Consider the following 113,295-nt stretch of genomic DNA (forward strand, 5'->3'; position numbering starts at 1 on the left):
AGCTGCTCGGCGACATCCTGCTCAAGCTGCCGCATGTACGCGAGTCGAAAAGCTACATCGTGATGGAAGAGGTGAAGGAGAGCCTGAACCTGCCGATTCCGGACTGAGCATCAACGGCGGCCCCTCAAAACTGTAGGAGCGGGCGTTGCCCGCGAAAGGACCGCAAAGCGGTCCCCTATCACGCTGTCATGAGGGACCGCTGCGCAGTCCTTTCGCGGGCAACGCCCGTTCCTACACCAGCACCTGCCGAGTCGTGGCAATGAACTCGTGCACCAACCGCTCCGCCCCCGGATCGATCATTTCCTCCGGTCCCCGCCCGCGCGGGCACGGCAGGCGCAGTGTGGTGCCGAACAGGCGGCAGATCAGCGGCCGCTCCTCGTACACCGTGCAGCCCTGCGGGCCAAGGTGCACACAGTTGAGCTCGGCCAGCGCCGCCTCCTGCTCCTCGGCGCTCTTGCGCGGCAGGCGGGCCATTTCCTCGGAGGACGTGGTCACCGGCCCGCAGCAGTCATGACAGCCGGGCACACATTCGAACGAGGGAATCTGCTCGCGCAGGAAACGGATCTTGTGGCTGTTGCAAGCCATGGCGCGGGACCGCAAGGAAAGAAAGACCGCCATTTTGCCTGACGGTTGCCCGCCCGTGAAAGCACGGCCTATGCTGCGCCGACGTCAGAACACACTCATCCAGGACACCGCCTATGCACACCGCTTCCTACTACGCCGCCAGCAGCGCCCCACAGCCGGATTATCCAACGCTGGCCGGCGAACAGCGCTGCGACGTCTGCGTGGTCGGCGGCGGCTATTCCGGCCTGAACACCGCCATCGAACTGGCCGAGCGCGGCTTCAGTGTGGTCCTGCTGGAAGCGCGCAAGGTCGGCTGGGGCGCCAGCGGGCGCAATGGCGGGCAACTGATTCGCGGCGTCGGCCACGGCCTCGAACAGTTCGAGCCGGTGATCGGCGCCGAGGGCGTGAAACAGATGAAGCTGATGGGGCTGGAAGCGGTCGAGATCGTCCGTCAGCGGGTCGAGCGCAACGACATTGCCTGCGACCTGACCTGGGGCTACTGCGACCTGGCCAACAAACCCCGCGAATTCGCCGACTTCGCCGAGGAAGCCGAAGCCCTGCGCGCCCTCGGCTATCGCCACGAACTGCGCCTGGTGCAGCCACAGCAGATGCACACGGTGATCGGCTCGGACCGCTACGCCGGCGGTCTGGTCGACATGGGCTCCGGTCACCTGCACCCGCTGAACCTGGCCCTGGGCGAAGCCGCGGTGGCGGCAAAACTGGGGGTGCGCCTGTTCGAGCGCTCGCCGGTGACCCGCATCGACTACAGCACACAAGTGAACATCCACACCGACCGCGGCAACGTCCGCGCCGCAACCCTGGTGCTGTGCTGCAACGCCTACCTCAACGACCTGAACCGCGAACTGGGCGGCAAGATCCTTCCCGCCGGCAGCTACATCATCGCCACCGAACCGCTGGACGAAGAACGCGCGCGACAACTGCTGCCGCAGAACATGGCGGTCTGCGACCAGCGGGTGACCGTGGATTACCTGCGTTTGTCCGCCGATCGCCGCTTGCTGTTCGGCGGTGCCTGCCATTACTCGGGACGCGATCCGCGCGACATCGGCGCCTACATGCGCCCGAAGATGCTCAAGGTCTTCCCGCAACTGGCCGATGCACGCATCGACTTCCAGTGGGGCGGCATGATCGGCATCGGCGCCAACCGCCTGCCGCAGGTCGGGCGCCTGCGCGAACACGCCAATGTCTATTATGCCCAGGCCTACGCCGGCCACGGCCTGAACGCCACGCACCTGGCCGCACGCCTGCTCGGCGAGGCGATCAGCGGCCAGCAGAGCGGACGCTTCGATCTGTTCGCCAAGGTGCCGCACATCACCTTCCCGGGCGGCAAGCACCTGCGCTCGCCGCTGCTGGCGCTGGGCATGCTCTGGCATCGGCTCAAGGAGCTTGTCTGACCCCGGCTACCTGATATTTCTGCCAGTTTCGGCGAAGTTACCCCGCTCTTATCCTTTGAATACTTGAAAAGCCATTTTCAAGTATTCAACCAAGGAGCAGGCACCATGAACTTCATCAAGAACGGAAGCTTCGAATCCGGACAACTGGCGCCGTGGGTCGTGGATTTCGGCGACGCGGACAAGGTCGTCATCGCTGACAACCATGCGGTGCTGTTGCCGGTGGGCACGCAAATCCGCCAGGCCATCGATCCGGCCGAGATCGGTGACCTTGAAACCCTGGTGTTTCGCGTCAGGGCCCGCGCCGCCATGGTCGAGTCAGCCGAGGTGCTGAAGGTCAGGTCGCGTTTCCGCTTCGGCATCCGCTGTTTCTACAGCACCCAACCGGGCGGCACCGTGCTCGATTTCGACGCCAGTGGCGGCCTGCAAAGCTTCCAGGCACATGACCAGTTGATCACGTCCGTACCGTTGGTCGCCATGGAAGTGATCTGCTGGGTGCTACCGAACCCGGCGAGCCCCGAACACGACTTGCGGGACATCTGGTTCACCGGGTTCGAGCTGATGTCGGGTGCGCATATCCCCTGAACTCAAGACCGCCAGAACGGCTTGAGCCCTTCCTCGACCGCATCCCCCCGGCTAAGGCCGATATCCTTCAGTTGCGCGGGCGTCAGTTCCAGCAGTGCCCGCCGGGTTTCCCAGCGATGCCGCCACAGGCGCAGGGTGCCGATGAACCGTGGCGCGCGCAGCCTGGCTTCGCGCTGAGCCCGCTCCAGTTCGCTGCCATACAGTTTCACGCGCACATCGCTCAGGCCGTTCATCACATCGTCCTCCAGGGTTGGTAAACCGTGGAGAAAGCATGCGCGCGTAGGAAATTTCGTTACAGATTCAACGGATCAGAATTTTCTTCATACAGATTTCTTCATTTCTCCTCTGAATGATGTATTTTTCCGAAATCTGTACTGGTTCAATCCTACGGAGCTGCCTGGAGTATGAGCATGACCCTCTACGTCAACCTTGCCGAACTGCTGGGCGCCCGCATCGAGCAGGGGCTCTACCGTCCCGGCGACCGTCTGCCCTCGGTGCGCGCCCTGAGCCTGGAGCACGGGGTCAGCCTGAGCACCGTGCAGCAGGCCTATCGTCTGCTGGAGGACAACGGCCTGGTGGCGCCGCGACCGAAGTCCGGCTACTTCGTACCGCAGCACCGCACCCTGCCCGCCCTGCCGGCGATCGGACGTCCCGCCCAGCGACCTGTGGATATCTCCCAGTGGGAGCATGTCGTGGAACTGGTGCGCAGCTCGCCGAACAAGGACGTGGTGCAGCTCGGTCGGGGCATGCCCGACGTCACCGGCCCGACCCTCAAGCCGCTGTTGCGCAGCCTCGCCCAGCTCAGCCGGCGCCAGGACATGCCGGGCCTGTACTACGACACCATCAGCGGCACCCCGGCGCTGCGCGAGCAGGTCGCGCGCCTGATGCTCGACTCCGGCTGCACCCTGAGCGCCAACGACCTGGTGATCACCACCGGCTGTCACGAAGCCCTGTCGGCCAGTATCCGCGCGGTGTGCGAGCCGGGCGATATTGTCGCGGTGGACTCGCCGAGCTTTCACGGCGCCATGCAGACGCTCAAGGGCCTGGGCATGAAAGCCATGGAGATCCCCACCGACCCGCTCACCGGCATCAGCCTCGAAGCCCTGGAACTGGCCCTAGAACAATGGCCGATCAAGCTGATCCAGGTGACCCCGACCTGCAACAACCCGCTTGGCTACGTCATGCCCGAGGCACGCAAGCGCGCCCTGCTCAACCTGGCCCAGCGCTTCGACGTGGCGATTCTCGAAGACGATGTGTATGGCGACCTCGCCTACACCTACCCGCGACCGCGCACCATCAAGTCGTTCGACGACGACGGCCGCGTGCTGCTCTGCAGCTCCTTCTCCAAGACCCTGGCCCCAGGTCTGCGGATCGGCTGGGTGGCGCCAGGGCGCTACCTGGAACGGGTGCTGCACATGAAGTACATCGGCACCGGCAGTACCGCGACGCAGCCCCAACTGGCCATCGCCGACTTCATCGAAAGCGGCCATTACCAGCCGCATCTGCGCCGCATGCGCAGTCAGTACCAGCGCAGTCGCGACCAGATGATCGACTGGGTCACCCGTTATTTTCCCGCCGGCACCCGGGTCAGCCGGCCCCAGGGCAGCTTCCTGCTGTGGGTCGAACTGCCGGAGCAGTTCGACACCTTGAAACTCAACCGCGTGCTGCTCGAACAAGGCGTGCAGATCGCCATGGGCAGCATCTTCTCCGCCTCCGGCAAGTACCGTAACTGCCTGCGCATGAACTACGCGGCGGTGCCCACCCCGGTCATCGAAGCGGCGGTGCGCAAGGTCGGGGAAAATGCCATTCGTCTCTTGGCGGAGGAAGCGAACGCCGGGTAACGTTCCGCTGTTCAACGCGGTCTACAGTTCATCTGCCCGCGATCACGGAATGCTCATTTGACCAGCCACCGGCGTCTGCCCCTGTTGCTCACCCTGCTGCTGACCCTGGGCGGCTGCGCCAGTGTCGACGTGCCGCGCGACGTCAGTCAGGCGCTGCCGGCCAGCCAGTCGGCGTTCGGTCGTTCGGTGCTGCGCCAGGCCCAGGCCTACGACGGACGCTCCGGTTTCCGCCTGCTGCCCAACAGCAACGAGGCCTTCCGCGCCCGCGCGGAGCTGATCCGCCACGCGCAGAGCAGCATCGACCTGCAGTACTACATCGTCAACGACGGCCTGAGCACCCGCGCCCTGATCCAGGAACTGCTGGTGGCCGCCGACCGCGGCGTGCGCGTGCGCATCCTCCTCGACGACACCACCAGCGATGGCCAGGACGGCCAGATCGGCGTGCTCGCCGCCCATCCGAACATCCAGATCCGCGTGTTCAACCCGCTGCAACTGGGCCGCGCCACTGGCGTGACGCGAACCATGGGGCGCCTGTTCAACCTGTCGCGCCAGCACCGACGCATGCACAACAAGCTGTGGCTGGTGGACAACAGCATGGCCATCGTCGGCGGGCGCAACCTCGGCGACGCCTATTTCGACGCCGAGCCCAACCTGAACTTCACCGACATCGACCTGCTCGGCGTCGGACCGGTGGCCGAACAGCTCGGGCACAGCTTCGACCAGTACTGGAACAGTGCCCTGAGCAAGCCGATCGGCGATTTCCTGTTCACCCAGCCCACCCTCGACGACCTGCATGCCAGCCGCCAGCGCCTGGAAAAATCCCTGGCCGAAGCCCGTGCGCAGAACCGCAAACTGTATGAACGGCTGATGGCCTGGCAGACCCAGCCGCGCCTGGACACCTGGCGCAACGAACTGATCTGGGCCCATGCCCAGGCGCTGTGGGATGCACCGAGCAAGGTGCTGGCCGACGACGAGCCAGACCCGCAGTTGCTGATGACCCGGCAACTGGCCCCGGAGCTCAATGGCGTGCGCAAGGAACTGATCCTGATCTCGGCCTACTTCGTGCCACGCAGGGAAGGCCTGCTGTACCTGACCAGCCGCGCCGATGCCGGGGTTTCGGTGAGCCTGCTGACCAATGCCCTGGAAGCCACCGACGTGCCGGTGGTGCACGGTGGCTACGCGCCCTATCGCCGGGCCCTGCTGGAGCATGGGGTGAAACTCTTCGAACTGCGCCGCCAGCCTGGCGATCCAGGCCAGCCGCGCTATCGCCTGAGCGGCGGCTCGGACTCCAGCCTGCACAGCAAGGCGATCGTCTTCGACCGGCGGAAGACCTTCATCGGCTCGTTCAATTTCGATCCCCGCTCGGTGCTGTGGAACACCGAGGTCGGCGTGCTGGTGGACAGCCCGGAGCTGGCCCAGTACACCCGCGACCTGGCGGTGCAGGGCATGGCGCCGGCGGTGGCGTACCAAGTGGAATTGCAGGACGGCAAGCTGGTGTGGGTCACCGAGGACCATGGCCAGCGCCGCGTGCTGAGCACCGAGCCTGGGGGCCTGTGGCGACGCTTCAATGCGTGGATCGCCAAGGCGGTCGGGCTGGAGAAGATGCTTTAGGCGGCCGCCTCCTCGAACGCCCGCGGTCGCCGCGCCAGCAGCACCAGGATCACCGCCCCGATGGCCATGAACCACGGCAATGCATGTCCGCTCAGCCACTGGCTGCCTGCCCCGGCGGCCAGCGGTCCGATCAGGCAACCGATGCCCCAGAGCTGCGCCACATGGGCGTTGGCCCGCACCAGGGCGTCGTCGCGATAACGCTCGCCGATGAGGATCAGCGACAGGGTGAACAGCCCGCCCGCGCTGGCCCCGAACAGCACCCACAACGGCCAGATCAGCGACGTCTGCAACAGCAGCGGAATCATCAGGCTCGACAGCGCCAGGGTCACCGCGCAGCCGCTGAACAGCGCGCGCCGCGACATGCGGTCGGCCAGCGCACCGATCGGCAACTGCAGCACGGCATCGCCGACCACCACGGTGCTGACCATGAACAGCGCCACCTCCGCGGTGAATCCCTGTTGCAGGCAGTACACCGGCAGCAGGGTCAGGATCATCGCCTCGAAGGCGGCGAACAGGGCGATGGCCCAGGCGATCACCGGCAGGTTGCGGCAGAAGCCGAACAGATCGCGAAACGTCACACTGGCCGCCTCGGTGCTCGGCGCACCGCCGCGGCCGAACAGCAGCAGCGGCGAGACCAGCAGCAGGCCGACGCCGATCCAGAAGCCGAGGTCGTCTTCCGCACCGACCACGCCCAGCAGCAAAGGCCCGGCCAGTTGGCTGAGGGCGTAGCTGCTGCCATACAGGGCCACCAGGCGACCACGCCACTGCTCGATCACCAGTTGGTTGATCCAGCTTTCACCGAGGATGAACACGATGGTCAGGACCATACCGATGAGCAGACGCAGGACCAGCCACACCGGATAGCTGGGCAGCAGCGCCAGGGCGCCGATGGACAGCGCGCCACCCCACAGGCACAGACGCATCAGCCCCGGCGTACCGAAGCGCGCAGCCAGGCGACTGGCCAGGCTGGCGCCGCAGAGCACGCCAATGGCCGGCATCGCCGCCATCACACCGATGGCGAAGCTGCCATAGCCCCAGCTCTCCAGGCGCAAGGACACCAGCGGCATGCTGACGCCCAGCGCCAGACCGACGCTGAGCACCGCGGCCAGGACGGCGAAGTAGGTCCCCCAACGCATGTGTTACTCCTTCATATGAATTGGGGCCGCTTTGCGGCCCTTCGTGAGCAAGCTCGCTCCTACAGAGTTCGGCGCAATCGCGTGATCCCCTGTAGGAGCGAGCTTGCTCGCGAAGGGCTGCAAAGCAGCCCCAATGGCACTACCGCCAGATCTGGATTACAGCTTGATCCAGGTCGCCTTCAGCTCGGTGTACTTGTCCAGCGCGTGCAGCGACTTGTCACGGCCGTTGCCCGACTGCTTGAAGCCGCCAAACGGCGCGGTCATGTCGCCGCCGTCGTACTGGTTGACCCAGACGCTGCCGGCACGCAGTGCCTTGGCGGTCTTGTGGGCCTTGCCGATGTTCGCGGTCCACACACCGGCAGCCAGGCCGTAGGGGGTGTCGTTGGCGATGGCGATGGCTTCCTCGACGCTGTCGAAGGTGATCACCGACAGCACCGGGCCGAAGATCTCTTCCTTGGCGATGCGCATGGCGTTGTTCACGCCGTCGAAGATGGTCGGCTCGACGTAGGTGCCGCCGGTCTCCTCGAGGATGCGCTTGCCACCGACCAGCAGCTTGGCGCCATCGCTGTGGGCCGACTCGATGTAGCCCAGCACGGTGTTCAACTGCTGGGTGTCGACCAGGGCACCGACGGTGGTCGCCGGGTCCAGCGGGTTGCCCGGCTTCCAGGCTTTCAGGGCTTCCAGGACCATCGGCAGGAACTGGTCCTTGATCGAACGTTCCACCAGCAGGCGCGAACCGGCGGTGCAGACTTCGCCCTGGTTGAAGGCGATGGCGCTGGCGGCGGCTTCGGCGGCGGCCTTCAGGTCGGGAGCGTCGGCAAAGACGATGTTCGGGCTCTTGCCGCCGGCTTCCAGCCACACGCGCTTCATGTTCGATTCGCCGGCGTAGACCATCAGTTGCTTGGCGATCTTGGTCGAACCGGTGAACACCAGGGTATCGACGTCCATGTGCAGGGCCAGGGCCTTGCCGACGGTGTGACCGAAGCCTGGCAGGACGTTGAGCACGCCGGCCGGGATACCGGCTTCAACCGCCAGCTGAGCGATGCGGATGGCGGTCAGCGGGGATTTTTCGGACGGCTTGAGGATGATCGAGTTACCGGTAGCCAGTGCCGGGCCGAGTTTCCAGCAGGCCATCAGCAACGGGAAGTTCCACGGCACGATCGCCGCGACCACGCCCACCGGCTCGCGGGTGACCAGGCCGAGCTGGTCGTGCGGGGTGGCGGCGACTTCGTCGTACACCTTGTCGATGGCTTCGCCGTTCCAGGCCAGCGCGGCGGCGGCACCCGGAATGTCGATGCTCAGCGAGTCGCTGATCGGCTTGCCCATGTCCAGGGTTTCCAGGAGGGCCAGTTCCTCGACGTTCTGCTTGAGCAGGCCGGCGAAGCGGATCAGGGTGGCCTTGCGCTTGGCCGGAGCCATGCGCGACCAGACGCCGGAGTCGAAGGTGGCGCGAGCATTTTCCACGGCGCGCTGGGCATCGGCTTCATCGCAGCTGGCGATGTGCGCCAGGAGGCGGCCGTCGACCGGGCTGGTGCATTCGAACGTCGCGTTCGAGAGGGCGGCGGTGTATTCACCATTGATGAAGGCACGGCCTTCGATCTTCAGTTGCTGGGCACGCTGTTCCCAATCCGCACGCGTCAGGGTGGTCATAGCAAACTCCTCCTGTTGTTGATGTGCAGTGTCACGCGAGAGGTCATCGACACTGTCAGAAATTTCCGCCGGAGCTGTCATCGCTCTACAGCATCCGACACCCTAAACTACTGGAACCCGGATTATCAATATATTTGACATTAAGCTATCAAAAGCCTAGTGATGTTCATTTTATTTAACAACCAGGTGAGCCGTTCCATGAATATCCAGCAGATCGTCGACTTCGCCCAGGCACTGACCGAGGCCGAACGCTACCGTCCCGCCGCCGAGAAGATCCTCAAGGGCGAACCCGACCAGGTGGTCTACAACCACTACGCCAGCCCCTGCGGCCAGTTCGCCGCCGGTGTCTGGGAAGGCGCGGTCGGCCAGTGGACGGTCAACTACACCGAGCATGAATACTGCGAAATCGTTCAGGGCGTCTCGGTGCTGCGCGACGAGCAGGGCCAGGCCAAAACCCTGCGCGCCGGCGACCGTTTCGTGATCCCGGCAGGCTTCAAGGGCACCTGGGAAGTGCTCGAGCCGTGCCGCAAGATCTACGTGATGTTCGAACAAAAATAGATAAGTAGCCCATGTGCGGACACCTGTATTGAGAGCATGACGTGGTCCATCCGGACAACCACTCAACAAGGAAGACCACATCATGACCAATGAAGAAGTACAGGTAGCCCTGGCCAAGCTGATCGGCTGCGAATACACCCAGGCCGTCAAGGCCCAGATCACCGAACTGACCGGGCGCGCCCGCGTCGTCGGCCCGAATGACGTGTCCACCCTGGAAATGGACGAGTCCCGCATTCATGTGGTCGCTGGCGGCAACGGCATGATCACCGGCTTCCACTTCGGTTGATCGACGCTGTATCAGGACGCCCGGTGCGAAAGCCCCGGGCGTTTTCGTTTGCCCGCGAAAAACCGCAGGCATAAAAAAACCCGTATCCGGGGATACGGGTTTTTCTGGGAGCCGGATCAATTACTTGATCTTGGCTTCCTTGTACATCACGTGCTTACGGACGACCGGATCGTATTTCTTGATCTCGATCTTGTCCGGAGTGGTGCGCTTGTTCTTGTCGGTGGTGTAGAAGTGGCCAGTACCGGCGCTCGACACCAAACGGATCAGTTCACGCATGACGTTCTCCCTTAGACCTTGATGCCGTTACGGCGAATGTCGACCAGAACGGCGTCGATGCCGCGCTTGTCGATGATACGCATGCCCTTGGCGGAAACGCGCAGACGCACGAAACGCTTCTCGGACTCGACCCAGAAGCGATGATGCTGCAGGTTCGGCAGGAAACGACGACGGGTTTTGTTGTTTGCGTGGGAAATGTTGTTCCCGGTTACTGGACCCTTACCAGTAACTTGACAGACTCTCGACATGCCTCAGCCCTCTAAAACCACATGCCCAACCCGGCATGGGTTGGCCGCTTAATCTCTCAGTCTTTGGCGCCAGGCGCCTTGATTCTTCGAGGTCTTACCGGCTACACCCAAGGGTGCTGCACACCGGGCCCCTAGAAAAGAGCGCTGCTTTATACCAGAAACGCCAGAGCACAACAACACAGAATGTGATTGGACGAACACGTTCCGTGACAGGCGCGGCGTGCTAAACGGGCTCCGCAGCGGATAACCGCTCGTCGCGAAATTCCTTGAAAAAGGTATTGGCGCTTTGCAATCCAGCGCACTAGGGTAGGACTTTCCAGACTGCACTGGCAGATGGGTCGTCGTTCAGCCAAGGAGTCCTCATGCGTCCCGCCGTTCTATCCCTGTTGTTCGCCACCCTGCTCGGCCCCACCCTGGCCCAGGCCGCCGCGCTCAGCGTGTGCACCGAAGCCAGCCCCGAAGGCTTCGACGTGGTCCAGTACAACTCGCTGACCACCACCAATGCCTCGGCCGACGTGCTGATGAACCGCCTGGTGGAATTCGACGCAGCGGCCGGCAAGGTCGTACCGAGCCTGGCGCAAAGCTGGACGGTGTCCGACGACGGCCTGGTCTACACCTTCACGTTGCGCTCGGAAGTGAAGTTCCACACCACCCCGTACTTCAAGCCGAGCCGCACGCTGAACGCCGATGACGTACTGTTCAGTTTCCAGCGCATGCTCTACCCGGCGCATTCCTGGCACAAGATCGCCCAGAGCGGCTTCCCCCACGCCCAGTCGCTGCAGTTGCCCGAGCTGATCAAGCAGATCGACGCCCCGGACGCGCTGTCCGTGCGCTTCACCCTGAGCCACCCGGACGCTACCTTCCTGGCCACCCTGAGCATGGGCTTCGCCTCGATCTACCCGGCCGAGTACGCTGACCAACTGCTCAAGGCCGGCACCCCGGAAAAACTCAACAGCCAGCCGGTCGGCACCGGCCCGTTCGTCTTCAACCGCTTCCAGAAGGACGCGGCGATCCGCTACCGGGCCAACCCGGACTACTTCAATGGCAAACCCGCGGTCGACCCGCTGATCTTCGCCATCACCCCGGACGCCAACGTGCGCTTGCAGAAACTGCGGCGCAACGAGTGCCAGATCGCCCTGTCACCGAAGCCGCTGGACATCGCCGCGGCCAGCGAGGACAGCAGTCTGAAGGTGGAAAAGACCGAAGCCTTCATGACCGCCTTCCTCGCCATCAACACCCAGCATGCGCCGCTGGACAAGCCGGAAGTGCGCCAGGCGATCAACCTGGCCTTCGACAAGGACAGCTACCTCAAGGCCGTGTTCGAAGGCACCGCGGTCGCCGCCAACGGCCCGTTCCCGCCCAATACCTGGAGCTACGACAAGTCGCTGCCGGGCTACCCGAACGACCAGAACAAGGCCCGCGAGCTGCTGAAGAAAGCCGGCCTGCCCGACGGTTTCAGCACTACGATCTGGACCCGCCCGTCCGGCAGTCTGCTCAATCCCAACCCGAGCCTCGGCGCGCAATTGCTGCAGGCGGACCTGGCCAAGGTCGGGATCAAGGCGGACATCCGCGTGATCGAATGGGGCGAGCTGATTCGCCGGGCCAAGGCCGGCGAGCATGACCTGCTGTTCATGGGCTGGGCCGGCGACAACGGCGACCCGGACAACTTCCTCAGCCCGCAGTTTTCCTGCGCCGCGGTCACCTCGGGGACCAACTTCGCGCGCTACTGCGACCCGCGCTTGGACCAGTTGATCAGCGCCGGCAAGACCACCGCCGACCAGAGCGTGCGCAGCCGCCTGTACCAGCAGGCCCAGGCGCAGATCCAGCAACAGGCGCTGTGGCTGCCGCTGGCCCACCCCACCGCCGCGGTGCTGCTGCGCGGCGATGTGGAGGGCTACCGGGTCAATCCGTTCGGCCGCCAGGACTTTTCCGCGGTCAAGGTGACGCGCTGAAGAAACAACCGTGCTCGCGCATCGACAGCGGCTCGCCGTCGCCGACGATGAAATGATCGAGGACCCGCACCTCGATATTCTCCAGGGCATCCACGAGCCGATGGGTCAGGCGAATGTCGGCCTGACTCGGCTCGGGGTTTCCGGAGGGATGGTTGTGGCAGAGGATCAACGCCGCGGCGTTGTGCGCCAAGGCCCGCTTGATGACCTGGCGCGGGTACACGGTGGCGCTGTCGATGGAGCCGCGAAAGAGAATCTCGAAGCCCAGCGGATGATGTTTCGTATTGAGGAACAGGCAGCCAAAGGCTTCGTTCTGCTCATGTCGCAACCTGGCTTTCAGATAGCGCCGAACCGTGCTCGGACATTCAAGGGCAGACTCATGGGCAATGCTTGCATACAGATGCCGTCGGCCGATTTCCATCACCGCCTGCAACTGGGTGTACTTCGCCGGGCCAAGCCCGGGTTCGGCGAGGAAGGTGGCCATGTCGGCCTCCAGCAACTGCCGTAGCCCACCAAAGCGACTCAACAGCCCTCGCGCCAGATCGACCGCGCTCTGCCCCGCCACCCCCGTGCGCAGAAAGATCGCCAGCAACTCGGCATCCGCAAGGCTGCCAACTCCACGCGCCAACAGCTTCTCCCGCGGGCGTTCCGCCACGGGCCAATCCCTGATACTCATCGTCAATCCCTCTGTCCGTACGTGACTGCTCCCGCTTTGAGCCCTGTGCTATCTTAGCCGCCACTTTTTGCGCAACGCCCGGCCTGGGGAGGCGTCGGCATTGCGTGCAACCTCCATCGGAAAAAGGCAGGCCTATGCAGCGGCTGTATCGGAAACGCATCGTTCTCGGCGTCGGCGGCGGTATTGCCGCCTACAAGAGCGCCGAGCTGGTTCGCCGACTTCTGGAGCACGGCGCCCAGGTGCGCGTGGTCATGACCCGTGGCGGAGCCGAATTCATCACTCCGCTGACCATGCAGGCGCTCTCCGGGCACCCGGTGCACATGGACCTATTGGATCCCGCTGCCGAAGCGGCGATGGGCCATATCGAACTGGCCAAGTGGGCCGACCTGGTGCTGATCGCGCCAGCCACCGCCGACCTGATCGCGCGCCTGGCCCAAGGCGTGGCCGACGATCTGCTGACCACCCTGGTGCTGGCCACCGACGCCACGGTCGCGGTGGCCCCGGCGATGAACCAGGCCATGTGGCGCGACCCCGCCACCCAGGCCAACCTGGAAACCCTGCAGGAGCGCTCGATCCAGGTCTTCGGCCCGGCCTCGGGCAGCCAGGCCTGCGGCGATGTCGGCCTCGGCCGCATGCTCGAAGCCAATGATCTGGCCTGGCTGGCCGCCGAATGCTTCAAGCGCGAGTCGCTGACCGGCAAGCACGTGCTGATCACCGCCGGTCCGACCCAGGAAAACATCGACCCGGTGCGTTACATCACCAACCACAGCTCCGGCAAGATGGGCTTCGCCCTCGCCGAAGCCGCGGTGGAAGCCGGCGCCCGGGTGACCCTGGTCACCGGCCCGGTGCACCTGCCGACCCCGGACCGGGTCACCCGCATCGACGTGGTCAGCGCCCGCGACATGCTCGCCGCCTGCGAAGCGGCGATGCCCTGCGACCTGTTCATTGCCTCGGCCGCGGTCGCGGACTACCGACCTGAAGTGGTCGCCCCGCAGAAGCTCAAGAAAGACCCTACAACCGGTGACGGCCTGCTGCTGCAGATGGTGCGCAACCCCGACATTCTCGCCACCATCGCCACCCGCCCCGACCGCCCGTTCAGCGTCGGCTTCGCCGCCGAGACCGAACACCTGCTCGATTACGCGGCACGCAAGCTCAAGGACAAGAACCTCGACCTGATCGTCGCCAATGACGTGGCCAACCCCAGCATTGGCTTCAACAGCGAGGAAAACGCCTGCAGCGTGATCGACCGCCAGCTCCATGAAACCCTGTTCGCGCAGACCAGCAAGGGCAAGATCGCCCGCCAACTGGTCGCCTTCATTGCCGAACGCCTCAACCAGGTTTGATTCAATGCACGCTCTCCAAGCCAAGATTCTCGATCCACGCATCGGCGGCGAATTCCCGCTGCCGCAGTACGCCACTCCCGGTTCGGCCGGTCTCGACCTGCGCGCCATGCTCAAGGAAGACACTGTCCTCGAGCCAGGCCAGACCCTGCTGATCCCCACCGGCCTGTCGATCTATATCGGCGATCCGGGCCTGGCGGCGATGATCCTGCCGCGCTCCGGCCTGGGCCACAAACACGGCATCGTCCTCGGCAACCTGGTCGGCCTGATCGACTCCGACTACCAGGGCGAGCTGATGGTGTCCTGCTGGAATCGCGGCCAGACCGCCTTCACCATCGCCGTCGGCGAGCGCATCGCGCAACTGGTGCTGGTCCCGGTGGTACAGGCGCATTTCGACATCGTCGAGACCTTCGACGAGACCCAACGCGGTGCCGGTGGCTTCGGTCACTCCGGCAGCCATTGATCCCCTGATCGCCCTCGACGTCCTGTCGCGGGCGAACTCTCTGGCGCAAAGGCCGTCCAAGCGTTCCATACGCCCGCAAGCCTTCGAGACTGGAGTCCCGTGATGAACGATATGGCCCACCTGATCCCCGCACTGCCTGACAGCATCTTCCGCGCCTACGATATCCGTGGCGTGGTCGGTGACACCCTGCACGCCGAAACGGCCTACTGGATCGGCCGCGCCATCGGTGCCCAGAGCCTGGCCCAGGGCGAACCGAACGTCTCGGTCGGCCGCGATGGCCGGCTGTCCGGCCCCCTGCTGGTGGAACAGCTGATCAAGGGCCTGGTCGACGCCGGTTGCCAGGTCAGCGACGTCGGCCTGGTGCCAACCCCGGCGCTGTACTTCGCGGCCAATGTGCTGGCCGGCAAGTCGGGCGTGATGCTCACCGGCAGCCACAACCCGCCGAACTACAACGGTTTCAAGATCGTCATCGCCGGCGACACCCTGGCCAACGAGCAGATCCAGGCCCTGCTGACGCGTCTCAAGACCAACGACCTGACCCGCGGCGAGGGCAAGGTCGAGAAGGTCGACATCCTGCCGCGCTATCAGCAGCAGATCGTCGCTGACATCAAGCTGGCCAAGCGCCTCAAGGTGGTGGTGGACTGCGGCAACGGCGCCGCCGGGGTCAATGCCCCGCAGCTGCTGGCCGCACTGAACTGCGAGGTCATCCCGCTGTTCTGCGAGGTCGATGGCAATTTCCCCAACCACCACCCGGACCCGGGCAAGCCGGAAAACCTCATCGACCTGATCACCAAGGTCAAGGAAACCGGAGCCGACCTGGGCCTGGCCTTCGACGGCGACGGTGACCGCGTCGGCGTGGTGACCAACGCCGGCAGCATCGTCTACCCCGACCGCCTGCTGATGCTGTTCGCCCAGGACGTGCTGGCGCGCAACCCGGGCGCCGAGATCATCTTCGACGTCAAGTGCACCCGCCGCTTGACCCCGCTGATCGCCGAATACGGCGGCACGTCGCGGATGTGGAAGACCGGCCACTCGCTGATCAAGAAGAAGATGAAGGAAACCGGTGCCCTGCTCGCCGGCGAGATGAGCGGGCACATCTTCATCAAGGAGCGCTGGTTCGGCTTCGACGACGGTATCTACAGCGCCGCGCGCCTCCTGGAAATCCTCAGCAAGACGCCGGTGGACGCGGAAACCCTGTTCGCCGGCTTCCCGAATGACATTTGCACCCCGGAAATCAACATTGATGTGACCGACGAGGGTAAATTCAGCATCATTGATGCACTGCAACGCGACGCCGACTGGGGCCAAGCCGACCTGACCACCATCGACGGTGTGCGGGTCGACTACCCCCACGGCTGGGGCCTGGTCCGCGCCTCCAACACCACACCGGTGCTGGTCCTGCGCTTCGAGGCCGACAATGACGCCGAACTGCAGCGAATCAAGGCTATATTCCATGCGCAACTCAAGCGCGTAGCCCCCGACCTGCAACTACCGTTCTGACCGAACCACTTGTTCCAACTGGAGCCCTGCATGACCCTCGATCGCGATGCCGCTACCCATGTCGCCAAGGTACTGTCCGAAGCGCTGCCTTATATCCGACGCTTTGTCGGCAAGACCCTGGTGATCAAGTACGGCGGCAACGCGATGGAGAGCGAGGAGCTGAAGACCGGCTTCGCCCGCGACGTGGTGCTGATGAAAGCCGTCGGCATCAACCCGGTGGTGGTGCATGGCGGCGGCCCGCAGATCGGTGACCTGCTCAAGCGCCTGTCGATCGAAAGCCGTTTCGTCGATGGCATGCGCGTCACCGACGCGGCGACCATGGACGTGGTGGAAATGGTCCTCGGCGGCCAGGTCAACAAGGACATCGTCAACCTGATCAACCGCCATGGCGGCAGCGCCATCGGCCTGACCGGTAAAGATGCCGAGCTGATCCGCGCGAAAAAGCTCACCGTCACCCGCCAGACCCCGGAGATGACCACCCCGGAAATCATCGACATCGGCCACGTCGGCGAAGTCGTGGGCGTCAACACCGACCTGTTGAACATGCTGGTCAAGGGCGACTTCATCCCGGTCATCGCGCCGATCGGCGTGGGCCCCAATGGTGAGTCGTACAACATCAACGCCGACCTGGTCGCCGGCAAGGTCGCCGAAGCGCTGAAGGCCGAGAAGCTGATGCTGCTGACCAACATCGCCGGCCTGATGGACAAGCAGGGCACCGTGCTGACCGGCCTGAGCACCGAGCAGGTCGACGGCCTGATCGCCGACGGCACCATCTACGGCGGCATGCTGCCGAAGATCCGCTGCGCGCTGGAAGCGGTCCAGGGTGGCGTGCACAGCTCGCACATCATCGACGGTCGCGTACCGAATGCCGTACTGCTGGAGATCTTCACCGACAGCGGCGTCGGCACCCTGATCACCAACCGCAAGCCGCGTCAGTAACCTTTCCGGCGGGCAAAGAAAAAGGCGACCGATTGGTCGCCTTTTTCATGTTCGGCTCAGATGCCGTATTGCGCGCGGTAGGCTTCCACCGCGGGCAGGTGCTGCTTGAGCTGCGGGTCATCGGCAAGGAACTCGAGGACCTGGGTCAGCGAAACGATGCTGACCACCGGAATGCCGAAGTCGCGCTCCACTTCCTGGATCGCCGACAGTTCGCCATTGCCACGCTCTTCGCGGTTCAGCGCGATCAGCACGCCAGCGGCGCGGGCGTCCTGGGCCTTGATGATCTGCATGACTTCGCGGATCGCGGTGCCGGCGGTGATCACGTCGTCGATGATCAACACGTCGCCGGCCAGCGGCGCGCCCACCAGGCTGCCGCCTTCGCCGTGGTCCTTGGCTTCCTTGCGGTTGAAGCACCACGGCACGTCGAGCTGGTGTTGCTCGGCCAGTTGCACCGCGGTCGCCGCGGCCAGGGGAATGCCCTTGTAGGCCGGGCCGAAGAGGACGTCGAACGGAATCTTGCTGTCGACGATCGCCGCCGCGTAGCAACGACCGAGCTGGGCCAGGGCCGAACCGCTGTTGAACAGGCCGGCATTGAAGAAGTAGGGGCTGGTACGACCCGATTTGAGGGTGAACTCACCGAAGCGCAGAACCCCGCGATCGATGGCAAAACGAATGAAGTCGCGCTGATACGGCTGCATGAGGAGTCCCGGATACCACGGATTTAGCTAATTGAGTACAGCTCGGGTATCATACACGCACGAGATTTTTGGGGCCATTTATGCGGATCATCAGTGTGAACGTGAATGGCATTCAGGCTGCGGTCGAGCGAGGGTTGCTCAGCTGGCTGCAAGCCCAGAATGCCGACGTCATCTGCCTTCAGGATACCCGCGCCTCGGCCTTTGAACTCGATGACCCGGCTTTTCAGCTAGATGGCTACTTCCTTTATGCCTGCGACGCAGAAGTACCCGCCCAAGGCGGCGTGGCACTTTATTCGCGGTTGCAGCCCAAGGCAGTCATCAGCGGCCTGGGCTTCGAGACAGCCGACCGCTACGGACGTTACCTGCAGGCCGACTTCGACAAAGTCAGTATTGCAACCTTGCTCCTGCCTTCCGGACAGAACGGCGACGAAGACCTGAACCAGAAGTTCAAGTTGATGGACGACTTCGCCAAGTACCTGGACAAGCAGCGACGCAAGCGCCGTGAATACATCTACTGCGGCTCGCTCTACGTGGCGCAGCAGAAGCTCGACATCAAGAACTGGCGCGACAGCCAGCAGTCGCCGGGCTTCCTCGCCCCGGAACGCGCCTGGATGGACGAGATCATCGGCAACATGGGCTACGTCGACGCCCTGCGCGAAGTCAGCCGCGAAGGCGACCAGTACAGCTGGTGGCCGGACAACGAACAGGCCGAGATGCTCAACCTGGGCTATCGCTTCGACTATCAACTGCTGACCCCGGGCCTGCGTCGCTTCGTGCGCAGCGCACGCCTGCCGCGCCAGCCGCGTTTCTCGCAGCACGCGCCGCTGATCGTGGACTACGACTGGACGCTGACGATCTGATCGCCACGCAGACATGAAAAAGCCGACCCAAGGGTCGGCTTTTTGTTGTCCGCCATTTGCGGATCAGTCGGCCAGCGAGGCCTTCTGCAGTTCGAACAGATCGGCCATGCCTTTCTGCGCGATGGCCAGCATGGCGTTCAGCTCTTCCGGCTGGAACGGCGCGCCTTCGGCGGTGCCCTGGACTTCGATGAAGCCGCCGGCGCTGGTCATGACCACGTTCAGGTCGGTCTCGGCGGCGGAGTCTTCCAGGTAATCCAGGTCGAGCACCGCAGCGCCCTGGTACATGCCCACGGAGACCGCGGCGATCATGTGCTTGAGCGGATCGCCGCCCTTCAGGCCGCCGCGTTTCTTGACCACGCGCAGGGCATCGACCAGGGCGACCATGGCGCCAGTGATCGACGCGGTGCGGGTACCGCCGTCGGCCTGGATCACGTCGCAGTCGACGTACAGGGTGATGTCGCCCAGCTTGCTCATGTCCAGCGCGGCGCGCAGCGAGCGGCCGATCAGGCGCTGGATCTCCAGGGTGCGGCCACCCTGCTTGCCACGGCTGGCTTCGCGCTGGTTACGCTCGCCGGTGGAACGCGGCAGCATGCCGTATTCGGCGGTCAGCCAGCCCTGGCCCTGGCCTTTGAGGAAGCGCGGGACACCGTTCTCGACGCTGACCGTGCAGACGACCTTGGTGTCGCCGAACTCGACCAGTACCGACCCTTCGGCGTGCTTGGTGTAGTTGCGGGTGATGCGGATCGAGCGAAGCTGATCGGCGGCGCGACCACTTGGACGTTTCATCTGGGAGTACCTGTACTGGGGGTTCGAATCTGCCGAGCATTATAGAGCGCAAGGTGTGGGCTGGCCCAGCCTCCTGTGGGAATCACCGAGACGTCGGACCGCCGCGATCGGGCGCGAAGCGGCCGTAAACCCTGTATCCCGGGTAGTTCAGGCAAATCGGGGACTCTGGGTTTACGGCGGCTGCGCCGCCGATCGCGGATAAATCCGCTCCTACACGAACCGCATCGGCCATTCATCGGTCGGGAATCAGCCACTCCTCCAACGACGGTTTGTAACATCAGTGGATGGGACCGGGCAGCGCACTGCGCTACAATCCTGCGCCTTTGCAGCCTGTCGGCTTTCCCCCTTCACCTATCTGCGAGGTACTTCCCATGGTGCACAGCATGACCGCCTTCGCTCGTGTCGAACGAGCCGGGACCCAGGGCACACTCATATGGGAATTGCGCTCGGTCAACCATCGCTACCTCGAACCGCACCTGCGCCTGCCGGAAGCCTTCCGCGACCTCGAAGGCGCCGTACGCGAGGCCCTGCGCCAGGGGCTGTCGCGCGGCAAGGTCGAGTGCACGCTGCGCTTCACCGAGGAAAACGCCAGCAAGTCGCTGCAGGTCGACCAGGAGCGCGCCCGCCAACTGGTGGAAGCCGCCGAGACCGTGGCCGGCCTGATCAAGAACCCGGCACCGCTGAACCCGCTGGCCGTGCTCTCCTGGCCTGGCGTGCTGGTCGCTGATGCCACCGACCCGCAAGCCCTGAACCAGGAAGCCCTGAGCCTGTTCGAAAATGCGCTTGCCGAACTGAAGAACGGCCGCAACCGCGAAGGCGCCGAGCTGGCCCGGCTGATCAACGAGCGCCTGGACAGCATGAGCCAGGAAGTCACCACCCTGCGCGCCCTGGTCCCGCAGATGCTCGCCGCGCAGCGGCAGAAGATCCTCGACCGCTTCACCGACATGCAGGCCGAACTCGATCCGCAGCGCCTGGAGCAGGAAATGGTCCTGCTGGCGCAGAAGAGCGATGTCGCCGAAGAGCTCGACCGCCTCAGCACCCACGTCACCGAAGTGCGCCGCGTGCTCAAGTCCGGCGGTGCGGCGGGCCGGCGCCTGGACTTCCTGATGCAGGAGCTCAATCGCGAAGCCAACACCCTGGGCTCCAAAGCCTTCGACCCACGCAGCACGCAATCGGCGGTGAACCTCAAGGTCCTGATCGAGCAGATGCGTGAACAAGTACAGAACATCGAGTAAGGCCACCCCATCATGAAACACTGCAGCGGCACCCTGTTCATCATTTCCGCGCCGTCCGGCGCCGGCAAGACCAGCCTGGTCAAGGCCCTGACCGACGACCTGAACCACATCCGCGTGTCGGTCTCGCACACCACCCGCGCCATGCGTCCGGGCGAACACGACGGGGTCAACTACCACTTCGTCGATCGCGCCGAATTCGAGCGCATGAACGCCCAGGGCGACTTCCTCGAACAGGCCGAAGTGTTCGGCAACTGCTACGGCACCTCGCGCCGGGCGCTGCAACAGACCCTCGACCAGGGCCATGACCTGATCCTGGAGATCGACTGGCAGGGCGCGCAGCAGGTGCGCACGTTGATGCCGGGCACCCGCTCGATCTTCATCCTGCCACCGAGCCAGCAGGCCCTGCGCCAGCGCCTGACCAACCGCGGCCAGGACAGCGACGAGATCATCGAAGGACGGATGCGCGAAGCGGTCAGCGAGATGGAGCACTACGACGAGTACGAGTACGTCATCATCAACGACGACTTCGCGACCGCGCTGGAAGACCTGAAGGCCGTGTTCCGCGCCAACCGTCTGCAGCGTGACGGTCAGCAGCAGCGCCACGGCGAGCTGCTCAAGCAACTGCTGGCTTGAGCCCTCGCCTTCCGGGCCGCCTCAGCGGCGGCTCGGGATGGTGGCATGACGACGCAAGGTCATGCCGAGGAAGAACGCTGGCGCGCGCAGACGCGACAGCAGCATCAGGACGATGCCCAACAGCAGAATGATCATCGCGATCACGAACACCAGCCCCAACCCACCCACATGCGAGCCGCTGCCGAACTCCGGCGAAGCGCTGTCGATGGCCGTCTGCACGAAGATCACCGAGAGAATCCCGCCGCCCAGCAATGGGCACAGGCCGCGCATGAAGAAGTGACGCAGGCTGTCGAACAGGCTGTGGCGGAAGTACCAGACGCAGGCAAAAGCGGTCAGCGAGTAGTAGAAGCAGATCATCATGCCCAGGGCGGTGATGGTGTCGGCCAGTACGTTTTCGCTGAGGGTGCGCATGGTCACGTAGAACACGCCCGCGGCGACGCCGGCGCAGATGGTGGCGTAACGCGGGGTCTGCGAACGCGGGCAGATGCTGGCAAAGCGCTCCGGCACCGCTCCGTAGTACCCCATCGCCAGCAAGGTGCGCGCCGGCGACACGAAGGTCGATTGCAGCGACGCGGCGGTACTGGCCAGCACGGCGATGGACATCAGGATCGCCAGCGGCCCCATCACCGGACCGGCCAGGTGGGCGAAGACGTTTTCCTGGATCCGCGGGTTGCCCAGACCCAGGCCCTCGTCGCTGATTCCGGCGAATTGCAGGGTGGCAATGGCGGTCACCAGGTACAGGCCGAGGATCAGCAGCACGGTCAGGGTCGCGGCGCGGCCAGGGACTTCATCGCTGCCCACCGACTCCTCGCTCATGGTCAGGCACACGTCCCAACCCCAGAAGATGAAGATCGACAGCGACAGGCCGGCGGTGAAGGCCGAGAACGACTCGACGCCGAACGGGTTGAACCAGCTGATGTCGAAGTTCATCGGCGGCGTCTCCGACGAACCGCCGAACGCCGCGATGGCGAAGCCCACCAGCACCAGCAACTGCAAGGCCACCAGGCCGTACTGCACGGTCATGGTGGTACCGATGCCGCGACAGCAGATCCACACCGCCATGGCGATGAACACGCAGCAGGTGACCACGTTGATCAGCAGGTTGTCGCTGAGCGCAGCCACCTCGTGGCTGCCAATGAGTTGCCCGAGAAACAGGTAGAAGAAGTCCACCGCCACGCCGGCCAGATTGGACAGCACGATAGTGGTCGCGGTGACCAGGCCCCAGCCGCCGATCCAGCCGATCATCGGCCCGAAGGCCCGCGCCGACCAGGTGAAGGAGGTGCCGCTGTCCGGCTCCGCCGCGTTCAGCTCGCGATAGCCCAAAGCTACCAGGAGCATCGGCAGGAAGCCGACGATGAACACCGCTGGCAGATGTTGGCCAACTTCCCGGACCGTCGGACCCAGCGCCCCGGTAAGGGTATACACCGGGGCGATGGTGGAAATGCCGAGCACGATACTGGCGAGCAGTCCGAGGCGGCCCTTGGCCAACCCCTTGGATGCCTTGCGAGCCAGCCCCGCCGTACTCGAGGGCAGGCTTGCTTCGAATTCGCTCATGAGTAGATGTCGCCGCTATTGGTATTGTTTTTCAGGGCATCCCCGAAGGATGCCCGCACTCGATGAAACCGCCGGATCACTTCCCGGCATAGTCCTGACAAGCTGCACGGAACGCCTGGAACAGACGCAACGAAACCGGGTTATCGGCGTAACGCCACTCCGGATGCCACTGCACCCCGAGCACGAAGCCGGGTGCGTCCTCCATGGAAACTGCTTCGATCAGCCCGTCCGGCGCCAGGGCCTCGACCCGCAGCCCCTCGGCCAGGCGATCGATACCCTGACCGTGCAGCGAGTTGACCATGAAGCTGCGCGGCAGACCCAGTCGCTGGAATTGCCCATCGGGCTCGACCGTGACCAGGTGGCGCGGGCTGTATTGTTCTTCCAGCGGGGCGTTCTGCGGCTCGCGGTGGTCCAGGTAGCCGGGCAGCTCGTGAACGCGCTGGTGCAGGGTTCCGCCCAGGGCCACGTTGAGCTCCTGGAAACCCCGACAGATGCACAGCACCGGCACGCCAGCGGCGATGGCCGCGCGCAGCAGCGGCAGCGTCAGACGGTCACGCTGGACATCGTGACGGGTGCCTTCCGCGCTGGGGGCGCCATTGTAATGATGCGGTTCGACATTTGAAGGCGAACCGGTAAAAAGAATGCCATCGAGGCGCTCCAGCAAGCGCTGCGGGTCCAGCGCCTCGTCGCGCGCCGGCAGGATCAGCGGCACGCCGGCGAACGCGGCAGCCTCGACGTATTTGTCGCCCACGGTATGGGAAGGGGTGTTGCCGAGCATCTGGCGGCACGCGGTGACGCCGATCAAAGGGGTTTTGCCCGGGGCTTGTTTCATCGATCCAGCCTCGCATGGAACAACAACGGAGTTGGCACTGCCCCACTCTGTAGGAGCTGGCTTGCCTGCGAAGGACCGCAAAGCGGTCCCGGTTCCCAATCTGCAGCCGGGAGAAAGCCACTGGCCTGGCTGTAGATCAGGAACCGGGACCGCTGCGCGGTCCTTCGCAGGCAAGCCAGCTCCTACAGGGGGTACGTCGCTTAGTTGAGCTTGATCCAGGTCGCCTTGAGCTCGGTGTACTTGTCGAAGGCATGCAGCGACTTGTCGCGGCCGTTGCCCGACTGCTTGAAGCCACCGAACGGCGCGGTCATGTCGCCGCCGTCGTACTGGTTGATCCACACACTGCCGGCACGCAGGGCACGCGCACTGCGGTGGGCCTTGGAGAGGTCCGCAGTCCATACCGCCGCGGCCAGGCCGAACGGCGAATCGTTGGCGATGGCGATGGCTTCCTCGGCACTGTCGAAGGTGATCACCGAGAGCACCGGGCCGAAGATTTCCTCGCGGGCGATGCGCATGGCATTGGTCACGCCGTCGAAGATCGCCGGCTCGACGTAGACGCCGCAGGTCTCTTCCAGCACCCGGCGTCCGCCGCTGACCAGCGCCGCGCCATCGGCCTTGCCGGCCTCGATGTAGCCGAGCACGGTGTCCAGCTGGGTGGTGTCGACCAGGGCGCCGACGCGGGTCTCGGGATCCAGGGCATGCCCGGGTTTCCAGGCCTTGAGGGCCTCCACCACCAGCGGCAGGAACCGGTCCTTGATCGAGCGCTCCACCAGCAACCGCGAGCCGGCGATGCACACCTCGCCCTGGTTGAAAGCGATGGCGGCCGCCGCGGCTTCGGCGGCGGCGTGCAGGTCAGGGGCATCGGCGAAGACGATGTTCGGGCTCTTGCCACCGGCCTCCAGCCACACGCGCTTCATGTTCGACTCGCCGGCATAGACCATCAGTTGCTTGGCGATGCGGGTCGAGCCGGTGAACACCAGGGTATCGACGTCCATGTGCAGGGCCAGGGCCTTGCCCACGGTGTGGCCGTAGCCCGGCAACACGTTGAACACGCCCGCCGGGATACCGGCTTCGAGCGCCAGTTGGGCGACGCGGATGGCCGTCAGCGGGGACTTTTCCGACGGTTTGAGAATCACCGAGTTGCCGGTGGCCAGCGCCGGACCGAGCTTCCAGCAGGCCATCATCAGCGGGAAGTTCCACGGCACGATGGCCGCGACCACGCCGATCGGCTCGCGGGTCACCAGGCCGAGCTGGTCGTGCGGGGTCGGCGCCACTTCGTCATAGACCTTGTCGATCGCCTCGGCGGACCAGCGGATCGAGTTCGCCGCCGCCGGGATATCGATGCTCAAGGCGTCGGCGATCGGCTTGCCCATGTCGAGGGTTTCCAGCAGCGCCAGCTCGTTGGCGTTGGCCAGCAGCAGATCGGCGAAGGCGATCAGCACGCGCTTGCGCTGCGCCGGAGCCTGGTTGGCCCAGACGCCGCTGTCGAAACTGCGTCGTGCCGCGGCCACGGCCAGCTCGGCATCCGCGCTATCGCAACTGGCGATGGCGGCCAGAGCGCGACCATCCACCGGGCTGGTGCAGTCGAAGGTGGTGCCGCAAACGCTGTCGCGGTACTCACCGTCGATGAAGGCGCGGCCTTCGATATGCAGACCCTGGTAGAGGGTTTCCCATTGTTCGCGAGACGGAATTGTCATTGTTCTTCTCCGGGCATCAGACCGTATGCAGGTACCAGTTGTATTCGAGGTCGGAAATCGACACCTCGAACTCCGCCAGTTCGCTTTCCTTGCAGGCGACGAAAATATCGATGTAGTCGGGGCTGATGTACTGGTTCAGCACTTCGCTGTCGTCCAGCTCGCGCAGCGCGTCGCGCAGGTTGTTCGGCAGGCTCTGTTCCAGTTGCTCGTAGGAATTGCCCTCGATTGGCGCGCCCGGCTCGATCTTGTTGGTCAGACCGTGGTGAATGCCGGCGAGGATCGCCGCCATCATCAGGTAGGGGTTGGCGTCAGCGCCGGCCACACGGTGCTCGATGCGTACCGAATCGCTGCCGCCGGTCGGCACGCGGACCGCCACGGTCCGGTTGTCCAGGCCCCAGCTCGGCGCGTTGGGCACGTAGAACTGCGCGCCGAAGCGGCGGTAGGAGTTGATGTTCGGGCAGAGGAAAGCCATCGACGCCGGCATGGTTTCCAGCACGCCACCGATGGCGTGGCGCAGGACATCGCTCTGCTCGGGGTCGTCGCTGCTGAAGATGTTCTTGCCAGTGGCCTTGTCCAGCAGCGAGATGTGTACGTGCAGGCCGTTACCCGCCTGGCCCGGATAGGGCTTGGCCATGAAGGTCGAGTCCATTTCATGGTCGTAGGCGATGTTCTTGATCACCCGCTTGAGCAGCAGGGCGTAGTCGCAGGCCTTCAGCGGGTCGGCGACATGGTGCATGTTCACTTCGAACTGCGCCGGGGCGCTTTCCTTGACGATGGCATCGGCCGGGATGCCCTGTTCCTTGGCCGCTTCGAGCATGTCCTGGAGGCAATCGACGTACTCGTCGAGGTCGTCGATCAGGTAGACCTGGGTCGACTGCGGGCGCTTGCCGGAAATCGGCGAGCGCGGCGGCTGCGGGCGACCGTTGAGGTTGTCCTGATCGATCAGGTAGAACTCCAGTTCGAACGCGGCGCAGATGGTCAGGCCCAGGTCGTCGAACTTGCTCACCACCTGGCGCAGCACTTCCCGCGGGTCGGCGAAGAACGGCGTGCCGTCGAGCTCGTGCATGGTCATCAGCAATTGCGCGGTGGGGCGTTTCTGCCACGGCTCGAAGCTCAGGGTGCCGGGAATCGGATAGCAGATGCGGTCGGCGTCGCCGATATCCAGGCCCAGACCGGTGCTTTCCACGGTCGAACCATTGATATCCAGGGCGAACAGCGACGCGGGCAGGTTGATGCCCTTTTCATAGACCTTGACCAGGCTCGCCCGTTCGATGCGCTTGCCGCGCACCACTCCGTTCATGTCGGCGATCAGCAGATCGACGAACTGCACCTCTGGGTGGGCCTTGAGAAATTCGCCCATTTCGTCAACGGGGATGGCGCACGGGGAGACCGACGTCATGGCTTAGGCATCCTTTGGAATTTTTATTGGGGCAGCAATGTAGGGAGGTAACGCGGGTAATCGGGGCGGCGATGGCTGGTCTTGTTCTCGGTAGTCCATCGGGGGAACGACTGGCGCGGGGCTGTTCGCACGCACGTGCCAGGTTCTGGCGCATCAAGCCTTGCTAGACGGCCACCGCTGCACTATAGAATGGCCTCCACGCAACAGACATTGGCGTTTTGGCAAGCTAAGAGTGCACCGATGCAATATCAGATCAGCCATGCCGACCTCTCCCTGGTTCTCGCCCTGGTTCGCGGTCGCTCCCTGGCGAAAGCGGCGGAACTGCTCAAGGTCGACGTATCCACGGTTTTCCGTTCGATCCGGCGGATGGAAGCGGCGCTCGGCACGGCCTTGTTCGTGAAGAGCCGCAAAGGCTACATCCCCACCGGCACGGCCCAGGCCCTGGCCGAGCAGGCCGAACGCGCCGAACAGGCACTGGATGCGGCGCGCGTGGCCCTGGCCCATGGCGAGCAGGTGGTCAGCGGCACGGTACGCCTGACCTGTACCGACGCCGTGCTGCACAGCCTGCTGCTGCCGGCGCTGGCCGAGTTCATGCCGACCTACCCGGCGCTGACCCTGGAACTGGCGACCTCCAACACCTTCGCCAACCTCAGCCGCCGCGACGCCGACCTGGCCCTGCGCCTGACCAACGCACCGCCGGAGCATCTTGTGGGACGCTGCCTGGGTTCGGCGTCCTATGTCGTCTGCGGGCGCGAGGAATTTCGCGCGCGGCTGAACGAATCGCCGTCCAGCGTGCCATGGATCGCCCCGGACGATTCCATGCAGGACCACCCCACCGTAGTCTGGCGCAGCGAGAAATTTCCCGGGGTTCTGCCGCGCTACCGTTGCAGCGGCATCGCCTCCATCGCCCAGTTGGTCAGTGCCGGCCTCGGCGTGGCGGCGCTGCCGGACTACATGGCGCACACCCTGCCAGGGGTCGAGCAACTGAGCGATGCCCTGCCTGGCTGCGATACCCAGTTGTGGTTGCTGACCCGCCCGGACTGCCGGGCCCTGCGTTCGGTGCAGACGCTGTTCGACGAGCTGACACCGCGCCTGCGCAACGCCCTTATCTGACCAATAGACGAAGACTATTGAAATAGACGCTTACAACTAGGTATCGTCAGCATATTCAGGGCTCGAGGCCGAAATCAGCGCTTCCCTAAAGGCTGGTGATTTTTTAAACTATCGAGTCCGCTCGCCCATTCGGGCAGTACACCGCATTTGCTACTTGAGGAACACCATGGCCCGCGTAACCGTTGAAGACTGCCTGGAACACGTTGATAACCGCTTTGAGCTGGTCATGCTGTCCACCAAGCGTGCCCGTCAACTGGCTACCGGCGGCAAAGAGCCGAAAGTGGCCTGGGAAAACGACAAACCTACCGTCGTGGCACTGCGCGAAATCGCCGAAGGCTATATCACCCCCGAGTTCATCGCCGCCGAAGAGATCGTCACTGAAGACCCTGTCTTCACAGCGTTCGAGGACGAGGCCAACGAGGCCGTCTAAGTCCATGCCTGGTCGACGTTGTACGGCGCGGGTCACTTATCCTCGGCAGGAGGTCGAATCTTGCCGAGCATAGATGCCCTCGCCGATCGTCTGTCGTCCTATCTGGGCCCCGACCAGGTCAACCTGGTACGCCGTGCCTATTTCTACGCCGAACAAGCCCACGACGGCCAGCGCCGCCGCAGCGGCGAGGCGTACGTCACGCATCCGCTGGCCGTCGCCAGCATCCTCGCCGACATGCACATGGACCATCAGAGCCTGATGGCGGCCATGCTGCACGACGTGATCGAAGACACCGGAATCGCCAAGGAAGCCCTCAGTTCGCAGTTTGGCGAGACCGTCGCCGAACTGGTCGACGGCGTCAGCAAGCTGACCCAGATGAACTTCGAGACCAAGGCCGAGGCCCAGGCGGAAAACTTCCAGAAGATGGCCATGGCCATGGCCCGCGATATCCGCGTGATCCTGGTCAAGCTGGCTGACCGCCTGCACAACATGCGTACCCTCGAGGTGCTGTCAGGCGAAAAGCGCCGCCGCATCGCCAAGGAAACCCTGGAAATCTACGCGCCCATCGCCAACCGCCTGGGCATGCACAGCGTGCGCGTCGAGTTCGAGGACCTGGGCTTCAAGGCGATGTACCCGATGCGTTCCGCGCGCATCTACCAGGCGGTCAAGCGCGCCCGCGGCAACCGCAAGGAAATCGTCAACAAGATCGAGGAATCGCTGAGCCACTGCCTGGCCGTGGACGGCATCGAAGGCGAGGTCAGCGGACGGCAGAAGCACATCTACGGCATCTACAAGAAGATGCGCGGCAAGCGCCGCGCCTTCAACGAGATCATGGATGTCTATGCATTCCGCATCATCGTCGACAAGGTCGATACCTGCTACCGCGTGCTCGGCGCCGTGCACAACCTGTACAAGCCACTGCCGGGGCGCTTCAAGGACTACATCGCGATTCCCAAGGCCAACGGCTACCAGTCGTTGCACACCACACTGTTCGGCATGCACGGCGTGCCCATCGAGATCCAGATCCGCACCCGCGAGATGGAGGAGATGGCCAACAACGGCATCGCCGCGCACTGGCTGTACAAATCCAGTGACGACGAGAAGCCCAAGGGCACCCACGCCCGCGCACGGCAGTGGGTCAAGGGCGTGCTGGAGCTGCAGCAACGTGCGGGCAACTCCCTCGAATTCATCGAAAGCGTGAAGATCGACCTGTTCCCGGACGAGGTCTACGTGTTCACGCCCAAAGGCCGTATCATGGAGCTGCCAAAGGGCTCCACCGCGGTCGACTTCGCCTACGCGGTACACACCGACGTCGGCAACAGCTGCATCGCCTGCCGCATCAACCGCCGCCTGGCGCCGCTCTCCGAGCCGCTGCAAAGCGGCTCCACCGTCGAGATCGTCAGCGCGCCGGGCGCCCGGCCGAACCCGGCCTGGCTCAACTTCGTGGTCACCGGCAAGGCCCGCACCCATATCCGCCACGCCCTCAAGCTGCAGCGTCGCTCCGAGTCGATCAACCTCGGTGAGCGCCTGCTCAACAAGGTGCTCAACGGCTTCGACAGCGCCCTCGACAAGATCCCGCCGGAGCGCATCCAGGCCATGCTCGGCGAGTACCGCCTGGAGCTGATCGAGGATCTGCTGGAAGACATCGGCCTGGGCAACCGCATGGCCTACGTGGTCGCCCGCCGCCTGCTGTCCACCGAGGGCGAGCAGTTGCCGAACCCGGAAGGCCCGCTGGCGATCCGCGGCACCGAGGGCCTGGTGCTGAGCTACGCCAAGTGCTGCACGCCGATCCCGGGCGACCCCATCGTCGGCCACCTTTCGGCCGGCAAGGGCATGGTGGTGCACCTGGAGAGCTGCCGGAACATCAGCGAAATTCGCCACAACCCGGAAAAGTGCATCCAGCTGTCCTGGGCCAAGGACGTCACCGGCGAATTCAACGTCGAGCTGCGCGTCGAGCTGGAACACCAGCGCGGCCTGATTGCCCTGCTCGCCAGCAGCGTCAACGCCGCCGACGGCAACATCGAGAAAATCAGCATGGATGAGCGCGATGGCCGCATCAGCGTCGTCCAGTTGGTGGTCAGCGTGCACGACCGCGTGCACCTGGCCCGCGTGATCAAGAAACTGCGTGCGCTGACGGGCGTCATCCGCATCACCCGCATGCGCGCGTAGCCCTTCCCTTGCAAGGAGTCACCATGACCAAGACCGTCATCAACAGCGACAAGGCACCTGCCGCCATCGGCACCTATTCCCAGGCGATCAAGGCTGGCAACACTGTCTACATGTCGGGCCAGATCCCTCTCGACCCGAAAACCATGGAACTGGTCGAAGGCTTCGAAGCCCAGACCGTCCAGGTGTTCGAGAACCTCAAGGCCGTGGCCGAAGCCGCTGGCGGTTCGTTCAAGGACATCGTCAAGCTGAACATCTTCCTGACCGACCTGAGCCACTTCGCCAAGGTCAACGAAGTCATGGGCCGCTACTTCGAGCAGCCTTACCCGGCGCGCGCGGCGATCGGCGTTGCCGCCCTGCCACGCGGCTCGCAGGTCGAGATGGACGCGATCCTGGTTCTCGAGTGATACCCCCGCGGCGAACCGTCCGGTTCGCCGCGCCTTTTTCCTGAAGGACCCCGTCATGCGCCACGCGCTTGCCCTTTCGCTGGTTGCCGCACTGCTGGGCGGCTGCGCCAGCCACGAACCCGAAGACTACAACGGCATCTGGATCAACCAGGCCGCGATCGACGCCGCCGCCAAAGGCACCGGCCTGCGCTACGCACTGGAGCGCAACGGTCCGAACTTCGAGTGGAAGGTCAATGTCGCCGCCGGCCAGGCCAGCTACAGCAATGGCTTCGAGCTGATCGAAGGGCGCCTGAAAGCGGTCGACGACAACCACTGGCAAGTGGAGCTGGACGGCGACCAGGTGGAAAACCTTGAGCTGGACGGCAAGGAACTGGTCCAGGCAACCAGCGACTGGGCGCCGGAACAGCATTTCCAGCGCAGCACCGAGGTGATCGATCCCGATGTTCCACCGGGTGGCACCTTCGAAAAGGCCCTCTACGGCGCCTATATGAAAGGCGACTGGCGCGTCCTCGAAGGTCCGGGCCAGGGCGGCACCGTGCGCTTCCGCGACAACGGCAGCCTCGACGGCCTGCCCAACCTCGACCGCTATGCCCTGTGCCTGGCCGGCGACTGCGCGACCATGACCGGCAAGTACGACAGCCTCTGGCTGGAGCGCAACCAGCAGGGCAACCCGTGGATCTTCAAGCGCGACGGCAAGCAGCTGGAAATCTTCCAGGCCATCAATGACGCCCAGCCCGACGAAATGCCAGAGCTGCGCCCAGGCCCTCGGCGCTGGCTGCTGGAGCGCAAATAGGTTTCAGTATCGGGGCTGCTTTGTGCAGCCCCAATTGTTTCAACCGCGACCTTCGAGAATCGCCGCATAGCCCTCGCGATAGCTGGGATAGGCCGGAACCCAGCCCAGCGCTCGGGCCCGGGCGTTGCTGCAGCGCTTGCTGCCGGTACGCCGCACCTGCTGTTGCTCCGACCACTCGGTAACGCCCATGTATTCCCGCAGCCAGGCGACCACTTCGGCCAGCGGCGCCGGTGCGTCGTCCACGCCGATATAGCAGTCGTCCAGGGCCGTTCCGGCCTGATCGGCACGCAGCAGGAAGGCCAGCAGGCCGGCCGCGTCCTCGGCATGGATGCGGTTGCCGTACAGCGGCGGCTCCTCGACGACCCGATACCCTTGACGCACCTGGCTCAGCAGCCACTCACGGCCCGGTCCGTAAATCCCGGTGAGCCGCACCACGCTGGTCGGGATGCCGCTGTCCAGGGCCAGACGCTCCGCCTCCAGCATCACTCGCCCGGAATACGCCTGCGGCGCCGTTTCCGCGGCTTCCTCGATCCACTCGCCGCCCTGCTGGGCATAGACGCTGCTGCTGGAGACGAACAACAGGCGACGCGGTGCCTGGCCGCGCTCGGCGAGCCAGGTCAGGACATTGCGCAAACCGTCGACATAGGCCGAACGGTAGCCAGGTTCGTCATGCTGATTCGCGGCCACGCAATAGACCAGGTAATCCGGGCTCACCGCCGGCCAGGCCGCGGGTGCCTGGCGCTGCTCGAGGTCGGCGGCGATGGCCGTGACACCTTCCGGCAACGCGCCGACATTGCGCCGCAACCCGCTGACAGACCACCCGCCCGCCAGCATTTGCCGGGCCAGACGACCACCCACATCGCCGCAGCCGACGATCAGAACCGAAGGGATAGACATGATGAAACTCCCGTGACAATTGCCCCGCACTATCCGGGCAAAATCGATAGGCGGCTAGCGACCGCTGTAAAAAAAGCTACTTTATTACTTCTGCTAACAAGAATTACTTGCAATAATGGCCACCCTTTTTTTGTTCTCGGCCTGCTTCGAGGCCTTGAAGACCATCCACCATTCCTCTTCATCAGGTCCGGCCAGCATGACACGCATCCAACCTTCCGCTTCGCCAACCACGTCGCGCGCCCTGCGCGCCATCGCCGCGCTGACGTTCAGCCTGATGCTGACACCCGTCGCCATGGCGGACGAGCCGACCGCTGCTCCGGCGACTCCAGCCGCCGCCGTTGCGCCAGCTACCCCGGCAGCAGAAGGTACCGCTCCGGTCGCCCCTGGCGCCGAGCAGGCCGCGGCAGCCCCGGTCGATCCGGCGGCCGCTCCGGTGGAAGGCGCGACTGACCAGCCATTGAATGCGGACGGCGAGCCACTGGCCGAAGACACCACCCTCGGCATGGGTCACGACCTGTCGCCATGGGGCATGTACCAGAACGCCGACGTGGTGGTCAAAGCGGTCATGATCGGCCTGGCCATCGCCTCGATCATCACCTGGACCATCTGGATCGCCAAGGGCTTCGAGCTGCTGGGTGCCAAGCGCCGCCTGCGCCGCGAAATCGCCGCACTGAAGAAAGCCACCACCCTCAAGGACGCCGCCGAGAACACCGACAAGCCAGGCACCCTGGCCCATGTCCTGGTGCATGACGCCCTGGAAGAAATGCACCTGTCGGCCAACGCCCGCGAAAAAGAAGGCATCAAGGAGCGTGTCAGCTTCCGCCTGGAGCGCCTGGTCGCCGCCAGCGGTCGCAACATGTCCAGCGGTACCGGCGTTCTCGCCACCATCGGTTCCACCGCACCCTTCGTCGGTCTGTTCGGTACCGTATGGGGCATCATGAACAGCTTCATCGGCATCGCCAAAACCCAGACCACCAACCTCGCCGTGGTCGCTCCCGGTATCGCCGAAGCCCTGCTGGCCACTGCCCTGGGCCTGGTCGCGGCGATCCCGGCCGTAGTCATCTACAACGTCTTCGCCCGCTCCATCGCCGGCTACAAGGCGCAGGTCTCCGACGCTTCGGCGCAGGTCCTGCTGCTGGTCAGCCGTGACCTGGACCACCAGCCGGGCGAGCGTGCCGCCCAGCCGCACATGGTGAAAGTGGGGTAAGCCATGGGCCTGCATCTTAACGAGGGTGGCGACGATCTCGCCGAAAACCACGAAATCAACGTAACGCCGTTCATCGACGTGATGCTGGTGTTGTTGATCATCTTCATGGTGGCAGCGCCACTGGCAACGGTGGACATCAAGGTCGACCTGCCCGCCTCGACCGCGAAACCCGCGCCGAGACCGGAAAAGCCGGTGTTCCTCAGCGTCAAGGCCGACCAGAAGCTGTATCTGGGCGAAGACCTGGTGCAGCAGCACGACCAGCTGGGCGCGATGCTGGACGCCAAGACCAAGGGCGACAAGGAAACCACGATCTTCTTCCAGGCCGACAAGGGCGTGGACTACGGCGATCTGATGGACGTCATGAACATTCTGCGCGCCGCCGGCTATCTCAAGGTCGGCCTGGTCGGGCTCGAGACGGCAGCGAAGAAATGATCGAGACCCGGTACAAGCTGGGGCGTTACGGCGGTAGCCTGTTACTCGTACTGGCAGTGCATGCCATTGCCATCGTGCTGACCCTGAACTGGTCGGCACCACAGGCTATCGAATTGCCGCCCGCGGCCATGATGATCGAGATGGCTCCGATGCCGGAACCGGCGCCGCCACCACCGCCCAAGGTGGTGACGCCGCCGCAGCCGCCCGCACCGGTGGAAGAACCGCCGCTGCCGAAGCTGGTCGAGGCACCGAAGCCGAAAATCGCCATTCCGAAACCTGCCAAGCCGAAGGCCAAGCCACAGCCGCCCAAGCCCGAGCAGAAGGAAGAACCGAAGGAGAAGCCGGTCGAGCAGGAAGTCGCCGACACGCCACCGAGCACCGCGCCAGCGCAGAAATCGGCAGCCCCGGCACCAAGCATCGCGACCAACAGCAACGCTCTGCCGACCTGGCAAAGTGACCTGCTGCGTCACCTGGGCAAGTTCAAACGCTACCCGGAAGACGCCCGCCGTCGCGGCCTGCAAGGTATCAACCGCCTGCGTTTCGTGGTCGATGCCGAAGGCAAGGTCCTCTCCTACTCGCTGGCCGGCGGCTCGGGCAGCGCCGCCCTGGACCGGGCGACCCTGGAGATGATCCGCAAGGCACAGCCGGTTCCGCCACCACCGAAAGAGCTGCTGAACAACGGCAGCATCGAAGTGGTTGCGCCGTTCGTCTACTCGCTGGACAAACGCTAAGCCTCGATAAAAAGCCGGCCGCCCACGCGGCCGGCTTTTTATCGAGCGTAATCGTCGTTTCTGTCGCACCGATGCAAGTCTGATAAGGTGCGTCTATCGGTTGCAGCCGCTATGCTGGGGCCGCTACTTCATGGACGCACGTTATGACCCTCACAGAATTGCGCTACATCGTCACTCTTGCTCAGGAGCAGCACTTCGGCCATGCCGCCGAGCGCTGTCACGTCAGCCAGCCGACCCTGTCGGTGGGCGTGAAGAAGCTGGAGGACGAACTGGGCGTGCTGATCTTCGAGCGCAGCAAGAGCGCGGTGCGCCTGACGCCGGTCGGCGAAAGCATCGTCGCCCAGGCGCAGAAGGTCCTCGAACAGGCCCAGGGTATTCGCGAGCTGGCCCAGGCCGGCAAAAACCAGCTGACCGCACCGCTCAAGGTCGGCGCGATCTACACCGTCGGTCCGTACCTGTTCCCGCACCTGATTCCGCAACTGCACCGGGTCGCTCCGCAGATGCCGTTGTACATCGAGGAGAACTTCACCCACGTCCTGCGCGACAAGCTGCGCAACGGCGAGCTCGACGCGGTGATCATCGCCTTGCCGTTCAACGAGGCCGACGTCCTGACCCTGCCGCTCTACGACGAGCCGTTCTACGTGCTGATGCCCAGCGGCCACCCGTGGACCGAGCAGAAAACCATCGACGCCAGCCTGCTCAACGACAAGAGCCTGTTGCTGCTCGGTGAGGGTCACTGCTTCCGCGACCAGGTCCTGGAGGCATGCCCGACCCTGAACAAGGGCAGCGAGGGCGCCAGGCATACCACCGTGGAATCCAGTTCGCTGGAAACCATCCGCCATATGGTCGCCTCCGGCCTGGGCGTGTCGATCCTGCCGCTGTCGGCGGTGCATAGCCATCATTACGCCCCCGGGGTGATCGAAGTGCGCCCGCTGAGCCAGCCGGCCCCTTACCGCACCGTCGCCATCGCCTGGCGCGCCAGTTTCCCGCGGCCCAAGGCCATCGAGATCCTCGCTGATTCGATCCGCCTGTGCTCCGTGGCCAAGCCACCCGCGGACGAGTAGGTTGTCGTCATGACCGAGTTGTCCCGGGTGTCGGTTACGGCACTGAAAGGCGTTGGCGATGCCCTGGCCGAAAAACTGGCCAAGGTCGGTCTGGAAAACCTCCAGGACGTGCTGTTCCACCTGCCGCTGCGTTATCAGGACCGCACCCGCGTGGTGCCCATCGGCGCCTTGCGCCCGGGCCAGGATGCAGTGATCGAAGGCGTGGTCAGTGGCGCCGACGTGGTCATGGGCAAACGGCGCAGCCTGGTGGTGCGCCTGGGTGATGGCAGCGGTGTGCTCAGCCTGCGTTTCTATCACTTCAGCATGGCGCAGAAGGACGCGCTCAAGCGCGGTACCCATGTGCGCTGCTATGGCGAAGCCCGTCCCGGTGCCTCCGGCCTGGAGATCTACCACCCGGAATACCGCACCCTGAACGGCAACGAACCACCGCCACCGGTGGACCAGACGCTGACCCCGATCTACCCGACCACCGAAGGCCTTACCCAACAGCGCCTGCGCCAGCTCTGCCAGCAGAGCCTGGCGCTGCTCGGCCCACGCAGCCTGCCCGACTGGCTGCCGGAGCAACTGGCCCGGGATTACCAGCTGGGGCCGCTGGACGAGGCGATTCGCTACCTGCATCAACCACCGGCGGACGCCGATGTCGACGAACTCGCCGAAGGCCAGCACTGGGCGCAACACCGCCTGGCCTTCGAAGAGCTGCTGACCCATCAGCTGTCGCAACAACGCCTGCGCGAAAGCCTGCGGGCCCTGCGCGCGCCGGTACTGCCCAGGGCCACTCGCTTGCCCACGCAGTTCCTGGCCAACCTGGGCTTCCCGCCGACCGGCGCGCAGCAGCGGGTCGGCAATGAGATCGCCTACGACCTGAGCCAGCACGAACCGATGCTGCGCCTGGTGCAGGGCGATGTCGGCGCCGGCAAGACCGTGGTCGCTGCCCTCGCCGCCCTGCAGGCGCTGGAAGCCGGCTACCAGGTGGCGCTGATGGCGCCCACCGAGATCCTCGCCGAGCAGCATTTCATCACCTTCAAGCGCTGGCTCGAACCGCTGGGCATCGACGTCGCCTGGCTCGCCGGCAAGCTCAAGGGCAAGGCCCGTACCGCGGCGCTGGAGCAGATCGCCAGCGGCACGCCGATGGTGGTCGGCACCCACGCGCTGTTCCAGGACGAGGTGAAATTCCACAACCTGGCCCTGGCGATCATCGACGAACAGCACCGCTTCGGCGTCCAGCAGCGCCTGGCGTTGCGCCAGAAGGGCGTCGGTGGACGCTTCTGCCCGCACCAGCTGATCATGACCGCCACGCCGATCCCGCGGACCCTGGCGATGAGCGCCTATGCCGACCTGGATACCTCGATCCTCGACGAGCTGCCGCCCGGGCGAACCCCGGTCAACACCGTGCTGGTTACCGACAGCCGCCGCTTCGAGGTGGTCGAGCGGGTCCGCGCCGCCTGCGCCGAAGGGCGCCAGGCCTACTGGGTATGCACCCTGATCGAAGAGTCCGAGGAACTGACCTGCCAGGCCGCCGAAACCACGTTCGAAGAACTTTCGAGCGCCCTCGGCGAGCTGCGCGTGGGCCTGATCCACGGGCGCATGAAAGCCGCGGAAAAAGCCGCGGTGATGGCTGAATTCAAGGAAGGCCGCCTGCAATTGCTGGTGGCGACAACGGTGATCGAGGTCGGCGTCGACGTCCCCAACGCCAGCCTGATGATCATCGAAAACCCCGAGCGTCTGGGCCTGGCCCAGTTGCACCAGTTACGCGGCCGGGTCGGACGCGGCAGCGCGGTGAGCCACTGCGTGCTGCTCTACCATCCGCCGCTGTCGCAGATCGGTCGCGAACGCCTGGGGATCATGCGCGAAACCAATGACGGTTTCGTCATCGCCGAGAAAGACCTGGAGCTGCGCGGCCCCGGTGAAATGCTCGGCACCCGCCAGACCGGCCTGCTGCAATTCAAGGTCGCCGATCTGATGCGCGACGCCGACCTGCTGCCCGCCGTGCGCGACGCGGCCCAGGCCCTGCTGGCGCGCTGGCCCGATCACGTCAGCCCGCTGCTGGAGCGCTGGCTGCGTCACGGCCAACAATACGGCCAGGTGTGACGCGTTCGGCGGAATTGGATCCAGGCCGCCAGTCAAGCTGGTTATACTTTTGCCTCTGTGAAGAATTTGGATACAGACCCATGATTGAAGTTGCCCTCGATACCGCAACCCCACAGGTTCCGTCTGTTATCCGGCTGCTGCTCGACAAGCTGGGCGTCGCCTACCGTGAAGTGGCCGACCACCCGCAGTTGCCGCCTGAAACCCGCCTCCAGGCCGTCCTTCTCGACGACTCGGTCGGCGCCCTGATGGTCCTGTTCCCTCAAAACCAGCTGCTCGACCTCAACCGCCTGACCGAACTGACCGGACGCAAGCTCGCCGCCGTTCCGCTGGAGCGACTGCAGCACATGCTCGACAAGCACGGTTTGAAGGTCCTGCCCGGCATCCCGGCGCTGACCAGCTCGCCCTGCCTGTACGACGAGAGCGTGCTCAAGCCCTCGGCGCTGCTGGTGCAGTCGGGTGAAGCCGGCTTGCTGCTGGAGTTCGAGCGCGACGACTTCCGCAAGATGCTCAGCAAGGCCAGTGCCGGCCAGTTCGGCGAACTGCTGAGCCAGATCCAGCCCAACCTCGACCGGCCGGCGGACGACCGCGAGGAAATTACCCAGGCGGTCCAGGCATTCACCGCACGGCGTATTCAGCAGCGTCTGGAGTCGACCATCGAGATCCCGCCGCTGGCCGAGACCGCGCAGAAGATCATCAAGCTGCGCGTCGATCCCAACGCCACCATCGACGACATCACCGGCGTGGTGGAAACCGATCCGGCACTGGCCGCCCAGGTGGTCAGCTGGGCGGCGTCGCCCTATTACGCCTCACCCGGCAAGATCCGCTCGGTGGAAGATGCCATCGTCCGCGTGCTGGGTTTCGATCTGGTGATCAACCTGGCGCTGGGCCTGGCTCTGGGCAAGACCCTCAGCCTGCCCAAGGACCACCCGCAACACACCACACCGTACTGGCAGCAATCGATCTACACCGCGGCGGTGATCGAGGGCCTGACGCGTGCCATGCCGCGGGCCGAACGCCCCGAGGCGGGCCTGACCTACCTGGCGGGCCTGCTGCACAACTTCGGCTACCTGCTGCTGGCCCACGTGTTCCCGCCACACTTCTCGTTGATCTGCCGACACCTGGAGGTCAACCCGCACGTCTGCCACAGCTACGTCGAGCAGCACCTGCTGGGTATCAGCCGCGAGCAGATCGGCGCCTGGCTGATGCGTTTCTGGGACATGCCGGATGAGCTGGCCACCGCGCTGCGCTTCCAGAACGATCCGTACTACGCCGGTGACCATGCACCGTTCGCCAACCTGGTGTGCCTGTCCGTCCGCCTGCTGCGCGCCCGTGGCATCGGTTCAGGGCCGGACGAGGCGATTCCGGACGAACTGCTCGAGCGCCTGAACATCAGTCGCGAGAAAGCCGAGGATGTCGTGAACAAGGTGCTGGAAGCGGAAGTGATGCTGCGCGAACTGGCTTCGCAGTTCACCCAGCACTGAAGCACTGCGCGAAGGACCGCAACGCGGTCCCTGTGTCACCTCGAGCCGGGCCTGCTGCGCAGGCCTTTCGCGGGCAAGCCCGATCCTACTTCTTCGGTTTCAGGTACTTCATCAAGCCCTGGAACCACATCACCAGCGCCGGATTGCCCTTGATCTGGATGGTCTTGTCCTGAATCCCCTGCATGAACGCCAGTTGCTTGTTCTTCGCCTGAAGGGTCTCGAAGCCGAACGCGGCATCCCTGAAGGCGATGGCGAACGCTGGTGCCGGGTGCGTGCCACCACTGCTGCTGATGCGGCTGTCCTTGACGATGAAATGCCGGGCGGCCTTGCCGTCCAGGGTCTGGAGCTGGAACACCAGGTCCTTGTTCTGCAACTGCTGCTGGAACGCCGGATTCTTGCGACTGGCCCGGGCCATCAACAGCCCCATGGCCCAAAGGAGAAAGCGGAACTTCATGACTGCGCCTCGGTGAAAAAATGACTGGCTGGCGCAGTTTATCTTTTTAGCGAACGAAAGCTACAGAATCAGTGGCTTTTCTCTCACGTTCGCCGCAAAACAAAACGGGCATCCCTGGGATGCCCGTTCTGTCTGCATTCGCTGCGTCCACTACGGATTGACGCTGTCCTTGAGGTTTTTGCCCGGCTTGAAGGCGACCGTGTTGCTCGCCTTGATTTTCACCGGCTCGCCGGTTTGCGGGTTCTTGCCGGTGCGAGCACCGCGGTGACGCTGTTCGAAGGTGCCAAAACCAACCAGGGTCACAGTGTCCTTCTTGCTCAATGCAACGGCGATTTCATCGAGAATGGCATTCAGAACACGGTTGGCCTGCTCTTTGGTGAGGTCGGCCTTATCGGCGATGGCTGCGGCGAGATCGGGTTTACGCATGGTGAAGCCTCTTTGACGGAATTTTTTGTTGTTATGCCGTGCTGCCTTTGCAAGCAGCGCCCAAGGCACCGCAGGCTCTAAACTGCGGCAGACGGAAGTGAGGATGGCACGCCGCCAAGGGCCGCGCCAGTCTCTGGGCGGCCATTGGCAAGACAATAGGACGCTAAATCCGACAGAACGACCGGTATTTACGCCAGAAGGGGCGGAAGCTGGCGATTCAGCGCCAGCTTCTCCATTACCGCGCTACCGGTCAGTGCATAACCGAGCAATTGGCCCTGGGCATCGTGGCAGAGCACTTTCAGGTCCCCGCCCTGCCCTTCGACAGTCCATTTTCCTTCCGTACCCAGGGGCGGAGGCGACACCACCAGCGGGCAGACAGGGGTCTTCACCGTGACCGGCATCGAGCCGTAGGTCACCGTGCCGGGATTGCCCGCCAGGGTCTGCGCCAACGCGCGTGCGCTCGCCATCAGGGGCATCACGTAGAGCAGGTTGAGACCCTCGACCTCGGCGCAATCACCCAGGGCGAAGATATTGGCGTGGGAGGTGCGCAGTTGCCGGTCCACCACCACCCCGCGATTGATACGCAGGCCCGCCGCCGCCGCGAGGTCGGTGCGCGGCTTCAGGCCGACCGCCGAGACCACCAGGTCGCAGGCGATCATGCTGCCATCCGACAGGTGAGCTTCCAGCCCCTGCGCCACTCGCTGCAGACGGGTCACGACCGGCCCCAGGTGGAAGCGCACGCCCAGCCCTTCCAGAGCGCTCTGGACCGCCGCCGCGGCGGCCGGATGCAGCAAGGTCGGCATGACCTGCTCGCACGGCGCCACCACCGCGACCTCGAAGCCGCCCAGGCTCATGTCATTGGCGAATTCGCAGCCAATCAGGCCAGCACCGAGGATCAGCACCCGGCGCTTGCCGACCGCGGCAGCCCGGAAGCGCGCGTAATCCTCGAGGTCGTTGATCGGGAACACCGCGTCGCCGCCATCGCCATCGATCGGTACACGCACGGTTTCCGCGCCCCAGGCCAGCACCAGGTCGCGATAGCGCACCTGCTCTTCGCCGATCCACAGGCGCTTGTGGCCTGGATCGATGCCACTGATACGGGTGTGGGTGCGCACCTCGGCCTTGAGCTGCTCGGCCATGGCGCCGGGTTCGGCCATGCTCAGGCCGTCGGCATCCTTGTTCTTGGCAAAACCGGTAGAAAGCATCGGTTTGGAATAGGAGCGGCCATCGTCCGCGCTGATCAGCAGCAACGGCGTCTCGCCGTCGAGCTTGCGAAATTCGCGAGCGAGGTTGTAGCCCGCCAGTCCGGTGCCGATTATCACTACGGGATCGGTCATGCCTTGAATGTCCTTGTCAGGGGGAAAAAAGCGGATCAGCCGATGGCGATCATTTCGAAATCGGTCTTGCCCACGCCGCAATCCGGGCACAGCCAGTCCTCGGGTACATCTTCCCAGCGCGTGCCCGGGGCGATGCCGTCATCAGGCCAGCCCTCGGCCTCGTCATAGATCAGGCCGCACACCACGCATTGCCACTTTTTCATCAGTTTCTCCTTGGATTCAGGCCAGGCACGATCATTGTGTTATGGATATGGCGATCGACCCTCAGCGGGCTTTGTACTGAGCCCGGCCAACCTATGCAAGCCGCCTCGCCAAACATGTTAAGCTCCGGCGCTTCACTGGCCTGTAACTGCATACCTACCGTGCCAAACGAATCCCCGCAATATCCCGCCGCACCCTGGACGCCGCATACGCCGCGGCTCGCCGCGAAGACCCCGGCGCTGATCCTCGACTGGCTGTTCGACCAGGGTTCCCTGACCCGCCGCCTGACCCGTCTGTCCGCCCAGCAATTTTCCGTGACCCCGCTCTACGAGGGTTGGCAGTCCCTGCGCGAAGACGAATGCCTGGCCCTGGGCCTGGCGCCCGGTAGTGAGGGCTGGGTCCGTGAAGTCTATCTGCGCGGCCACGGCGAGCCCTGGGTGTTCGCCCGCAGCGTGGCTGGCCGCGACGCCCTGCGCGACGACGGCCTGGACATGGAATCACTGGGCAGCCGCTCGCTGGGCGAACTGCTGTTCTGCGACCAGGGCTTCGCCCGTCAGGCCATCGAGGTCTGCCAGTATCCAGCCGCCTGGCTGCCCGTCGAGCAGGCGGTCGACGGCCTCTGGGGGCGCCGTTCGCGCTTCGACCGTGGCGCCCTGCGCCTGCTGGTGGCCGAAGTCTTCCTGCCCGCCCTGTGGCAGGCAACCGCAGCGTACAAGGAGGTGCGCTGATGTACCTGAATCTGCTCAAGTCGCTCAATCGCCTGCATCCGCGGGCCTGGGACTTCATCCAGTTGAGCCGCATGGACAAGCCGATCGGCATCTACCTGTTGCTGTGGCCGACCCTGTCGGCGGTGTGGATCGCCGCCAACGGCGCACCCACGCTGGCCAACGTGCTGATTTTCCTGTTCGGCGTGGTGTTCATGCGCGCCGCCGGCTGCGCCATCAACGACTTCGCCGACCGCAAGGTGGATGGCCACGTCAAACGCACCGCCGAGCGGCCCCTGGCGGCCGGGCGGATCAGCGCCCGCGAGGCCCTGACGCTGTTCGTCATCCTGCTGGGGGTCAGCTTCCTGCTGGTGCTGTGCACCAACCAGAAGACCGTGCTGCTGTCGTTCGGCGCGGTCGCCCTGGCAGCGTGCTACCCGTTCATGAAGCGCTACACCTACTACCCGCAGGTGGTGCTTGGCGCGGCCTATTCCTGGGGCATCCCCATGGCCTTCACCGCGGCCACCGGCGAGCTGCCGGCGATCGCCTGGCTGCTGTACATCGCCAACCTGTTGTGGACGGTGGGGTATGACACCTACTACGCCATGGTCGACCGCGACGATGACCTGAAGATCGGTGTGAAATCCACGGCGATCCTCTTCGGCGAGGCCGATCGCATCATCATTCTGTCGCTGCAGGGCGCGTCGCTGCTGTGCCTGCTGCTGGCGGGCAATCAGTTCGGTCTGGGGGGCTGGTTCCACCTGGGCCTGTTCGGCGCGGCGCTGTGTTTCGCCTGGGAATACTGGTCGACCCGCGGCCTGGAGCGGGAGGCCTGCTTCAAGGCGTTCCTGCACAACCATTGGGCCGGGTTGATCATCTTCGTCAGCATCGTGATCCACTACCTCACGCGCTGACCTCGTGATGTGCACAATCCCTCGTAGGAGCTGGCTTGCCTGCGAACGACGGCACAGCCGTCGCAAGACCTGAGTCCCAGGTAAGCCTGACCCCCTGCGGCCGCTTCGCGCCCGTTCGCAGGCAAGCCAGCGCCTACAAGGAAGGCATCATCCAGCGCTACGGCTTGGCCACGTGCCACACATCCTTCATGCCATCGCCCGTCATGTCACCGGCCTTCTTGTCCTTGACGAAGGTGTACAGCGGCTTGCCGTCATAGGCCCATTGCATGCTGCCGTCGTCGCGCTTGATCTGCGTCCACTTGCCTTCGGCCTTCTCGCCGCCCGCGGCCATCAGGGGTGGCCAGTTCTTCGCGCATTCGCCATTGCACATCGACTTGCCGGCGCTGTCCTTGTCGAAGGTGTAGAGCGTCATGCCGGCATGATCCACCAGCATTCCGGCCTTCTCCATGGCATGGTCGGCCATGGCCAATCCCGGTAGTGCCAGCGTCGCGCAAAGAGCCATCCAGTTCAGCGTATGTCGTGTCATTGGATTCACCGTGTTTGTCGGGATCGGGATTTAAAGCCTAGTTCAGTAACAAGAAGTTGCTGCAACGGCCCCGGACTTGTCACACAGCTGCAATAATTCCGTTATCTAATGCGGGCCAAGACACCAGAGTCCGGGAGAGGTTTGAGCATGGTTGGCAGAAACATTCTGATCGTCGACGACGAAGCGCCAATTCGCGAGATGATCGCCGTTGCATTGGAAATGGCCGGCTATGACTGCCTGGAGGCCGAGAATTCCCAGCAGGCGCACGCCATCATCGTCGATCGCAAGCCGGACCTGATCCTGCTCGACTGGATGCTGCCGGGCACTTCCGGCATCGAACTGGCCCGCCGCCTGAAGCGCGACGAGCTGACCAGCGACGTACCGATCATCATGCTCACCGCCAAGGGTGAGGAAGACAACAAGATCCAGGGTCTGGAAGTCGGCGCCGACGACTACATCACCAAGCCGTTCTCGCCACGCGAGCTGGTCGCCCGCCTCAAGGCCGTACTGCGCCGCGCTGGCCCGACCGATGGCGAAGCACCGATCGAAGTCGGCGGCCTGCTGCTCGACCCGATCAGCCACCGCGTGACCATCGACGGCAAACCGGCCGAGATGGGCCCGACCGAATACCGCCTGCTGCAATTCTTCATGACCCACCAGGAGCGCGCCTATACCCGGGGCCAGTTGCTCGACCAGGTGTGGGGCGGCAACGTCTATGTCGAAGAACGCACCGTCGACGTGCATATCCGGCGTCTGCGCAAAGCGCTGGGTGATGCCTACGAGAATCTGGTACAAACCGTTCGCGGCACCGGTTACCGTTTCTCGACCAAGGGCTGACAACTGCCGCACGCCGCAAGCCAAAAGCCTCAGGCAAGAGCAAAAGCACAAGGAGATCGGCTTCAGCCTTGCAATGCGAAGCCGATCCGCAAGGATTCCCAATTGAACCAGAACTGGCACGGCACCCTGATTCGCCACATGCTGCTGCTGATCACCGTCTGCCTGCTGGTCGGGCTGATCAGCGGTTACTACGGCTGGAGCCTGGCCCTTGGCCTGGCGGTCTACCTGGGCTGGACCCTCAAGCAGATGCTGCGCCTGCACCAATGGCTGCAGGAGCACAAATCCGACGAGCCGCCACCGGATGGCTACGGCCTGTGGGGTGAGGTGTTCGACAGCATCTATCACCTGCAACGTCGCGACCAGCGCGTGCGCGGGCGTCTGCAGGCGGTGATCGACCGTGTCCAGGAGTCCACCGCCGCGCTGAAGGACGCGGTGATCATGCTCGACAGCGAAGGCAACCTGGAATGGTGGAACCGCGCCGCCGAGACCCTGCTGGGCCTGAAGACCCCGCAGGACAGCGGCCAGCCGGTGACCAACCTGGTGCGCCATCCGCGCTTCAAGGAATACTTCGAACAGGACAACTACCTCGAACCGCTGGAAATCCCTTCGCCGACCAGCGACCGCATCCGCATCCAGTTCCACATCACCCGCTACGGCAACAACGAGCACCTGATGCTGGTTCGCGATGTCACCCGCATCCACCAGCTGGAACAGATGCGCAAGGACTTCGTCGCCAACGTCTCCCACGAACTGCGCACGCCGCTGACCGTGATCGCCGGCTACCTGGAAACCCTCCTGGACAACGTCGAGGACGTCAATCCGCGCTGGGTCCGGGCCCTGCAGCAGATGGCGCAACAGGGCTCGCGGATGCAGACCCTGCTCAACGACCTGCTGCTCCTGGCCAAGCTGGAAGCCACCGACTACCCCTCGGACAACCACCCGGTGGCCATCGACACCCTGCTGCAATCGATCAAGGGCGATGCCCAGGCCCTGTCCGGCCAGCGCAACCAGCGCATCACCCTGGACGCCCAGTCCGGCCTGCGCCTGAAGGGCAGCGAGACGGAATTGCGCAGTGCCTTCTCCAACCTGATCTTCAACGCCGTGAAGTACACCCAGGACGAAGGCAACATCCGTATCCGCTGGTGGGCCGATGAACAGGGCGCGCACCTCAGCGTGCAGGATTCCGGCATCGGCATCGACGCCAAGCACCTGCCGCGCCTGACCGAACGCTTCTACCGGGTCGACTCCAGCCGCGCCTCCAATACCGGCGGCACGGGCCTGGGCCTGGCGATCGTCAAGCACGTGCTGCTGCGCCACCGCGGTCGCCTGGATATCAGCAGCGTGCCCGGCCACGGCAGCACCTTCACCTGCCACTTCCCCGCCGCCCAGCTCGTCGCGCAGAAGGCTTACTGATCCAGCGCACTTTGCATTTGCGCCCTCAGCCGCTACATTGGCGGACCCGTGCCAGCACGAGCTGGCACCTATTTCTTACTATTTCAAGAACACGGAACGCCGTAAAACCCCATCATGGATCCCTCCTCCAGTATCAGCCTCACCTCCCTTTTCGCCGATTTCGGCATGATTCTCTTCGCCCTGCTCCTGGTTCTGCTCAACGGCTTCTTCGTTGCCGCCGAGTTCGCCATGGTCAAGCTGCGCTCGACCCGGGTCGAGTCGATCGCCGAGCAGCACGGCTGGCGCGGCAGCATCCTGCGCACCGTACACAGTCAGCTGGATGCCTATCTCTCCGCCTGCCAGCTGGGTATCACCCTGGCCTCGCTGGGCCTGGGCTGGGTCGGTGAACCGGCCTTCGCCCACCTGCTCGAACCGCTGCTGGCCGCGGTCGGCGTGCAGTCGCCGGAAATCATCAAGGCCATTTCGTTCTTCAGCGCCTTCTTCGTGATTTCCTACCTGCACATCGTGGTCGGCGAACTGGCGCCCAAGTCCTGGGCGATCCGCAAGCCGGAACTGCTGTCGCTGTGGACCGCCGTGCCGCTGTACCTGTTCTACTGGCTGATGTACCCGGCCATCTACCTGCTCAACGCCAGCGCCAACGCCATCCTGCGCATCGCCGGCCAGGGCGAGCCGGGGCCGCACCACGAACACCATTACAGCCGCGAGGAACTCAAGCTGATCCTCCACTCCAGCCGCGGCCAGGACCCCAGCGACCAGGGCATGCGCGTGCTGGCCTCGGCGGTGGAAATGGGCGAACTGGAAGTGGTCGACTGGGCCAACTCCCGCGAAGACATGATCAGCCTCGACGTCAATGCGCCGTTGAAGGAAATCCTGGCCATGTTCCGCCGCCACAAGTTCAGCCGCTACCCGGTGTACGACGCCGAACGCGGCGAGTTCGTCGGCCTGCTGCACATCAAGGACCTGCTGCTGGAGCTGGCGGCCCTCGACCATGTACCGGAGTCGTTCAACCTGGTTGAGCTGACCCGCCCACTGGAGCGCGTGTCCCGGCACATGCCGCTGTCGCAGTTGCTGGAGCAGTTCCGCAAGGGCGGCGCGCACTTCGCCCTGGTCGAGGAAGCCGACGGCAAGGTCATCGGCTACCTGACCATGGAAGACGTACTGGAAGTGCTGGTCGGCGATATCCAGGACGAACACCGCAAGACCGAACGCGGCATCCTCGCCTACCAGCCGGGCAAGCTGCTGGTGCGCGGCGATACGCCGCTGTTCAAGGTCGAACGCCTGCTTGGCATCGACCTCGACCATATCGAGGCGGAAACCCTCGCCGGCCTGGTCTACGAGACCCTCAAGCGGGTTCCGGAAGAAGAAGAAGTGCTGGAGGTCGAAGGCCTGCGCATCATCATCAAGAAGATGAAAGGACCGAAGATCGTCCTGGCCAAGGTGCTCAAGCTCGATTGAGTCGCTAGGGGTTGCCGGCGGTGAAGTTCGGCAAGCCGCCGATGGACTGGTTGAACTGGTAGGGGATCGACTCCACCGCCAGCCCGACATTGCGCTGCACCACGAAATGCAGGTGCGGCGCGGTGCTCCTGCCGGTATTGCCGGAGCGCGCCAGCGGCGTGCCATAGGCCACCTGCTGGCCCTCGCGGACCACCACCGAACCGCGCATCAGGTGCAGGTACACGCCCATGGTGCCGTCGTTGTGCATGACCCTGACGAAATTGCCCGACGGCTGGGTGCCCCGACCGCTCTGTTGGTTTTCCACCTTGACCACCACCCCGGCCCGCGCGGCAATGATCGGCGTGCCTTCGGGCATGGCGATATCCATGGCGTAGCGGCCTTTCGGCCCGTAATGACTGAAGCGACCGTTGGGCCCCTGGGTCAGGCGGAACGGCCCGCCGCGCCAGGGCAGCGGGTAACGGTAGGCCTGGGGACGCAGCGCGGGATCGCCGAGAGCGGTGCGGAAGGTTTCCCGGTAGGTGACTTTCTGCCCCGGGCGCAGCGTGCTGAGGCCGGTCAGCGCCACCGTGGCCCGCGGTGCGATCACCCGGCGCACCACCCGCGGGCCGCTTTCGCGGGCGTTGCCCAGGCGTTCCAGGCGCAGTTCCACTTCCACCGGTGCGTACAGCTCGTTGTACACGGAGAAATGCACGCCTTCGGCATGCGGGGTTACCTGGAGGTGTACCTGGCTGTCGAGCTTTTCCTCCATGCGATCGCGGAACACGAAGGGCCGCGACCCGGCCATTGGCCGGTCGGAGTAGGTCACCACGCCATAGGCGTCGCGACTCTGGTAGATGGTCATCGCCAGCGCCGGTCCGGTGGAAAGAAGCAGTACGCAGAACAGCAGCAGGCGGGATGGCATGACGGGCGACCTTCTGGCGATGTCGTTGTCCTGGAACGGTCAGCCATCGCGGGCTGACCGTCGCAACGGACCGACTCGCGAAGAGGTTCCAGCAGGGGTATGCCGTCGAAGCCTAGCAGCGCATTGTCACGCTGGAAGCCGGGGAAATGGCTTGAGAAGGTTGCAACCGATCGACGGTGGCAATTTGCCGCCAAACGGCCACTGTCGACCTGGAAACCCAGGCCAACAGCGGCCGTCAGTGTCTATTTCTTCGGCAACAGTGACCTCACGGCCTCACGGAACTCATCGCCGCCATCGACAGCGGTGTAATCAAGGTGGACCACGATGTCTTTCACTTTCCATTTTTCGCCATCCTTCAGTGCCGGATTGACGCTGGCCCCCCCGGGGAATGACAGCTCCCATCTGGAAATGGCCCCGGTACCTTCGAACGGCAGGTAGCGCGCCTCGTCGAACAGCGTGCGATGAATGATCTGGTCGCGCACCATCTCACCGGTGGACCAGACGACGATCTGCTGGTTGGTGCGCAGGTCGCAGACGAGGTTTTCCTCCGTGCCTTCCTTGCTTTTGTACAAGCGCTTCGCCCCTTCGATATCGGGCTTGAGCAGCAGGGTATTGCCAGTCTGGGTCAGCATGGCCGCCACCGGCTCGGCAGCAGGGCCGTTCTCGAGCGTCATCGAGACGGACAGCGAGACGATCCTGCGCAGGAAATGCCCAGGGAAGTCGAGGTCGAAGTCCTGGGCCAGAAGCGCGAAGAGCAGCTTGCCGTCGACCAACCCCTTGTGCAGGTCCGCTTCTTTCAACTTTCCGCACTTCACCAGCGAAATGTCCTTGCGGATATGCATGCCGCGCTCGTTGGCGACGACCCTCCGGGCATCCATCTCCAGCAGGTCCCGCTGCAGCGATTCCCCGGCCAGCATGCCGCGCCAGTTGTCGCGCCAGGCGCCGGTCCTGATGAAGCGCTGGGTGAAGTCGCCAAGCTCGTATTGCAGGCTCGCCTGCGCGGTCAGGCACAACGACAGCACCGCGTCATAGGCCTTCGCGTAGATCTGCGACAGTTGTCCGATCATCCAGGTGTAGGTCGGCACAATGGCGAACCCCGAGACCATCAGGTCGTACTCCTCGCGCTGGGCCTGCTGCTGGGCACGGGCCTCCTCCAGGGCGATCTGCGTGGCGCGGATCTGCACCTCCTGCTCCGCCAGTTGCTTGTCGAAGACCTTCAGTTCCAGCTGCGCCTGATCCACTTCGAACTGCCATTCGATGCGGCGCAGCTCATAGTCAGCCTGAGTACGCAGCTCGTCCTGCACCAGTTCCGAGATCTGCGCCGCGGCACGCAGGCCGAGCGCGGTCTTGGCCATCGGTGAAGAAGGCTTCGAACCACCAAAGGCCATGCCATAGATGGTCGGGATGGTATCGGTGATACCGGCGGCATGTTCGAACGGCACCGCCAGCGCCAGCAGGGATTGCGCGACATAGCCGGCAGCACTGGCCGCATGTTCGAGGTCAAGGATTCCCTCGTCCACCCGCTCCTTGTAGTGATCCAGGCGGTGCTGCGTCTGTTGCCTGCTGGCGAGCAAGGTATCCTTGCCGCGCCGGGCGGCCTCCACGGCCTCCGTCTGCAGCCGGCAGGTGAATTCCGAGAGCAGTATGAGGTTGGCCTTGCTCGCCACATTCAGGCTTTCATCGGCCTCACGCTCGTAGACGTGCATCAGCTCGCGCCCCAGCCCGATCAGCTGAACGACCGCGGCGTCGGCACGCTCACGGACTTCCCTGTAGCGATAAGGTGGAACCTGCAATGGCGCTTTCTGCCCGGCGACGCCGCCCAGCAGGAAGCCGCCATGGCCGAAACCATCCTGCGACTCATCCTCCCCGTACAACGACAGCGGCACCCGCTTGCCATCCAGGGTCAGCCCATGACGCAGATTGTGCAGACGGTTGCGCAGCAGGTTGCGCAACTGAACCAGCGACGTGTTGAGCGGCACACTCAAATCGGAGGTGGTCGCCCTTTGCAGGGTGATGGGTTCGCCAGGAGCAGTGGAAAACAGCTCGGGCAGCACCCCGATCAGGCGCAGGGCCTTCTCGTAGCACATGGAAGCCGCCGCCAGGCTGCCCGGGGTGAACTGACGATAGAGGTCGTCGCCCTCCCGGCGCCAGCTTTCCACGACGAAGCGGTGCAGGGCCTGGCGATAGCACTCGGGGCGCGAGTAAGCCAGCAGGTCGGGATCGTCGACGCCAACCGTCGTCTGCAGCGCGCCACGATCCAGCAGCGGCTGGCTGAGCCAGAACGCCGGTTGTCCGGTCACGTCGTCGTTCGCCGTCCGGTAGGGATCGAACAGATAGCGCGTGCACCAATGCCATGCCTGGTGATACTGGCGGGTTTCCCGCAGGCGCCAGGCCACCAGGAACGGCACATGGAAGAACAGCTCCCAGAAATACAGGCCATTGGCGCCACGGAAATCGACGGTACCGCCCTCGCTGCCCGCCTCCATCGGCGGCTCCGGCAACGACTGTGCGTGCCATGACAGGGCCATGTCGACGGACTGCGTCGCCAGCGCCACCAGTTGCTTGCCGAACAGGGTGTTGAGGCGGAGGCTCTGCACCGCCAGCCTGTCTTTTTCCTCGGCCTTCTGGTTGGCCTCTTTCAGATCCAGGTACAGCGCCTGCTGGCCATTGCGCCGGATCTGTACGCTGGGTACCGCATCGTCGAGCTTGTCCTCCAGCTTGTAGACACGGGTCAGGGTCGCCAGGGTCTTGCCGTCCATATTCGGGTCGGAAACCGTCAGTTTGAACGTGTAGAGCGGGATATCCCGACTGACCGGACAGAGGCAACTGGTGCGGCTATCGCCATCGGTGATCAGAACGTCCTCCCAGGACATCTCGTGCTTCGGATCAATTTTCAGCAAAATGCGCATGCATTCCTGGGGGTACAGGTGGCGCAAACGGACGGCCGCCTCCGCGGTCAGCTTGTCACCCAGGTCGATCTGTTCTGCGGTCACTGCCGCAGTTTCCTCCAGTATGAAGAAATCGACCACATCCTGGCGGTTCAGGCCTCGTGCACTATCGATGGCATCGGCAATGGAGCGTCGCCTATCGGTACCGCTGTCGGGCGGCAACTGAAGGCGTTCGTTGTAGATCTGCTGCGTGGTGTAGCGGGTCGTCCACAGTACTTTCTTGAGGGCGGCGAAGGCATCCGGCTTGTCCTTCGACCAGGCCTCCAGTGTGTCGAGCTTAAAGCGTTTGAGCAGCGATTTATCGTCTGTCGACAGCGTCCAGGTCGCGTTATTCGCCGCCGCCAATGTGGCCGTCAGCACCATTGCGAGATTGGCTTCGCCCGCTCGAAAACGAGAGCTAGCCTTCAGGCCGGGTTCGAACCATGGAAGGTCACCCACCCCCGAGCCGAGCCGGGACTCTACGTGGATATGCAGATCCAGCCCTGACAGGACAATGCCTTTCTTGGCGCTAGCCTGAGTACTCCATGTTTTTCCACCCTCGTGGAAATCGATCCTGGCGGAGAAGGCCTTTGCCCCGGTTCTCGCGCAGTTGCCAGTGAAATACACGCAGAAGTAGCGATCCAGATTGGTACTCTGCGAAGTCACAGACAACGTCAGGGTCACCTGCTCTTCGTCAAGCTTGTTTGCCTCGATTTCCAGATCGAACAGCGGACCGTTCGCCGCAACCTTGACAGACGTGAAGTGCCACATGTCCTGGCGGGCACTCCATTCGCTGTCCATTTCAACGGATACATCAATGGCCTGCTGATCGCTGCTCAGTGCCCCGTTCAGCACAACATCGCCCTTCTTCGTCACGTCATAAACGGCTGCAAGCTTGGTATCCGTCGCTTCATCGCCCCATTTGAACGCCTTGGACTTTGCACTTTCTTCCTTGAGATCGATGAGTGCACCGACATAGGGGTGCTGCACCACCCGCGGATCACGGAAGAACTTCAGCCAGTTTTTCACCAGCTGGGTTTCGATCGGACGCTTGTCCTTGTCTTGTGCGTCCAGGTCCTTTTCTTCGATCAGCAGCAGGTCGCGCACGACAATGAAATAGTCTTCGTTTCGCTTCCACTTGGCTTTCTTGCTTTCTCCAGTGAAGTTGCTTTCTGCCGCATCGAACAGCAACACGGTCAGCCACGGATCGTTGAAGCGGTCACCGGTACTGTTCACCATCACCGTCAGGCCGGGCTCGAAATCCATGGTTTTCAGGTAAGCATTGCCTGTTGCGGTGCCGTTGGCGCCGACACCTGGAACGGACTCGCGCGTCCCGACGAACTTGCCGTTCGCATCATGCCCATCCAGGCACAGCAATTCGTTGGGCGGTGCCCACGAACCATCGGTCTGCTGGAAGGCGAAACACACGCGCAGCGGATAGTACGGACTGGCCTTGTTGTCGCTGCCCATCGCGATCGCCGTGGCGTCGCGTTCGACCCAGACGACATAGCGACGCCCGGCAATGATCACGGGGCGGATCAGTTCGATGCGAGTGCGAGTGTCTTCATCCTCCTTGGGAGTGTCTTCATCTTCCTTGGAAGTGTCTTCATCTTCCGTGGAAGTGTCTTCACTCACCTTGGGCGTGCCTTCACCCTCCTTGGGCGTATCTTCGCCCTCCTTGGAAGTGTCTTCACCCACCTTGGGCAAGTGGGTGGTGGCGATCCCACCGTTGACCGCCAGCGAGATCTTCTGCCATTCGCCCCACGCCAGCATGCTCGGCGCGTTGTCCTGGTCGCGCCGGGACAGGTCCAGGGTGCGCCAGTAGTATTCCACCGGTTCGACATTGGTCTTGCCGATGAAGTGGTAGGTATCAGCCAGTGGCAGGGTGCCATCGGCATAGACCGAAATGGGCTGGATGTTGCTGACCTTCTCGAAGCTGCTGAGGTAGCCGAGCATCGCGGTCTGAATGTCTTCGGTCTGACGCTTGCCCTGAGCCAGCAGGTTCTCCAGTTCCTTGAACGCCTCGGTGCGACGCTGGCGACGGGTCGGGTCGATGAAGTTCTGTGGCTCGTTGTGCAGCTCCCGGCGGGTACGCCAGCTCTCGTAGCGACTGGCGAAGTTGACCCAGTCGTCGCGCTCCTGCATCGGGATGGCGACGTACTCGTAGCCAGGCTCCAGACGCGCGTGCAACTGATGCAGGTAGCGCTGCAGGCTGGTGATGGCCGACGCCACGCGCGTCGTCACCGGCTCATGGGACACCTCGACATCGACCAGCAGGTAATCGGCCAGGTCCTGACGACTTTCGATGCCGACCAGGGTCTTGTTACCCGGCAGCCAGTGAGCCACCAGCCATTGCAGCAAGGCCTCGCGCCAGATGCCTCCCAGTTCGTTGTCGATCAGTTTGCGCTCGCTGGCCGAACAGCCCTTGCGCAGCGCGACCGCACAACACTGAAAGGCTGCGTAGTCCGTGCTGTCCTTGAGCTCGCCCATCTCGATCAGGGCATCGACCGACACGCCACTCCTGGCGGCCAGGTCGAGCTGACGCAGCAGGCGCTCCAGGTCGCGCACCGTGGCCGGTGGTTGAACCAGCGCGATATTGACGAGGCTCTCCACGGGCAGGCCAAGCAAGGTCGCCAGTCTGCTCCAGGCGTCGCTTGCCTCGACTGCGTCGTCGCCGTTCATGTCGTGGAAATACTCGAGCAGGTCACCTTCCTTGGTGCTGCTGGGAAGAACCCCCAGGATCGTCTTGTAACGGGTGAGCTGATGCAGTGTGGTCAAGTCCAGATCTCGCAGCGCAGAAGCCTCGGCGCCTTGAAGATTGAACCAGGCCGGATTGGCGACGAGTTCTTCCAGGGTCGTGACCTCGATGCCAAGCACTTTCACTACCGCGGCATGGCGCTCCAGCCGGGCCCAGCACTCGGCATCGTCGGCAGTGAAGCACGGGCCTGGTCTCATGCCTTGCTTGATCTTGCCGTGGATAATATTCAATCGCTTGCGAAAGCCGGAAACATCCCTCCCGATCCAGCTCAACAACGGCAGGACGAAGCTGTCATGGTCGAGTCCAAGCGCCTTGTGCAGAACGGCGCGACAACAGCTTTCGTCGTCCCCCTCGGCGGTAACCGCCTCGGAGGTGAACGCCTCGATCCACGTCTGGCGGACCAGCGGAACCTGCGGATTGAGCACCAGGAATACCTGCTCGACGGTCATCTTCTGGCGTTTCAGCCATTCGATGGTGTTCATCACACCGGCCAGCACATCGACGATGTCCGCCTCACCGGCCGGCAGGAGGGTGGGTTTTCCGGCGAGCTGGGTTTCGTAGGCCGGTTTCTCCCGCATCAGGATGCTCAGCACGAGCATGCCGTCGGTGGCCGACATACCGAACAGGCGCGGCAGGGCAATCATCCGGTAGCAGGCGGACACCACCGCCAGCGAACGGCTCGGCTTCGCCAGCCCCTGGGCCTTGAGCACCCACGCCAGAACGGTACGCAGCAGCGCCTCGTCCACCTTGAACGCGACACACAGCTGCTTGAGGGTCAGCGCATCCTTGCCGTCCTTGGCATTGGGGTCGAATTCGCTGTCGTCCAGGAGCAGCACAGGTTCTGAGTCATCCCGCTCAACAATGTCGCCAGGGTTGAACAGCCTGTCGTAGAACGACTCGCTGCGACCGATGCCGTAGGGCGAAATCTCATCGAGGAAGGCGACGTACTGGTAGGGTTTGACGCCGTACTTCTGCTGCAGATGGCGGAACAGGCCGAGCGCCCGCAGCGTGTTTTCACTCAGCGCATAGTCTTCTTCGGGTTCGTCCGGCACCTCCTGCGGCAACAGGACATCAAGCATGTCCGGCTCGATGCCTTCACCTCGTTCTTGCGCCCAGTGCGCGGCCATGACCAGTGCATCGGTTTCATCGGCGCTCAGTTCCAGCGCCCGCTGCAAGCGCACCATGCGCTGCAGGCGATCCAGATGGCCGGCGGTGAGGCCTTCGATCTTCACGGTTTTCAGCGCCGGATCCGGCCGGCTGAGGTACAGGGGGGTGTCGCCATTATTGATGAACGCGGCGCCGTGCATGTCGCTGGAGGCATCCGCCACGTCCTCACTGGTCACGTAGTCGCTGAGCACCACCGACGTTTTCCCTTCGCCGATAGCCTGCACGGCGAGCAGGCGGCGCAATTCCTTGCGCGTTACGCCCAGGGCCTTGCACAGCCCCTGGGTGGTGCTCAGGGTTTCCAGTGCATTGCTGTCCTTGAGATGGAAGCTGCTTTCATACAGGGCTGCATCAGAGGCATGTTCAGCCAGCAACAAACCGCGCAGTTCTGGGGAAAAACCGCTGCTCAGCGTGGTAGCTGCACGCAAGGCCGCCGAGGTGATGTGGTCGAAGGTGAAGTTCGGGTACTCGACATCCGCCGTGCGTACCACGTCCCAGATCGACAGGCGCTTTTTCTCCAGAGTCGTCTTGATCGACTCCCACGCGTAATGAAACGGCAACTCGACCGGGTAGGTCGCACTGGCGAGGGTTTGCTGCAGCGAAGCATCCTTGGGCCGCTTCTCGCGAACCCGGTCCTCCAGCAGCTCGATCACCAGGCGCTGGGCGGGCAACGTATTCTTCAGGTTCTTGTCATCCAGACTCATGCGCAGCAGATCGGGACGCCGCTGCGCCAGCAGGTTGGCCTCGCTGGTCTCGGCGCGATCTTCGAAAGCGTCGATACGCGCTTTCAGATCGATCAGGTACGCCAGCGGGCTGATGTTCGCGAGCGGCGCATCGGTGGCGCAACGCTGCGCCTGGTCGTCCTGGAACAGGCTGGTGTAGGTGGCGTTGTCCTTGCTGATGACGGGCGTGGCAGGGGTGGTCTGGTTCGCGAGATCGTTCATCGTCCGATTCCTTGCAAACGAATACGAAGCGGCACACGCACGGGCGTCCCGCCGTTTCCACTCGGGCTCGAAGTGGGCACGGGAACGTTAGATCAGGGGGGGCAAGCGCACACCTGACAAAAATATCAGTGGGTTCGCTGGCGAAGGAGGCGGGAGGGGTGCAGACGGCCCTTTCCGGGCACCCTGGCAAAACCAGTGCGTACCCGGATGCCGACGAACGGCCGATCAGGCGCCCGGGATGTACTGCTTCTGCGCGGTGCCGCGGGCGATCAGGCGCGACAGGTAGTCGAGTTTCTGCGCGTCCTGGTCGACGAAACGGAAAGTCAGTTGCAGCCAGTCGCTGTCCGGCTTCGGCTCCAGCGCCGCGACCGAATGCAGGTAGCCGTTGAGACGGGCCACTTCCGACTGCTCGCCCTGCTCCAGGTCAAGCACGGCGCCTTCCAGCACCTGCGGCAGCGCCTCGCTGCGACGGACCACCAGCGAGGCCTCCTTCAGCGTCAGGGCCTTGATGATGCACGGCTGGTTGCCGCTGGACAGGCGCAACTGGCCCTGGCCACGGCCCGTCGGTGTGGCGGGCTGGGTCGGTACCGGCGGGGCGTTGAGCAGCGGCTTGGCGGCGGGCGCGGCGGCCGGCGCGCTGGGCGCCGCGGGCTTGGCACCGCCGGTCAGGGCCGACAGGGAATCGTTTGCGAAGCCGGTCGAGGAACGCGCCGGACCACCCGCCATCGCCGCCTCCAGTTTGCCGACCTTGGCCAGGGCTTTCTTCACCTTGGTCAGCAACTGTTCGTTGGTGAACGGCTTGCCGACATAGTCCGAAACGCCGGCCTGGATCGCCTGGACCACGTTTTCCTTGTCGCCACGGCTGGTCACCATGATGAACGGCAGGGCCTTGAGCGCGTCCTGCTGACGGCACCAGGTGAGCAACTCGAGACCGGACATCTCCGGCATCTCCCAGTCGCACAGGACCATGTCGAAGACGTCCTTGGTCATCAGGGTCTGGGCCTTGCGCCCGTTGACCGCATCTTCGATGACCATACCGGGGAAATAGTTACGCAGGCATTTCTTTACCAGGTCGCGGATGAACGGCGCATCATCCACAACCAGCACACTGACTTTACTCATCGCCACTCCTTCCTGATCCCGACTAGCATAACGTTGACTGATGGCCATTTGCCAAAACTTCGGTCACGCCGGGACACAACAACAGATTCGTTCGCGGGTGCCTTCTATTGCGCTGCCGCAAACGAAAACGCCCGGCCAAGGCCGGGCGTCAGTTCTCGGGGCAACCTTATTTATCGTCAGATTCGCCCGGAACATTAGGCACTTCGGCGCCTTGCACTTCTTCTTTCATGCGCTTGAGGCCGAGGTGACGCACGTCGGTGCCGCGCACCAGGTAGATCACCAGCTCGGAGATGTTGCGCGCGTGGTCGCCGATCCGCTCCAGCGAACGCAGGGCCCAGATGACGCTGAGGACCCGCGAGATCGAACGCGGGTCTTCCATCATGTAGGTCACCAGCTCGCGCAGGGCGGTCTTGTACTCGCGGTCGATGGTCTTGTCGTACTGAGCCACGGACAGCGCCAGGTCGGCGTCGAAGCGAGCGAAGGCGTCCAGCGCGTCGCGGACCATATTGCGTACCTGGTCACCGATGTGACGAACCTCGACGTAGCCGCGCGGCGACTCGCCCTCCTCGCACAGCTGGATGGCACGGCGGGCGATCTTGGTCGACTCGTCGCCGATACGCTCCAGGTCGATCACCGACTTGGAGATGCTGATGATCAGGCGCAGGTCGGACGCGGCAGGCTGGCGACGGGCCAGGATGCGCACGCATTCCTCGTCGATGTTGCGCTCCATCTGGTTGATCTGCTCGTCGACCTCGCGCACCTGCTGGGCCAGGCCGGAGTCGGCCTCGATCAGCGCGGTGACCGCGTCGTTGACCTGCTTCTCGACCAGGCCGCCCATGGCCAGGAGGTGGCTGCGCACCTCTTCGAGTTCGGCGTTGAACTGCTGGGAGATGTGATGGGTGAGGCTGTCTTTATCGATCATGCTTTCGCTCCGCGAAGCTGCCGGCTCCAAGCCGCAGGCTTCAAGTCATTCGTGTCTGTCCCGGGCACCGCCTGCTCGCCGCTCGTGGCTGCGCTTGCGCCAGTTCCTAGCCGTAGCGACCGGTGATGTAGTCTTCGGTCTGCTTCTTGGCCGGGTTGGTGAACAGGGTATCGGTGTCGCCGAACTCGACCAGTTTGCCCATGTACATGAACGCGGTGTAGTCGGAGACGCGCGCCGCCTGCTGCATGTTGTGGGTCACGATGACGATGGTGTACTTGGATTTCAGCTCGTAGATCAGCTCTTCGACCTTCAGGGTCGAGATCGGGTCGAGTGCCGAGCACGGTTCGTCGAGGAGCAGGACTTCCGGCTCGACGGCGATGGTGCGGGCGATGACCAGACGCTGCTGCTGGCCACCGGACAGGCCCAGTGCCGAGTCGTGCAGACGGTCTTTGACTTCGTCCCACAGGGCCGCGCCCTTCAGGGCCCACTCGACGGCTTCGTCGAGCACGCGCTTCTTGTTGATGCCCTGGATACGCAGGCCGTAGACCACGTTTTCATAGATGGTCTTGGGGAACGGGTTGGGCTTCTGGAACACCATGCCGACGCGGCGGCGCAGTTCGGCAACGTCTTCGCCCTTGCGATAGATGTTGTTGCCGTACAGGTTGATCGCGCCCTCGACGCGGCAGCCGTCGACCAGGTCGTTCATGCGGTTGAAGGTCCGCAGCAGGGTCGACTTGCCGCAGCCGGACGGGCCGATGAAGGCGGTCACGCGCTGTTTCGGGATGTTCATGCCGACGTCGAACAGGGCTTGTTTGTCGCCGTAGAACAGGCTCAGGCCAGGCACTTCGATGGCCACGGTTTCTTCGGCCAGGCGCAGACTCTGTTTGTCGCGACCCAGGGCCGACATGTCGATGCCGTGGGCGTGGGATTCATGCTGCATGGTCAGACTCCATACGCTATCAATTTCGTTTCATCGCACCGCCCGGCGCTGGGGCACGGGCGGCAATCGCAAAAGGGGGTGTCGATCAGCTGTCCAGCGCTTTGTACTTCTCGCGCAGGTGGTTACGGATCCAGACCGCCGAAAGGTTCAGGGTGGCGATCACCAGGACCAGCAGCAGCGCGGTGGCGTAGACCAGCGGACGGGCAGCCTCGACGTTCGGGCTCTGGAAGCCGACGTCATAGATGTGGAAGCCCAGGTGCATGATCTTCTGATCCAGGTGCAGGTACGGGTAGTTGCCATCCACCGGCAGCGAAGGCGCCAGTTTCACCACACCCACCAGCATCAGCGGCGCCACCTCACCGGCGGCACGGGCCACCGCGAGGATCATGCCGGTCATCATCGCCGGACTGGCCATCGGCAGGACGATCTTCCACAGGGTCTCGGCCTTGGTCGCGCCCAGGGCCAGCGAACCCTCGCGCACGGTCCGCGGAATCCGCGCCAGGCCTTCCTCGGTGGCGACGATCACCACCGGCACCGCCAGCAGCGCCAGGGTCAGCGAAGCCCAGAGCAGACCCGGGGTACCCAGGGTCGGCGCCGGCAGCGCTTCGGGGAAGAACAGACGGTCGAGCGAGCCACCCAGCACGTAGACGAAGAAGCCCAGGCCGAACACGCCGTAGACGATCGCCGGCACGCCGGCCAGGTTGTTCACCGCGATGCGGATCAGACGGGTCACCGGGCCCTGGCGGGCATACTCGCGCAGATAGACTGCGGCCAGCACGCCAAACGGGGTCACGATCACGGCCATGATCAGGGTCATCATCACGGTACCGAAAATGGCCGGGAAGATACCGCCTTCGGTGTTGGCTTCACGCGGGTCGTCGCTGAGGAATTCCCAGACCTTGGCGAAGTACACGCCCAGCTTGGTGAACAGACCCATGCCGTTAGGCTGGTAGGCATGCACGACCTTGCTCAGGTTGATCTCGACTTCGCGGCCGTTGCCGTCACGGGCGACCAGGGCATCGCGAGCGAAGTCCTGGTGCAGGCTGCCCAGACGCTCTTCGATGGCCTTGTAGCGGTTGTTCAGCTCGGCACGCTCGGCTTCGATATCGGCCTGGGCGGCGGCATCCAGCTTGCCTTCCAGTTCCAGCTTGCGGCTGTGCAGACGCAAGCGTTCGAGGCCATGGTTGATGGCGCCGATATCCTTTTTCTCGAGGCTCTGCAGGTCGCCGGCCAGTTTCTCGGAGCGGGCCAGACGGCTTTGCAGCTCGTTCCAGGCGGCCGCGCCTTCGGCGACCACCTTGCCGTTTTCCTTGACGCCGACCAGGTAGCCGTAGAAGTTGCCCCACTCGCGACGTTCCAGGGCGATCAGATCGGCCGGACGCTGCTGGTCGACCAGCCACTCACCGACCACCCAGGTGAAGTCGCTGCCGTTCAGGTCACGGTTGCCGATCTTGATCAGCTCGCGAGTCATGAACTCCGGGCCGTCGTCCGGTACCGGCAGGCCGGCACCTTTCAGACGCGCGCGTGGCACTTCTTCCTTCTGCACCACCTCGCCGACCACTACGTGGCTGGGCTGGCCAGGCACGTTGTAGCTGGCCTGGACCAGGTCAGCGGGCCAGAAGTGACCCAGGCCGCGGACGGCGATTACGGCGAGCAGGCCGATGGTCATGATGACCGCGATGGCGACCGAGCCACCGCTGATCCAGACGCCCGGGGCGCCGCTCTTGAACCAGCTGTTGAGGGAATCCTTTTTCACGGATCTCTACCTTCTCTATCAAAGCGACGAGTATTTCTTGCGCAGACGCTGGCGAATCAGCTCGGCCAAGGTGTTCATGATGAACGTGAACATCAGGAGCACCAGCGCGGCAAGGAACAGGACGCGGTAATGGCTGCCGCCGACTTCCGACTCGGGCATTTCCACCGCGACGTTGGCCGCCAGGGTGCGCATGCCTTCGAACAGGTTCAGCTCCATGACTGGCGTGTTGCCGGTGGCCATCAGCACGATCATGGTTTCACCCACGGCACGGCCCATACCGATCATCAGCGCCGAGAAGATGCCCGGGCTGGCGGTCAGGATGACCACGCGGGTCAGGGTCTGCCATGGCGTGGCGCCCAGCGCCAGCGAACCCAGGGTCAGGCTGCGCGGCACGCTGAACACGGCGTCCTCGGCGATCGAGTAGATGTTCGGAATGACCGCGAAGCCCATGGCGATACCCACTACCAGGGCGTTGCGCTGGTCGTAGGTGATGCCCAGGTCGTTGGTGATCCACAGGCGCATGTCGCCGCCGAAGAACCAGGTTTCCAGGAACGGACTCATGTACAGGGCGAACCAGCCGGTGACGAGGATCACCGGGATCAGGATCGCGGCTTCCCAGCCATCCGGTACACGCAGGCGGATCGATTCCGGCAGGCGGCTCCAGCTGAAGCCGGCGACCAAGATGCCCAGCGGCAGCAACAGCATCAGGCTGAACACGCCCGGCAGGTGGCCTTCGAGGTACGGCGCGAGGAACAGACCGGCGAAGAAGCCGAGAATCACCGTCGGCATCGCCTCCATCAGCTCGATCACCGGCTTGACCTTGCGGCGCATGCCCGGTGCCATGAAGTAGGCGGTGTAGATCGCCGCGGCGATGGCCAGCGGAGCGGCCAGGATCATCGCGTAGAAGGCCGCCTTCAGGGTACCGAAGGTCAGCGGCGACAGGCTCAGCTTGGGCTCGAAGTCGGTGTTCGACGCGGTCGACTGCCAGACGTATTTAGGCTCGTCGTAGTTCTCGTACCAGACCTTGCTCCACAGCGCGCTGAAGGAGACTTCCGGGTGCGGGTTCTTCAGGGTCAGCGGTTGCAGCTTGCCGCCTTCCTCGATGAACACGCGGTTGGCGCGTGGCGACAGGGCCAGCACGCCCGGGCCGTCGACGGCCTGCTCGATCAGCAGGGTGCGGTGCGCGGTGCTGTGGAACACACCGAGCTTGCCGCTGGCGTCCAGGGCGATGAAGCCCTTGCGGCGCTCTTCGGCGTCGATCTGCACGACCGGCGAGTTGCCCATCTTGAAGTCGCGGATGCGCTTCAGGCGTTGCTCGCCATCCGGGTCACGGGCCATGAACCACTGGCTCAGCACACCCTTGGAGTCGCCGATGATCAGCGAAATGCCGCCGACCAGCTGGGCGCTGGCGGTGACTTCCGCCTCGCCGTTTTCGGACAGCTTGTAGCGACCGTTGAGGCTCTTGTCGCGCAGGCTGAACACGTCGGCCTGGGCGCGACCGTTGATGACGTACAGCCACTGCTGACGCGGATCGATGAAGATCTGCTTCACCGGTTCGGTCATCTGCGGCAGGTCGATGCGATTCGACTCGCTGGTGACTTCGCCGGTCATCATGTTTTCCGAACGGCTCAGTTGCAGCACCTGCAGGTGCGCGCCGGCGGAACCGGTGAGCAGCAGGGTGTCGCCGTTGACGTTCAGGCTCACGTGTTCCAGGGCACGCCCCTCATCGTCCAGGGCGATGGGCTCCTGGCCGTAAGGGAAGTCGATGGCTGGCGTGATGGTTTTCTTGTTGTCCGGGTAGGTGATCTTGTAGGTGTGGTGGAACACCAGCACCTGACCATTGGACAGGCCCAGCACGATCAGCGGGCTACCCGGCTGGTCGGCACCGATCGACGTCACCTGGACGCCAGCCGGCAAGGGCAGATCGACGCGCTTGATCTCGGCGCCGGTCTTGGTATCGAAGAACAGGGCCTGGCCCTTGTCGGAAACCCGCATGCCGACCAGGTTCTGCTCTTCCAGGGCGATCATCAGCGGCTTGCCCGCGTCCTGCTGCAGCCAGGTCGGCTCCAGGGCCTTCTTGCTGGTCAGGCTCGCACCCTGGAACAGCGGCACGACCACATAGGCCAGGTAGAAGAAGATCAGGGTGATCGCCGCCAGCACGGCAAGCCCGCCTACCAGTACATACCAGCGGGTCAGGCGATCCTTGAGCGCGCGAATGCGGCGCTTGCGTTGCAGTTCGGGCGTATTGAAATCAATCCGCACGGGGGGAGAATTTTGGGTCATTGTGGAGTTGGCCAGATCATTCATGCGCACACCCTAGCGGTCCCGTATGACAGAAACATGACAATGCAGTGACGCAAAAAAGCCCGCCGCTCAGGTCTCCTGGCAGCGGACTGGGAATTTGCAGCGGGGCCCGGCATCCTCCGAGCCCCGCCTGGTCACACTTAGTTCTTCGCTACACCGGCGTTGTGGGTCAGACCCAGGTCAGCCAGGGCTTTCTCAGCCACTTTGGCTGGCAGCGGGATGTAACCGTCCTTCACGACCACTTGCTGACCGGCCTGCGACAGGACCAGCTTCACGAACTCGGCTTCCAGCGGGGCCAGAGGCTTGTTCGGGGCCTTGTTGACGTAGACGTACAGGAAGCGCGACAGCGGGTAGGTGCCGTTCAGGGCGTTGGCTTCGTTGTCTTCAACGAACTCGCCGCCTTCTTTCTTGGCCAGGGCTACGGTCTTGACGCTGGCGGTCTTGTAACCGATACCCGAGTAGCCGATACCGTTCAGCGAGGAGCTGATCGACTGAACAACGGAAGCCGAACCTGGCTGTTCGTTGACGTTAGGCTTGAAGTCGCCTTTGCACAGGGCTTCTTCCTTGAAGTAGCCGTAGGTGCCCGATACCGAGTTACGGCCGAACAGCTGGACTGGCTTGTTGGCCAGGTCGCCGGTCACGCCCAGGTCGCCCCAGGTCTTGACGTCGGCTTTGCCACCGCACAGGCGGGTGGAGGAGAAGATTGCATCGACCTGGGCCATGGTCAGGCCTTTGATCGGGTTGTCCTTGTGGACGAAGACAGCCAGGGCGTCAACGGCAACCGGGATGGCAGTCGGCTTGTAGCCGTACTTCTGCTCGAACGCCTGCAGCTCGACGTCCTTCATCTTGCGGCTCATCGGGCCGAGGTTGGCGGTGCCTTCGGTCAGCGCGGGTGGCGCGGTGGAGGAACCGGCGGCCTGAATCTGGATGTTGACGTTCGGGTATTCCTTCTTGTACGCCTCAGCCCACAGCGTCATCAGGTTGGCCAGGGTATCGGAACCAACGCTGGAGAGGTTGCCCGACACACCGGTGGTCTTGGTGTAGGTCGGAATAGCTGGGTCAACAGCGGCAACCGCATTGGCGGTGGCAACGCCAGCGGCGACAAAGGTCAGGGCCGCCATCAAACGCTTCAGTTTCATGCCTTGCTCCTAGCAGGAATTCGGGGGTGAGATGGATCGGGCCCAAGTATCTGCAGGCCGCATGACCAATCTATGACCTCAATGTGACAATTAGATGAAAGGCCATCACTCGCGAGAGGGATGGCCTTTACCAATTATTTCCAGGTGCCGGAATAGAGGGGCGTCAGCGTTTGGTCGCCAGCAGGTAGAGACCAACGACCAGACCAATGGTACAGATCCCCGCCACATACAACGCCGGCGCCATCGGACTGAACTTGAGCAGCGCAGTCACCACCATCGGGGTCAGGCCGCCAAAAATGGCGTAGGCAACGTTGTAGGAGAACGACAGGCCGCTGAAGCGCACCACTGGCGGGAACGCGCGCACCATGACGTAGGGCACGGCACCGACGATGCCGACGCACAGGCCAGTCAGGGCGTACAGCGGGAACAGCAGGTCCTTGTGGTCGGCAAGGGTGTGATAGAAGGTCCACGACGTGACCAGCAGCGCCAGGCTACCGCCGACGAACACGCGGCCCGCGCCGAAGCGATCGACCAGCTTGCCGGCGCCGACGCACCCCAGGGTCAGCAGCACGATGGCCAGGCTGTTGGCCTGCAGGGCCACGGTCGGGGTGAAGCCGTAGACGGTCTGCAGCACGGTCGGGGTCATCAGGATGACCACGATGATGCCGGCGGACAGCAGCCAGGTCAGCAGCATCGACAGCACGATGGCTCCACGGTGATCACGCAGCACCGCGCGCAGCGGCACTTCCTCGGCCAACGCCTTGCGCTGCTGCAGTTCGGCGAACACCGGGGTTTCGTGCAGCCAGCGACGCAGGTACACCGAGAACAGACCGAACACGCCGCCCAGCAGGAACGGGATTCGCCAGGCGTAGTCGGCGACTTCCTCGGGGCTGTAGAGGCTGTTGATCAGGGTCGCCACCAGCGAGCCGAGGAGGATGCCCGCGGTCAGGCCGGCGGTCAGCGTGCCGCAGGCAAAACCGGTGTTGCGTGCGGGGACGTGCTCGGACACGAAGACCCAGGCCCCCGGCACCTCGCCACCGATCGCCGCGCCCTGGATCACCCGCATCAGCAGGAGCAGGATCGGCGCGGCCATGCCGATCTGCGCGTAGGTCGGCAGCAGGCCCATGATCAGGGTCGGCACGGCCATCATGAAGATGCTCAGGGTGAACATCTTCTTGCGCCCCAGCAGGTCGCCGAAGTGAGCCATGACGATCCCCCCCAGCGGCCGCGCCAGGTAACCCGCGGCGAAGATCCCGAAGGTCTGCATCAGGCGCAGCCACTCCGGCATGTCCGCCGGGAAGAACAACTTGCCGACCACGGTGGCGAAGAACACGAAAATGATGAAATCGTAGAATTCCAGCGCACCACCGAGAGCGGACAGCGACAGGGTCTTGTAGTCGTTGCGGGTCAGCGGCCGTGCCGGCTGTTCGAGGCTGGAGGGAACCGATGTCATTGAGGCTTCTCTTATTGGAAGGTCCAGGCCTGGCAGCAAGGGTGGCAAACGGCCTGTAGGAACCCCGAACGATAACAAATTGTCCGAAAGCGACACAGATCTACATATTCCGCGCAGATAATCGTGGCTGCACGGTCGTCGGTGTCTGCGAGGCTCTATATACTGGCCTCTCGTAGATACCGGTTGAGTCAAAGGTGGGATATTGTGCGAAAACGCTGCCAAGTATGCTTGGTCGGTTTCGCAGAGTTTCCCTGCGCCGCCTTTCGAAGCGAACAGAGTGTGCTGAATCGCTTTTTGCGGCGTTACTGCGTCAACCAACGAAGCGTCACGGGTCAGAGGCACCCCCGGCATGATTGAACTCGAACAAGAAGATCCGATCCCGCAAGGCGACCTGGCCTTGCAGATCACCGCACTTCCCCGCGAAACCAACGGTTTCGGCGATATCTTCGGCGGCTGGCTGGTCGCCCAGATGGACCTGGCGGGCACCGCCATGGCCAGCCGCGTCGCTGGCGGCCGGGTCGCCACCGTGGCGATCGATCGCATGGCCTTCCTCGTCCCGGTAGCGGTCGGTGCGCAATTGTCCTTCTATACCCAGACCCTGGAAATCGGCCGCAGCTCGATCCAGATGATGGTCGAGGTGTGGAGCGACGATCCGCTGTCCAGCGAATGGCGCAAGGTCACCGAAGCAGTCTTCGTCTTCGTCGCCATCGACGGCAGTGGCCGCACCCGCTCGGTACCGCCTCGTCGCTGAGCCGGGTGCGCGGTAAACTCGTTGAATCGCGAAAGGTCCAACCCTTACGTCACTTCATCGAGATCAGCGCATGTCCACACCCAAGGTCGAATCGGAACAACACGGCGAACTCAACTGCTGGCGTATCACCAGCGACCACGCCGAGCTGCTGGTGGCCCAGCAGGGTGCGCAGGTGCTGAGCTACCAGCGACTGGGCGAACCACCCCTCCTCTGGCTGAGCGACCAGGCCCTGTTCAACCACGGCAAGTCGGTGCGCGCCGGCGTACCGGTGTGCTGGCCATGGTTCGGCAACCTGCAGCGCAACCCGGAAGCTATCCGCAAACAGTTCAAGGGCAGCGAAGCACCGGCCCATGGCCTGGTGCGCGGGCGTGACTGGCAGCTTCTGGGCATCGACAGCAGCGGCGATGCCGTGCAGTTGTCGTTCACCCTCCCGGAAACCCAGGGCGACCTGCCCGGCTGGCCACATCAGGTCGAGCTGACCCTCGATATCCGCATGGGCGAGCACCTGAGCCTGGACCTCACCAGCCGCAACCAGGGCAATGATCACGTCACCCTGAGCCAGGCACTGCACAGCTATTTCGCGGTCAGCGACGTACGCTCGGTCAGCGTCGAGGACGTAAAGGGACGCGACTATATCGAGACCCTGGCGGACTGGGAGCAGCGCAGCCAAGCCGCCGACCTGACCTTCAGCGGCGAGACCGACCGCATCTATCTGGATACCCCTGCCGAACTGGCCATCGTCGATCCGGCGTGGAATCGACGCATTCGCATAGCCTCCCGCGGTTCACGCAGCGCGGTGATCTGGAACCCCTGGGTCGCACGGGCCGCCGAGTTGCCGGACATGGCCGACGATGGCTGGCAACGCATGCTGTGCATCGAGACGGCGAATGTCTGGGACGACATCGTGGAGCTGGCACCGGGGGCCAGCCATACCCTGGGCCTGACCCTGTCCAGCGAGCGAATCTGAGAAAAGCGACGCGGACCTTGTGGTGTTACAGGTCCGCGTCTTCCACCACCCGCACGTTCGCCGCGTCCAGCGCGTAGGCGGCATCAGCCATGTCGTTGTTGACCTTCTCGATCTTCAGCGTGCCGCTGACCCACAGGGGCGTGTAGATATCCGCCAGCTTCACCCCCTTGGGATAGCGCACCAGCACCAGCTGGTTCGGCGGCGGCGGCGGTACGTGGATGCACGCACCCGGATAGGGAACCAGGAAGAACAGCGTGCTGTTGCCCTTGCCATCGGCTTCGAGGGGCACTGGATAGCCACCAAGACGGATCGACTTGCCGTTCATCCCAGCCACGGTATGCGTCGAGTACATCACCGCCGGCAGGCCTTTGCTCTGCTTGAGGCCGCCCTTGGCGTCGAAGGTGCCCATGGCTTCCGGGGAGTTGTGGTCGATTTCCGGCATCGCTTCCAGCGCTTTCTGATCCGACTTGGGCATCAGCTCCAGCCAGTCGGTCTCAGGCAGTTCGGCCCGGGCGAGAGTGCTGCACAGCAGCAGGGGAATGAGGAATAACGCACGCATGAAAAATGCTCGGCAACCGTAAGAAAGTTGCCGAGCATTCTATCGTGCCGTCAGCTTTTTTTGATCAGGCCGTAGATCACCAGCAGGATGATCGCGCCCACCAGCGCCCCGAGGAAACCGGCCACCTGGCCCGCCTGATAGATACCCAGGGCCTGGCCGCCGTAAGTCGCCGCCAGCGAGCCGCCGATACCCAGCAGGATGGTCATGATCCAGCCCATGCTGTCGTCGCCGGGCTTGAGAAAGCGCGCCAGCAGACCGACGATCAGGCCGATGAAGATGGTTCCGATGATACCCATGGCAATCCCTCTGATGATGAACACCACCAAAGCCTAGTCAGCGCTTTGGCGTCCTGCCATCAGAGGGTTGCCGGCGGGAGAGGTTCAGCTCAACCCGCGATCAGGGCTTCGACCTGCTGGATCTTCTGCTCCAGGGTGGCCGTGTCGGCGCAGCGCAGCGTGGCGTGACCGACCTTGCGCCCGACCTTGAAGGCCTTGCCGTAGTGGTGCAGATGGCAGTCATCGATGGCGACGACCTTATCCACCGCAGGCACTTCACCGATGAAGTTGAGCATGGCGCTTTCGCCGACCTTGCGCGTCGAGCCCAGCGGCAGGCCGGCCACGGCACGCAGATGGTTCTCGAACTGGCTGCACTCGGCACCTTCGATGGTCCAGTGCCCGGAGTTGTGCACACGCGGGGCGATTTCGTTGGCTTTCAGGCCGCCATCGACTTCGAAGAACTCGAACGCCAGGACACCGACGTAATCCAGCTTTTCCAGGACCCGTCCGGCGTAATCCTCAGCCAGCGCCTGCAGCGGATGCTCGCTGCTCGCCACCGACAGACGCAGGATGCCGCTCTCGTGGGTGTTGTGCACCAGCGGGTAGAAGCGGGTTTCGCCATCACGGGCGCGTACGGCGACCAGTGAGACTTCGCCGCTGAACGGCACGAAACCTTCCAGCAGGCAGGGCACGCTGCCCAGCTCGGCGAAGGTATCGACCACGTCGGCCTGGCTGCGCAGGACTTTCTGGCCCTTGCCGTCGTAACCCAGGGTGCGGGTCTTCAGCACCGCCGGCAGGCCGATGCTGGCCACGGCGTTGTCCAGGTCGGCTTGCGACTGGATATCGGCGAAGGCCGGGGTAGGAATGCCCAGGTCCTTGAACATGCTCTTTTCGAACCAGCGATCACGAGCGATGCGCAAGGCCTCCGCGCTCGGGTAGACCGGCACGAACTGCGAAAGGAAGGCCACGGTCTCGGCCGGCACGCTTTCGAACTCGAAGGTCACCAGGTCGACTTCGTCGGCCAGCTGGCGCAGATGGTTCTGGTCGCCGTAATCGGCGCGCAGATGCTCGCCCAGCGGGGCCGCGCAAGCGTCCGGAGCCGGATCGAGGAAGGCGAAATTCATGCCCAGCGGAGTGCCCGCCAGGGCCAGCATGCGGCCGAGCTGGCCACCACCGATTACACCGATCTTCATGCGAGTGACCTCAGGCCTGACGCGGGTCTGGATTGTCCAGAACGCTGTCTGTCTGCTCTGTGCGGAACTGCTTCAGCACGGTGTGGAACTGCGGGTGCTTGGCGCCGAGGATGCTCGCCGAGAGCAGCGCGGCGTTGATCGCACCGGCCTTGCCGATCGCCAGGGTCGCCACCGGAATACCGGCCGGCATCTGCACGATGGACAGCAGCGAGTCGACGCCGGACAGCATCGACGACTGCACCGGAACGCCCAGCACCGGCAGGTGGGTCTTGGCGGCACACATGCCCGGCAGGTGCGCAGCGCCGCCGGCGCCGGCGATGATCACCTCGATGCCGCGGCCTTCGGCCTCTTCGGCGTACTGGAACAGCAGGTCCGGTGTCCGGTGGGCGGAAACCACCTTCACTTCGTAGGGAATGCCGAGTTTTTCCAGCATATCGGCGGTGTGGCTAAGGGTGGACCAATCGGACTTGGAGCCCATGATCACGCCAACCAGTGCACTCATCGTCGAGCCTCTCCTGTAAGCGCCTTGCGGCGCACCAAAAGCAACGAGCCACGCAGGTAGACCGGCGTGGCTCGTCATAAGATTCTGAATCGACCGACCCGGTCGAAGGCGCGGGATTATAGCGCAGTCGGGGGCAACGCGCCCAGCCCCGTTGGTAAGGCGAACGCGAACCCCGCTGAGAGGCTTCCAGATGCTCTGGGACCGGGCTCGGGGGCTACTGTCAGCCACCCTACCCACACGTCAAGGACGATCTCATGCGCAAACACCTTCGTACCACGCTGCCGCTGGCCATCGCCGCGCTGTTCCACACCACCTTCGTCGGCGCCGACCATCGCGGCCTGACCGTCTGGGTATTTCCCCACGATGAGCTGGCGGAACTGTCCAATGAACAATTGACGGCGGATTACTTCGACGACTGGCTGAACGAGATGCGCCAGATCGCCAACATCCCCATCGAGCTGCGCTTCAGACGCCAGGCACCCGGCCTGACCGACCTCGACTACCGCGGCATGGACGGCCTGAGCGTGCTGTCCACATGGGCGGACGCCAGCGGCGCCTGGCGCCGCCAGCAGAACAGCCCCGGCGGCATGAGCCGCTATCTGCTGCTGGTCCGCGACCCGCTGGACGACAGCGGCACCACGCTAGGCCTGGCGCACCAGACCGGCAGCGCCGCCATCGCCTCGATCCGCTCCTATGCCACCCCGGGCCACGAACTGGGCCACACCCTCAGCGCCACTCACGAGGCTTCCGAAGTGCTGTTCAACGGCTGGTTCTGCGAAACCTACATGTTCCCGACCCGCCTCAGTGTCCGCTCCAACTGCTACCGCTACTCGCAGACCAACCGCGAACACATCGCCACTTACCTCAAGCGCCTGCAGCATTGATCGTGCCCGCGTCCTGCCGTCCCGACTCCAGCTTGCGCCACAACAAACGCACATTCGCCTTGCGCACCAGCGCGCAACGGTACAGGCGGATCTCCAGTGGCACATGCCACTGGGGCCCGCCACACACCACCAACTCGCCCCGCTCCAGCTCGGCGCGCGCCGACAAGCGTGGCACCCAAGCAATGCCCAGGCCTTCCAGGGCCATGCTTTTCAGGCTGTCGGCCATGGCGGTTTCATAGACAGTGGTGAAACGCAGGTTGCGCTGACGCAACAGCAGGTTCACCGAGCGTCCGAGAAACGCGCCGGCACTGTAGGCCAGCAACGGCACGCTGCCCTCGCCCTCCAGATCGAACAACGGTTTACCGTCGGCACTCGCGGCACACACCGGGAGCATTTCGGTATGGCCCAGATGCAGCGACGGGAAAATCTCCGCATCCATCTGCAGCGCGGCATCCGGGTCATAGAACGCCAGCATCAGATCGCAGCCGCCTTCACGCAACGCATGCACCGCATCGCCGACGTTGGTCGCCACCAGGCGAGTGGCGATGTTCAGGCCGTCGTTGCGCAGCTGGGCGATCCAGCGGGGAAAGAAGCCGAGGGCCAGGGAGTGTGCCGCGGCGACCTGGATCACCTCACCCTGCCCACCTTCAAGATGATGTAAATGGCGGAGAACTTCGCTCAACTGGTCGACAACGGTACGGGCGGTGACGAGGAACAACTGCCCCGCCGCGGTCAGTTCGATGGGCGTGCGCGAGCGGTTGACCAGGGTCAGTCCGAGTGCCGCTTCCAGGCTGCGGATACGCCGGCTGAAGGCCGGCTGGGTGACGAAGCGGCGCTCGGCGGCCTGGGAAAAACTGCGGGTCGCGGCCAGCGCGCTGAAATCTTCCAGCCATTTGCTTTCAAGGTTCATCGGAATCTCTCCAAAAGCGCGCACCAAAATGGCACACGCTCGAATGCGCAAGAACGTCACATGGGACGTTATGCCGTTTGTGCATAGGTTAGCGTGCAACAGCATTGGCCGCAAAACGGCTTCCGCCCCTACGATTGGCGACATTCCGGCACATGCCGGGTTATTTCGAGATGATACTCATCATGTCCGCTGCTGCATCGTTCCGCGTTGAAAAAGACCTGCTTGGCACCCTGGAAGTCCCTGCCGATGCCTACTACGGCATCCAGACCCTGCGCGCCGCCAACAACTTCCACCTCTCCGGTGTTCCGCTGTCGCACTACCCGAAGCTGGTCGTGGCCCTGGCCATGGTCAAGCAGGCCGCTGCCGACGCCAACCGTGAGCTGGGTCACCTGAGCGATGCCAAGCACGCCGCCATCAGCGAGGCCTGTGCCCGCCTGATCCGCGGTGACTTCCACGAGCAGTTCGTGGTGGACATGATCCAGGGCGGTGCTGGTACCTCTACCAACATGAACGCCAACGAAGTGATCGCCAACATCGCGCTGGAGGCCATGGGCCACCAGAAAGGCGAGTACAAGCACCTGCACCCGAACAACGACGTGAACATGGCGCAGTCGACCAACGACGCCTACCCGACCGCGATCCGCCTGGGTCTGCTGCTGGGTCACGACGCCCTGCTGGCCAGCCTCGACAGCCTGATCCAGGCGTTCGCTGCCAAGGGTGAAGAATTCAGCCACGTACTGAAGATGGGTCGTACCCAGCTGCAGGACGCGGTCCCGATGACCCTGGGCCAGGAATTCCGTGCCTTCGCCACCACCCTGACCGAAGACCTGAACCGCCTGCGCACCCTGGCGCCGGAAGTACTGACCGAAGTCAACCTGGGCGGTACCGCCATCGGCACCGGCATCAACGCCGACCCGGGCTACCAGGCCCTGGCCGTGCAGCGTCTGGCGACCATCAGCGGCCAGCCGCTGGTTCCGGCCGCCGACCTGATCGAAGCCACCTCGGACATGGGCGCCTTCGTCCTGTTCTCCGGCATGCTCAAGCGTACCGCGGTCAAACTGTCGAAGATCTGCAACGACCTGCGCCTGCTGTCCAGCGGCCCGCGCACCGGCATCAACGAGATCAACCTGCCAGCGCGTCAGCCAGGCAGCTCGATCATGCCAGGCAAGGTCAACCCGGTTATCCCGGAAGCCGTCAACCAGGTGGCCTTCGCGATCATGGGCAACGACCTCGCCCTGACCATCGCCGCCGAAGGCGGCCAGCTGCAGCTGAACGTCATGGAACCGCTGATCGCCTACAAGATCTTCGACTCCATCCGTCTGCTGCAGCGCGCCATGGACATGCTCCGCGAGCACTGCATCGTCGGCATCACCGCCAACGAACAGCGCTGCCGTGAACTGGTCGAACACTCGATCGGCCTGGTCACCGCCCTGAACCCTTACATCGGCTACGAAAACGCCACCCGTATCGCCCGCATTGCCCTGGAAAGCGGCCGCGGTGTACTGGAACTGGTGCGCGAGGAAGGCCTGCTGGACGAAGCGATGCTCAACGACATCCTGCGTCCGGAAAACATGATCGCTCCGCGTCTGGTTCCGCTGAAGGCGTAACCCCACGCAACAACCGTCTCACCAGGTCGAGGGACTAGACACCTCTCACCTTTCGAGGGCCCAGGCTTACACCCGGGCCCTTTTTTTATGCTCGCGAAACACCTCGCTACGCGAATCGTCTTACAGCCTTTCTCCGGATGTCGTACTGTGCCCGGCTACGAACAAGACCGACCATGGAGAATGGCGCATGACTTCGGCGTCCCCCCGCCCCGCCCGCAGCATCATGGTGCTGTATACCGGCGGCACCATCGGCATGCAGACCGGTGCCAATGGCCTGACCCCCGCTTCCGGCTTCGAGCAGCGCATGCGCGCCGGGTTATCCACAAGGACCGACCTGGCCCCCTGGCGCTTTCGCGAGATGGCACCGCTGATCGACAGCGCCAACATGACTCCGCAGTACTGGTTGCGCCTGCGCACGGCGATCAGCGAAGCGGTGGATGCCGGCTGCGACGCGGTGCTGGTCCTGCACGGTACCGATACCCTGGCCTACAGCGCGGCGGCCATGAGCTTCCAGTTGCTCGGGCTGGATGCGCCCGTGCTGTTCACCGGTTCGATGCTGCCGGCGGGTGCGGACGACAGTGATGCCTGGGAAAACCTCACCGGCGCGCTGCAAGCGCTGACCGCGGGGCAACCGGCCGGCGTGCAATTGTTCTTCCACGGCGAACTGCTGCCACCACACCGTACCGCCAAGGTCCGCAGCTTCGGCCGCCATCCCTTCATCGCCCTGCAGCGCAACGCTGCGGCGAGCGAAACGCCCGCGCGACTGGCCGCACTGGACTATCGCCAATCACGCCAGGCTGTGGATATCGCCGTGTTGCCGCTGGTCCCGGGCTTTTCCGCCGATCTGTTGCGGGCAGTTATCCACAGCGGTGCGCAGGGTCTGCTCCTGGAATGCTTCGGCAGCGGCACCGGGCCCAGTGACGATGCGGACTTCCTTGCCGCGCTCGAACAAGCGCATTCGCGCGACATCGTGGTCGTGGCGATCACCCAATGTCACGAAGGTGGCGTCGAACTGGATATCTACGAAGCCGGCAGCCGCCTGCGCCAGGCCGGTGTGCTGTCCGGTGGCGGCATGACCCGGGAAGCCGCGCTGGGCAAACTGCAGTTGTTGCTCGGCAGCGCCCTGCCGGTCGAGGAGGTGCGCCGCCTGGTCGAAGTGGACCTGGCCGGCGAGCTGCGCTGAAGGCATGCAATTTGCTCGCTTCCCGCACAGCCCATCAGCCTGGTATCGAGCATGCTGCACTCTCACCTGACTACCCTGCACGCGGTTTCCCTGGTCCTGCAGACCTTTCAGGATCAGGGACTGGCCGACGATGCACTGCTGCAGGGCAGTGGCATCCGCACGGCCGACCTGGGCCGCGCCGATTCGCGCATCACCACCCGCCAGGAGATGCAGGTGTGCGCCAACGCGGTGGCCCGGCGACGCGACATCGGCCTGGAACTGGGCCGGCGCATGCACGTTTCGTCCTACGGCATGCTCGGCTATGCCCTGCTCTCCAGTGCCACCTTAGGTGACGCTTTGCATCTGGCACTGCGCTACCCCGCGCTGCTGGGAACACTTTTCCGCCTGCGCCTGATCGAGGACGGCGAGCGGATCTGGTTCAGCGCCAGCGATTACCGCGAAGAACCGCAGTTGGCGGCGTTCAACGCCGAGTTCTGCCTGGTCTCGCTGAAAGTCATCTGCGACGACCTGCTGGGCCGTCCGCTGCCACTGCTGAGCGCGCGCTTCGCCCATGCCGAGCCGGACTACCACCCCAAGTACGGCGAGACCTTCACCTGCCCGTTGCATTTCGATACCGACGACAACGCCTTCGCCTTCGACCGCGCCTGGCTGGAGCAGCCGTTGCCCCTCGCCGACCTGGTGACGCATCGGGCGATGGGCGAGCGCTGCCGGCAATTGAATCTGGAGTTCACCGGGCGCCAGGCCTGGCTGGGCAAGATCCGCCAGGCACTCGCCGACCAACTGGATACACCGCCGGGGCTGGAAGGCCTGGCGCGACAGATGAACTGCTCGTCGCGAACCCTGCGCCGGCACCTGAGCGAAATGGGTAGCAGCTATCAGCAACTCCTCGACGAGCTACGCTTCGAGCGGGCCAAGCAGTTGCTCGCCGAAGGGCGGATGCCGATCTACCGGATCGCCGAGGCCCTGGGGTTCAGCGAGACGGCCAGTTTCCGCCATGCGTTCATGCGCTGGAGTGGCGTGGCTCCGAGCCATTCCAGGGCCTGACCCTGGGCCTGCTTCGCAGGCCTTCGCGAGCAAGCTCGCTCCCACAGTGGAAGCCATGCATCAATTGATCCTTGCTCGCGAAGGGCCGCAAAGCGGCCCGACAAGATGAATGGATCCGGTCACCCGCCCTGGCCATTTCGATCCCCTTTTGGCCGTTTGCGCCGTTCTGCTTCACCGCGTCGCCCCGCACCATTCGGGAAGTACGCCAGTGATAGGGAGAACAACAATGCTGACGATCTATTCCGATGACCACCGCCTGCACCACGGCCGCTGCGAGCTGATCGACGGCCAGCTCATGCCCTGCTTCGAGATGCCGTCCCGCGCCGATCATGTGCTGCAACGGGTCAAGGCCCGCAATATCGGGCCTGTCAGCGGCCCCACCGATTTCGGCCGCGAGCCCCTGCGGCGGGTGCACAGTGCCGACTACCTGAACTTCTTCGAAGGTGCCTGGGCCCGCTGGGCCGAGCTGGGGCGTGATGGCGACCTGCTGCCGTTCACCTGGCCAGCGCGGACCCTGCGCCGGGTCAAGCCCACCAGCCTGCTCGGCGAACTGGGCTACTACAGCTTCGACGCCGGCGCACCGATCACCGCCGGCACCTGGCAGGCCGCCTACAGCGCGGCGCAAGTCGCGCTCACTGCCCAGGCGGCGATCCAGGCCGGCGCCCACAGCGCCTTCGCCCTCTGCCGCCCGCCGGGACATCACGCCGCCAGCGACGTGATGGGCGGCTACTGCTACCTGAACAACGCCGCCATCGCCGCCCAGGCATTTCTCGACCATGGCCACCAGCGCGTGGCCATCCTCGATGTCGACTACCACCACGGCAACGGCACCCAGGAGATCTTCTACCGACGCAGCGACGTGTTCTTCGCCTCGATCCACGGCGATCCACAGGCGGAATTCCCGTTCTTCCTCGGTTATGCCGACGAACAGGGCGAGGGCCCCGGCGAGGGCTGTAACGTCAACTACCCGCTGCCCGCCGGCAGCGACTGGGCCACCTGGAGCAATGCCCTCGACCAGGCGTGCCAGCGGATCGACGCCTACGCACCGGACGTGCTGGTCATTTCCCTGGGGGTGGACACCTTCAAGGACGATCCGATCTCCCAGTTCAAGCTCGACAGCCCCGATTACCTGGCCATGGGCGAGCGTATCGCGCGCCTGGGCAAGCCGACCCTGTTCGTGATGGAGGGTGGCTATGCGGTGGAAGAAATCGGCATCAATGCCGTGAACGTTCTCGAAGGTTTCGAACGCGCTCAACAGGAAGCCCAGGCATGACTCGACTCAAGCGACTGCTCGCCCCCCTGCTGTGTACCACCCTGCTCGCCGGTAGCCTCCAGGCCGCCGCCGAGCAACGTACCTTGCGGGTCTACAACTGGTTCGACTACATCACCCCGCAGACCCTGACCGACTTCCAGAAGGACGGCCAGGTCAAGCTGATCTACGACATCTTCGACACCAACGAGGCCCTGGAAGCCAAGCTGCTCACCGGCAATTCCGGCTACGACGTGGTGGTGCCGTCCAACGTGTTCCTGGCCAAGCAGATCGAAGCGGGCGTGTTCCAGCCGCTGGATCGCAGCAAGCTGCCCAACTGGCAGCACCTCGATCCGGCGCTGATGAAGCTGATCGAGGCCAACGACCCGGGCAACAAGTTCGCCGTGCCATACATGTATGGCACCGTGCTGATCGGCTTCAACCCGGCCAAGGTCAAGGCCGCCCTGGGCGATGACGCACCGGTGGACAGCTGGGACCTGATCTTCAAGGAAGAGAACATCGCCAAGCTCAAGCAATGCGGCGTGGCGCTGCTCGATTCACCGTCGGAAATCATGCCGCTGGCCCTGCAGTACCTGGGCTTGCCGCCGAACAGCGACAAGCCGGCGGACTACAAGAAGGCCGAGGAACTGATGCTGAAGATCCGGCCGCACATCACCTATTTCCATTCGTCCAAGTACATGGCCGACATCGCCAATGGCGACATCTGCGTGGCGGTGGGCTACTCCGGCAGCTTCTCGCAGGCGGCCAACCGTGCCATCGAGGCGAAGAACGGTGTGGTGGTGGACATGCGCCTGCCGAAGGAAGGCGCACCAATCTGGTTCGACATGCTGGCGATTCCGAAAGGCGCGGCCAACCCGGACGATGCCCATGCGTTCATCAACTACCTGCTGCAACCGCAAGTGATCGCGCCGATCAGCGACTTCGTCGGCTATCCGAACCCGAACAAGGACGCCACCGAGAAGGTCGCCCCGGCAATCCGCAACAACCCCAACCTGTACCCGACGGCGGAGGCGATGACCAAGCTGTATACCCTGCAGCCGCTGAATCGCGAGGGCGAACGGGCACGGACGCGTGCCTGGACCAAGATCAAGGCGGGGACCTGACGGCTTGGCTTGCCCGCGAAAACCTACGGGGTGCCGCCGCCCCAGGCTGTTCGCAGGCGCCGCAAGGCGTCTGCGATGCCGGCCTCGCCAACGGCGGCAAACCCCAACACCAGTCCCGCCGTCTTATCCACAGCCCGCTCCGGCTCACAGAACCAGTAATCACCCAGCCCGTTCAGCTCCACCCCCACTTCCAGAGCCCTCTCCACCAGCCAACGCTCCCGCTCGAAGTTATCCACATCCACTTTGACATGCAGGCCGGCGACCATCTCGGGCAATCCTCCCACCCCGGGGATATCCACAGGCCATCCGGCCAGCAAGGCATTGCGCCGTAGCAGCGCCGCGCGGCGCATACGGCGGATGTGCCGCTGGAAATGCCCCTGGGCCATGAACTGCGCCATCACCGCCTGCGTACCCACCTCCGAATGCCGCACCATCAGCGCCCGGCAGCGGGAAAACGGCTGCACCAGTTGCCGCGGCAGCACCAGGTAGCCCAGGCGCAGCCCCGGAAACGCCACCTTGCTGAAGGTGCCGACATACAACACCCGTCCGCTGCGATCCAACGCCGCCAGAGGCGCCAACGGCGCACCGCTGTAACGGTACTCACCGTCATAGTCGTCCTCGACGATCCAGCCCTGGTTGCGCTCGGCCCAGGCCAGTAACTCGAGACGCCGGGCCAGGCTCATCACCACGCCGGTGGGGTATTGATGGGACGGCGTGACATAGGCCATGCGGCAGTCGCCCAACCGGGAAAGCGCGGCGCAATCCAGCCCGTCGTTATCCACAGCGACGCCATGCACTGCCGCTCCGGTCAGAGCGAAGGCACAGGCTGCCGCACGATAGCCCGGGTTTTCCACAGCCACCCCGGCCCCGGGCTCCAACAGCAACTGTGCACAAAGGCTGATGGCCTGCTGTGCACCACTGGTGATCACAATTTGTTCAGGCGTGCAGGAAAGTCCCCGCGATCGTCGCAGGTAGGCCGCGATGAGTTCCCGAAGCAGCGGTTCCCCCGCCGGGTCGCCATAGCCCAGTGTCGCCATTTCGGGGTTTCGCCAGAAACCCGCCTGCAGCTTGGCCCAGACCTCGAACGGGAACAGGTCGTAAGCCGGTACGCCGACGCGAAAAGCCCGCGGCGGACCGCTTCTTGGCGTAGGCAAATGATGGTTTTCCAGACGAAAAAGCGCGGTGGTGTGGATAACTTTACTGGACGAATCACCAGTATTTTCTGCCGAAATTGTGGATAACCCTGTAGATAAACCCCGGGATAACCCTGTGGATACTTTTGTGGACAATTTTGGCAGCTGGCTGACGTACGTCCCGTCACCGACCCGGCTTTCGATGAAACCCTCGGCATACAACTGGTCGTAGGCGCGCACCACGCTGTTGCGCGAAAGACCAAGGATCGCCGCCATGTCCCGGCTCGCAGGCAAGCGCGTGCCACTGCCGAGGCGCCCGTCCAGCACCCGTGCTCGCAACGCCTGGTACAGCTGGCGACTCAGGCCCTGGCGGCGGTCCAGGACGATGCCGGAAGGATCGAAAAGCAGGGAAACAGACGATTCGACCATGATCAATGGACCCATGAAATTTGCATGAAATGGCTCTTACCATGAACCAATAGCCTGCCTAGGATTGATCCCACTCGCCAAGGGATTTTTTCCATGTACACACCCAGCGCTTTCAAAGACGACGACCTGCAACACCAGCTCGAACATATCGCCAACACCCGCCTGGCGGTGCTGATCAGCAATGGCGAGCACGGCCTGCAGGCCTCCCACGTACCGCTGCTGCTGGACCCGCATGCCGGTCCCAAGGGCACCCTGTACGGCCATGTAGCCCGCGGCAACCCGCAGTGGCGCGACCTGGAAAGCGCTGCCGAAGTGCTGCTGGTGTTCCCCGGAGCCGACGCCTACGTCAGCCCCGGCTACTATCCGAGCAAAGCGCAAGACCCGCGCACCGTGCCGACCTGGAACTATGTCGCGGTACACGCCTGGGGCACCCCGCACGTTATCCACAACCCGGAACCTCTGCTGGATATCGTCCGGCGCCTGAGCGACCAGCATGAACAGGGCCGCGCCCGGCCCTGGTCGGTGGACGACGCACCGGCCGATTACCTGCAAGGCATGCTCAAGGCCATCGTCGGTTTCGCCGTGCCCATCGAGCGCCTGCAATGCAACCGCAAGCTGAGCCAGAACCGCTCGGCCATCGATCACGAAGGTGTGCGCAGCGGTCTTGCCGCCAGCGCCGACCTGCTGGACAACAACCTCGCTGCCTTGATGCAGCAACCCTGAAGGAACGCATCACATGCCTACCGTAGAGATTCGTCCAGTCACCGCCGCCGACCACGCCGCCTGGCTGCCCCTGTGGCAGGCCTACCTGCGCTTCTATGAAACCGAATTGCCCGACGCGGTGAGTGCCGAGACCTGGAAGCGCTTTCTCGACCCCGCGGAAACCACCAATTCCGCCCTGGCCTGGGTCGATGGCAAGGCGCTGGGCATGGTCAACTGGATCTTCCACCGCACCAACTGGGCTGTGGAAAACGCCTGCTACCTGCAGGACCTGTACGTCGACGGTGACCAGCGCGGCCTGGGCATCGGCCGCAAGCTGATCGAACACGTCTACGCCGCCGCCAGCGCGGCCAACTGCTGCAAGGTCCACTGGCTGACCCACGAAACCAACGCCACCGCCATCACCTTGTACGAGAAGGTCGCCGAGCGTCCCGGCTTCATCCAGTTCCGCAAACCGATGGAGGGGCACTCATGAGCAGCCATCTCAACTGGAAACCCGCCCGCGAACCGCAGGCCGAGCCGCTGAACGGGCGCTTCATTCGCCTGGAAAAACTCGATCCCGCCCGGCACGGCGACGATCTCTGGGAAGTGCTCCAGGGCCCGAACGCCGACGCCAGCTTGTGGGACTACCTGCCTTATGGGCCTTTCACCGAGCGCGAGCCCTTCGACCGCTGGCTGCGGGACAACGCCAACGGCCGCGACCCGCTGTTCTACAGCGTCATCGACCGGGTCAGTGGCCAGGTCCAGGGGATTCTCAGCCTGATGTCCATCGTGGCCGCCCATGGCCGTATCGAAGTCGGTCATATCGCCTTCGGCGCCGCCATGCAGCGCACGCCCAAGGGCACCGAGGCGGTGTACCTGCTGGGCAAGCTGGCCTTCGAACTGGGCAACCGTCGTTTCGAATGGAAGTGCAACAACGCCAACGCCCGTTCGCGGCGGGCCGCGGAGCGCTTCGGCTTCACCTTCGAGGGGGTGTTCCGCCAGCACATGGTGGTCAAGGACCAGAACCGCGACACCGCCTGGTATTCGATCACCGATGACGAGTGGCCGGCGGTGGCGGCCGCTTTCGAGCGCTGGCTGAGCGAGGAGAACCAGCAGCCTGGGGGGCAGGTCAGGACGCTGGAGGATTGCCGCAAGGGCTAGCGAGTCGTTGCTGATGGGGCCGTTGCGCGGCCCCAAATCAGGTTACTTCAGGCTCTGAGCCAAGAGCGCGATATGCTCGGGTCCAATCCCGCAGCAACCGCCCAGCAGACTGGCGCCGCGCTTGCGCCAATCCTGCACCCAGTGCAGGTAACCCGGCGGATCGAGGTCTTCGCGCAGCTCATCGAGACCATCATTGGCCGTGGCATCCTTCGGCTGCGGCGGGAAGGCATTGGCATAAGCGCCAACCGGGATATCCGCACCCAGGCGCTGGAAAGTCGCCAACGCGGCATCGATGGCGTCACCGATCACTTCCGGCTGGCTGCAGTTGAACAGCAGGGTCTGCACACCCAGCGCCGCCAGTGCTTCGGCCGCGTCCACCACCGGCTCGCCCGAACGCAGGCGCGGCACGTCATCGACGTCCTCGTCCTGCAGAGTGAACGACACCCAGAACGGCTTGCCGTCCTGCGGCAGCCCGGCACGGATCGCGCGGACCTCGGCAACCGCGCTCTGGGTTTCCGCCAGCCACAGGTCGACATGTTCGGCCAGGCCTTCCACCAGCGGGTTCAACACGTCGCCAACGCGCTCGGCCTGGAACAGGTCGGGGCGATAGGAGCCGAACAGCGGCGGCAGGGAACCGGCAACCCGCACCTTCTGCGGTCCGGCATCCGCCGCGGTACGTGCCAGTTGCCCCGCGGTGCCGGCCAGGGCGCGGCCTTCGGCCTTGAAGCGTTCCTCGCCAATATGGAACGGCACCACCGCATAGCTGTTGCTGGTGATCACCTGGGCACCGGCTTCGATATAAGCACGGTGCACCGCCACCACCGCTTCCGGCGCCTCGCTCAACGCGAGCGCCGACCACTCCGGCTGGCGGAACGGCGCGCCACGGCGCTGCAGTTCCCGGCCCATGCCGCCATCGAGAATGACCAACGACTTTTCGCCCATATAACACTCGCTTCTATGAATAGAAATAAAACGTATTAGTGCCGATATATTTATAACTATTTAATACCTGACACGTTCTGTCTTACAACTTTTCCGGTGATTCCCATGCAATTTTCCTCCCTGTTGGGCGCGGGCCTGCTGGCCTTGACCGCTGCCACCCAAGCCTTCGCCGGCGCCACCCTGGACCGTGTGGAATCCCGCAAGGAACTGGTCAACGTGCTGATGGAAAGTTATCCACCGTTTTCCTTCCTCAATGAGCAGAACCAGTTGGACGGCTTCGACGTCGACGTGGCCAAGGCCGTTGCCGACAAGCTGGGCGTGAAGCTGCGCCTGGAAACCCCATCGTGGGACGTGATCGCCGCTGGCCGCTGGAGCGGGCGCTACGACATCTGCATCTGCTCCATGACCCCGAGCAGGGCCCGCGCCGAGGTCTTCGACTTCCCGGTGGAGTACTACGCCTCGCCAGCGGTGATCGTGGTCAACGCCAAGGACGAGCGCATCCACTCGGCCAAGGACCTGGACGGCCTGAAGGTCGGCCTGACCGCCGCATCCAGCTACGAGAGCTACCTGAACAAGAACCTGGTGATCGAAGGGGCCGAGGACACGAAGATCGAGTACCCGTTCGACGCCGTGCAGATCGCCCCGTACGACACCGACAACGTCGCCTTCCAGGACCTCGGCCTGGGCGCCGGCAAGCGCCTGGATGCCATCCTCACCAACCTGGTCACCGCCCAGCCGCGCCTGAATCAGAACCAGCGCTTCAAGCTGGCCGGCGCGCCGCTGTATGAAGAGCCGAACTCGGTAGCGATCGAGAAAGGCGATGCCGAGTGGGACGCCAAGGTTCGCGAAGTCTTCGCCCAGCTGAAGGCCGATGGCACCCTGGCCAGGCTGTCGAACAAATGGATCGGCGCCGACATCAGTAAATGAGTGCTCACGAACCCTCGCCAAAGCCCGCCGCCTCGCGCGCGGGCCTGCCGCTACCGGGCTTCCGGACGCGGCTGTACCTGACCTGGCTGATCCTGCTGCTGGTGTTTGTCGGCTTCTTCCTGAGTTTTGATCTGAAGTTTTCGATCATCATCGAGAAGTTTCCAAACCTGGCCGGCTTCAAGCTGGGCCCGAACGGCTTCCTCCAGGGTGCGGCGCTGACCCTGTTCCTCTGCCTGTGCTCGATGGTCTGCTCGGTGGCGCTGGGCTTTGCCGCTGCCCTGGCGCGCTTGTCGAGCAGCGCGGTGCTGCTGGGCGTCGCGAGTTTCTACACCTCGTTCTTCCGCGGCACGCCGCTGCTGATCCAGATCCTCCTGATCTACCTCGGTTTGCCGCAGATCGGCCTGGTGCCCGGCGCGATCAGCGCGGGGATCATCGCCCTGTCGCTGAACTATGGCGCCTACCTCAGCGAAATCTTCCGCGCCGGCATCCTCGGCGTCGCCCAGGGCCAACGCCAGGCGGCACTGGCCCTGGGCATGCGCCCGGCGACCATCTTCTGGCACATCACCCTGCCCCAGGCCATGCGCACCATCATTCCGCCGGGGGCGAACCAGTTCATTTCGATGCTGAAGGACTCGTCGCTGATTTCGGTGATGGGGGTGTGGGAAGTGATGTTCCTGGCCCAGTCGTACGGGCGGTCGACCTATCGGTACCTGGAGATGCTGACGACGGCGGCGCTGATCTACTGGCTGCTGTCGGTTGCCCTGGAGTTGGTGCAGGCGCGGCTGGAGAAGCATTACGGGAAGGGCTTCCAGCGCTAGAACACGCTACCGCGCATTCTTCGCAGGAGCGTGGCTTGTCGTGCGACGAACCACCGCGAAGGAACGCGCAGCGGTCCCCAATAGCGGTGAGGTCCGGGACCGCTTCGCGGTCCTTTCGCAGGCTAGCCAGCTCCTACGGGGGCGCGAGCCCGGTGTTACTTTGGCCTGTCAGGCCGCCGCAGAACCCCCATCTGCAAGCCAAACGGCCGGAATACCGCATTCAGCGAATTGAGCGTCGGATTGCCCTCACCCTGCTCGATCTGGATCAGGGTGCGTACCGAAATCCTGCACATCTTCGCGAACTGGGTCTGCTGCAGCTTCGCCACTTCCGTGCGCAACTTGCGCACCGCGGCACCCAGTTCCAGAGACCCGTCGGCGATGCCCTGGAGGACGCTTTCGATCAACAAAGCGCGAATCTCGATCGAAACCGTCATAGCAATCCCCAGCCCTTCATACGTTGTTCCAGATTCTTCAAAGCGATGGCCGGGTGGCTCATGACCGTCTCCGGCAATCCCGAGTCGACCAGCAGATCCGGCAATGCCATCAGCGCGCGTGCGTCATGGCGCAAGCGCTCGAATACCTGTTGCGGATCGACCAGCGGTTCCAGCAAGCGGCAGGCCGCGAGCCAGTCGACCTCTCCACCACGCTCCACGGGCGAGGCCCACTTCGTCGTCCGCGTGATGCCCTCGGCATCCATGACCATGGGTGCCAGGTCGTAGATAGGCGCCAGCCGCAGCTTGTCGCCACTGCGGATGATCGCGGTGTTGCGGCCATGGTTGTCGGAATTGCCGAGGATCTTGTTGATCAGGTCGCGCCGCAGATACTCAGCCACCAGGTCTGGCACCTGGTCCTTCTGCCCGGCTCTTATCCACAAGCTGGCGAGTGCCTCGATGACTTCCAGATGGTCCATCTGGCTGCCTGGCTCGGTTACTCCTGTCAGCGAGTACACCGATTCCACCGCTAGTCGTTCGACGCCGCTGGCGCCTGTTTTCCGGTCGAATCTTTTCAGCCACAGGCTCGGTTTTGCGGCCTCCTTCAACCCCTGTTCAGCCGTCTCCACCGTGTCGATGCCCAGTTGACGCAGCGCCTTGTAGTAAAGGTACTCGGCACGCAGGATGGTCTGGTCATCGGCCAATGCCTGATTGCGGGCAAATTTCACGAACCAGTGGCAAGTGGCCTGGCCGTCATCCAGCACGGCGTCCGGATAGAGCAACCCTTCCCGCCCTTCAGTCAGCAGCAGCTTCGGCGCCTCCCCGCCCGCGCCGGTCGCACCGCCGATGGCCGCTCCCTGTTCATAGGCGTATTCGAGAAAGCGCTGGTCGCGGGTCACGACATCGTCGACGCTGAAGCCCATCGGGGCCGAAGTATCCAGTACCTCCACCGATTCCTTGATACGCAGGTTACCGATGGGCGCGGGCGCGCTTCGCGTCAGCAGGAAAATGTCATCCGATACCCCTTCCGGTTTCTCCCGGACCATGTGCCTGAGCAGGAAGCGTCTGGCGGCGCCGGAAGGCGCGATGTCGTGCAGGAAGGCTGGAGCCTTGTTCGATCGATGGCTATCGAAATCCACCGGCAGATTGACACTGACCGCCTTCTCGAAGGTGCTCTGGTAGGCCTCGAGGTTGCTCCTTACGTAGCCAGAAACATAGGCGTACTGGCAGGGACCGAGAAACCCGTTTTCAGGCTGGGCGAAGTTCAAGGTCATGGCGTCCTGCCACTTTCCTTGCGCATAAAGTTGGAGGGTCAACGGATACATGGCGGGCTCGGAAAACTGAAATCACCTATCTGCAATATAGTGCAAATTTTCGAGCTAAACACACCACTAATCTGCATTTAAATACAGATTTAAACCGAATCTCATTAAAAAAGTGCACTTAAATGCAGATTCACAAATAAAAAAAGGGGAGCAATTCGCTCCCCATGAGGTTAACCGTTTACCGCCGAGGGCTGTCTCAGCCCTCGATCTCGATCAGGATTTCGCCCGGGTTGACGCGGTCGCCCTTGGCGATGTGGATGGCGACAACCTTGCCGGCGATCGGCGATTGCACTTCGGTTTCCATCTTCATCGCTTCGGTGATCAGCACGGCCTGGCCCGCCTTGACGGTGTCGCCTTCCTTGACCAGGACATCGACGATGTTGCCCGGCATGGTGGTGCTGATATGACCCGGCGCAGTGGCCTGCTTGCGCTTGCTGCCGCCACCGCCGACGAACTCGTTGAGCGGCTCGAACACCACTTCTTCCGGCATGCCGTCGATGGACAGGTAGAAGTGACGCTTGCCTTCGGCCTTGACGCCGACACCAGTGATGTCGACGCGGTAGGTCTCACCGTGGACGTCGATGACGAACTCGGTCGGTACGCCTTCACCGCCGGCCGAGGCCACGGCGCCAGCTTCCGGAATCGGCAGCAGGACTTCAGGGGTCAGGGTGCCGGCCTCGCGCTCTTCGAGGAACTTGCGCCCGATATCCGGGAACATGGCGAAGGTCAGCACGTCTTCCTCGGATTTCGCCAGGCTGCCGATATCGCCACGCAGCTTGGTCATTTCCGGCTTGAGCAGATCGGCCGGACGCACGTCGATCACTTCTTCGCTGCCGATGGCCTGACGCCGCAGTTGCTCGTTGACCACGCCCGGCGCCTTGCCGTAACCGCCTTGCAGGTACAGCTTCACTTCGTTGGTGATGGTCTTGTAGCGCTCACCGGCGAGCACGTTGAAGAAGGCCTGGGTGCCGACGATCTGCGAGGTCGGGGTGACCAGCGGCGGGAAGCCGAGGTCTTCGCGGACCCGCGGGATTTCCGCCAGCACTTCGTTCATGCGGTTCAGCGCGCCCTGCTCTTTGAGCTGGTTGGCCAGGTTGGAGATCATGCCGCCTGGCACCTGGTTGACCTGGACGCGGGTATCCACCGAGGTGAACTCGCTTTCGAACTGGTGGTACTTCTTGCGCACGGCGTAGAAGTACAGACCGATTTCCTGCAGCAGTTCCAGATCAAGGCCGGTGTCGAACTCGCTGCCCTTGAGCGCGGCGACCATCGACTCGGTACCCGGGTGGCTGGTGCCCCAGGCGAAGCTGGAGATCGCGGTGTCGATATGGTCGGCGCCGTTCTCGACCGCCTTGAGCTGGCACATGGCGGCCAGGCCGGCGGTGTCGTGGGAGTGGATGAACACCGGCAGCGACTGCTCGGCTTTCAGCGCCTTGACCAGTTCGCCCGTGGCGAACGGGGTCAGCAGGCCGGCCATGTCCTTGATCGCGACCGAGTCGCAACCCATGGCTTCCATCTGCTTGGCCTGGGCGACGAAGGCGTCGATGGTGTGCACCGGGCTGGTGGTGTAGGCGATGGTGCCCTGGGCATGCTTGCCGGCAGCCTTCACCGCTTCGATGGCAACCCGCAGGTTACGCACGTCGTTCATCGCGTCGAAGATGCGGAACACGTCGATGCCGTTGACCGCGGCCTTGGCGACGAAGGCCTTGACCACGTCATCGCTGTAGTGACGGTAGCCGAGCAGGTTCTGGCCGCGCAGAAGCATCTGCAGACGGGTGTTGGGCAGCGCGGCGCGCAGTTTGCGCAGACGCTCCCACGGGTCTTCCTTGAGGAAGCGCACGCAGGCGTCGAAGGTCGCACCGCCCCAGACTTCCAGCGACCAGTAGCCGACTTTGTCGAGCTTGTCGCAGATCGGCAGCATGTCTTCGGTGCGCATGCGGGTGGCCAGCAGGGACTGGTGGGCGTCGCGCAGGATCGTGTCGGTTACGAAAATTTTCTTGGACATTATGGGTTCCTCACAGGCCTGCATGCGCGGCGATGGCGGCGGCGATAGCCAGCGCCAGCTCTTCGGGTTTGCGCTTGATCGAGTAGTTGGTCAGTTCCGGATGGCTTTCCACGAAGCTGGTGTTGAACTGGCCGCTGCGGAATTCCGGATTGCGCAGGATTTCCTGGTAGTACGCGGCGGTGGTCTTCACCCCTTGCACGCGCATGTCGTCCAGGGCGCGCAGGCCGCGGTCCATGGCTTCTTCCCAGGTCAGCGCCCAGACCACCAGTTTCAGGCACATGGAGTCGTAGAACGGTGGAATGGTGTAGCCGGTGTAGATCGCCGTGTCGGTACGCACGCCGGGGCCGCCGGGAGCGTAGTAACGGGTGATCTTGCCGAAGCTCGGCAGGAAGTTGTTCTTCGGATCCTCGGCGTTGATCCGGAACTGCAGGGCGAAACCACGGTGCTGGATGTCTTCCTGCTTGACCGACAGGGGCAGGCCCGAGGCAATGCGGATCTGCTCGCGAACGATGTCGATGCCGGTGATTTCCTCGGTGATGGTGTGTTCCACCTGCACCCGGGTGTTCATTTCCATGAAGTACACCTCGCCCTCGGCGAGCAGGAACTCCACGGTACCGGCGTTTTCATAGCCGACCGCCTTGGCCGCGCGTACCGCCAGGTCGCCGATGTAGGCGCGCTGTTCCGGGGTGAGCTGCGGGCTCGGGGCGATCTCGATGAGCTTCTGGTTGCGGCGCTGGATCGAGCAGTCACGCTCGAACAGGTGCACCACGTTGCCGAAGCTGTCACCAATGATCTGGGCTTCGATGTGCTTGGGGTTGACGATGCATTTTTCCAGGAAGACTTCCGCCGAGCCGAAGGCCTTGGTCGCTTCGGAAATCACCCGCGGGAAGGCCTGCTCCAGCTCTTCGCGACTGTTGCAACGACGAATGCCGCGGCCGCCACCGCCGGACGTGGCCTTGAGCATCACCGGATAACCGATGCGGTCGCCTTCGTTCAGCGCTTCGTGGATGTCGGCGACGTTGCCTTCGGTGCCGGGGGTGACCGGTACGCCAGCCTTGATCATGCTGCGGCGGGCTTCGGTCTTGTCGCCCATGCGACGAATGACTTCAGCGGCCGGACCGATGAACTTGATCCCGCGTTCGGCGCAGATATCTGCAAGTTCAGCGTTTTCCGAGAGGAAACCGTAACCCGGATGCAGAGCATCGCAACCGGTTTCCACAGCCAGGTTGACCAGCTTGCGCGGGTTCAGGTAGCCGGCCAGGGGCTCGGCACCGATGCTGTGGGCCTCGTCGGCGCGCTTGACGTGCAGGGCGTGACGGTCGGCGTCGGAATAGATCGCCACGGAGCGAATGCCCATCTCGGCGCAGGCCCGCACGATCCGAACTGCGATCTCACCCCTGTTGGCGATCAGGATTTTTTTTATCACTGGAGTCTTCCCAAAGCCGCTGGACAAACGACCCGCCACTGCGGGTCGGCGCGTGACCAGAATCAACTGGCCAGTCGTGCAATCACCCTAGCGCCGTGCGTGAATAAACAAAAATCAATAATTATTAGGGGCTCTATTAGCAATTGCTTATAGTGCGGTAACAAAGTTTTTCAGAGAGCTGGGGATAACGTGCGTAAGTCATTGATGCGTATGACATTGCGTCAATTGCAGATCTTCAATGAGGTGTGCGATTTGCGCTCTTACAGCCGCGCCGCGGAGGAAATGGCGCTGACACAACCCGCCGTTAGTCTACAGATTCGCCAGCTCGAAGAGCTGGTGGGGCAGCCACTGTTCGAGTACGTCGGCAAGAAACTCTACCTCACCGAGGCCGCCGAAGCCTTGCAGCGCGCCAGCCGGGACATTTTCGGGCGCCTGGAAAGCCTCGACATGCAGCTCTCGGACATGCAGGGCTCGTTGCAGGGCCAGTTGAAGCTGGCCGTGGAGTCCAGCGCCAAGTATTTCGTGCCACACCTGTTCGCGGCGTTCAAGAAGCTGCACCCGGAGGTCAACCTGACCCTGACCGTGGTCAACCGTGCCCAGGCCATTCGCCGTCTTTCCGACAACCGCGACGACCTGATCATCATGTCGATGGTCCCCCAGGACATGGGCCTGGAGTTCCTGCCGTTCCTCAACAACCCCATCGTCGCCGTCGCCCCGCCGGATCATCCGCTGTGCCGGATGGAGCGCCTGCGCCTGCAGGACCTGGAACCGCATACCCTGCTGATCCGCGAGCAGGGCTCGGGCACGCGCAAGGCCTGCGAGGAATACTTCAAGGAGAAGCGCGTGCACTTCACTCAGACCCTGGAAGTCACCTCGGCCGACGCTCAGCGCGAATGCGTCATTGCCGGTCTTGGTATCGCCCTGCTGACCCGCCACGCGTTGAATCTGGAACTGGCCACCGGGGTGTTGCGCGAGCTGCCGGTGGAGGAATTGCCGTTGTATCGAAGCTGGTGCGTGGTGCAGTCCAAGGCCAAGCGGCAGTCGCCGGTGGCCTTGGCGTTCCTTGCGTTCATCCGCAGCGAACGTGTGCAGATCAGCGGGCTGGTTGAGCGCTTCTCCGGGATTCTGCCGCCGACACCTGCCATACGTTGAAGTCTTTCAGGTCGGGGAAGTCGGCGATGTCCTGGAGCAGGCGGCGCTGTTCGGAATAGCTTTCGATCGCGCGGCGGAATTCCATGCGACGCTGGTCCTTTTCCTGCTGCTTGCGGGATTTGGCGCTGGGTTGATACGAGCCATCGAGTTCACGAGCCATTGCATATCTCCCTGATCGAGTGCGGGAGTTTCAGACTGAAGCGGCAAGTTGACGGTTTGACGGCTGGAGGGTGACAGGGGTGTGAATCGTGATGGCTGGTTGCTTGCTGCGCCCCCCGTAGGAGCTGGCTTGCCTGCGAAAGGATCCTGGGGACCGCTACGCGGTCCTTTCGCAGGCAAGCCAGCTCCTACGGGGAATCGCGGACAGCCAGAAATTACTCGTCGACGTTCTTCAGCGACTTCGGCGACAAACGCAGGCTGCGCAGACTGCGCTTCACGCTCTTCAGGTGATTGACCAGGCTCGGCCCGCGGGCCATGGCTACGCCCATCGCCAGCACGTCGATCACCACCAGGTGGGCGATACGCGAGGTCAGCGGGGTGTAGATTTCGGTGTCTTCATGCACGTCGATGGCCAGGTTGACCGTCGACAACTCGGCCAATGGGGTCTGGCTCGGGCACAGGGTGATGAGGTTGGCGCCACTCTCACGGACGATGTTCGCAGTGATCAGCAGATCCTTGGAACGACCGGACTGGGAAATGCACACCGCCACGTCGCCGGGCTTGAGGGTCACCGCCGACATCGCCTGCATGTGCGGGTCGGAGTAGGCCGCGGCACTCAGCAGCAGGCGGAAGAACTTGTGCTGGGCATCCGCCGCCACCGCGCCGGACGCACCGAAACCGTAGAACTCGACGCGCTGGGCCTGGGCCATGGCGGTCACGGCGCGCTGCAGGGCCTGGGGATCGAGGTGCTCGCGCACTTCCATCAGGGTGTGCAGGGTGGTGTCGAAGATCTTCAGGCTGTAGTCGGCGACCGAGTCGTCTTCATGAATCGCGAACTGCCCGAAGCTGGCACCGGCGGCCAGGCTCTGCGCCAGCTTCAGTTTCAGGTCCTGGAAGCCCGAGCAGCCGATGGCCCGGCAGAAACGCACGATGGTCGGCTCGCTGATGCCAACGCTGTGCGCCAGGTCGGCCATGGAGCTATGCATGACCGCCGCGGGGTCAAGCAATACGTGGTCGGCAACCTTGAGCTCCGACTTGCGTAGCAGATGCCGCGACTGGGCGATGTGTTGCAACAGATTCAATGGCGGGACTCGGTTATGATCGGCTGGCCGGTTGTAGCAATCTTGTAGTTATACTACATGACTGGCGAACCGCCCAGCTAAACGAGACAGGAGAGTGGTGGGTTTGACTATTCCTTGTGACATTCTGGTCTTCGGCGGCACCGGCGATCTGGCCCTGCACAAACTGCTTCCGGCCCTCTACCACCTGTATCGCGAGGGTCGTCTGCACCCCGCTGTGCGGATCGTCGCCCTGGCCCGCAGCCCGATGCCCCGCAATAGTTTTCAAAAGCTTGCAGAACGCCGCTGCCGCGCCCAGATCGCCCGCAGCGACTTCGACGAAGACACCTGGGGCCGCTTCGCCACCCGGCTCGACTATTTCTCCATGGACGCCGCGCAGAGCGCCGACTTCGGCCGCCTCGCGCATTTTCTCGGCGAGCCTGGAGGCCTGGCGCGGATCTACTACCTGGCCACCGCGCCCAACCTCTTCGTCCCCATCGTCACCCACCTGAGCATCGCCGGACTGGTCGACAGCGAATCGCGCATTGTCCTGGAAAAGCCCATCGGCCATTCGCTGGAGTCGGCCACCGCCATCAACAGCGCGATCGGCGCGGTGTTCGACGAATCCCAGGTGTTTCGCATCGACCACTACCTGGGCAAGGAAACCGTGCAGAACCTCATGGCCCTGCGCTTCGCCAACGCCCTGCTGGAGCCGGTGTGGCGCGCCACCCAGATCGACCATGTGCAGATCAGCGTCTGCGAAAGCCTCGGCGTGGAAAACCGCGGCGCCTACTATGACCGCGCCGGTGCCACCCGCGACATGCTGCAGAACCACCTGCTGCAACTGCTCTGTCTGGTGGCCATGGAGCCGCCGGCGCAGTTCGATGCCGAGTCGGTGCGCGACGAGAAGGTGAAAATCCTCCGCGCGCTCAAGCCGATCACCGACCAGGATGTGCAGGACAAGACCGTCCGCGGCCAGTACAGCGCCGGCAAGATCGGCGGTCAGGAAGTCCCCGCCTACTACTTCGAGAAGGATGTGGACAACGACAGCGACACGGAAACCTTCGTCGCCGTCGAGGCCCATATCAATAACTGGCGCTGGGCCGGCGTGCCGTTCTACCTGCGCACCGGCAAGCGCCTGGCCAAGCGCTCGTCGCAGATCGTCATCCAGTTCAAGCCGGTGCCGCACCGCCTGTTCGACGGTGACCGCGCCAACCAGTTGCTGATCCAGCTACAGCCCGACGAACGCATCAGCCTGCAGATGATGACCAAGACCCCCGGCAAGGGCATGCACCTGGAGCCGGTGGAACTGAACCTCAACCTGGCCCAGGTGTTCGGCCAGACGCGGCGCTGGGACGCTTACGAACGCCTGCTGCTGGATGTACTGGAAGGCGACTCGACGCTGTTCATGCGCCGTGACGAGGTGGAGGCGGCGTGGGCCTGGATCGATCCGATCCTCAAGGGCTGGCAGGAGCATTTCCAGACCCCGCGGCCCTATCACGCCGGGACCAATGGCCCGGAGCAGGCCCACAGCCTGCTGGCCCGCCATGGACGCGCCTGGCACGGCTAGGGTTTTGGGGGCCGCTTGCTCGCGAAGGGCTGCGAAGCGCCCCAATCGACCTACCAGACCATCTCGTCCCGTAGCAGGCGCGCCAGCGCATCGGCCTGGACCGGCCGGCTGATCAGGTAACCCTGCACTTCGTCGCAGTCCTGCTCACGCAGGAAACGCAACTGCTCCTCGGTTTCCACGCCCTCGGCGACCACCATCAGATCCAGGCTGTGCGCCATGATGATGATCGCCCGGGTGATCGAGGCATCCTCGCTGCCTTCCTTCAGACCGCGGATAAAGGCCTGGTCGATCTTCACGTAGTCCACTGGCAGGCGTTTCAGGTAACTGAGCGAGGAATAGCCGGTGCCGAAGTCGTCGATCGCCAGCTTGACCCCCAGCTCATGCAACTGCTTGAAGGTCGCGATGATGTGCTCGACGCTATCCAGCAACTGGCTTTCGGTCAGTTCCAGTTCCAGCAGATGCGGTGCCAGGCCAGTTTCCTCCAGAACCTGGCGTACCAGGCTGACCAACTTGCCCTGGCGCAACTGATAGACCGACAGGTTCACCGACACGCGGATCGGCTCCAGGCCCTGGCGCTGCCACTCGCAGGCCTGCCAGCAGGCCTGGCGCAGGACGAACTCGCCCATCGGCGCGATCAGCCCGGTTTCTTCCGCCAGGCCGATGAAGTCGCCCGGCGGCACCATGCCCATGACCGGGTGATTCCAGCGCACCAGGGCTTCGGCGGCATGCAGGCGACCATTCGCCAGACACACCTTGGGCTGGTAGTAGACCTCCAGCTGGCGTTCGTCGATGGCCTTGCGCAGCTGGTTTTCCAGTTGCAGGCGGTCGAGGGTGCTGGCCTGCAGGCTCTCGGTATAGAACTGGAAGTTGTCGCCGCCCAGGTGCTTGGCGTGCTGCATCGCCATATTGGCCTGGCTGACCAGCAGGTTGAGGTCCAGGGTCAGGTCCGAGAACAGGGCGATGCCCACCGAGGCGCTGATGACCAGTTCGTGGTTGTCGAAACGCACCGGCACGCGCAGCTTGTCCAGCAGGCGGGTCGCCACGCGGACCAGGCTGGACAGGTTGCTGTAGCCATCGAACAGCACCACGAATTCGTCGCCGGACAGCCGGGCCACGGTATCCGCCTCGGACATGGCATTGCCGATGCGCAGGGCGATCTGCTTGAGCAACTGGTCGGCGACCTCGTGGCCGAGGCTGTCGTTGAGCAGTTTGAAGCGGTCGAGGTCGATGTGCATCAGCGCCAGGCTGCGCCCGCTGGTGCGCAGGCGCTGACCGGCCTCATGCAGGCGCAGGCGAAACAGCGCGCGGTTGGCCAGGCCGGTGAGTTCGTCGTAATGGGCGAGGTAGCGCAGGCGCTCCTCGGATTCGCGCCGCTCCGACAGGTCGCTGAAGAAGCCCACGACATTGCTGATGCTGCCGCGACTGTCGAACACCCCGTTGAGTTGCAGCCATTGCGGGTACAGCGTGCCGTCCTTGCGCGCCTCGACCAGTTCCCCCTGCCACCGACCGTGCTGTTCCAGCGCCTGGTCGATCGCGCCGTAATGCCGCCGTGCATCCAGGCTGCAGGGCAGTTCGAGGGCATTACGGCCAAGCAGTTCCTCGCGGTTGTAGCCGGTCATGCGGCAGAACGCCTGGTTCAGCGCCAGCAGTTCATAGTCCGGGCCGAGAATGGCGATGCCTTCGCTGGCCGCCTCGAACACCGTTGCCGCGAGGCGCTGCTGTTCTTCCTGGGCCCGGCGCGCGCTGATGTCGCGGCGGGTCCCGATCATCCGCACCACCCGGCCGTCACGGTCGCGCTCGACGGCACGACCGCGGTCCTCGATCCAACACCAATGGCCGTCGTTGTGACGGAAGCGGTACTCGATGCGGTAGTCCTCGGTGCGTCCCTTGAAGTGCTCGACCAGCGTGCGCTTGAGCGCCGGCACATCGTCCGGGTGCAGGCGCGGCTTGAGGTGGGCCAGCATCGCCTTGACCGCGTCGGGGTTGAGGCCGAACAGCTCGCGCAACTGGGTGTGGTGGACTTCGTCGGTCTGCAGGTTCCAGTCCCACAGGCCCAGTTCGCTGGCCTCCAGGGCCAGGGCCAGGCGCTGTTCGCTCTTGCTCAGGGCCTGGCTGGCCACGTCCAGTTCGGCGCTGCGCTGCATCACCCGGGATTCGAGCCCGGCCTGGGCTTCGCGCAGCTTCTCCTCGACGCCACGGCGTTGATCGACTTCATCGGCCAGTGCCCTGTTGAGCTGTTCGCTGCGGGCATGCGCGGCCTGCAGGTGCTCGATCAGGGCCTGGTTCTGGAAGCGCCGCAACAGGCTGTTCTCGATCAGGCGGTTGACCTGCCAGGCCACCACCAGCAAGGCCCCCAGCAACAGCAGGCCAAGCAGCCCCCAGCCCTGCTGCTGCTGATCGCCGCTCCAGAACAGGAAGACGATGGGCGGCACCAGGCAAGGCAGGACGAAACTGAGGAAGGCCGACAGGCTGACCGCATAGGCCACGCTGGCGGAAAGCGCCGCGGCGCCGAGCAGGCCGAAGACCCAGGCCTGCTGCACGAAGTTATCCACAGGGACCAGGGCGATCGCCGCGCTGGCCAGGGTCAGACCGCTGAATGCCGAGCCCAGGAGGAACATGCGCCACCAGGTCGGCTTGGCCTGGCGGTCGGGCATCGCGGCATCGAACGCAGCCACCTGGATGACCCGCAACGACACCAGCGCCATCAACCACACCACCCAGACGCTGACCAGCAAGTAGCGCTGCGGACTCCACAGCAGCCACGCGCAGACCAGACCGTTCAACAGCATGAACAGGGTCGGCAACAGCGAACCTTGATACAGCAAGCGGGTACGCTCGACCGCCAACTGCGTGGCGTATTGCTTGCGAATGCCGCGGCGTGCCTCGATTGGCACGCCGGCAGGACCAGATGCGAGTGTCATGGGCAGTGTTCTTGTAATGGTGAGCCGCAAACGTGGACGGAGCATACACAAGCATGGCGCGGGGCCAAACTGCTCTGTGTCATAAATTCGCACCCCCTGATTCTCCTTCCTTGGTACAAGCCGACCGCTCAAGCGCGCGGGCCAAGGGCTGCAGCCGATGACCGGATGGTCGCGACCGGCTTCTTTTTGCCGGGCGGGTTTGCCCAGGGATCCATTGCCCCCATAGAATGGGCGGATGCACGACGATCTCTCTCTCCTGTTGAACTCCCTCAACGACGCCCAGCGCCAGGCCGTAGCCGCGCAGGTCGGGCGTCAGTTGGTCCTGGCCGGTGCCGGCTCCGGCAAGACCCGTGTGCTGGTGCACCGCATCGCCTGGCTGATCCAGGTCGAGCAGGCTTCGCCGCACTCGATCCTGTCGGTGACCTTCACCAACAAGGCCGCCGCCGAGATGCGCCATCGCATCGAACAACTGCTGGGTATCAGCCCGGCGGGCATGTGGGTCGGCACGTTCCACGGCCTGGCCCATCGCCTGTTGCGCGCGCACTGGCAGGAAGCCGGGCTGAACCAGAATTTCCAGATCCTCGACAGCGATGATCAGGGCCGCCTGGTCAAACGGGTGATCCGCGACCTCGGCCTCGACGAACAGCGCTGGCCGGTGCGCCAGGCGCAGTGGTTCATCAACGGGCAGAAGGACGAAGGCCTGCGCCCGCAGCACATCCAGGTCAACGGCGACCTGTTCCTCGGCACCATGCGCAGCATCTACGAGGCCTACGAGGCCGCCTGCCAGCGCGCCGGGGTCATCGACTTCTCCGAGCTGCTGCTGCGTGCCCTGGACCTGTGGCGCGACCATCCGGGCCTGCTGCAGCACTACCAGCGGCGCTTCCGCCACCTGCTGGTGGACGAGTTCCAGGACACCAACGCCGTGCAGTACGCCTGGTTGCGCCTGCTGGCACAGGGCGGCGACAGCCTGATGGTGGTGGGCGACGACGACCAGTCGATCTACGGCTGGCGCGGTGCGCGCATCGAGAACATCCAGCAGTTTTCCAGCGACTTCCCCGACGCCGAACTGATCCGCCTGGAGCAGAACTACCGCTCCACCGCCGGCATCCTCAAGGCCGCCAACGCCCTGATCGCCAACAACAGCGGGCGCCTGGGCAAGGAACTGTGGACCGAGGATGGCGACGGCGAACCGCTCAGCCTCTATGCCGCCTTCAACGAACACGACGAAGCCCGCTACGTGGTGGAAACCATCGAGAGCGCGCTGAAGACCGGCCTGGCACGCAGCGATATCGCCATCCTCTATCGCTCCAACGCCCAGTCGCGGGTGCTGGAAGAGGCGCTGCTGCGCGAGCGCATCCCGTACCGCATCTATGGTGGCCAGCGCTTCTTCGAGCGCGCCGAGATCAAGAACGCCATGGCCTACCTGCGTCTGCTGGAAGGTCGCGGCAACGATGCGGCGCTGGAGCGGGTGATCAACGTGCCACCGCGGGGCATCGGTGAAAAGACCGTCGAAAGCATCCGTGAGCATGCCCGCCATGCCCAGCTGTCGATGTGGGAAGCCATGCTCCAGCTGCTGGCCAACAAGGCCCTCAAGGGCCGCGCCGCCAGTGCCCTGGGGGCCTTCATCGAACTGATCGAGAACCTCGCCGCCAAGGTCCTCGACATGCCACTGCACCTGATGACCCAGACGGTCATCGAGCAATCCGGGCTGATCGTCTATCACCAGGAAGAAAAGGGCGAAAAAGGCCAGGCCCGGGTGGAAAACCTTGAGGAGCTGGTCAGCGCCGCGCGCAACTTCGAAGCCAGCGACGAAGATGCCGACCTCTCGCCGCTGTCGGCCTTCCTTGGCCACGCCTCGCTGGAAGCGGGCGATGCCCAGGCCGACGAGCACGAAGACAGCATCCAACTGATGACCCTGCACAGCGCCAAGGGCCTGGAATTCCCCTATGTGTTCCTGGTCGGCATGGAAGAAGGCCTGTTCCCGCACAAGATGAGCCTGGAAGAGCCCGGTCGTCTCGAAGAAGAACGCCGCCTGGCCTACGTCGGCGTGACCCGGGCCATGCAGAACCTGGTGCTGACCTACGCGGAAACCCGCCGTCTCTACGGCAGCGAGACCTACAACAAGGTGTCGCGCTTCGTCCGCGAGATTCCCGCCGGGCTGGTTCAGGAAGTACGCCTGTCCAACAGCGTCAGCCGGCCATTCGCCGGGGCCAAGCAGACCGTCAGCAGCCTGTTCGCCAATGCCAGCATTCCGCAGACCGCCTTCAATCTGGGTCAGCGGGTGCAGCATGCGGTGTTCGGCGAGGGCGTGATCCTCAACTTCGAAGGTTCCGGTGCCCAGGCCCGGGTCCAGGTGAATTTCTCCGAGGGCAGCAAGTGGCTGATGCTCGGCTATGCCAAGCTCGAAGCCATCTAACGGATAAATCCGACCGCCGGCGTAGGCCTTTCTTTCACCCACGTAAAGAAAGGCCTACAGCATCCTGTGTAGGCAGTCAGAAATTTCAGGCAAAAGATAGAAACATCTTGTCGCTGTCATGCGCCCCTGAACTTGTGCACCATGGCGCGCGTGTAATCCACAAAACGGGAATACCCTTCTATGCAACGTTTTCTCAGCATCGCCCTGGCGCTGTGCATCGGTCTCACCATGAGCCTCGACGCCAACGCCAAGCGCTTCGGCGGCGGCAAGAGCTCTGGCGCCGCGCCGACGCACCAGGCCCGTCAGGCCGCCCCTGCCAACCCTGCCGCCACCCCGACCGCGCCAGGCCGTGCTCCCGCCGCCGCCAGCGGTGCCTCGAAGTGGCTCGGCCCACTGGCCGGCATCGCCGCCGGTGGCCTGCTCGCCTCGATGCTGATGGGTGATGGCTTCGAAGGCATGCAGATCTTCGACATCCTGATCATGGCGCTGATCGCGTTCCTGGTCTTCCGCTTCATTGCCGCCCGTCGCCGCAAACAGCAGCAGCCGCAAATGGCCGCCGCCGGCCACCCGGCCTACCAGCGCGAAGCCTACGAGCAGCCTGCCCAGCCGTCGGTCTTCGGTGGTTCCGCCGCCGCTGCCCGTCCGGTGATCAACGCTCCGGCCTGGTTCAACGAGCAGAGCTTCCTGGCTGCCGCGCGCAACCACTTCCAGTCGCTGCAACAGCACTGGGACGCCAACGAAATGGACAAGATCGCCGAGTTCGTGACCCCACAGATGATGGAGTTCCTGAAACGCGAGCGTGCCGAGCTGGGTGACAACTTCCAGTCCACCTACATCGACAATCTCGATGTGCAACTGGAAGGCGTCGACGATCGCGCCGACAAGACCATCGCCACCCTGACCTTCAGCGGTGTGTCGAAGTCCTCCCGTTTCGACCAGGGCGAAGTGTTCAGCGAGAGCTGGAACATGGAGCGCGCCCAGGGCGAAAACCAGCCTTGGCTGGTCGCGGGGATCCGCCAGAACGGCTGATCTTGAGGCTTTGCAGAAAAAACCCCGGGCTTGCCCGGGGTTTTGCTTTTAGCGCACTGCCCTACTAGGGTATAACGCGCAACGTTTCCAAAAGGCCAGGACATAGAGGACGCGAACCGTGGAAGAAGTCATTGAACAGCTTCGTGAAGCCAACGAGCCGGTACCGGTACCGCTCGAGCTGCCCGACGAAGACCTGCTGGTAGAGATCGAAGAGCAGTTGTTCATCAACATCCCGTTCGTCTTCAAGGAATTCCTCCTCACCGTCAGCGACGTGGTCTACGGCAGCCTGGAGCCGGTCACCGTCACCGACCCGCAATCCCACACCTACCTGCCGGACGTGGCGGCCAACGCCTGGGATGCCGGCGTGCCGCGCGACCTGATCCCGATCTGCCAGGACGGCGACGACTACTACTGCGTCGAGGAAGACGGCACCGTGGTGCTGTGGTCCGCGGAGGAAGAGATCGTCACCGAGGAAAGCTGGGAATCGGTCTGGCACTGGGCGCGGGACGTCTGGCTGGAAAGCTGAATCATTTCCCCTGGAAAAATCATGGCCCTGAGCCATCAATGTTCGTAGAATCGCCACGCCTTCCTGTGCGTGGCGGGTCGCTACCGCTCCATCCCCTCGGACATTCGTCCCGCTCGCACAAGAAGCCTCCAAGGATTTCGGGACCGCTTCGCGCTCCTCCCGAAGGAGCGCGGCTTGCCCGCGAAAGGCCGCAACGCGGCCCCAAGAGATCGCGATGTTGCACCGATATCTCCTGCTACTTGCGCTACTGGCACTTTCCGCCTGCCAATCCCCCCTCAGCCAGTTGCAGAACCTGAGCAGCCAACACGCTCACCATTTCGTCACCCAGCCAACCCGCCCGTTTCCCCTGGCCATGAGCGTGCCGGTCAGCAAGCCTTCCAGCCCGCGCCTGCGCGTCTACCTCGAAGGCGATGGCCGCGCCTGGGCCACCGCCTCGCAACCGAGCCTGGACCCAAGCCCGCGCGACCTGCTGATGGCCCGCCTGGCCGTCACCGACCCGCAGCCCAGCCTCTACCTCGCCCGCCCGTGCCAGTTCGTCAGTGCGCCGGCGTGCAACCCGCAGGTCTGGACCGACCAACGCTTCGGCCAGGCAGTGCTCGACAGCCTCGACCAGGCCCTGAACCGGGTGCGCGCGCAATACGGCAATCGGGATTTCGAACTGATCGGCTATTCCGGCGGCGCCGCGCTGGCCCTGCTGCTGGCCGCGCAACGCAACGACATCGCCGTGGTCCAGACCCTGGCGGGCAATCTCAGCCCGCGGCAATGGGCAAAGTCACTCGACCTGACTCCGCTGCGCGGCTCGCTGGAACCCCTGGACCGCGCCGAACGCCTGCGCCATGTGGCGCAACGACACTTCATCGGCTTCGAAGATCGCACCGTGCCGCCCATCCTTTACCAACACTACCGCCGCACCCTCGGCCCGGCGGATTGCCTGGAGGTGGTAAGGCTGCCCGGTGTCGACCATGCCAACGGCTGGGCCGCGGCCTGGGCACAGTGGCGGCACAAGCCGGTGCGCTGCGCGCCTCAGTGATGGTGTTCCTTCTGGTTCTCCAGGGTTTCCAGCAGCGCGATCTGCATCCGCGTGTGCACGCGGATGAACCAGCGCCATAACAACGCCACCACGCCAGCCGCCACCACCGCGATCAGCAGCAACAGCTCGGCGGTCGGCAGGATGCTCGCCGACAGTGCCGAAAGCAGCAGGAAGATCACCAGCAAGGAGATCAGCGGGATCACCTCGGCGATCACCCGCCGCACGCGCTGGGTATGCCGCCCGGCCATTTCGGGCTTGACCCCCATCTCCGCCAGCAGCATCGACAGTGCCTTGAGCTTGCGATACGCGGCGATCAGGAACGGCAGCGACAACAGCAGCGCCAGCCCCCAGATCAATGCCTTCTGCTGGCCGACATCGGTGAGCCAGTCGTTCAGGTAGGCGCCGATCTGCGTGGCGAAGTAACCACCGCTGAAGAAGATCGCCACCACCAGCGCCAGATTGACCCCGACCTGCAGCAGGATGCGCCGGATCATCGCCGCCAGCATGGCGCCCTCGCCCTGGGGCTGAATGCTGCGCAGCCATTCGCCGTACAGCGAAAGCACCCGCGCCAGGCGGCTCGGCACCACTTTCGCCAACTGCAGCGAGAGCGGATCCGCCGCGCGGATCAGATAGGGCGTCAGCAGCGTAGTAATGGCCGAGACCGCTACCGCCACCGGATAGAGGAAGTCGCTGGTGACCTGCAGGGTCATGCCAAGGGCCGCGATGATGAAGGAAAACTCGCCAATCTGTGACAGCCCCATCCCGACGCGCAGCGAGGTACGGCCATCGTTGCCGGCGATGAAGGCACCCATACCGCAAGAGAGCATCTTGCCCAGCACCACGGCGATGGTGATCACCACGATCGGCCAGATGTACTCCACCAGCACCGTCGGGTCGATCATCAGGCCAATGGCGACGAAGAAAATCGCGCTGAACATGTCCCGCACCGGCTCGATCAGGCGCTCGATCTTCATCAGCTGACGCGACTCGGCCATGATCGCGCCGATCAGGAAGGCACCGAGGACCATGCTGTACTCCAGCTTGACCACCAGCAGGCAGAAACCGAAACACAGGCCGAGTACGGTGATGAGCAGCATCTCGTTGCTTTCGAACTTCGCCACATAGGCCAGCAACCGCGGCACCAGGAGGATGCCCACCACCAGCGCGACGATCATGAACAGCGAAAGCTTGCCCACCGTGGAGAACACTTCGCCGGAACTGACCGTGCCGCTGACGGCAATGCCCGAGAGCAGCGCGATGATGCCGATGCCGAGGATGTCCTCGACGATCAGCACGCCGAAGATCAGCTGGGCGAAGCGCTCGTTCTTCATCTTCAGGTCGTTGAGCGCCTTGACGATGATGGTGGTCGAAGAGATTGCCAGGATCGCGCCGAGGAACAGCGAATCCATGGTGCTCCAGCCAAACCAGCGCCCGATCTCGAAACCGATCCAGATCATCAGGACGATTTCCAGGAAGGCCGCAATGAACGCCGTCGCACCCACCTTGAACAGCTTGCCGAGACTGAATTCCAGGCCGAGGCAGAACATCAGGAAGATCACCCCGAGTTCGGCCAGGGTCTTGATGGTGTCTTCGTCGTGGATCAGGCCAAAGGGCGGGGTGTGCGGGCCGATGATGAAGCCGGCGACGATATAGCCAAGGACAACCGGCTGCTTGAGACGGTGAAAGAGGATGGTGACCACACCGGCTACCAGCATGATCACCGCCAGATCCTGGATAAAGCTGATGGCATGCACGGCGGACGCTCCTTATCTCCATCACGAAGAACAAACGCAGTCCGACCGTCAGGTCTGATAGAGCTGCGGAAATTTCTGTTTTAAATGTAAGAAATGGCCTCATGGCGGGGCCGTTTCCGCAGGGTAACATCGCCATCACGTGCAAAATGTCTACGCAATATGTAGAAACAGATCGGCACTTTCATCGTCGTTAATGGCGTGAACCACGTGACGGCAGGTACGCTGCCGGCGTCCCGTTTCAAGATGGCAGTCCACATGGGGAAGAAGCGCCCGCATCGCGCCGCCCCGCTTCAGCGCAACCTCACCGTGAGCACACTATGGAACCTGGAAACGCCCAACTGTCGATGACCGTCCTGATGACCCCGGACATGGCCAACTTCTCTGGCAATGTCCACGGCGGCACCCTGCTCAAGTACCTCGACGAAGTCGCGTATGCCTGCGCCAGCCGCTATGCCGGGCGCTACGTGGTGACGCTGTCGGTGGATCAGGTGGTCTTCCGCGAGCCGGTGCATGTCGGCGAGCTGGTGACCTTCCTGGCCTCGGTCAACTACACCGGCAACACCTCGATGGAGGTCGGCATCAAGGTGGTGACCGAGAACATCCGCGAACGCTCGGTGCGCCACAGCAACAGTTGCTTCTTCACCATGGTGGCCCTGGACGACCAGCGCAAACCGGTGCCGGTACCGCAGCGCGAGCCGCAGACCAGCGAGGAGAAACGCCGCTTCCTGCAGGGCAAGCAAAGGCGCCTGATTCGCCAGGAGCTGGAGAAGCGCTATCAGGAATTGAAGACCGAGACCGATTCGGACTGAGCTTGCCGCGCCCTCCGTGGGCGCTGGCTTGTCGTGTGACGAACCACAGCGAAAGGACCGCACAGCGGTCCCCATTCGGTGATGTTTCGGAGGGCGCGCGGCCCCCGCGAAGATTTCAGATCCGCCGCGCCTCGAAACGCAGCCGCGGATGCACGATGCGGTCCTGCGCCCGCACCACTTCCAGTTCATAGCTGCCGCAAGCCTGGGTCTCCAGCAGGACCTCATGCACCGCCGAGGCGCTGAACTCGAACGCCGCCACCAGCTCATCGCCCAACAACAGACGAGCCAGGAACAATCCGGCGGTCAGGTCGCCCACGCCCACCGGCTGCCGCGGGAACGCCAGCAACGGGCGCTGCAGATGCCAGCTGCCTTCCGCCGTCACCAGCAGCATCTCGAACACGTCCGCGGATTTGCCCGGATACGCCAGGTGCTTCACCAGCACCGCCTTCGGCCCGCGTACCAACAGCTCCCGCGCCATGCCGACGCAGTCCTCCAGCGACCGCGCCCGACGCCCGGCAAAACTGTCCAGCTCCAGCTGGTTCGGGCACAACAGGTCCGCCGCCGCCACCGCCTCTTCCAGCAGGAATTCGCTGACCTCCGCCGGCACGATGCAGCCCTTCTCGGGATGCCCCATTACCGGGTCGCACAGGTACAGCGCCCGTGGATTGGCCTGCTTGATCCGCTGCACCACGCTGAGAATCGCCCGACCCTGGGAGGCGCTGCCCAGGTAGCCAGACAGAACTGCGTCGCAATTGCCCAACTCACCGATATTGCTAATCCCTTCCACCAGCGCGGGAATTTGCGCTGGCGCAAGCACTTCCCCGGTCCACTGGCCATACTGAGTGTGGTTGGAGAACTGCACAGTATTGAGTGGCCAGACATTCACCCCGACTCGCTGCATCGGAAACACAGCGGCACTGTTGCCGGCGTGGCCAAACACGACGTGAGACTGGATCGCGAGCAGGTGCGGTGTGCGTTTCATGCGGGACGTCCAAACCATGGAAATGACAGACAAGGGGCGCAGTATGGCGCCAAATGCCACCTGTACGACAGAGCATGGTGGCAGTTAAGCTGGCACACCTCGTTGGAGCATGTGTAGATGGTTACCCTCGAAAACATCCTGGTGTTGATGGTCCTGGCCACGGCGGCGGCCTGGCTGTGGCACAACCATGGATTGCGGGAAAAGGCCCTGGACCGGGTCAAGCAGCATTGCGCCAAGCTCGACCTCGAATTGCTCGACGGCGCCGTCGCCCTGAAGAAGATCGCCTTCGTCCGGGATGCCAACGGCCGCAAGCGCCTGGCGCGAATCTACAACTTCGAATTCACCGTGACCGGCGAGCAGCGCCACCCGGGCACCGTCACCCAGTTCGGCGCCCACAGCGTGCAGATCGAACTGGCCCCCTACCCGTTCGAGATCAAGCCGCCGGTGCATGGCGACAACGTCATCGAAATGAAGCAGTGGCGCCAGGAGCACAACCGCTGGCGTCAGTGATCCTCAAGCAGGCGGCAGCCGAGCATGCCCTGCTGCAGCACGGCATGATCCCGGGCCTGGGCGAAAATCAGCTCGATCCGCGAATCCCGCCGCCAGGCACTCTCCTCCCAGTGCAATGCCTGGCCGGCAAGGACATTGGCTGAGCGCCAACCTTGCCTGCCGTGCACCACCATCTTGGCCCGACACCACGGCAGACCTTCGAGAAACACCTGCAATCTCTCGGTGTCGAGGCGTTGCTGTGGATGAAATCGCCAGCCGATGCTCCAGCCGTCCGGCGCCTGTTGATAACTGCATAACGGCACTGCCGGATCTGTCCACAGCGGCGCCATCGGCGCCTTTTCGTCCCGAACGGTGTTATCCACAGCAGAGTTATCCACTGCGGAAAGAGGGTCCACCGGCAGATCCACCAGGTCGATATGCCCATGATCGACCCATTGCAGGGGTATTTTCGGCAGCCGCGAGGTTATCCACAGGCGCCGATCTTCATCCACCGCAGCGGATTTGTTCATTACCAGCAGACCGGCGCTCGCCAGTGCCTGTTCCTGGGCTTCGGGCAATTCGGCACCACCCGCCAGCGCCTGCGCATCGAGCACCAGGACGGGCGGCTGCACCGCCAGCACCCCGCGCCAGGGCGGCAAGCGCAACTGCGCCAGCAACTGCGCCGGATGACCCAGGCCAGACGGTTCGATGAACAGCCGATCCGGCCGCGCCTTGCGCAACAGGCGGCCCAGGCCGACCTGGAACGGCGCGCCATTCACGCAGCACAGGCAGCCACCGGCCACCTCGCCCATGCTCACTCCGGCGTCGTCGGTACTGAGCAGAGCCGCATCGAGGCCAATCAGGCCGAATTCGTTGATCAGCACGGCCCAGCGCTCATTGGCCGGGCGCTGGCCGAGCAGATGGCGGATCAGGCTGGTCTTGCCCGCACCCAGCGGGCCGGCAATCAGGTGCGTCGGAATGTTCTGCAGCATAAATGGGCCGTTTCGCGGGAAATCCCCGCCACTATGCTCCGCGCTCAGGCCAGCCAGTCAAGGGTCAGAATCAAGCGCCGATTGCCCTTGTCCACAGAGGGCGAGCGATGCACCAGCCCGGCCCCCTCGTTGCCCAGCCATTTCTCGCCCTTGAGCAGTGCGACGTCACCACACAGCAGTTGCCGGATGGACACGGGATCCACCTCTTCCTGCGCCAGCCGCCGGCGATTCACCGCGCCTTCTTCCAGCCACTCGCTGGCCGGGCCGGCATAGGTGGTGATCAGCCGCAGCGGCACATGGTCGACATGGAAACGCGGGCACATGGCACTGTCCAGTACCCGCAGGCGCAGACCGACGCTGCGGGCATCGAGCAGGCAGGCGTAGGCGCCGACCAGCCAGCCGAGGTCGGCGATGAAGCCGTCATAACCGGCCAGATCGGCGTAGGCGCTGGCGATCCCGTCGAGCGGCGGCACCGTGCCGTCCTGGCCAATCGCCAAGGTACGGGCGTCGGCCAGGGGTTCGTTCAGCGAGAGCAGCAGGTGTGCGAAATCCTCGATATGCACCGGCAAGCGACGCTGCCACACCGCCAGGTTGACCCCATCGAGCAGCGCTTCAGCCAGCACTTGCGGCGTATCGCCAAAGGCCTGGCGCACCACCGACAGTGATTCGGCGACCCGCATCAAGCCACCTCCTCGGCGTCACGCCAGGCACCGAACGGGTCCGCCAGGCGCAGCCAACTGGCGGCACCCAAGGCCATCTCGTCATCGTCGAGCAAGCAGGCATCCAGTTCAGCGTGCAGCCGCGGTACATCGAGGTGCTGGCCGATGAACACCAGTTCCTGACGGCAATCACCGCACTCCGGATCCCATTGCTGCAGGATCGCCGCGGTGCTCTGCGGATCCTCCGGCCACTGCGCCTTGGGTACGAAGCGCCACCAACGCCCGGCGAAACCATGGCGCATCATGCCGCCGGCCTGGGACCAACTGCCCGCTTCCTGGTACTTGCTGGCCAGCCAGAAGAACCCCTTGGAACGCAGCAGGCGGCCATTGACCCAAGGCCTGTGGATAAAGTCGAAGAAGCGTTGCGGGTGCAATGGCCGACGAGCCTGCCACACGCTCGCGGCGATGCCGTATTCCTCTGTTTCCGGCACATGCTCGCCACGCAGTTCGCGCAGCCAGCCCGGTGCGCTGGCCGCTCGCTCGAAGTCGAACAGGCCCGTGTCGAGAATGTCCTTGAGCGCCACCTGGCCCATGACCATCGGCACGATCCGCGCATGGGCGTTGAGCCGACGCAGGATGGCGCTCAACTCTTCGCGCTCGTGGCTGCTGATCAGGTCGATCTTGCTCAGCAGGATGACATCGGCGAACTCCACCTGGTCGATCAGCAGGTCGCTGATCGAACGCTCATCGTCTTCGCCCAGTGTTTCGCCACGGGAAGCGAGGCTGTCGGCGGCCTGGTAATCCCGCAGGAAGTTGAGGCCATCGACCACGGTGACCATGGTGTCGAGACGCGCCATCTCGGCCAGGCTGCGCCCCTGGTCGTCGCGGAAGGTGAAGGTCTCGGCCACCGGCAATGGTTCGGCGATGCCCGTGGACTCGATCAGCAGGTAGTCGAAGCGGCCTTCGGCGGCGAGACGGCCGACTTCTTCCAGCAGGTCCTCGCGCAGGGTGCAGCAGATGCAGCCGTTGCTCATTTCCACCAGCTTTTCTTCGGTGCGGTTGAGACTGACGTTGCGCTGCACCTCGGTGGCGTCGATATTGATCACGCTCATGTCGTTGACGATCACCGCCACCCGCAGGTTGTCGCGGTTGCGCAGTACATGGTTGAGCACCGTGCTCTTGCCGGCACCCAGAAAGCCGGAAAGCACGGTTACAGGAAGACGATCGGGCATGGCGTGGTTCCTCATCAGGACGGCAAAGTGCATTCGAACGATGCATCGAACGAATGTTATATTATAACAATGCACTTTAGCCAACCGCCTGTCCGTCCTCACTTCGAACGCGGGTGAAAGGATTTTCATGAGATCACGGCAACCACTGTTGTGGATAACCCTGCTTTGCAGCGTCACCAGCGCCCACGCGGCGATGCCGCGCAGCGAGCCCGCCAACTGCACGCGCAGCGCCAACCTGCTGGCCTGCATCGATCGCGGCGGCAGTTACTACAGCGTGCAGACGCAAGGTCCGACCACCTATCTGCGCGGGTACGATGCGCCCAGCCAAAGGCGCTGGGCGCAGACGAGCAGCCGCTATGGTCAGCTCACCTTCTACACCGGCCTGGCCAGCGACGGCGAAGCGTGGGTCGGATACAGCCGCCGGGTGGGCTGGACGACGCTCAACCGCGTCTCCAGTTCCAGTGGCCAGCGATTCAGCGTGCGCTGCAATCGGCTGACCGGTTGCCAGTGAGCGGGTGGGAAAAAGTGCTGGCAATCGAATCGTTATAATGTAACGTATTGTCACGTCCTACTTCATGGTTCGCAGCATGACCTCCCTGACCCTCCCCGATATCGCCGCCCAGGCCAGCAGGCACTCCCTGCCACTGGACTGGGTCGGCATGTGCGGCATCGCCCTGCCTGTTCGCCTTGACCAGCATGTCCTCAACGCCACCGCGGATGCCGGGGTGGACCTGAGCGACGGCCATTCGCGTGGCATCCATATGTCGCGCCTGTATCTGGCGCTGGCGGCATTCAACGATGAAGCGCTCTCGATTTCGCTGATCCGCCGCGTGCTGCGCCAGTTCCTCGACAGCCATGAGGGGCTTTCCACCTGTGCCTATCTCACCTTGAGATTCGAGGTGCTGCTGGAGAGACCTGCGCTGGTCAGCTCGGAGTCCGGATTCAAACGCTACCCGGTGATCCTCGAAGCCAGGCTTTCCAATGAAATGTTCCACGTGGAACTATCAACGGACGTGGTCTATTCGTCGACCTGCCCATGTTCCGCCGCACTGGCCAGGCAATTGATTCAGCAGCAATTTCTCACCGACTTCGGCAATCGCAGTCTGACTCACGAGGAGGTGCTGAGCTGGCTTGGCGGTGCCCACGGCATTGTGGCCACCCCGCACAGCCAACGCAGCACCGCGAAACTGCGCATACGCTTGAAGGACGATTGCGATGATTTACCGATCCGTGAACTGATCGATCAGGCCGAAGCGGCCTTGGGCACCGCCGTGCAGACGGCGGTGAAGCGCGCTGACGAACAAGCGTTCGCCCTGGCCAATGGACAGAACCTGATGTTCTGCGAAGACGCCGCGCGGCGCTTGCACCTGGCAGTGCGGGCGCTGGCCTCGGTGGATGGCTTCCAATTGCGGGTAGAACACGCCGAGAGCCTGCACGCTCATGACGCTGTCGCCCAGAGCCAGTGGAACTGGTAGGCGGAACGTCCCTGTTCCCGGCACCGTCCACTAACTGCGTGGTTTGACCGTTCCGCAATCAGCGCCCAGCCAAACCGCCCGGGTGTTCATGCTGCCCTGCTGCTGCACGCCAGAGGCGTTGAAAGTGCCCTGCACCGTGGTCAGAAATTCACGGTCACTGAGGAACTGCGCCTGACCGGTTCCCTGGGCCTTGGGACAGCTGAACTCGAACTTCCAGATCTTGCCGGTACGCTCGGTGATGCGCTGGGTGCAACCCGACTGCGGATCCTGCAGGGGGATGTCGTTGGTATTCACCTGCTCCGGCGTCAGGCAGGAGCGCACGCCCTTGCCGGCCACGTTGATGCCCTGCTTGGCCAGTACCCCCTCCATCATGGCCCGCTGCTCGGGCGGCAGGTTCTTCAACTGGCCGAGCATGAATTCCATATCGGGCAGGGGCTTGCCATCGACCTGCATATTGCTGGTGGTCAGCTCCCACAATCCCGGTTGCAGCATCTGCGCCTGAACCAGGGGACTCGACAGGCCAAGCAGCAGCGCCAGCGCCGACACGCGAATGTTCATCTTGCGACTCCTGAAAATTTCCGGCCCTGTGCCGGACTGTGGCTTTGACTTCCAAAAGCCCCCTGGGTTGCAAGACTAGACTGGAACATGGTCTGTTAGAGGACTGTTGGCGGACGACGCAGGACGTGTATGGACTACCACAGCCCCCAGTTCTTCGGTTACCTCATCGGCGCGATCCACTTCATCGGCGCCCTCACCGCGGTGCATGCGGTGTTCACCGTGCGCACCGCGCAAGGCTCGATCGCCTGGGCCTTGTCGCTGCTGTTCATCCCCTATCTGACCCTGATCCCCTATCTGGTCTTCGGCAGCCGCACCTTCGATGCCTATATCCAGGCGCGGCGCCAGGCCAACCAGGAAATGCACGTGGCCATGGCCGACCTGAACTGGCGACCCTGGGTCGAGGAAGCCCTGGCCGCCAGCAACTCCCCCGCCTACGCCGGCCTGCGTGCCCTGCCCAAGCTCGGACGCATGCCCTGTCTGGCGAACAACCGGGTGCGTCTGCTGATCGATGGCAAGGCCACCTTCGAGGCGATCTTCCAGGCCATCGAGCAGGCCCGCGACACGGTACTGGTGCAGTTCTTCATCATCCATGACGACCGGCTCGGCCGACGCCTGCACGCCCTGCTGCTGCAGAAGGCGGCCGAGGGCGTGAAGGTCTATGTGCTCTACGATCGGGTAGGCAGCCATGCCCTGCCCGCCCAGTACACCCACAGCCTGCGCGAGGCGGGCGTCGAGATCCGCGCCTTCGCCACCAAGCGCGGCTGGTTCAACCGCTTCCAGGTCAACTTCCGCAACCACCGGAAGATCGTCGTGGTCGACGGGGTACAGGGTTTCCTCGGCGGACATAACGTCGGCGACGAATACCTCGGCGACCATCTCCGCCTGTCGCCCTGGCGCGACACCCATGTACAGGTCACCGGCCCGGTGCTGGCCTGCCTGCAGGAATCCTTCGCCGAGGACTGGTACTGGGCCGCACGCAAGCTGCCACCGTTGATCCTGCCGGAAGCCTACCCGGACAACGGCCTGCTCTGTCAGGTCCTCGCCAGCGGTCCTGCCGATCCGCAGGAAACCTGCTCGCTGTTCTTCGTCGATGCGATCCAGGCCGCGCAGCACCGCGTGTGGATCACCAGCCCGTACTTCATCCCCGACGAGGCCGTGTTCGCCTCGCTGCGTCTGGCGGTCATGCGTGGCGTGGATGTGCGCATCCTGATTCCGTCACGCCCGGATCACCGCATCGTCTACGCCGCCTCCAGCCTGTTCGCCTTCGAAGCGGTACGCGCCGGCGTGCGGATGTTCCGCTATCAGCCCGGTTTCCTGCACCAGAAGGTGATGCTGGTGGACGACGACGTCGCCGCCATCGGCAGCGCCAACCTGGACAACCGCTCTTTCCGCCTGAATTTCGAGATCACCCTGATCACCATCGACCAGGGCTTCGCCAGCACGGTGGAATCCATGCTGATCAACGACTTCGAACAGTCCCGGGAAATTACCGCGGAAGACAGCCGCGATACGCATCGCCTGCAGCAGTTGGGGATGCGTATCGCGCGCCTGATTTCGCCGATCCTCTGATCAGCGGTAGAGATCTTCGCGAGTCAGTGGCAGATCGTGACTGCCATCGGCCTTGGGTTTCACCGCAAGGATCTGGTGCAGGTTGATCCAGCCCCTGGAGAACGCGTAGGAGCAGCCAGCCAGATACAGGCGCCAGATCCGCAGGGCCCGTTCCGGCACCATGGTCGCGGCCTCGACGAGACAGGCTTCAAGGTTGTCGCTCCAGATTTTCAACGTGCGCGCGTAGTGCAGGCGCAGGCTTTCCACATCCACCACTTCCAGCCCGGCCTCGCTGAGAGCGCCACTGATCATCGACAGGTGTGGCAGCTCGCCATGGGGAAACACATAGCGCTCGATGAAGGAGCCCGCGCCGCGTCCCACCGGGCGACCATCGGTGTGCTTGGCGGTGATGCCATGGTTCATCACCAGGCCACCTTCGCGCACGGCACCGAACAGGCGCTGACTGTACAACGCCAGGTTGGCATGGCCGACATGCTCGAACATCCCCACGCTGACCACCTTGTCGAAGCGACCATCCTGCGGCAGATCGCGGTAGTCGAGAATCTGCAGTTCGACCTGCGCCTCCAGGCCCTCCGCGGCCACCCGCTCGCGACCGAGCTTGAGTTGCTCCTTGCTCAGGGTGATACCGAAGACCCGAGCGCCATATTCGCGAGCGGCGAAACGCGCCAGCCCGCCCCAGCCGCAACCGACATCCAGCAGGTAGTCGCCCGGCTGCAGACGCAGCTTGCGACACAGGTGGTCGAACTTGTTCTGCTGGGCCTGATCGAGGCTGTCGTCAGGGGTTCTGAAATAGGCGCAGGAATACGCCATGTCCCGGTCCAGCCACAGCTGATAGAACGCGTTGGAGAGGTCGTAATGGTAGGAAATCGCCGCCGCGTCGGTGGCCTTGTCGTGCTGGCGGCGTACCGGGAGCTCTTCCTTTTCATCCTTGAGCAGGGCCTCGCTGAGCTCGTCGCACAGGCGAATGACCTCGCTCATGGTGCCCTCCAGATCCAGCTTGCCTTCGACGAACGCCGTACCCAGTTCGTCCAGGCCAGGATGGACCAGTTGGCTGATCATGCTGGGGTCCTTGAGCATGATGGTGACCTGGGGCTGTGGGCCCAGATCGAACTCATGACCGTCCCACAGGCGAAGACGGAGCGGAAGACGCAAGCTTTGCAGAGCCGGTGGAAGTTGCACGAGCATGAAGTGAGCCTCCCCATATATACATTCGGACGTCACCGAAACAGGGTAGTTC

At 63.8% G+C, this 113,295-nt stretch carries 103 protein-coding genes and 1 pseudogene (1 of these 104 only partly in view); 55 read left to right on the top strand and 49 right to left on the bottom strand.

All coding sequences use genetic code 11. From position 1 onward, the window contains the following. Nucleotides 1-107, top strand: the end of a protein-coding gene (gene dadR / locus CHB99_RS04070) for a transcriptional regulator DadR (protein ID WP_042121505.1). The gene continues 382 nt to the left of window position 1, outside the view; 107 of the gene's 489 nt are visible here — the last part of the coding sequence; the start codon falls outside the window, past its left edge; the stop codon is at nucleotides 105-107. 124 nt (nucleotides 108-231) lie between these two features. Here the strand turns inward: dadR and CHB99_RS04075 are convergent, their stop codons facing one another. After that, nucleotides 232-585: a YkgJ family cysteine cluster protein gene (locus tag CHB99_RS04075; protein WP_042121507.1), complete on the bottom strand. Its 354-nt coding sequence runs from the start codon at nucleotides 583-585 to the stop codon at nucleotides 232-234. 113 nt (nucleotides 586-698) lie between these two features. Here CHB99_RS04075 and CHB99_RS04080 point away from each other — a divergent pair, with 113 nt between their 5' ends. Next, complete coding sequence (locus tag CHB99_RS04080; protein ID WP_042121509.1) at nucleotides 699-1,976, top strand: NAD(P)/FAD-dependent oxidoreductase; 1,278 nt, start codon at nucleotides 699-701, stop codon at nucleotides 1,974-1,976. Between the two features lie 105 nt (nucleotides 1,977-2,081). Beyond that, entirely contained in the window at nucleotides 2,082-2,558 is a 477-nt protein-coding gene (locus CHB99_RS04085; RefSeq protein ID WP_042121510.1) for a hypothetical protein, read from the top strand. A 2-nt stretch (nucleotides 2,559-2,560) separates the two neighbouring features. Here the strand turns inward: CHB99_RS04085 and CHB99_RS04090 are convergent, their stop codons facing one another. Continuing rightward, complete coding sequence (locus CHB99_RS04090) at nucleotides 2,561-2,791, bottom strand: DUF1127 domain-containing protein (RefSeq protein ID WP_042121512.1); 231 nt, start codon at nucleotides 2,789-2,791, stop codon at nucleotides 2,561-2,563. A 177-nt stretch (nucleotides 2,792-2,968) separates the two neighbouring features. Between CHB99_RS04090 and CHB99_RS04095 the strand changes: the two genes are divergently transcribed. Beyond that, nucleotides 2,969-4,399, top strand: a complete 1,431-nt coding sequence (locus CHB99_RS04095) for an aminotransferase-like domain-containing protein (RefSeq protein WP_042121514.1) — start codon at nucleotides 2,969-2,971, stop codon at nucleotides 4,397-4,399. 57 nt (nucleotides 4,400-4,456) lie between these two features. After that, complete coding sequence (locus tag CHB99_RS04100) at nucleotides 4,457-6,010, top strand: phospholipase D family protein (protein WP_042121516.1); 1,554 nt, start codon at nucleotides 4,457-4,459, stop codon at nucleotides 6,008-6,010. Here the strand turns inward: CHB99_RS04100 and CHB99_RS04105 are convergent. Further along, nucleotides 6,007-7,146, bottom strand: a complete 1,140-nt coding sequence (locus CHB99_RS04105) for an MFS transporter (RefSeq protein ID WP_042121518.1) — start codon at nucleotides 7,144-7,146, stop codon at nucleotides 6,007-6,009. The two genes, CHB99_RS04100 and CHB99_RS04105, sit on opposite strands and share 4 nt — an antisense overlap. 156 nt (nucleotides 7,147-7,302) lie before the next feature. Continuing rightward, nucleotides 7,303-8,796 (bottom strand): aldehyde dehydrogenase, encoded by a 1,494-nt coding sequence (locus CHB99_RS04110; RefSeq protein WP_042121520.1) that lies wholly within the window; start codon nucleotides 8,794-8,796, stop codon nucleotides 7,303-7,305. A 198-nt stretch (nucleotides 8,797-8,994) separates the two neighbouring features. On the opposite strand from CHB99_RS04110, the gene CHB99_RS04115 reads away from it, so the two are divergent. Both CHB99_RS04115 and CHB99_RS04120 read left to right on the top strand, forming a co-directional pair. Beyond that, the gene (locus CHB99_RS04115) at nucleotides 8,995-9,354 is read left to right on the top strand and encodes a cupin domain-containing protein (protein WP_042121522.1); all 360 of its coding nucleotides are present in this window, start codon (nucleotides 8,995-8,997) and stop codon (nucleotides 9,352-9,354) included. An 82-nt stretch (nucleotides 9,355-9,436) separates the two neighbouring features. Further along, nucleotides 9,437-9,640, top strand: coding sequence for an I78 family peptidase inhibitor (locus tag CHB99_RS04120; protein WP_042121523.1), 204 nt, complete (start codon nucleotides 9,437-9,439; stop codon nucleotides 9,638-9,640). Between the two features lie 120 nt (nucleotides 9,641-9,760). Here CHB99_RS04120 and rpmG read toward each other — a convergent pair whose 3' ends face one another. After that, the gene (gene rpmG, locus CHB99_RS04125; RefSeq protein ID WP_003242516.1) at nucleotides 9,761-9,916 is read right to left on the bottom strand and encodes a 50S ribosomal protein L33; all 156 of its coding nucleotides are present in this window, start codon (nucleotides 9,914-9,916) and stop codon (nucleotides 9,761-9,763) included. Nucleotides 9,917-9,927: 11 nt separating this feature from the next. Continuing rightward, entirely contained in the window at nucleotides 9,928-10,164 is a 237-nt protein-coding gene (gene rpmB / locus CHB99_RS04130) for a 50S ribosomal protein L28 (protein WP_037058999.1), read from the bottom strand. 362 nt (nucleotides 10,165-10,526) lie between these two features. Here rpmB and CHB99_RS04135 point away from each other — a divergent pair, with 362 nt between their 5' ends. Further along, complete coding sequence (locus tag CHB99_RS04135) at nucleotides 10,527-12,116, top strand: ABC transporter substrate-binding protein (protein ID WP_042121527.1); 1,590 nt, start codon at nucleotides 10,527-10,529, stop codon at nucleotides 12,114-12,116. Here CHB99_RS04135 and radC read toward each other — a convergent pair. Beyond that, complete coding sequence (gene radC / locus CHB99_RS04140; protein ID WP_042121530.1) at nucleotides 12,100-12,789, bottom strand: RadC family protein; 690 nt, start codon at nucleotides 12,787-12,789, stop codon at nucleotides 12,100-12,102. The genes CHB99_RS04135 and radC overlap by 17 nt on opposite strands. A gap of 134 nt (nucleotides 12,790-12,923) precedes the next feature. On the opposite strand from radC, the gene coaBC reads away from it, so the two are divergent. From coaBC to argB, 4 genes and pseudogenes are all read left to right on the top strand, one after another. Then, nucleotides 12,924-14,132, top strand: a complete 1,209-nt coding sequence (coaBC, locus tag CHB99_RS04145; protein ID WP_042121532.1) for a bifunctional phosphopantothenoylcysteine decarboxylase/phosphopantothenate--cysteine ligase CoaBC — start codon at nucleotides 12,924-12,926, stop codon at nucleotides 14,130-14,132. Between the two features lie 4 nt (nucleotides 14,133-14,136). Beyond that, the gene (dut, locus tag CHB99_RS04150) at nucleotides 14,137-14,592 is read left to right on the top strand and encodes a dUTP diphosphatase (RefSeq protein ID WP_042121534.1); all 456 of its coding nucleotides are present in this window, start codon (nucleotides 14,137-14,139) and stop codon (nucleotides 14,590-14,592) included. Nucleotides 14,593-14,718: 126 nt separating this feature from the next. Then, a pseudogene (locus CHB99_RS04155) lies at nucleotides 14,719-16,092 on the top strand (phosphomannomutase/phosphoglucomutase); the annotation flags it as partial. 30 nt (nucleotides 16,093-16,122) lie between these two features. After that, nucleotides 16,123-17,031, top strand: coding sequence for an acetylglutamate kinase (gene argB, locus CHB99_RS04160; protein WP_042121539.1), 909 nt, complete (start codon nucleotides 16,123-16,125; stop codon nucleotides 17,029-17,031). Nucleotides 17,032-17,087: 56 nt separating this feature from the next. Here argB and pyrE read toward each other — a convergent pair whose 3' ends face one another. Then, the gene (gene pyrE / locus CHB99_RS04165) at nucleotides 17,088-17,729 is read right to left on the bottom strand and encodes an orotate phosphoribosyltransferase (protein WP_042121541.1); all 642 of its coding nucleotides are present in this window, start codon (nucleotides 17,727-17,729) and stop codon (nucleotides 17,088-17,090) included. A gap of 80 nt (nucleotides 17,730-17,809) precedes the next feature. Between pyrE and CHB99_RS04170 the strand changes: the two genes are divergently transcribed. Further along, nucleotides 17,810-18,589 carry a catabolite repression control protein Crc gene (locus tag CHB99_RS04170; RefSeq protein ID WP_042121543.1) on the top strand — a complete coding sequence of 260 codons (780 nt, stop codon included), beginning with the start codon at nucleotides 17,810-17,812 and terminating at the stop codon, nucleotides 18,587-18,589. A gap of 63 nt (nucleotides 18,590-18,652) precedes the next feature. Here CHB99_RS04170 and rph read toward each other — a convergent pair whose 3' ends face one another. Next, complete coding sequence (gene rph, locus CHB99_RS04175; protein ID WP_042121545.1) at nucleotides 18,653-19,375, bottom strand: ribonuclease PH; 723 nt, start codon at nucleotides 19,373-19,375, stop codon at nucleotides 18,653-18,655. Nucleotides 19,376-19,746: 371 nt separating this feature from the next. On the opposite strand from rph, the gene CHB99_RS04180 reads away from it, so the two are divergent. Then, a complete protein-coding gene (locus CHB99_RS04180) occupies nucleotides 19,747-20,610 on the top strand; it encodes a YicC/YloC family endoribonuclease (RefSeq protein ID WP_042121547.1) in 864 nt (287 codons plus the stop codon). Between the two features lie 12 nt (nucleotides 20,611-20,622). Next, on the top strand, nucleotides 20,623-21,243 hold the full coding sequence (gene gmk / locus CHB99_RS04185) for a guanylate kinase (RefSeq protein WP_042121548.1): 621 nt from the start codon (nucleotides 20,623-20,625) through the stop codon (nucleotides 21,241-21,243). Between the two features lie 21 nt (nucleotides 21,244-21,264). On the opposite strand, the gene CHB99_RS04190 is transcribed toward gmk, so the two are convergent. From CHB99_RS04190 to CHB99_RS04205, 4 genes are all read right to left on the bottom strand, one after another. Further along, complete coding sequence (locus CHB99_RS04190) at nucleotides 21,265-22,797, bottom strand: APC family permease (protein WP_042121550.1); 1,533 nt, start codon at nucleotides 22,795-22,797, stop codon at nucleotides 21,265-21,267. A 76-nt stretch (nucleotides 22,798-22,873) separates the two neighbouring features. Next, nucleotides 22,874-23,629: a gamma-glutamyl-gamma-aminobutyrate hydrolase family protein gene (locus CHB99_RS04195; RefSeq protein ID WP_042121552.1), complete on the bottom strand. Its 756-nt coding sequence runs from the start codon at nucleotides 23,627-23,629 to the stop codon at nucleotides 22,874-22,876. Between the two features lie 200 nt (nucleotides 23,630-23,829). Continuing rightward, nucleotides 23,830-25,326: an aldehyde dehydrogenase gene (locus CHB99_RS04200; protein WP_042121554.1), complete on the bottom strand. Its 1,497-nt coding sequence runs from the start codon at nucleotides 25,324-25,326 to the stop codon at nucleotides 23,830-23,832. Nucleotides 25,327-25,342: 16 nt separating this feature from the next. Further along, a complete protein-coding gene (locus CHB99_RS04205) occupies nucleotides 25,343-26,725 on the bottom strand; it encodes a glutamine synthetase family protein (protein ID WP_042121556.1) in 1,383 nt (460 codons plus the stop codon). Nucleotides 26,726-26,965: 240 nt separating this feature from the next. Between CHB99_RS04205 and CHB99_RS04210 the strand changes: the two genes are divergently transcribed. The 5 genes from CHB99_RS04210 to CHB99_RS04230 all read left to right on the top strand — a co-directional run bounded on the left by CHB99_RS04210 (nucleotide 26,966) and on the right by CHB99_RS04230 (nucleotide 31,634). Then, on the top strand, nucleotides 26,966-27,838 hold the full coding sequence (locus CHB99_RS04210) for a LysR family transcriptional regulator (protein ID WP_042121558.1): 873 nt from the start codon (nucleotides 26,966-26,968) through the stop codon (nucleotides 27,836-27,838). A 166-nt stretch (nucleotides 27,839-28,004) separates the two neighbouring features. After that, a complete protein-coding gene (gene rpoZ, locus CHB99_RS04215) occupies nucleotides 28,005-28,268 on the top strand; it encodes a DNA-directed RNA polymerase subunit omega (protein ID WP_042121560.1) in 264 nt (87 codons plus the stop codon). Between the two features lie 60 nt (nucleotides 28,269-28,328). Continuing rightward, complete coding sequence (gene spoT / locus CHB99_RS04220) at nucleotides 28,329-30,437, top strand: bifunctional GTP diphosphokinase/guanosine-3',5'-bis pyrophosphate 3'-pyrophosphohydrolase (protein WP_042121562.1); 2,109 nt, start codon at nucleotides 28,329-28,331, stop codon at nucleotides 30,435-30,437. 23 nt (nucleotides 30,438-30,460) lie between these two features. After that, on the top strand, nucleotides 30,461-30,841 hold the full coding sequence (locus CHB99_RS04225) for a RidA family protein (protein ID WP_009394407.1): 381 nt from the start codon (nucleotides 30,461-30,463) through the stop codon (nucleotides 30,839-30,841). Between the two features lie 55 nt (nucleotides 30,842-30,896). Then, entirely contained in the window at nucleotides 30,897-31,634 is a 738-nt protein-coding gene (locus tag CHB99_RS04230; RefSeq protein WP_042121564.1) for a hypothetical protein, read from the top strand. Nucleotides 31,635-31,673: 39 nt separating this feature from the next. On the opposite strand, the gene CHB99_RS04235 is transcribed toward CHB99_RS04230, so the two are convergent. Beyond that, a complete protein-coding gene (locus tag CHB99_RS04235; RefSeq protein WP_042121566.1) occupies nucleotides 31,674-32,531 on the bottom strand; it encodes an NAD-dependent epimerase/dehydratase family protein in 858 nt (285 codons plus the stop codon). 196 nt (nucleotides 32,532-32,727) lie between these two features. Here CHB99_RS04235 and exbB point away from each other — a divergent pair, with 196 nt between their 5' ends. From exbB to CHB99_RS04265, 6 genes are all read left to right on the top strand, one after another. Then, on the top strand, nucleotides 32,728-33,738 hold the full coding sequence (exbB, locus tag CHB99_RS04240) for a tonB-system energizer ExbB (RefSeq protein ID WP_042121694.1): 1,011 nt from the start codon (nucleotides 32,728-32,730) through the stop codon (nucleotides 33,736-33,738). A 3-nt stretch (nucleotides 33,739-33,741) separates the two neighbouring features. Next, entirely contained in the window at nucleotides 33,742-34,170 is a 429-nt protein-coding gene (gene exbD, locus CHB99_RS04245) for a TonB system transport protein ExbD (RefSeq protein WP_042121568.1), read from the top strand. Further along, the gene (locus CHB99_RS04250) at nucleotides 34,167-34,901 is read left to right on the top strand and encodes an energy transducer TonB (RefSeq protein WP_042121569.1); all 735 of its coding nucleotides are present in this window, start codon (nucleotides 34,167-34,169) and stop codon (nucleotides 34,899-34,901) included. The genes exbD and CHB99_RS04250 overlap by 4 nt, the downstream gene beginning before the upstream one ends. Nucleotides 34,902-35,044: 143 nt before the next feature. Continuing rightward, nucleotides 35,045-35,965 (top strand): hydrogen peroxide-inducible genes activator, encoded by a 921-nt coding sequence (locus CHB99_RS04255; protein WP_042121571.1) that lies wholly within the window; start codon nucleotides 35,045-35,047, stop codon nucleotides 35,963-35,965. Nucleotides 35,966-35,974: 9 nt separating this feature from the next. Then, nucleotides 35,975-38,053, top strand: a complete 2,079-nt coding sequence (gene recG, locus CHB99_RS04260) for an ATP-dependent DNA helicase RecG (protein WP_042121572.1) — start codon at nucleotides 35,975-35,977, stop codon at nucleotides 38,051-38,053. Nucleotides 38,054-38,133: 80 nt separating this feature from the next. After that, entirely contained in the window at nucleotides 38,134-39,534 is a 1,401-nt protein-coding gene (locus CHB99_RS04265) for an aminoacyl-tRNA deacylase and HDOD domain-containing protein (RefSeq protein WP_042121574.1), read from the top strand. 85 nt (nucleotides 39,535-39,619) lie between these two features. Here CHB99_RS04265 and CHB99_RS04270 read toward each other — a convergent pair whose 3' ends face one another. From CHB99_RS04270 to CHB99_RS04285, 4 genes are all read right to left on the bottom strand, one after another. Then, complete coding sequence (locus CHB99_RS04270) at nucleotides 39,620-39,988, bottom strand: SCP2 sterol-binding domain-containing protein (protein WP_042121576.1); 369 nt, start codon at nucleotides 39,986-39,988, stop codon at nucleotides 39,620-39,622. A 150-nt stretch (nucleotides 39,989-40,138) separates the two neighbouring features. Next, a complete protein-coding gene (locus CHB99_RS04275; RefSeq protein WP_042121578.1) occupies nucleotides 40,139-40,414 on the bottom strand; it encodes an HU family DNA-binding protein in 276 nt (91 codons plus the stop codon). A gap of 188 nt (nucleotides 40,415-40,602) precedes the next feature. Continuing rightward, a complete protein-coding gene (locus CHB99_RS04280) occupies nucleotides 40,603-41,751 on the bottom strand; it encodes an NAD(P)/FAD-dependent oxidoreductase (protein ID WP_042121579.1) in 1,149 nt (382 codons plus the stop codon). Nucleotides 41,752-41,786: 35 nt separating this feature from the next. Continuing rightward, on the bottom strand, nucleotides 41,787-41,954 hold the full coding sequence (locus CHB99_RS04285; protein WP_009394419.1) for a rubredoxin: 168 nt from the start codon (nucleotides 41,952-41,954) through the stop codon (nucleotides 41,787-41,789). A gap of 114 nt (nucleotides 41,955-42,068) precedes the next feature. On the opposite strand from CHB99_RS04285, the gene CHB99_RS04290 reads away from it, so the two are divergent. Both CHB99_RS04290 and ubiA read left to right on the top strand, forming a co-directional pair. Continuing rightward, nucleotides 42,069-42,680 (top strand): chorismate--pyruvate lyase family protein, encoded by a 612-nt coding sequence (locus tag CHB99_RS04290; protein WP_042121695.1) that lies wholly within the window; start codon nucleotides 42,069-42,071, stop codon nucleotides 42,678-42,680. Beyond that, nucleotides 42,680-43,570 (top strand): 4-hydroxybenzoate octaprenyltransferase, encoded by an 891-nt coding sequence (ubiA, locus tag CHB99_RS04295; protein WP_042121581.1) that lies wholly within the window; start codon nucleotides 42,680-42,682, stop codon nucleotides 43,568-43,570. The genes CHB99_RS04290 and ubiA overlap by 1 nt, the downstream gene beginning before the upstream one ends. 157 nt (nucleotides 43,571-43,727) lie before the next feature. On the opposite strand, the gene CHB99_RS04300 is transcribed toward ubiA, so the two are convergent. Then, nucleotides 43,728-44,096: a COG4315 family predicted lipoprotein gene (locus CHB99_RS04300; RefSeq protein ID WP_042121583.1), complete on the bottom strand. Its 369-nt coding sequence runs from the start codon at nucleotides 44,094-44,096 to the stop codon at nucleotides 43,728-43,730. A 147-nt stretch (nucleotides 44,097-44,243) separates the two neighbouring features. Here CHB99_RS04300 and phoB point away from each other — a divergent pair, with 147 nt between their 5' ends. From phoB to CHB99_RS04315, 3 genes are all read left to right on the top strand, one after another. Continuing rightward, the gene (phoB, locus tag CHB99_RS04305) at nucleotides 44,244-44,933 is read left to right on the top strand and encodes a phosphate regulon transcriptional regulator PhoB (RefSeq protein ID WP_009394423.1); all 690 of its coding nucleotides are present in this window, start codon (nucleotides 44,244-44,246) and stop codon (nucleotides 44,931-44,933) included. Between the two features lie 84 nt (nucleotides 44,934-45,017). After that, the gene (gene phoR, locus CHB99_RS04310) at nucleotides 45,018-46,346 is read left to right on the top strand and encodes a phosphate regulon sensor histidine kinase PhoR (protein WP_377698789.1); all 1,329 of its coding nucleotides are present in this window, start codon (nucleotides 45,018-45,020) and stop codon (nucleotides 46,344-46,346) included. A 114-nt stretch (nucleotides 46,347-46,460) separates the two neighbouring features. Next, nucleotides 46,461-47,801, top strand: coding sequence for a hemolysin family protein (locus CHB99_RS04315; protein ID WP_042121585.1), 1,341 nt, complete (start codon nucleotides 46,461-46,463; stop codon nucleotides 47,799-47,801). Between the two features lie 4 nt (nucleotides 47,802-47,805). Here the strand turns inward: CHB99_RS04315 and CHB99_RS04320 are convergent, their stop codons facing one another. From CHB99_RS04320 to CHB99_RS04360, 9 genes are all read right to left on the bottom strand, one after another. Then, a complete protein-coding gene (locus CHB99_RS04320) occupies nucleotides 47,806-48,702 on the bottom strand; it encodes a peptidoglycan DD-metalloendopeptidase family protein (RefSeq protein ID WP_042121586.1) in 897 nt (298 codons plus the stop codon). A 242-nt stretch (nucleotides 48,703-48,944) separates the two neighbouring features. Continuing rightward, nucleotides 48,945-56,495, bottom strand: a complete 7,551-nt coding sequence (locus CHB99_RS30410; protein ID WP_042121587.1) for a Tc toxin subunit A-related protein — start codon at nucleotides 56,493-56,495, stop codon at nucleotides 48,945-48,947. 225 nt (nucleotides 56,496-56,720) lie between these two features. Next, a complete protein-coding gene (locus CHB99_RS04330; RefSeq protein ID WP_042121588.1) occupies nucleotides 56,721-57,617 on the bottom strand; it encodes a response regulator in 897 nt (298 codons plus the stop codon). A gap of 166 nt (nucleotides 57,618-57,783) precedes the next feature. Continuing rightward, nucleotides 57,784-58,539 carry a phosphate signaling complex protein PhoU gene (gene phoU / locus CHB99_RS04335; protein ID WP_042121589.1) on the bottom strand — a complete coding sequence of 252 codons (756 nt, stop codon included), beginning with the start codon at nucleotides 58,537-58,539 and terminating at the stop codon, nucleotides 57,784-57,786. A 106-nt stretch (nucleotides 58,540-58,645) separates the two neighbouring features. Next, nucleotides 58,646-59,479, bottom strand: a complete 834-nt coding sequence (pstB, locus tag CHB99_RS04340) for a phosphate ABC transporter ATP-binding protein PstB (protein WP_042121590.1) — start codon at nucleotides 59,477-59,479, stop codon at nucleotides 58,646-58,648. An 85-nt stretch (nucleotides 59,480-59,564) separates the two neighbouring features. Continuing rightward, a complete protein-coding gene (gene pstA, locus CHB99_RS04345; RefSeq protein WP_042121591.1) occupies nucleotides 59,565-61,235 on the bottom strand; it encodes a phosphate ABC transporter permease PstA in 1,671 nt (556 codons plus the stop codon). An 18-nt stretch (nucleotides 61,236-61,253) separates the two neighbouring features. Beyond that, nucleotides 61,254-63,542 carry an ABC transporter permease subunit gene (locus tag CHB99_RS04350; protein ID WP_042121592.1) on the bottom strand — a complete coding sequence of 763 codons (2,289 nt, stop codon included), beginning with the start codon at nucleotides 63,540-63,542 and terminating at the stop codon, nucleotides 61,254-61,256. A 137-nt stretch (nucleotides 63,543-63,679) separates the two neighbouring features. After that, the gene (locus CHB99_RS04355; protein ID WP_042121593.1) at nucleotides 63,680-64,678 is read right to left on the bottom strand and encodes a phosphate ABC transporter substrate-binding protein PstS; all 999 of its coding nucleotides are present in this window, start codon (nucleotides 64,676-64,678) and stop codon (nucleotides 63,680-63,682) included. A 163-nt stretch (nucleotides 64,679-64,841) separates the two neighbouring features. Beyond that, entirely contained in the window at nucleotides 64,842-66,131 is a 1,290-nt protein-coding gene (locus tag CHB99_RS04360) for an MFS transporter (protein ID WP_042121594.1), read from the bottom strand. A gap of 349 nt (nucleotides 66,132-66,480) precedes the next feature. Here CHB99_RS04360 and CHB99_RS04365 point away from each other — a divergent pair, with 349 nt between their 5' ends. Next, nucleotides 66,481-66,882 (top strand): acyl-CoA thioesterase, encoded by a 402-nt coding sequence (locus CHB99_RS04365; RefSeq protein WP_009402429.1) that lies wholly within the window; start codon nucleotides 66,481-66,483, stop codon nucleotides 66,880-66,882. A 70-nt stretch (nucleotides 66,883-66,952) separates the two neighbouring features. Further along, complete coding sequence (locus tag CHB99_RS04370; RefSeq protein ID WP_042121595.1) at nucleotides 66,953-67,849, top strand: D-hexose-6-phosphate mutarotase; 897 nt, start codon at nucleotides 66,953-66,955, stop codon at nucleotides 67,847-67,849. 25 nt (nucleotides 67,850-67,874) lie between these two features. Here CHB99_RS04370 and CHB99_RS04375 read toward each other — a convergent pair whose 3' ends face one another. From CHB99_RS04375 to purE, 4 genes are all read right to left on the bottom strand, one after another. Then, complete coding sequence (locus tag CHB99_RS04375; protein WP_042121596.1) at nucleotides 67,875-68,408, bottom strand: DUF3299 domain-containing protein; 534 nt, start codon at nucleotides 68,406-68,408, stop codon at nucleotides 67,875-67,877. A gap of 50 nt (nucleotides 68,409-68,458) precedes the next feature. Continuing rightward, a complete protein-coding gene (locus CHB99_RS04380) occupies nucleotides 68,459-68,704 on the bottom strand; it encodes a GlsB/YeaQ/YmgE family stress response membrane protein (protein ID WP_042121597.1) in 246 nt (81 codons plus the stop codon). Between the two features lie 89 nt (nucleotides 68,705-68,793). Further along, nucleotides 68,794-69,876, bottom strand: a complete 1,083-nt coding sequence (locus CHB99_RS04385; protein WP_042121598.1) for a 5-(carboxyamino)imidazole ribonucleotide synthase — start codon at nucleotides 69,874-69,876, stop codon at nucleotides 68,794-68,796. 10 nt (nucleotides 69,877-69,886) lie between these two features. Beyond that, on the bottom strand, nucleotides 69,887-70,378 hold the full coding sequence (gene purE, locus CHB99_RS04390) for a 5-(carboxyamino)imidazole ribonucleotide mutase (protein ID WP_042121599.1): 492 nt from the start codon (nucleotides 70,376-70,378) through the stop codon (nucleotides 69,887-69,889). A gap of 254 nt (nucleotides 70,379-70,632) precedes the next feature. Between purE and CHB99_RS04395 the strand changes: the two genes are divergently transcribed. Next, on the top strand, nucleotides 70,633-71,262 hold the full coding sequence (locus CHB99_RS04395; protein WP_052419367.1) for a hypothetical protein: 630 nt from the start codon (nucleotides 70,633-70,635) through the stop codon (nucleotides 71,260-71,262). On the opposite strand, the gene CHB99_RS04400 is transcribed toward CHB99_RS04395, so the two are convergent. After that, on the bottom strand, nucleotides 71,243-72,172 hold the full coding sequence (locus tag CHB99_RS04400) for a LysR substrate-binding domain-containing protein (protein WP_042121600.1): 930 nt from the start codon (nucleotides 72,170-72,172) through the stop codon (nucleotides 71,243-71,245). The genes CHB99_RS04395 and CHB99_RS04400 overlap by 20 nt on opposite strands. Before the next feature lie 182 nt (nucleotides 72,173-72,354). On the opposite strand from CHB99_RS04400, the gene aspA reads away from it, so the two are divergent. The 5 genes from aspA to CHB99_RS04425 all read left to right on the top strand — a co-directional run bounded on the left by aspA (nucleotide 72,355) and on the right by CHB99_RS04425 (nucleotide 78,379). Further along, on the top strand, nucleotides 72,355-73,779 hold the full coding sequence (aspA, locus tag CHB99_RS04405; RefSeq protein WP_042121601.1) for an aspartate ammonia-lyase: 1,425 nt from the start codon (nucleotides 72,355-72,357) through the stop codon (nucleotides 73,777-73,779). Nucleotides 73,780-73,966: 187 nt separating this feature from the next. Then, the gene (locus CHB99_RS04410) at nucleotides 73,967-74,962 is read left to right on the top strand and encodes an asparaginase (RefSeq protein ID WP_042121602.1); all 996 of its coding nucleotides are present in this window, start codon (nucleotides 73,967-73,969) and stop codon (nucleotides 74,960-74,962) included. 51 nt (nucleotides 74,963-75,013) lie between these two features. Beyond that, complete coding sequence (locus CHB99_RS04415) at nucleotides 75,014-76,006, top strand: AraC family transcriptional regulator (RefSeq protein WP_042121603.1); 993 nt, start codon at nucleotides 75,014-75,016, stop codon at nucleotides 76,004-76,006. Nucleotides 76,007-76,232: 226 nt separating this feature from the next. Continuing rightward, nucleotides 76,233-77,279: a histone deacetylase family protein gene (locus tag CHB99_RS04420; protein WP_042121604.1), complete on the top strand. Its 1,047-nt coding sequence runs from the start codon at nucleotides 76,233-76,235 to the stop codon at nucleotides 77,277-77,279. Further along, nucleotides 77,276-78,379: a polyamine ABC transporter substrate-binding protein gene (locus CHB99_RS04425; protein WP_042121605.1), complete on the top strand. Its 1,104-nt coding sequence runs from the start codon at nucleotides 77,276-77,278 to the stop codon at nucleotides 78,377-78,379. Before CHB99_RS04420 ends, CHB99_RS04425 begins: the two co-directional genes overlap by 4 nt. 23 nt (nucleotides 78,380-78,402) lie before the next feature. Here the strand turns inward: CHB99_RS04425 and pdxR are convergent, their stop codons facing one another. Beyond that, complete coding sequence (gene pdxR / locus CHB99_RS04430; protein WP_042121697.1) at nucleotides 78,403-79,941, bottom strand: MocR-like pyridoxine biosynthesis transcription factor PdxR; 1,539 nt, start codon at nucleotides 79,939-79,941, stop codon at nucleotides 78,403-78,405. A 93-nt stretch (nucleotides 79,942-80,034) separates the two neighbouring features. Between pdxR and CHB99_RS04435 the strand changes: the two genes are divergently transcribed. Genes CHB99_RS04435 through CHB99_RS04445 form a run of 3 tightly spaced genes read left to right on the top strand, consistent with a single transcriptional unit; the run spans nucleotide 80,035 to nucleotide 81,804 of the window. Then, complete coding sequence (locus CHB99_RS04435) at nucleotides 80,035-80,664, top strand: FMN-binding negative transcriptional regulator (RefSeq protein ID WP_042121606.1); 630 nt, start codon at nucleotides 80,035-80,037, stop codon at nucleotides 80,662-80,664. A gap of 13 nt (nucleotides 80,665-80,677) precedes the next feature. Further along, nucleotides 80,678-81,136, top strand: a complete 459-nt coding sequence (locus tag CHB99_RS04440) for a GNAT family N-acetyltransferase (protein WP_042121607.1) — start codon at nucleotides 80,678-80,680, stop codon at nucleotides 81,134-81,136. After that, the gene (locus CHB99_RS04445; RefSeq protein ID WP_042121608.1) at nucleotides 81,133-81,804 is read left to right on the top strand and encodes a GNAT family N-acetyltransferase; all 672 of its coding nucleotides are present in this window, start codon (nucleotides 81,133-81,135) and stop codon (nucleotides 81,802-81,804) included. Before CHB99_RS04440 ends, CHB99_RS04445 begins: the two co-directional genes overlap by 4 nt. Before the next feature lie 42 nt (nucleotides 81,805-81,846). Here CHB99_RS04445 and CHB99_RS04450 read toward each other — a convergent pair whose 3' ends face one another. Further along, entirely contained in the window at nucleotides 81,847-82,746 is a 900-nt protein-coding gene (locus tag CHB99_RS04450) for a homocysteine S-methyltransferase family protein (protein WP_042121609.1), read from the bottom strand. A gap of 105 nt (nucleotides 82,747-82,851) precedes the next feature. Between CHB99_RS04450 and CHB99_RS04455 the strand changes: the two genes are divergently transcribed. Both CHB99_RS04455 and CHB99_RS04460 read left to right on the top strand, forming a co-directional pair. Continuing rightward, the gene (locus CHB99_RS04455; protein WP_042121610.1) at nucleotides 82,852-83,673 is read left to right on the top strand and encodes an ABC transporter substrate-binding protein; all 822 of its coding nucleotides are present in this window, start codon (nucleotides 82,852-82,854) and stop codon (nucleotides 83,671-83,673) included. Further along, nucleotides 83,670-84,491: an amino acid ABC transporter permease gene (locus tag CHB99_RS04460; protein WP_042121611.1), complete on the top strand. Its 822-nt coding sequence runs from the start codon at nucleotides 83,670-83,672 to the stop codon at nucleotides 84,489-84,491. Before CHB99_RS04455 ends, CHB99_RS04460 begins: the two co-directional genes overlap by 4 nt. 155 nt (nucleotides 84,492-84,646) lie before the next feature. Here the strand turns inward: CHB99_RS04460 and CHB99_RS04465 are convergent, their stop codons facing one another. From CHB99_RS04465 to CHB99_RS04480, 4 genes are all read right to left on the bottom strand, one after another. After that, the gene (locus CHB99_RS04465; protein WP_042121612.1) at nucleotides 84,647-84,925 is read right to left on the bottom strand and encodes a helix-turn-helix domain-containing protein; all 279 of its coding nucleotides are present in this window, start codon (nucleotides 84,923-84,925) and stop codon (nucleotides 84,647-84,649) included. Then, nucleotides 84,922-86,247, bottom strand: a complete 1,326-nt coding sequence (locus CHB99_RS04470; protein WP_042121613.1) for a type II toxin-antitoxin system HipA family toxin — start codon at nucleotides 86,245-86,247, stop codon at nucleotides 84,922-84,924. The genes CHB99_RS04465 and CHB99_RS04470 overlap by 4 nt, the downstream gene beginning before the upstream one ends. Nucleotides 86,248-86,443: 196 nt before the next feature. Then, nucleotides 86,444-88,252 carry a sodium-extruding oxaloacetate decarboxylase subunit alpha gene (gene oadA, locus CHB99_RS04475; RefSeq protein ID WP_042121614.1) on the bottom strand — a complete coding sequence of 603 codons (1,809 nt, stop codon included), beginning with the start codon at nucleotides 88,250-88,252 and terminating at the stop codon, nucleotides 86,444-86,446. A gap of 10 nt (nucleotides 88,253-88,262) precedes the next feature. Next, a complete protein-coding gene (locus CHB99_RS04480) occupies nucleotides 88,263-89,678 on the bottom strand; it encodes an acetyl-CoA carboxylase biotin carboxylase subunit (RefSeq protein WP_009402468.1) in 1,416 nt (471 codons plus the stop codon). 189 nt (nucleotides 89,679-89,867) lie between these two features. Here CHB99_RS04480 and CHB99_RS04485 point away from each other — a divergent pair, with 189 nt between their 5' ends. Then, nucleotides 89,868-90,830: a LysR family transcriptional regulator gene (locus tag CHB99_RS04485; protein WP_042121615.1), complete on the top strand. Its 963-nt coding sequence runs from the start codon at nucleotides 89,868-89,870 to the stop codon at nucleotides 90,828-90,830. On the opposite strand, the gene CHB99_RS04490 is transcribed toward CHB99_RS04485, so the two are convergent. After that, nucleotides 90,772-90,990, bottom strand: a complete 219-nt coding sequence (locus CHB99_RS04490) for a PA3496 family putative envelope integrity protein (protein ID WP_084702508.1) — start codon at nucleotides 90,988-90,990, stop codon at nucleotides 90,772-90,774. The genes CHB99_RS04485 and CHB99_RS04490 overlap by 59 nt on opposite strands. Before the next feature lie 214 nt (nucleotides 90,991-91,204). Next, complete coding sequence (gene hexR / locus CHB99_RS04495; protein ID WP_042121616.1) at nucleotides 91,205-92,071, bottom strand: transcriptional regulator HexR; 867 nt, start codon at nucleotides 92,069-92,071, stop codon at nucleotides 91,205-91,207. 103 nt (nucleotides 92,072-92,174) lie between these two features. Between hexR and zwf the strand changes: the two genes are divergently transcribed. After that, on the top strand, nucleotides 92,175-93,617 hold the full coding sequence (gene zwf, locus CHB99_RS04500) for a glucose-6-phosphate dehydrogenase (RefSeq protein WP_042121617.1): 1,443 nt from the start codon (nucleotides 92,175-92,177) through the stop codon (nucleotides 93,615-93,617). A gap of 50 nt (nucleotides 93,618-93,667) precedes the next feature. On the opposite strand, the gene CHB99_RS04505 is transcribed toward zwf, so the two are convergent. Next, complete coding sequence (locus CHB99_RS04505; protein ID WP_042121618.1) at nucleotides 93,668-96,538, bottom strand: EAL domain-containing protein; 2,871 nt, start codon at nucleotides 96,536-96,538, stop codon at nucleotides 93,668-93,670. 235 nt (nucleotides 96,539-96,773) lie between these two features. Between CHB99_RS04505 and uvrD the strand changes: the two genes are divergently transcribed. The 4 genes from uvrD to CHB99_RS04525 all read left to right on the top strand — a co-directional run bounded on the left by uvrD (nucleotide 96,774) and on the right by CHB99_RS04525 (nucleotide 101,539). After that, a complete protein-coding gene (gene uvrD, locus CHB99_RS04510; RefSeq protein ID WP_042121619.1) occupies nucleotides 96,774-98,954 on the top strand; it encodes a DNA helicase II in 2,181 nt (726 codons plus the stop codon). Between the two features lie 180 nt (nucleotides 98,955-99,134). Next, nucleotides 99,135-99,983 carry a Tim44 domain-containing protein gene (locus CHB99_RS04515; RefSeq protein WP_042121620.1) on the top strand — a complete coding sequence of 283 codons (849 nt, stop codon included), beginning with the start codon at nucleotides 99,135-99,137 and terminating at the stop codon, nucleotides 99,981-99,983. Nucleotides 99,984-100,101: 118 nt separating this feature from the next. Then, nucleotides 100,102-100,509: an SMI1/KNR4 family protein gene (locus CHB99_RS04520; protein WP_042121621.1), complete on the top strand. Its 408-nt coding sequence runs from the start codon at nucleotides 100,102-100,104 to the stop codon at nucleotides 100,507-100,509. Nucleotides 100,510-100,723: 214 nt separating this feature from the next. Further along, nucleotides 100,724-101,539 (top strand): hypothetical protein, encoded by an 816-nt coding sequence (locus CHB99_RS04525; RefSeq protein WP_042121622.1) that lies wholly within the window; start codon nucleotides 100,724-100,726, stop codon nucleotides 101,537-101,539. On the opposite strand, the gene CHB99_RS04530 is transcribed toward CHB99_RS04525, so the two are convergent. Next, entirely contained in the window at nucleotides 101,533-103,293 is a 1,761-nt protein-coding gene (locus tag CHB99_RS04530) for a cation:proton antiporter (protein WP_042121623.1), read from the bottom strand. The two genes, CHB99_RS04525 and CHB99_RS04530, sit on opposite strands and share 7 nt — an antisense overlap. Before the next feature lie 317 nt (nucleotides 103,294-103,610). On the opposite strand from CHB99_RS04530, the gene CHB99_RS04535 reads away from it, so the two are divergent. Next, the gene (locus CHB99_RS04535) at nucleotides 103,611-104,102 is read left to right on the top strand and encodes an acyl-CoA thioesterase (RefSeq protein WP_042121624.1); all 492 of its coding nucleotides are present in this window, start codon (nucleotides 103,611-103,613) and stop codon (nucleotides 104,100-104,102) included. A gap of 115 nt (nucleotides 104,103-104,217) precedes the next feature. Here CHB99_RS04535 and pdxY read toward each other — a convergent pair whose 3' ends face one another. After that, nucleotides 104,218-105,084, bottom strand: a complete 867-nt coding sequence (gene pdxY, locus CHB99_RS04540; protein ID WP_042121625.1) for a pyridoxal kinase PdxY — start codon at nucleotides 105,082-105,084, stop codon at nucleotides 104,218-104,220. Nucleotides 105,085-105,201: 117 nt separating this feature from the next. Here pdxY and CHB99_RS04545 point away from each other — a divergent pair, with 117 nt between their 5' ends. Beyond that, the gene (locus tag CHB99_RS04545; RefSeq protein WP_042121626.1) at nucleotides 105,202-105,594 is read left to right on the top strand and encodes a DUF3301 domain-containing protein; all 393 of its coding nucleotides are present in this window, start codon (nucleotides 105,202-105,204) and stop codon (nucleotides 105,592-105,594) included. Here the strand turns inward: CHB99_RS04545 and CHB99_RS04550 are convergent. Genes CHB99_RS04550 through zigA form a run of 3 tightly spaced genes read right to left on the bottom strand, consistent with a single transcriptional unit; the run spans nucleotide 105,588 to nucleotide 108,456 of the window. After that, nucleotides 105,588-106,565 carry a CobW family GTP-binding protein gene (locus CHB99_RS04550; protein WP_042121627.1) on the bottom strand — a complete coding sequence of 326 codons (978 nt, stop codon included), beginning with the start codon at nucleotides 106,563-106,565 and terminating at the stop codon, nucleotides 105,588-105,590. The genes CHB99_RS04545 and CHB99_RS04550 overlap by 7 nt on opposite strands. A gap of 44 nt (nucleotides 106,566-106,609) precedes the next feature. After that, nucleotides 106,610-107,245: a DUF1826 domain-containing protein gene (locus CHB99_RS04555; RefSeq protein WP_042121628.1), complete on the bottom strand. Its 636-nt coding sequence runs from the start codon at nucleotides 107,243-107,245 to the stop codon at nucleotides 106,610-106,612. Then, complete coding sequence (zigA, locus tag CHB99_RS04560; protein ID WP_042121629.1) at nucleotides 107,245-108,456, bottom strand: zinc metallochaperone GTPase ZigA; 1,212 nt, start codon at nucleotides 108,454-108,456, stop codon at nucleotides 107,245-107,247. The genes CHB99_RS04555 and zigA overlap by 1 nt, the downstream gene beginning before the upstream one ends. Before the next feature lie 127 nt (nucleotides 108,457-108,583). Here zigA and CHB99_RS04565 point away from each other — a divergent pair, with 127 nt between their 5' ends. Further along, on the top strand, nucleotides 108,584-108,967 hold the full coding sequence (locus CHB99_RS04565) for a hypothetical protein (protein ID WP_042121630.1): 384 nt from the start codon (nucleotides 108,584-108,586) through the stop codon (nucleotides 108,965-108,967). Nucleotides 108,968-109,043: 76 nt separating this feature from the next. After that, on the top strand, nucleotides 109,044-109,931 hold the full coding sequence (gene folE2, locus CHB99_RS04570; RefSeq protein WP_042121698.1) for a GTP cyclohydrolase FolE2: 888 nt from the start codon (nucleotides 109,044-109,046) through the stop codon (nucleotides 109,929-109,931). Nucleotides 109,932-109,961: 30 nt separating this feature from the next. Here the strand turns inward: folE2 and CHB99_RS04575 are convergent, their stop codons facing one another. Beyond that, nucleotides 109,962-110,489: a DUF3617 domain-containing protein gene (locus tag CHB99_RS04575; RefSeq protein ID WP_042121631.1), complete on the bottom strand. Its 528-nt coding sequence runs from the start codon at nucleotides 110,487-110,489 to the stop codon at nucleotides 109,962-109,964. Between the two features lie 129 nt (nucleotides 110,490-110,618). On the opposite strand from CHB99_RS04575, the gene cls reads away from it, so the two are divergent. After that, the gene (gene cls / locus CHB99_RS04580) at nucleotides 110,619-112,058 is read left to right on the top strand and encodes a cardiolipin synthase (protein ID WP_042121632.1); all 1,440 of its coding nucleotides are present in this window, start codon (nucleotides 110,619-110,621) and stop codon (nucleotides 112,056-112,058) included. Here cls and cfaB read toward each other — a convergent pair whose 3' ends face one another. Beyond that, on the bottom strand, nucleotides 112,059-113,243 hold the full coding sequence (gene cfaB / locus CHB99_RS04585; RefSeq protein WP_042121634.1) for a C17 cyclopropane fatty acid synthase CfaB: 1,185 nt from the start codon (nucleotides 113,241-113,243) through the stop codon (nucleotides 112,059-112,061). It lies immediately after the preceding gene. Between the last annotated feature and the right edge of the window lie 52 nt (nucleotides 113,244-113,295).

The organism is Pseudomonas japonica (genome assembly GCF_900188455.1).
Lineage (GTDB): Bacteria > Pseudomonadota > Gammaproteobacteria > Pseudomonadales > Pseudomonadaceae > Aquipseudomonas > Aquipseudomonas japonica.

Excerpts from the sequence above, each read along its gene's own strand:
- CHB99_RS04450 (WP_042121609.1), bottom strand. The coding sequence starts at position 82,746 with ATGGGCGAAAAGTCGTTGGTCATTCTCGATGGCGGCATGGGCCGGGAA.
- CHB99_RS04445 (WP_042121608.1), top strand. The coding sequence starts at position 81,133 with ATGAGCAGCCATCTCAACTGGAAACCCGCCCGCGAACCGCAGGCCGAG.
- CHB99_RS30410 (WP_042121587.1), bottom strand. The coding sequence starts at position 56,495 with ATGAACGATCTCGCGAACCAGACCACCCCTGCCACGCCCGTCATCAGC.
- CHB99_RS04285 (WP_009394419.1), bottom strand. The coding sequence starts at position 41,954 with ATGAAAAAGTGGCAATGCGTGGTGTGCGGCCTGATCTATGACGAGGCC.
- CHB99_RS04375 (WP_042121596.1), bottom strand. The coding sequence starts at position 68,408 with ATGCGTGCGTTATTCCTCATTCCCCTGCTGCTGTGCAGCACTCTCGCC.
- phoB (WP_009394423.1), top strand. The coding sequence starts at position 44,244 with ATGGTTGGCAGAAACATTCTGATCGTCGACGACGAAGCGCCAATTCGC.
- zigA (WP_042121629.1), bottom strand. The coding sequence starts at position 108,456 with ATGCCCGATCGTCTTCCTGTAACCGTGCTTTCCGGCTTTCTGGGTGCC.
- CHB99_RS04090 (WP_042121512.1), bottom strand. The coding sequence starts at position 2,791 with ATGAACGGCCTGAGCGATGTGCGCGTGAAACTGTATGGCAGCGAACTG.
- pyrE (WP_042121541.1), bottom strand. The coding sequence starts at position 17,729 with ATGCAGCCGTATCAGCGCGACTTCATTCGTTTTGCCATCGATCGCGGG.
- CHB99_RS04330 (WP_042121588.1), bottom strand. The coding sequence starts at position 57,617 with ATGAGTAAAGTCAGTGTGCTGGTTGTGGATGATGCGCCGTTCATCCGC.
- CHB99_RS04525 (WP_042121622.1), top strand. The coding sequence starts at position 100,724 with ATGTTGCACCGATATCTCCTGCTACTTGCGCTACTGGCACTTTCCGCC.
- CHB99_RS04370 (WP_042121595.1), top strand. The coding sequence starts at position 66,953 with ATGTCCACACCCAAGGTCGAATCGGAACAACACGGCGAACTCAACTGC.
- CHB99_RS04300 (WP_042121583.1), bottom strand. The coding sequence starts at position 44,096 with ATGACACGACATACGCTGAACTGGATGGCTCTTTGCGCGACGCTGGCA.
- coaBC (WP_042121532.1), top strand. The coding sequence starts at position 12,924 with ATGCAGCGGCTGTATCGGAAACGCATCGTTCTCGGCGTCGGCGGCGGT.
- CHB99_RS04255 (WP_042121571.1), top strand. The coding sequence starts at position 35,045 with ATGACCCTCACAGAATTGCGCTACATCGTCACTCTTGCTCAGGAGCAG.
- CHB99_RS04460 (WP_042121611.1), top strand. The coding sequence starts at position 83,670 with ATGAGTGCTCACGAACCCTCGCCAAAGCCCGCCGCCTCGCGCGCGGGC.
- CHB99_RS04505 (WP_042121618.1), bottom strand. The coding sequence starts at position 96,538 with ATGACACTCGCATCTGGTCCTGCCGGCGTGCCAATCGAGGCACGCCGC.
- exbB (WP_042121694.1), top strand. The coding sequence starts at position 32,728 with ATGACACGCATCCAACCTTCCGCTTCGCCAACCACGTCGCGCGCCCTG.
- CHB99_RS04170 (WP_042121543.1), top strand. The coding sequence starts at position 17,810 with ATGCGGATCATCAGTGTGAACGTGAATGGCATTCAGGCTGCGGTCGAG.
- CHB99_RS04280 (WP_042121579.1), bottom strand. The coding sequence starts at position 41,751 with ATGACCGATCCCGTAGTGATAATCGGCACCGGACTGGCGGGCTACAAC.
- CHB99_RS04210 (WP_042121558.1), top strand. The coding sequence starts at position 26,966 with ATGCAATATCAGATCAGCCATGCCGACCTCTCCCTGGTTCTCGCCCTG.
- argB (WP_042121539.1), top strand. The coding sequence starts at position 16,123 with ATGACCCTCGATCGCGATGCCGCTACCCATGTCGCCAAGGTACTGTCC.
- CHB99_RS04135 (WP_042121527.1), top strand. The coding sequence starts at position 10,527 with ATGCGTCCCGCCGTTCTATCCCTGTTGTTCGCCACCCTGCTCGGCCCC.
- CHB99_RS04385 (WP_042121598.1), bottom strand. The coding sequence starts at position 69,876 with ATGAAGATCGGTGTAATCGGTGGTGGCCAGCTCGGCCGCATGCTGGCC.
- dut (WP_042121534.1), top strand. The coding sequence starts at position 14,137 with ATGCACGCTCTCCAAGCCAAGATTCTCGATCCACGCATCGGCGGCGAA.
- cls (WP_042121632.1), top strand. The coding sequence starts at position 110,619 with ATGGACTACCACAGCCCCCAGTTCTTCGGTTACCTCATCGGCGCGATC.
- rph (WP_042121545.1), bottom strand. The coding sequence starts at position 19,375 with ATGAAACGTCCAAGTGGTCGCGCCGCCGATCAGCTTCGCTCGATCCGC.
- CHB99_RS04115 (WP_042121522.1), top strand. The coding sequence starts at position 8,995 with ATGAATATCCAGCAGATCGTCGACTTCGCCCAGGCACTGACCGAGGCC.
- CHB99_RS04230 (WP_042121564.1), top strand. The coding sequence starts at position 30,897 with ATGCGCCACGCGCTTGCCCTTTCGCTGGTTGCCGCACTGCTGGGCGGC.
- CHB99_RS04085 (WP_042121510.1), top strand. The coding sequence starts at position 2,082 with ATGAACTTCATCAAGAACGGAAGCTTCGAATCCGGACAACTGGCGCCG.
- CHB99_RS04095 (WP_042121514.1), top strand. The coding sequence starts at position 2,969 with ATGACCCTCTACGTCAACCTTGCCGAACTGCTGGGCGCCCGCATCGAG.
- CHB99_RS04415 (WP_042121603.1), top strand. The coding sequence starts at position 75,014 with ATGCTGCACTCTCACCTGACTACCCTGCACGCGGTTTCCCTGGTCCTG.
- CHB99_RS04535 (WP_042121624.1), top strand. The coding sequence starts at position 103,611 with ATGGAACCTGGAAACGCCCAACTGTCGATGACCGTCCTGATGACCCCG.
- CHB99_RS04565 (WP_042121630.1), top strand. The coding sequence starts at position 108,584 with ATGAGATCACGGCAACCACTGTTGTGGATAACCCTGCTTTGCAGCGTC.
- CHB99_RS04110 (WP_042121520.1), bottom strand. The coding sequence starts at position 8,796 with ATGACCACCCTGACGCGTGCGGATTGGGAACAGCGTGCCCAGCAACTG.
- recG (WP_042121572.1), top strand. The coding sequence starts at position 35,975 with ATGACCGAGTTGTCCCGGGTGTCGGTTACGGCACTGAAAGGCGTTGGC.
- cfaB (WP_042121634.1), bottom strand. The coding sequence starts at position 113,243 with ATGCTCGTGCAACTTCCACCGGCTCTGCAAAGCTTGCGTCTTCCGCTC.
- CHB99_RS04235 (WP_042121566.1), bottom strand. The coding sequence starts at position 32,531 with ATGTCTATCCCTTCGGTTCTGATCGTCGGCTGCGGCGATGTGGGTGGT.
- CHB99_RS04425 (WP_042121605.1), top strand. The coding sequence starts at position 77,276 with ATGACTCGACTCAAGCGACTGCTCGCCCCCCTGCTGTGTACCACCCTG.
- CHB99_RS04455 (WP_042121610.1), top strand. The coding sequence starts at position 82,852 with ATGCAATTTTCCTCCCTGTTGGGCGCGGGCCTGCTGGCCTTGACCGCT.
- CHB99_RS04435 (WP_042121606.1), top strand. The coding sequence starts at position 80,035 with ATGTACACACCCAGCGCTTTCAAAGACGACGACCTGCAACACCAGCTC.
- CHB99_RS04410 (WP_042121602.1), top strand. The coding sequence starts at position 73,967 with ATGACTTCGGCGTCCCCCCGCCCCGCCCGCAGCATCATGGTGCTGTAT.
- CHB99_RS04200 (WP_042121554.1), bottom strand. The coding sequence starts at position 25,326 with ATGACAATTCCGTCTCGCGAACAATGGGAAACCCTCTACCAGGGTCTG.
- phoU (WP_042121589.1), bottom strand. The coding sequence starts at position 58,539 with ATGATCGATAAAGACAGCCTCACCCATCACATCTCCCAGCAGTTCAAC.
- CHB99_RS04275 (WP_042121578.1), bottom strand. The coding sequence starts at position 40,414 with ATGCGTAAACCCGATCTCGCCGCAGCCATCGCCGATAAGGCCGACCTC.
- pdxR (WP_042121697.1), bottom strand. The coding sequence starts at position 79,941 with ATGGTCGAATCGTCTGTTTCCCTGCTTTTCGATCCTTCCGGCATCGTC.
- CHB99_RS04350 (WP_042121592.1), bottom strand. The coding sequence starts at position 63,542 with ATGAATGATCTGGCCAACTCCACAATGACCCAAAATTCTCCCCCCGTG.
- oadA (WP_042121614.1), bottom strand. The coding sequence starts at position 88,252 with ATGTCCAAGAAAATTTTCGTAACCGACACGATCCTGCGCGACGCCCAC.
- CHB99_RS04400 (WP_042121600.1), bottom strand. The coding sequence starts at position 72,172 with ATGAACCTTGAAAGCAAATGGCTGGAAGATTTCAGCGCGCTGGCCGCG.
- CHB99_RS04105 (WP_042121518.1), bottom strand. The coding sequence starts at position 7,146 with ATGCGTTGGGGGACCTACTTCGCCGTCCTGGCCGCGGTGCTCAGCGTC.
- CHB99_RS04440 (WP_042121607.1), top strand. The coding sequence starts at position 80,678 with ATGCCTACCGTAGAGATTCGTCCAGTCACCGCCGCCGACCACGCCGCC.
- exbD (WP_042121568.1), top strand. The coding sequence starts at position 33,742 with ATGGGCCTGCATCTTAACGAGGGTGGCGACGATCTCGCCGAAAACCAC.
- CHB99_RS04465 (WP_042121612.1), bottom strand. The coding sequence starts at position 84,925 with ATGACGGTTTCGATCGAGATTCGCGCTTTGTTGATCGAAAGCGTCCTC.
- CHB99_RS04080 (WP_042121509.1), top strand. The coding sequence starts at position 699 with ATGCACACCGCTTCCTACTACGCCGCCAGCAGCGCCCCACAGCCGGAT.
- CHB99_RS04075 (WP_042121507.1), bottom strand. The coding sequence starts at position 585 with ATGGCTTGCAACAGCCACAAGATCCGTTTCCTGCGCGAGCAGATTCCC.
- CHB99_RS04395 (WP_052419367.1), top strand. The coding sequence starts at position 70,633 with ATGCGCAAACACCTTCGTACCACGCTGCCGCTGGCCATCGCCGCGCTG.
- CHB99_RS04515 (WP_042121620.1), top strand. The coding sequence starts at position 99,135 with ATGCAACGTTTTCTCAGCATCGCCCTGGCGCTGTGCATCGGTCTCACC.
- CHB99_RS04420 (WP_042121604.1), top strand. The coding sequence starts at position 76,233 with ATGCTGACGATCTATTCCGATGACCACCGCCTGCACCACGGCCGCTGC.
- pstB (WP_042121590.1), bottom strand. The coding sequence starts at position 59,479 with ATGCAGCATGAATCCCACGCCCACGGCATCGACATGTCGGCCCTGGGT.
- pdxY (WP_042121625.1), bottom strand. The coding sequence starts at position 105,084 with ATGAAACGCACACCGCACCTGCTCGCGATCCAGTCTCACGTCGTGTTT.
- CHB99_RS04575 (WP_042121631.1), bottom strand. The coding sequence starts at position 110,489 with ATGAACATTCGCGTGTCGGCGCTGGCGCTGCTGCTTGGCCTGTCGAGT.
- uvrD (WP_042121619.1), top strand. The coding sequence starts at position 96,774 with ATGCACGACGATCTCTCTCTCCTGTTGAACTCCCTCAACGACGCCCAG.
- CHB99_RS04270 (WP_042121576.1), bottom strand. The coding sequence starts at position 39,988 with ATGAAGTTCCGCTTTCTCCTTTGGGCCATGGGGCTGTTGATGGCCCGG.
- CHB99_RS04545 (WP_042121626.1), top strand. The coding sequence starts at position 105,202 with ATGGTTACCCTCGAAAACATCCTGGTGTTGATGGTCCTGGCCACGGCG.
- CHB99_RS04290 (WP_042121695.1), top strand. The coding sequence starts at position 42,069 with ATGTTAAGCTCCGGCGCTTCACTGGCCTGTAACTGCATACCTACCGTG.
- CHB99_RS04250 (WP_042121569.1), top strand. The coding sequence starts at position 34,167 with ATGATCGAGACCCGGTACAAGCTGGGGCGTTACGGCGGTAGCCTGTTA.
- rpmG (WP_003242516.1), bottom strand. The coding sequence starts at position 9,916 with ATGCGTGAACTGATCCGTTTGGTGTCGAGCGCCGGTACTGGCCACTTC.
- radC (WP_042121530.1), bottom strand. The coding sequence starts at position 12,789 with ATGAGTATCAGGGATTGGCCCGTGGCGGAACGCCCGCGGGAGAAGCTG.
- CHB99_RS04265 (WP_042121574.1), top strand. The coding sequence starts at position 38,134 with ATGATTGAAGTTGCCCTCGATACCGCAACCCCACAGGTTCCGTCTGTT.
- aspA (WP_042121601.1), top strand. The coding sequence starts at position 72,355 with ATGTCCGCTGCTGCATCGTTCCGCGTTGAAAAAGACCTGCTTGGCACC.
- CHB99_RS04190 (WP_042121550.1), bottom strand. The coding sequence starts at position 22,797 with ATGAGCGAATTCGAAGCAAGCCTGCCCTCGAGTACGGCGGGGCTGGCT.
- rpmB (WP_037058999.1), bottom strand. The coding sequence starts at position 10,164 with ATGTCGAGAGTCTGTCAAGTTACTGGTAAGGGTCCAGTAACCGGGAAC.
- CHB99_RS04195 (WP_042121552.1), bottom strand. The coding sequence starts at position 23,629 with ATGAAACAAGCCCCGGGCAAAACCCCTTTGATCGGCGTCACCGCGTGC.
- CHB99_RS04365 (WP_009402429.1), top strand. The coding sequence starts at position 66,481 with ATGATTGAACTCGAACAAGAAGATCCGATCCCGCAAGGCGACCTGGCC.
- CHB99_RS04380 (WP_042121597.1), bottom strand. The coding sequence starts at position 68,704 with ATGGGTATCATCGGAACCATCTTCATCGGCCTGATCGTCGGTCTGCTG.
- rpoZ (WP_042121560.1), top strand. The coding sequence starts at position 28,005 with ATGGCCCGCGTAACCGTTGAAGACTGCCTGGAACACGTTGATAACCGC.
- CHB99_RS04180 (WP_042121547.1), top strand. The coding sequence starts at position 19,747 with ATGGTGCACAGCATGACCGCCTTCGCTCGTGTCGAACGAGCCGGGACC.
- CHB99_RS04205 (WP_042121556.1), bottom strand. The coding sequence starts at position 26,725 with ATGACGTCGGTCTCCCCGTGCGCCATCCCCGTTGACGAAATGGGCGAA.
- purE (WP_042121599.1), bottom strand. The coding sequence starts at position 70,378 with ATGAGTGCACTGGTTGGCGTGATCATGGGCTCCAAGTCCGATTGGTCC.
- CHB99_RS04120 (WP_042121523.1), top strand. The coding sequence starts at position 9,437 with ATGACCAATGAAGAAGTACAGGTAGCCCTGGCCAAGCTGATCGGCTGC.
- CHB99_RS04555 (WP_042121628.1), bottom strand. The coding sequence starts at position 107,245 with ATGCGGGTCGCCGAATCACTGTCGGTGGTGCGCCAGGCCTTTGGCGAT.
- CHB99_RS04320 (WP_042121586.1), bottom strand. The coding sequence starts at position 48,702 with ATGCCATCCCGCCTGCTGCTGTTCTGCGTACTGCTTCTTTCCACCGGA.
- CHB99_RS04360 (WP_042121594.1), bottom strand. The coding sequence starts at position 66,131 with ATGACATCGGTTCCCTCCAGCCTCGAACAGCCGGCACGGCCGCTGACC.
- ubiA (WP_042121581.1), top strand. The coding sequence starts at position 42,680 with ATGTACCTGAATCTGCTCAAGTCGCTCAATCGCCTGCATCCGCGGGCC.
- CHB99_RS04490 (WP_084702508.1), bottom strand. The coding sequence starts at position 90,990 with ATGGCTCGTGAACTCGATGGCTCGTATCAACCCAGCGCCAAATCCCGC.
- CHB99_RS04225 (WP_009394407.1), top strand. The coding sequence starts at position 30,461 with ATGACCAAGACCGTCATCAACAGCGACAAGGCACCTGCCGCCATCGGC.
- folE2 (WP_042121698.1), top strand. The coding sequence starts at position 109,044 with ATGACCTCCCTGACCCTCCCCGATATCGCCGCCCAGGCCAGCAGGCAC.
- CHB99_RS04355 (WP_042121593.1), bottom strand. The coding sequence starts at position 64,678 with ATGAAACTGAAGCGTTTGATGGCGGCCCTGACCTTTGTCGCCGCTGGC.
- CHB99_RS04315 (WP_042121585.1), top strand. The coding sequence starts at position 46,461 with ATGGATCCCTCCTCCAGTATCAGCCTCACCTCCCTTTTCGCCGATTTC.
- gmk (WP_042121548.1), top strand. The coding sequence starts at position 20,623 with ATGAAACACTGCAGCGGCACCCTGTTCATCATTTCCGCGCCGTCCGGC.
- CHB99_RS04550 (WP_042121627.1), bottom strand. The coding sequence starts at position 106,565 with ATGCTGCAGAACATTCCGACGCACCTGATTGCCGGCCCGCTGGGTGCG.
- CHB99_RS04470 (WP_042121613.1), bottom strand. The coding sequence starts at position 86,247 with ATGTATCCGTTGACCCTCCAACTTTATGCGCAAGGAAAGTGGCAGGAC.